Here is a 112,899-nt window from a genome sequence, read left to right as displayed (position 1 = left end):
TCCAACGTTTTATCTCGAAGACCAAGCATTCGCAAGTCTGTGACATCCATTTCTTTACATGCATTGATTAATTCCTGTTTTCTTAATTCAGGAAGTGTCTCACGGTTAGCATATGTTGGACTTCCCATATTTCTTCCCATTTCTCCAAGTGTCCCGCATGCATACGTCACTGGAATTCCACGTTTTCTGCTTTGCGCGATGAGCCCTGCGACCCCGAAGGATTCATCGTCGGGGTGAGGCAGCATCACAAGTACATGTTCGTTCATCACTGTTCCCCTCTCTCCTACACCTGAAATGGTGTTTCACTAATTTGTAATGAGATCGCTAGTTTTCCGTCTGGCAGGTGTCCTGCTAACAGCAGGCGACCTTGTTCATCAAACACGTAATCGGTTAAACCTTCTGCGTAAATCCAGCCATCTTCTGTTTTCATTCCGACACGGTATGGACCTTGTCCTTTTATTTTTGCCTGTGAATAGACAACTTTTGCGTTGCGGATATACGCCACGACCGTCATATTTTGCTCATTCACATGAGCTGAATAAGAACCAGTTGTCGTTTCAAGATGAACGAAGACTGGCCGATTTAAAAACGATTCAAGATGTGCTGTGACATCTTCCGTTTGAATTGGTTTCATGAGTGGTTCCTTCCTTCATTTTGAATTAGTTCTCGCAGCTTTTTTGTATGTAAGCTGATCAGCTGTAGTTGATGACCCTGCTCAATAGCACTTTCTAAAATTCTTTCCACAGCGAGTACATACTTTTGATGTAATGACTTTCTTGCGCGAGGATGGGTGCGTACATCAAGCAAATCATCTCGTATCGCCTCGTGTAATGAAGTCATATCCACTACATCAAGCTGCCGATTTTTCCATAAAGATTGATAAGCGTGTGCAAGCTCATCGGCTGATGACATGTGATCACCTCTACAGTTTTGGTAACAACTTATTATGACATGATCCGCCTGCAAAAAAAAGCAAACTGCTTCGTCTCTTTAATGAGAATTCGCTGTTTTTTTCATTCGCAGTTGAGAGGTTGTAAATAGTAAAATCGCCACCCAAATACAGAGGAATGTCACGATTTTTGCTGCAGATAAGTGTTCGTGATACACAAACAGCCCCAAAAAGAGTGTAATGGTCGGTGCAATATACTGCAAAATACCAACTTGGTATAAAGGAATTCTTTTGGCCCCTTCAGAAAATAAAAGAAGCGGTACAGCTGTAAAGACACCTGCAAAAAATAATAGCCCAAGAGAGCCGAAGCTGCTCGGATTCATCGTGACAACAGGTTCTTTTAAGAAGAAGAATAAGTAAACAAGCGCAGCTGGTGCAAGAAGCAGTGTTTCAATGGTTAATCCAATGGCACTCGTAAAACTCATTCTTTTTTTAATCAGTCCATAAAACCCAAAACTAAAAGCCAATACGAAAGCCACGACAGGAAATGAGCCGTACTGAACAGTTGAGATGATGACACCAGCTGCAGCAATGAGAATGGCGGTGGTTTGCATTTTATTCAGTCGTTCTTTTAAGAAAATGATGCCTAGTAAAACTGATACAAGCGGATTAATATAATACCCTAAACTCGCTTCCAGCATCAGATCGTGATTTACAGCCCAAATGTATACATACCAGTTGACCGAAATTAAAATAGCCGATAAAAGTAATGAAAAAAGTGCTTTTCCATCTATCATCAGACCTTTCACAGTCTGCACCGCTGGACGGACTTGCTTTAAATATAAAAGAATACCGCACATAAAAACAAAGGACCATATGATTCTGTGCGCTAAAATTTCGCCTGACGAAATATGCTCCATCAGTTTCCAATATAATGGGAACAATCCCCATAATGTAAAAGATGCAACCGTATATAAGACACCTTTTGATTGTTGTTCGTTCAATCTAACCATTCCTTTCTAAACCTATCGTATATTATAGCACGCACATCACATTATGGGCATATACTAATTCAGGGCATTTAGAAAGGATGATTTGCATGTTTGACTGGAACCGATTATTCCCTTTTCAAAAGCAATTTTCAAAAGAAGCGTTAAAAAATTCAGATCCTAAAGACGTTGAGCAATATGTCAATCAAGTCATGGAAAGTGTTTTCGGCTCCAATTATTCTGCTCAATTCCCCTTTCAGGATCCGCTGTCTCAGAAGCAGAAAGAAAGAGAGCCAGACGATAAAAAAAAGAAAGAGCCGAATGTTGAAGTATTTGAGACGACAGATCACGTGTTTGTCAAAATAGAGCTCGATCGTCCGAACACGGAAAAAGTAAAAATCAAACATACAGCCAATCTGCTGTTTATTGATCATTTTCCTGAAGAGAATAAACAAAAGAAGGTTGTCCTGCCTGCTGCTGTGAAAAGAAAAGGAACGAAGGCTTCGTATCAAGATGGTATTTTAGAAATTATGTTTTTAAAGCATGATGATCCAGGCATTTCTGAAATTGATATTCCATTATAAAAAGCCTGCTTTGAAATGGAAGCAGGCTTACTCTTTTTTCTTAATAATATGGTGGATATCCGCCGCCATAAGGTGGTGGAACAGGCGGTGGTGGAGGCGGGTAATATGGACGAGGATAATTAAAAATCGCACTTCCTAGAAATCCGCCAAGCAGTCCGCCGACTAAAGGAGCGCCAAAACCAAAAAACAAAGGGACTCTAGATTCATATGGCGGAATGCCAGGGGCACCGCCTCGAAAATACGGAGTATGAGGGTACATGCTTTTCTCCTCCTTTGTCATGTGCCTAACATCAGCATATTCATTAGAAGACAAAACGTTTGGGCAAACCTAAAACTAAGCTTGCTCCTTTTTTTCATGAGATCCAGCATACTCCCCTGCCCAGCGCGATACTTCTCCGAACACACCATGTAATGCACTCCCTTTTTCGGTTAGACAATAGATGACTTTGACTGGCGTTTCAGGAAGTACAGTGCGCTTTATGATTCCTTCTTGCTCAAGCTCTTTTAAGCGTTCTGCGAGCATTTTTTGACTGATGGATGGAATAATGTCCGTCAGGTCTTTAAACCGCTTCGGACCATCAAGCAATACATGAATGATGAGACCATTCCACCTTTTGCCAAGAAGCAAAAAAGCTTGCTGAATGTTTGGACATAATTGAAATTCCATATATTTCAGCCTTTCTTTTCATAATCGTTTGACAAACTAACGGTGTACAATTTAAAATATATCTCTAGTTACAATAAGTAAGTTTCTCACTTTTTTATTTATTGTACCATACTATTTGCAAAAACGGGAGGAAATATCCATATGGCGAGCGATCAAAAAACGATTGACATTTTAAAAGAAAGAGCTTCAGTAAAAGAGTATGATACAACTCATGAAATGACAAAAGAAGAGTTAACAGAGCTTCTTGATATCACAACAAAAGCACCATCTGCTTGGAACCTTCAGCATTGGCATTTCACTGTTTTCCATAGTGCTGAATCAAAAGCAAAACTTCTTCCAATCGCTTACAATCAAAAACAAATCTCTCAAGCATCAGCTGTGATTGCTGTGCTAGGTGACCTTGAAGCCAATCTAAAGGGTGAAAAAATCTACAGTGAGCTAGCAGAACAAGGCTTCATCACAGAAGATATTAAAGAAACATTGATGACGCAAATTAATGGTGCTTATCAAAGCGAGCAATATGCACGTGAAGCTGCGTATTCTAACGCTTCGTTAGCTGCTATGCAATTAATGATTGCGGCGAAAGCAATGGGATATGATACATGCGCAATGGGCGGTTTCAGCAAAGAAGCGTACGTGAAAGAATTCAATGTGAGCGGTCGATACGAACCAGTGATGTTGATTTCTGTCGGGAAAGCAGCAAAAGAAGCTCACAAAAGCAATCGTTTTGACATCGAAGAAGTATCTGATTTCCTATAAAAAACGGCACAGTCTCAGCGTCATGCTGGGGCTTTTTTATTTGCTCTAAATATTATTTTTCCATACTTATTTTTAAGTCTTCCTTTCTCATTCTTCACTATTTACCTCTTTTTAAAAATGAAAGCGTTATATTAGTATGATATTCATAAAAATGATTGTTTTTTCTGAAAATGGTCTTGTGATCTAATCTGACAACTGCTATTATTATGAAATTACAAAATATTAGAGGAGGAAAACATGAACAAAAAACTGATACTGGCGCTACTCATCGCGATTCCATTCATTGGACAGCTTGCACTGCTCCCCTTTGTGAATCGTATTCATCCATTTGTCATCGGGCTGCCCTTTTTCCACTTCTGGCTCTTACTATGGATTGTACTCACACCCGTTTGCACATTTATCATTTACAGGATGCAACATTCAAATGGAGGAACTGACGAATGCAAGGAAACTTAACAGCTTTATTGATTACTGCAAGTATTATTTTCATCGTCGTGGTCATCGGTTTTGCCGCTGGTCGTGATAAATCATCAAGACAGTCAGTCGAAGAATGGTCTGTTGGCGGGAGAAAATTTGGCGGGCTTCTCGTCTGGTTCCTTGTTGGCGCAGACTTATATACTGCTTATACCTTTTTAGGGCTCACAAGTACAGCTTATACAGCGGGAAGTGTTGCTTTTTTCGCTATCCCCTATTCAGTTCTTGCTTATTTTATTGCGTATTTCTTCTTACCAAAACTTTGGACGGTTGCAAAAAATCACAAGCTGACAACACTTGCTGATTATGCACGTGAGCGATTTGACAGTAAACTGTTATCCAGCTTGATTGCCATTGTTGGTGTACTCATGCTCATTCCATACATTTGTCTTCAGTTAAGCGGGATTCAAGATACGTTAACTGTCGCTGGAACGAGTTATATTAATGTGAATGCAGTTGTTATAATTTCATTTATTTTAGTTGCACTTTATACATTTTTCAGTGGTATTAAAGGTCCTACATATACAGCCATTATTAAAGATATTCTTGTTTGGGTGATCATGCTCTTTATGGTCGTTTCCCTCCCGATTATTCATTTTAACGGCTGGACCCCAATGATGAATACGTTAGCTAAGGAAGCCCCACAGCTTCTGACGATTCCTGAAGGCGGGCCTAAAGGCATTTTGTGGTTTATTACCGCATCAGGTGTTTCTGCACTCGCATTATTTATGTGGGCACATGCAGCAACTGGCGTTTTCACAGCCAAAAGCGCAGATGCCATCCGTAAAAACAGTATGTTTTTACCTCTTTACAACATTGTATTGATTTTGGTCATCTTCCTTGGCTTCATTGCCTTTTTAGTCTTACCGGAAGATACAAATCCAAGATTTGCTCTTCTTCATTTAATTCAGACGTCATATGGCGGCGTGATGCAGGGGCTTGCGTATTCAACGATTGCACTTGCTTCTCTCATTCCATGTTCGATCATGGCCATTGGGGCGTCGAATTTATTTGCCAATAATTTGTACCGTGATTTAATCCATCCAACTGTGTCACCTAAACGGTTAACGATCATTACACGTTCGATGGTATTTATCGTGATCGGGCTTGCTCTTTTATTCGGTATGCTGTTCCCGACTGCGCTTGTCACGCTTCAGCTGATCGGTGTTTCAGGAATGGTTCAAATCTTCCCTGCCATTGCGATCAGCTTGTTCTGGAAAAAACAATCAAGAGAAGCAACGATTGCGGGTTTAGTTGTTGGCATCATCGTCACCTTTACAGCCAATATCTCACAAGTCACGTTTGGTCTTTATGAAGGATTTCTTGGTTTACTAGCAAACGTTGTGGTCATCCTGATTTTGAATCCATTCTTCCAAAAGAATGTCACATCTAATGCTGTGACAAGTGATTTGTTTGAAAAGAATGGGAAAACAACGGAACCTGTGGCTAACAAAGCGTAATACAAGAAAAAAAGCAGTCCCCTGATAAGGACTGCTTCAGCGTGTAGACAAACCCTCGCATTCTTTGTCAGTCCTGCGTGCTGGTGCTCACGAATGTCAAATTCGCTCCGCTCCAGTACTCGTCCTTCCTAGACTTCAAAGGTTTTCTATCACGCTGAGCTGAAAAGAAGACAAAGGGCTAAAATAAAGTTCATTTTAGCCCTTTGTCAACAATTTGAAGCAGTCCCCTGATGAGGACTGCTTTTTCTATTTCATTTCTTTTTTCAACACTTCAATGGCTTTTTTCATTTGCGTATCATTTTTCTTGAGCTTATCTTGTATGTTTGTCATCAGTACCGTCGTTGTGTCCCCTGTCAGAATACCATCAGCCTTCAGATCGTGATCTGATTGGAAACTTTTCACGACCGACTGGAATGCTTGATCATATTCTCCATTGGCTTTTGCTTTGTAGCCAAGCGCTTGGAACATTTTTTGAGCCGCTTTGACTTCATCTCCATCATCATTCAGTTGATACGTCTTTTTCGGACTTAAGTATGGCAGCTTCGCATAACTCGGCAGAGATGCTTTCACCTGTGGCTCAATTCCTTTTTTGTGAATCCAAGACCCGTCTGGTGTCAACCACTTGGCAATGGTTAATTTCACACTAGAACCATCATTGTAGCTTTGCGCATTTTGAACAGTCCCTTTACCAAATGTCTTTTCTCCAACAAGTTGAATGCTAGAGGATTGGTGCAGAGCTGCCGCCATGATTTCAGCAGCACTCGCTGAACCGCCGTTTACAAGAACAACTGTCGGCTGATGAACTTTGCGTTCTTTTTCCGCTTTGTACACTTGTTTCTTTCCTTTTTCCTCAACCTGCATAATGACTTTTCCTTTATCGATAAAGTCATTGCTCATTTCAATTGCTTCTGTCATAATGCCGCCTGGATTATCTCTCAGATCAATGACAAAACCTTTTGCCCCTTTTTTCTCGAGGTCATCAATCGCTTTATCTAACTCTTTAGACGTGGTTTCAGCAAAAGACGTGATTTGGATTTCGCCTATTTTATCTTTTGTTAGTTTTGCATACACCGTTTCAAGTGGAATCGTATCTCTTGTGATCGTGACATCCACATTTCCAACACCTTGTCGGTTCAAATGCAGTTTGACATCCGTTCCTTTTTTCCCTCTGATAAGAGAAACGGCTTTATTCACTGACATGCCTTTTGTACTTTTACTATCCACTTTTAAAATACGATCATGAGGTTTCAAACCAGCTTTTTCAGCAGGAGAGCCTTTAATCGGTGCGACAATTAAAATTTGTCCATCCTTCTCTTCTACTTGTGCACCAATTCCTTCAAATGAAGATGAAATGGTGTTGTTAAACCCTTCGGCTTCCTCCTGATCCATATATGTAGAGTATGGATCATCAAGTGATGCAATCATTCCTTGAATCGCACCGTCTACTAGTTTTTGATCATCCGTTTTTTCGTAATACTCGTTTTTTACCTTCGTATATGCAGCCATGAGTTTACTAAACTTCTCATCTCCTGAAACGCTGACAGCACCTTGTTTTGTGATCACAAATGTAATCGCTGAGGAAAGCGCTGCTGTCACCAGAATGGCTATCACGAACTTGAATTGTTTTTTCAAAAAAACACCACCTTTATCTCCTTTCATTATTATCAAGGACGATTCTTCATCCGTCAACCAAAGGATCAAACTTCTATTTGAAAAGATAAGCCATTTCGCCTTGCAATGCATAATCTTTAGAGAGAAACATGATAAAGAAAGAAGGGATTCCATGAGTGACTATGTAGAAATGCTTGCCTATTTTGGTGTATCAGGTGCCCATCCTGGTGGAATTGAGCTAACAAAAACGATGATTGAGCATCTTCACTTGGCGTCTGACGATCGTATACTGGATGTTGGATGCGGCACAGGACAAACAGCCGCCTATCTAGGACATTTAGGTTATGAAGTAGAGGCGATTGATACACACCCTTTGATGATTGAAAAAGCCAATCTGCGATTCGAGCGGGAACAACTACCTTTCCGTGCACAGCAAGCATCGATCGAACACCTGCCATTTTCAGATGACTCGTTCTCTCTACTGATCAGTGAATCTGTTTTAAGTTTCACCCATTTACCTGCTGCGCTTGCTGAGATCAAACGGGTGCTTGCTCCTGGAAAGCAATTGATCGCAAATGAGGCTGTGTTAAAAGTGCCGCTCCCCTCAAAAGAACAGGCAACCATTCGGGAGTTTTATGGGTTTCACTCCCTCTTTTCATTTCCTGAATGGAAAAAACAGTTAGCGTCCGCAGGATTCCGTGACATTCAGATTCTCTCATTTGATGAACACATGGTGCAGGAAGAGCCGACCGAAATGGAATTATCAGATCAAATACCATCTTCTCTTTATGATACATTACAGACACACTATGACCTGATTCAAACACACCGAGAACATCTGAGTCACCTTGTATTTGAATGTACAGTATAAAATGAGCGAATCTCCTATATGTTTTGTCCAAACTCTATGAAGTCTTTCGCATAGGATAAGAGTGAAAAGAGTTTGTCATAAGGAGGAAAAACATGGAGCGCTACTATAAACTTTGTCAGCAGCATATGGGGAAAGTAGCTAGAATTACTGATCGAAATGGCAGAGTACATGTTGGACGTATTGAGCGGGTGTCAAACCGCAAAGTTTATATCCGGCCAGTCGGCGGGTCCCGCGGGGGCTTTGGTTATGGATATTACGGAGGTTATTATGGCTGGGGTGCAGCTTATGGCATCGGTCTCGGTTTTATTACCGGCTTCGCTTTAGCAGGTTTGTTCTTTTTTTAAAACGGCGTATAAAAGAAGGCCTCCCAGCTTCGGGAGGCCTTTTATTTGTTTATATTTTCTTCACTTTATTCATATACTCTTCGAAAGTTAAATCATGATCATGCATCGCTTTTGCAGCTTCTTTCCCTACATAGCGCAAGTGCCACGGCTCATATTCATATTTCGTGATGTCTTCTTTCCCTTTTGGATAACGGATGATAAAGCCATATTTATAAGCGTTTTTGGCTACCCATTTACCATCAGGTGTTTCACCAAATTTTTCAGAGATTTCAAAGCCGGCACTTTTTGAGGAAATATCCATGGCAAGACCTGTTTGATGCTCACTTTCGCCTGGTAAGGCTACGGCTTCTTGGGCTTTTTCTTTCCCTTTTAGTTTCACTTCACTATCAAAAATGACTTTTTGACGATCATAGGAACGATAGCCAGATACTGCAGCAAGCTCAAAGTTTTCCTTTTTAGCACCTTTGAATAACTTTGCAAGTGCCTCCGCTGCTTCTTTTCGAATATATCGTTTTTCAATATCCTCTGAAAAAGAGAATTCCACTTTTGGTACAACGAGATCAGAAGGTTTATAGGTTCCTGGCAGTGCATATTCTTTGTTCACTAAAGCAAGCACATTTTCAGGGTTTTGAATGGTCTTCAGTCCGCTCACTACCTTGATGTCATTGAAATATTCACTCTTTAACGTCAGCTCTTGATTAGATGAATCTGCCGTATCGTTTGAGTTTTGCTGGGATGATGAACTTGCTGCGTTCTTTTGTTCGTTTGTTTTGTTAGATTCAGTGGTACCGCTTTTCTGATCCAGCAACTGGCAGCCTGATAATGCGGCCGTCAAACCAAGAATCGATGCGATTGAGAGTATTTTATAGCTTTTCTTCATGACATACCTTCCTTTTGCTCTACTAAAAAAATAAAGATGCGCTACATCGTAGCACACCCTTTATACTATTATAAAACAGAATCTAGTGCAATTAAGATCATTTCGTCAAATGTCGTTTGACGCTCTTCAGCAGTTGTTTCTTCTCCTGTTAGCACATGATCACTCACTGTCAGGATCGACAACGCTTTTCTGCCAAATTTTGCAGCAAGCGTATAAAGAGCCGTTGTCTCCATTTCAATCGCTAGAATTCCATATTGGTCCATCAGCTCAAGTGGTTTTTCATTATAAAATTGGTCTGCTGTAAATACATTCCCAACACGCACAGCTACATTTTTCGCTTCTGCTGTGTCGTAGGCTTTTTTCAGTAAACCAAAATCAGCACATGGTGCGTAATCAATCGGTCCAAATGCCACACGGTTCATTTGAGAATCTGTTGATGATGTTTGAGCTAAGATGACGTCACGTACATTGACATCCTTTTTGATCGCTCCGCAAGAACCGACACGGATTAAGTTTTGAACATCATAGCTTTGGATCAGCTCATTCACATAGATCGAAATAGACGGTACGCCCATTCCAGTACCTTGTACAGAAATGCGTTTTCCTTTATATGTCCCAGTATAACCATACATGCCGCGCACTTCGTTATAGCACACTACATCTTCTAAATATGTATCTGCAATATATTTCGCACGAAGCGGATCGCCTGGAAGCAATACCGTTTCTGCAATTTGTCCTTTTTCTGCTCCAATATGTACACTCATTTTTTAGCCTCCACTTACGTTTAACATGTGTTTAGTCCCATTTATTATAAACGATTGCGTTCAAAAAAGAAAATACCAGCTGAAAGTAAAGCTGGCATCGTCGTTTATATTTAACTCATCGTCATTAGGCGTTCACTGCGTTTCCATCCTGCCGGAAAGAGCTGGTAGTAGCACTTCCCTTTTTTCTGGTCATCAATCACAACGATATCCCCAGTTGTGATAAACCGTGCATTGTAATCATTAGGGACTGTATCTTGTACATTAAATGTCGAGAATGCTTTTTCCAGTACATCAAGGTGTGTCCTGCCGCCAATCTTTGTCCGGTACACAGGCTGATGCCCGCTTTCTGCACCATATTCAGGTGTTTGATAAATGGTTAAGTGATAAGCTGAAGGTTTCTTTTGAAAAAATCTCAACGTCAATTGCATTCAAATCCCTCCCCTTTTATATAAAATTGGCTGGGATCTATGAATTTCCTTCTTCTATTTTTGTCGAATGACAGACAATTTTTCGTCAATCTTTTTACATATGAGAAATAAAGCTAGTCCTATCGCAAAGCCCCCTGCTACATCAGTGACATAATGAACACCGATATACATCCTGCTGATGCCGATCATCAGCACATAGCACCCTGTCACCATGTAGACTGCTTTTTGTCTCTTTTTCAGCCACGGAACCATTTCAATGAATAGATAGGCGATAAATGGATAGATCGTTGCTGCATTCATAGAATGTCCGCTCGGAAAGCTGTAATAGGTCTCATTCACTAGATGATCAAAGGCTGGACGCTCTCTAGCAAACAGTCCTTTCAGTTCATGATTGACCGTTTTTTCTGCTATATATAGTAGAAAAAGCAGCATAATAGAGTGGTAGCGTTTATACATAAACAGCACCACGCTAAAGATGAGCATGATTGGGACAAGCAGCGCACTGATACCAAAGTCAGTCAAAGTCAGCATGACATCATTTAAAAAAGGAAGTCTGATGTTCTCAAATGATAAGATGATCTGGTTGTCCAACTCCTGGAACATGCCAGACACCATAAGCGCAGCGATGGCGCCAAACAAAAGGAAAAAAATGATGACATACACGCGAAACAATTCCCCTCCCTTTCTACTCAGAATCTCTTCAAAGTATAGTGCCTACCGTGCCTCTTCTTCAACTATCATTGCTTTCCTCAGCATATATTCAAATGTAATATCGGCAAGCTCAAACGTTTCCAGCTCAGATGGTATGTACCCTCTTTTGACCAGCTCCGTGTAGAAGAATTCTGCAATTTCCTCTGTATCAATCACCAAATCTGCTTCTTTCATTGCTTTCCGCCTCCTTTTTTATGATGTATGAACGTCGCCTTATTTTTATTACAGTTTGTCATAATGGCTCATTCCATACATATAAATGCAGTAAACGAAAAGAAAAGGGGCATGAGGCAATGAAATGGTTAAGCATTTTAGATGGACATACTTTTGATCAGGTGATGGGCCGTATCTTGAGGGGATGGTTTTATGTGATTGCTTTTTTCTGTGTTCCTTACTTTTTATTCGTGTTAGGACAAGTCTTCTTTTAACCAAAATGCTCGTTTAAACTTTCCAAAATAAAGTCCATCATATCCTTATATTCTGGGTCTTTGAAAAATTCATAGAGAATTTTATAATCATTGTAAATATCAAGAAGCTCATCCACTATAGATACAGCGAGAAATTCTAGTGATGCTTCGCTTTCTTGTTTCTCTTCTAACTGTAATAGAGCGGTTTGCACCATATCTTCCTCTATTTCTTTTGAGGTTTCTCCAACGTAATGCACAAAAAGAAGCTGATGAACAAACTGATCCATCTCATATTTTCTTAGGACAAGCGTCAAGTCTTCTTCTTCTGTTTCCAGCCATTCTCCGTCTTTTAACCTTGTCAGTTCATAAATGACATCTTCCCAGCCATCTTCAAGGTAGCGCCATATCTCAGTCCGATGGCCAATGATTTTAAATAGCTCTTTCCCGTAATCCTTTACATATACAACATCGCCAATGAGGAACTCATATTCAATGTCCAGCTTTTCTGTATCTACAATCACCCCGTCGTACTCATCGTAAAGCTGGAGTGATGTTTCAAAATAAAGCACCTCATTATGATTGACCTCATATAGATAATGTTGGTCAATTTGATGGACTTTTGTTATCGTTCCAACTGTGCCGTACATGACAACGACGACAATATCCCCTACTTTATATTTTGGTGCTTTCGCCTTCATTCTGTCTCCCCCTTGCCCGACTTTTGGTCTTAACGTATCGTATGCCGGCGCAAGGAATTCTGCATGGGCAACCACACCATGCAAAACGCCATTTTATTTCTTCATGAAAAAACCGCTTCTTCCATACGGAACAAGCGGTTGTGTGTGTTATTTTTTTTTGACTTCTACTTCGTATTGCTCAAAAGCCTCATCAAATGTCGTCATGGAGCTTAAATAGTCCCCATTTAACTCTAAATAGGCACATAGCTCATGATAATCAGTGGATGCTTTAGGAAAGCTGTGATCTTCATAAGCAGCATTTGCAAAATGACTGATGTCATCCTTCGGTTTTGGATGTCTGTACTTCATTAAATAATGGTAAAACGACTTCACCTGTTTTTCCCTCCGCGACACTCTATTTTGTTGTTATATTATACAGGAATTTGATGACTTGTATAGGCGGAGGTACAACTTATGAAGAAAAATCAAAGTAATTACGCTTTAATAACCGCTCCATGCTCATTAATTCTTCATATAAGATTTTTTCTGGAAGTTTTGTTTGATCGACTAAAATTAATTGATCTTCTATCTCTTTTACTGTCTCATCCTTCTGATACGTCATCCCGCAATGCGTGCAAGAAATCGAAGGCGTTTCCAAAATCTCAATCGATTGTGTGCCCGTGATGAGTTCCCAATAGACTGTGGTCTGTCCTGCGTTCGCTTTCTTCTCCTCACACCAATCACATGTCAGCAACTTTATTTCTCCTCCTTTACGGTTTGTTCTTTTTTGAGCTGGGCTTGATATTTCTTCTCTTTTAATTCATCTCGTTTTTCGCGTTTGTTTTTGAGCGTATCATGTTCAGGATTCGTCTCATAAGACTCTCTTCGTTTCATTCGGCTTAAATTTTCAGGCGTAAAGGATCTTGCTTCATCCTCAAATAGAGCTGTTATGCCAATTGCCGGTTCTTTCTTTTCTTCATAGATTTCATTAAAATACGCATCCGCTTGGCCGGCGACGTAATGTTCTGGCTCCGGATAAGAGGTGATCACACCTTCAAAGTTACGCAGGACCACTTTCTCAGGGCTTTGAGATAATAAATAATTTGGCTGTAAGGTGATCTTACCTCCGCCGCCTGGCGCATCTACAACAAAGCTTGGCACGGCATAACCACTCGTATGTCCTCTTAAGCCTTCAATGATTTCAAGGCCTTTTGAAACCGGTGTTCTAAAGTGGCCGATCCCCTCAGATAAATCACATTGATAAATATAATAAGGTCTGACGCGAATCATGACGAGATCATGCATCAGCTTCTTCATAATTGGAACACTGTCGTTAATTCCTGCTAGGATCACCGCCTGATTACCAACAGGGACGCCAGCATTGACAAGTCGCTCACACGCTTCTTTTGCTTCTTTTGTGATTTCAATGCTTGTATTAAAGTGAGTGTTCAGCCAAACAGGATGATATTTTTTTAAAATCTCACACAATTCATCTGTAATTCGCTGCGGAAACACGACCGGTGCACGTGTTCCAATTCGAATGATTTCAACGTGAGGAATGTCTCGTAAGTTTTTCAAAATGTATTCAAGCACTTGATCATTAATTAACAGCCCGTCACCGCCTGAAATTAACACATCCCGCACTTCAGGGGTTTCTCTAATATATCCAATGGCGGCATCTAATTGCTTTTTCGGCACACCCATCCCGATCTGACCGGAAAAGCGCCTTCTCGTACAATAGCGGCAGTACATGGAGCACTGATTTGTGACAAGAAACAGCACACGATCTGGGTAGCGGTGCGTTAAACCCGGAACAGGTGAATCCTCATCTTCATGGAGCGGATCTTCGAGGTCATATTTTGTTTTATGAAGCTCTTCTGCAATCGGTACAGACTGCATACGGATTGGGCATCTTGGATCGTCTGGATTCATCAGTGAGGCATAGTAGGGTGTTATGTTGAGTGGAATGGTTTTCGTGGAAATCTTCACCCCTTCTTTTTCCTCTTCTGTTAAGTTCACGACTTTTTCTAAATCTTCAAGCGTTTTGACCGTATGCGTCAGCTGCCAAATCCAGTCGTTCCACTTTTCCTCGGGTACGTCCTTCCAAAGTTCAATGTCCTTCCAATGTCGCGCAGGTTGATACAGTTTTTGATTCATATCCATTCCCCCTATCAGCATTCACTTTATACTATGCAAGTTATGTGCCAACATGGGAAAATGCCCCTATTCTTTACAAAAGGAGCTTTTCCGTCACATTCACCTGTTTGAAGTGCCTACTTTTCGGCATCTGTATATTTTTTTAGTTTATACTGCAATGTTTGTCGAGGAATTTTTAAAGCGGCTGCCGTTTGCTTAATATTCCCTGCGTGCTGTCTTAAAGCTTCTTGAATCAGCGTTTGTTCAAATGACGTCACTTGACTTTTTAATGAGGACTCTGGCGGATGACTTTCTATCTGATGCGTCCGCAAATGGGCAGGGAGGTATGCTGGGGTGATTTCTTCTGCTTCCTTTGGCATCATCAAGACGGCATGCTCGATCGTATGTTTTAATTCTCTGACATTCCCTGGCCACTGATGGGCCATAAATACTTGGACAGTTTCTTCAGAAAGGCGGTTGACGTTTTTTGAAAATTGCTGATGATACGTTTGAATAAAGTGGCGGGATAACAGCTGGATATCATGCTTCCTTGTGCGAAGCGGCGGGATATGAAATGATGACACATGCAGTCTATAAAATAAGTCTTCTCTTAACATTTGTTTTTTAACGGCTTCAAATGGGTCGATATTGAGGGCAGTAATCACTCTGACATTTACTTGAACCGCCTTTGCATCACCTATCCGGCGGACAACACCATCCTCTAACACACGCAGTAATTTTGTTTGAAGCGTAAGAGGCATCGCTTGCAGCTCATCAAGAAAAAGCGTACCGCCATCTGCTAATTCAAACAGCCCCTTGCGATCTATTGCGCCCGTATAACTTCCTTTGACAGACCCGAATAAAAGACTTTCAAGCAGCGATTCTGGAAGAGCAGCGCAGTTTTGCGGGATAAAGACTTGATCTTTCCGATCAGAAGCATGAACAATCGCTTGTACGAGTACCTCTTTTCCTGTCCCAGTTTCCCCGAAGACCATAACCGATGAAGGATATGCAGCAGCTTTTTTCGCTTTCTCCAGCACCTCTTTTAAGTGTGGATCATTTGTTAAAAATGAAGAAAAATCGAGCATTTGAGTGGTCTCCGCGGCACCATCCGTTCGTTTTTTTTGATCTAAACGATTCGAAAGCGCTGACAGCTTCGACACATCCTTCGCTACTTCTACCGCCCCAATTAACTTGCTGCCTTCTATAATAGGCAGTGTAGTGTTGACGGTCTCAATTTTTTCTCCATTTTTGTTCAAATAGGTTTGCAACGAATGATAAATGGGTTTTCCTGTTCTAAGTACATGCATGAGTGTACTTGTCTTTTCAGTTAATGAAGGATACACGTCCAGTATGTACTTGCCAATCACCTCTTCTTTCGCTAAACAGTCGAACTTCGCTGCATTATGATTATAAAAGATGGTAACCCCTTGATCGTCTACAACGTGAATCGCTTCATCGATGGCTTCTAAAATTAATTCAAACCAATCCGCTCTTTCGACAACCTTCCCCACTATTTCCCCCTCACTTTCTATGCCGAAAATCCGGCACGTATTGCCCAATTTTCAGCGGCTTGATGATGTTCAACGTGTTCCCCTATCCTTTTCACGTTTCGCTTTTTCCTGTCGATCTCCTGCTTTTTTCATCTATTCTAAAAAAAGCACCCCTCTTAGGAGGAGTGCTTTCGTCCTGACATCTGATAAAGAGACAAGTCAAATTCCTGAAGTGACTCCATATACAGCGGCACAATTGGCTTTCCTTCTTGAAAAAATGCAAATTGAGAAGGTTGTAGTTTGATTGGCTGATGGTAAAACGCAAATATTTTCACTACCTCAGGGACAATTCGGCAAAAGGTATCATGCACAAATAAATAGACATCTTGTTTCCATTTAAACAGCCGTCTATTTGGCGGGCTGAATATAGGAGATACTTGAATGATCTTGCCATCCTTAAACGTCTCTAGCTGCTGTTTTGTGACCGTGTATATCTCCTTTTGATGAAACTGAAAATATTGCACATCACGTCTTGAAGCAAACCTTCTTTTTGTCTGATGTTCAATATAATAAAATGTTCTTCCGTTATCTGCAGTGACGACTGTATAATTCGGAACTGTCAGCGGCTCGTTCATTTCATATTTCATCGTACATAAAGAAGGAACACGAATCGCACGCCTGTTCTTTTCATTCACCCAGCGCCTGTCAATTTGATGAAGACATCCGTGAGCGATTTGATAATAATCGCCATCTCTTTCAATCACAGTTCCGTCAATTAAATCGTAGGGCATACTCGAAAACATATGATGGAATGATTGTGGCGTTTTATATGTGGTATCAAGTACTTCTTGTAATGGAAAGAACGCAGCAAAATGATTCAGTCTCATCCAAAACACAGAATCAGCATGATGCCAATGTTTTGGTTCGTCGGCCCAGTATTGTCCGTATTTTTCATGAATAAACGAAAGCAGCCGGCTTCTATGCATAACAGAGCAATGGTCGACTTGAAAGGATGCATGCTCCAACACTTGATCAGCTTCTCGAACGAAGCTCGCCGTTTCCACCAAATGCTGATTCACATGCACGACACGCTGCGAGGAATAGACGATATCTATGTGAGGCTTCGATTGAAAAACCTCGACCATTTTCTCTAAACGATCTTTTCTGTAGACTGTATCATCAGTTACATAACAAACCAGCTCACCTGTTATATGTGTTAATGCTTCATTAATTAGCGTTGCATAACGTACAGTCTTCAGCCGGTTTGCAGGATGAATTTGATGAGAATACAATTGAATGCGCTTATCCACTAAATAAGGCTGCATCTTTTGGATCGTTTCTTGTTCAGAGCCATCATCCATGATCAAAAGCTCCCAATGCTGATACGTTTGTTCTACCACACTCTTTAGCACACGTTCAATGAAATCAGGTTTGTTGTAGCTTGTTAATATCACTGATACTTTCATGACCATTATCCTTTTTTAAATAGATTAAAAAGCCCCCCAGCTGACAATGTTCACATAAGGAACACTTACTCTTAGCTGATTTGTCGCATTTTTAAAGACTGCTACTGAGTCAAACAATTGTACGACAACCACGTTTTGCAGCACATCTCCATTGACTAAATGAACACGCGGCAGCGGAATGCCGAGCTCAAGCCATGGGCGTAGCAATTCTTTAATCTCTGACGCACTCCCTTCCTCACTTTCTTCTAAAAGATGAAGAAGAAGTATAATCAACACAACTTCAAGTATTCCTTCTGTTTCTAGTAATTCTTCGTTCCAGCCATTTAATAGTTGTTCAAATTCCATTCAGATTCCCTCTTTCTTCTCGTTTGATCTTTACTAGAGTATGAGGATCACTTCATTTAGCATCAGCATTTGAAAACATTTTTCAAAAATGTGTGAAGTCATTAAATGAAAAAAGAACAAGGAATGAGCATTCTGCTTATACCAAAAAAAGAGAACGGCATATACATAGTGGTGTGTTTGAATGGATGAAGAAAGGATGGGGAAAACATGAGCGAAAAGCGTGCCGAATTAAAAAAAGAGCTGTTAAAGCTGTTTTTCAAACCGCTTAGTCATGCGTTAACAGTTAATCTCGAAGAAGGAGGAGTTCAAGTGGAAGAAAAATTGAACGATTTATTTAGTGAGGTAGCAGCTGAAGCATCACCTTCAGATTCTGCTACAACACTCGACGTATCTCAACCAGCAAGATGGATTTTTGCAAGACTTGCACCTGGAACAGTCATTAGCATTGTCATGGACTCAGGTGACTTAATCGGACCCGTTCAATTCGTATCATTCGATGCTTCAACAGGTGTTGTTTTCGTCACACAAGAAAGCTCTGTGACACCTACAGGCTCTGCAACGACTCTATTAGATGTAGATAAAGTAGAAAGTGTTACGTTCACATCTTAATGTGAGAGGGCCATCATGAAGCTTCTTTATATCAGCTCTGGCTACGGTGGAATCTATCGGATGTTCGATCAATGGATAGAAGATAGCTTCATTGATTCCCCCTTTTCATGCATCAAGGTGGAAAGGGAAACTCTACCCGCTTATATGCACAAAATCCGGACATTTTCTCCGGATTTTGTTTTCATGATGATCGGTGACCATATTCCAACAGAACTGCTTCATCAATTCAAACAAGAAAAGATCCCCGTTGTACTGTGGATGACAGAAGACCCTTTTTATATAGATGTGTCAGCTGCATGCGTAAATGATGCACAGCTGATCTTAACGATTGACGAAGGTGCTTTGTCATTTTACAAACAACTAGGCGCTAATCACACGCACTACTTTCCCATTCCAACCAATACACACGTATTTCAGAAAAAAGAATCACCACATGAATCGTGCATTTATGACATTGCACTCATTGGCTACCCTTATCCAAACCGCATCAAAGCTATCGATACACTCTTACATCAAAACAAATGGCGCATTCTCGTAGCAGGAAAAGAGTGGCATCGCGTGTTGAATAAATCACGCAGACGATATCGTGATCTCTCACTGATGACCCACTGGCTGAGTCCCGAGCAGATGGCAGACATCTATCAAACATCAGCCATTGTTCTGAATCCGCACAGGCCCGCGCAATTTGCCTATAATCAAAACAAAGCCAATGTTCAAAATATGAGTCTCAACAACAGAGCATTTGATATCGCTGCAAGCGGAGGCTTTCAGTTGACAGATCTACAACCGTCACAGGCATTTTCAAGCTTCGCTTTTTACACACATGAAAACGATTTGATTAAGCAGGTCGAGCACTATGTAAAAAACCCTCAACAAAGACAATCGGTTGCAGAGAACAATTACGAGCAAGTCGTTCGCTGGAACACATTTGATACGCTGCCTTACAGACTTTATGAAATAGTCAAAAGCGCCCTATGACCGGGCGCTTTTTCTAATTGCCATCATCTTATGCCGTTCCTTCTGCATCTTGTCGAGCCAATAAAATCTTCTCTGCCTTTTTCCGATCCTCCTCACTTTTCACAACAAGCGATTGCGCATGATCCATCATATATGCACCAACAGATCCTTCTAAAAAGGAATGAATGCATTCTTTTGCATATGGAACATGAAACGCATAGACAGCTCCATTTAAACGCCCATACGTATAAGGGTGCTCCTGAGTTGGTACAAAAAAATAATGATTGTCCTTATACAGGCTGGCTTCATTGGTGTCATGAAGTGTCCAAGTTTCATTTGGATTTTCTAACGCCTCTGTAAAAGAAGCCGCACAATCATATCCCCCCTCTACTAGAAGCTGCAAGCAGGTCTCAATATCTGCCGTCTGCCTTAGTGGTGATGATGGATGCAAATACAAAACAATATCAAATGTCTTTCCCTCTCGTTCTAAATAAGCAAGCGCATGCTTCACAGCTACTAAAGAAGGTGTTTGTTCTGTCACATGTGTGCTTGGCAGTTCAATCACATTTGCTCCATAGTGGGACGAAATGATTTGAGTATTCACATCCTCTGAAGATACGATGACTTCATCTAATTCAATCATTTGTAATAATGGCTGAATGGTCCAATAGATTAGCGGCCGCTCCGCCAATACGCGAATGTGTTCAGCATGATGCCCCTGCTTGCTGCTAAAAGCTGGTATCATGGCTAAAATACGATTTCCCCTATACATGTATGATCTTCTCCCCTCGCGCAGCTCAGTATCAGTGAATACATTCTGAGAGCTGAGCTGATCGCCGTACTGAAGTCTTCAGGTGCCTCGCTATTCTACTTAATCTTCTATCTCTACATATTCTATTAAGTCGTCAAGCAGATGGTTATAATTGGTTCACCTAATTTATGCATGAAGTGGTTCTTTTCCTCAAACGTCTTCCACTCTTTCACATATGATGCAAAGTAGAGAAATGAGAGTTGGGGGATTAGATATGTCCAAACAAATAGAAACGAGTTTGAAGACCTTTTTTCGTGACAAAATCATCTTGGTCACAGGCGGTACGGGTTCGATCGGCCGGCAGATTGTGAAAAAATTAACAGCCTGCTCTCCTAAAAAGGTCATTGTCTTCAGTAAAGATGACAGTAAACAATACATGATGAAAAATGAATATGCGGCAAATCCAGAGGTTGTATTTGCACTTGGAGATGTGAGGGATGCAAGCCGCGTCAGGCAGCTTGTCAAAGGAGTAGATATCATCTTCCATGCAGCTGCACTCAAACAAGTACCCACCTGCGAAGATAATCCGTTTGAAGCTGTCCAAACCAACATCATCGGCGGACAGCATGTCATCGAAGCAGCACTTGAACATGAAGTCAGTCATGTTGTCAACATTTCAACCGACAAAGCGGTTTCTCCGACAAATGCCATGGGAGCTACAAAATTAATTTCAGAAAAATTGTTTTTTCAAGCGAATGAAAGTATTTCAAATCAGAAAACGAGATTTTGCTCTGTCCGGTTTGGCAATGTGCTTGGATCAAGGGGTTCCGTCATCCCCATCATGCTTCAACAGTTGTTAAATGAACAACCTCTAACTGTAACTGATCCTAAGATGACACGCTTTTTTATGTCTATCGAAGAAGCTGTATCCCTCACGCTTGAAGCAGCTATCATGATGAAAGGCGGCGAAACATTCATTCTCAAGATGGAGTCATTACAGCTGGCTGATCTATTGAAAGCATTTCATGAATATGCCGGTCAGATCAACGTTCCTTCTCCTGATATTCTCGTTGTCGGCAAAAGACCTGGAGAAAAACTTCACGAGGAACTCACATTCCCTCACGAGGCAGATTCACTGTTTGAACATGAACAATTTTATGCCATTTTACCAAGACCACATCTTCACCCTCATTTTCAAAAAGTCCATTTGACCCATTACACATCAAACGAAGCACCGCTCATTACAAAAGAGAAGCTGTTTCACATCATTGAACAATTACATCATACACACCATAAAAAATAAAAAAATCGTCACACGGAAGCAGCTGACTTCCATGTGACGATTTTTAAATCAATTATTGAAAGATGTGTTTCAAATGACCATAGCCTTCTTTTTCAAGATCATCCTTCGGGATAAACTTTAAAGCGGCAGAATTAATACAATACCGAAGACCTTTTGGCCCTGGGCCGTCTGGGAATACATGACCAAGGTGAGAGTCGGCCGTCTTACTGCGAACTTCAGTCCGCACCATGCCATGGCTCGTATCTACTTTCTCTTCTACCTCTTGATCTTCAATCGGTTTTGTAAAACTTGGCCAGCCGCAATGGGCATCAAATTTATCTAAAGAAGAAAACAATGGTTTGCCTGAAATGATATCTACATAAATGCCCTCTTCCTTATGGTCCCAAAATTCATTTTGAAATGGCGGCTCAGTTCCATTATTTTGCGTCACTTCGTACTGCATACGGTTTAATTCTTTGATGCGCTGCTCTTTTTCGTTAGCCATTATTTATCACTCCAATGAGATTGAATAAAACCTGCTCTGCCCGAACCGACATGGTATCGTTCGTAGTGCATTTTGTTCTTTTTATAATAATGCTGATGATATTCCTCAGCAGGATAAAAAGGGCTAGCCTCTAAAATTTCTGTCACGATTGGCTTTTGGAAAATTCCACTTTGGCTCAGCTGCTCTTTTGATGTTTCTGCAAGTTGCCTTTGTTTTTCATTGTGGACATAAATCCCTGTACGGTAGGACTCTCCTCTATCACCAAATTGTCCTCCATCATCTGTTGGGTCTATTTGCTGCCAATATAGTTCTAATAGCTTCTCATACGGAAAAACGTCTGGATCAAAGGTAATTTGAACGGCTTCTCTATGGCCTGTCGTATTTGTACATACTTCCTCATAGGTTGGATTCACTGTATGTCCGCCAGTATACCCTGATTCAACTTTGATAATGCCTGGCTGTTCATCAAAAGGTTTAACCATACACCAGAAACAGCCTCCAGCAAATGTGGCTAATTCTTGTTTTTCAGACATATTAGTGCCCCCTTCATTTAAAAAATGGTATCATCATATTATAACATGATAAAAAATAATGAAAATGATACGACTTGTATACCTAAAAACAAAAGAAAGCATTCTGTCGTATCTTAAAATATAATGGGGGTTTAATGATTGGAACAAAGAAAACAAATGATGTATGAAATGGATACTTTACTGAGAACCGTATTTAAGCAAATACGTTATGAAATTAACAGCTTGCTTGAAAACGAATTATCTCGGAATGAATTTCTCATTTTAAATCTGCTGCGTGAACAAGGCGCAAAAAAAGTAACGGAATTCGCCTCAATTCTCGGTGTATCAGCAAGCCATATTACAGCTGTAACCGACACACTTGTAGAAAAAGGCTGGATCACTCGTATCCGTTCAAAAGAGGATCGACGCATCATCAAAATCCACTTAACCGATAAGGGTAAGGAAATTACTGAGCATTTTGAGAAAAAGAAAACAGAATACTTCATGGAACGATTTGAATCATTTGATGATGAAGAACTGAAAACGATGATCAAATTATTTAAAAAGCTGGATAAAAGTCAAAAAGATTAAGCATAGATTTTAGCGTGGAGGACATGCTACGGATAAAAAGGTGGAATGAACCATGACAAGTCCATATCTTTGTCCGAACTGCAAAACCAACAGAACGCGTTTTAATCTCATCGAGCAGCATTCAGAACCTGTGAAACTTGATCCAGCAACTGGAGCTATTGTCGAAACATATGAAGGAGATCAGCTTTCTCCTTTTCACATGAACTATCAAGGACCGAAAATCAAAGTCCAGTGCGGCGTTTGCGGATTAATTGAGGATGAAAAAACGTTCATTAAGTTGGCTGAATATCATCAATATTCATCTCCTTCTTAATACGAGAGCCTGACAAAAAGTGTCAGGCTTTTTTCTATGTTTCTTTTGCCTATACAGATCGTCCCTTTCTTGCATACGCTACAAAAAACACATTGCAGAGAAAGAAGGGATAAAGACGTGCAGCAGCTCTACGAGATGAATCAATTTCTATATCGTCCATTAGCTACCTTTCCCCCATACCATCCGAGAAACACCATTTCCAAAGCTGTTATTCGATTATTTCACGCTGCACCGGATTTAAGTGAGCTTGCTGTATTTGTAAATCAGCAGCCAATCCAAAAAAAGCTGCCATACGGTCAGCTGTCTGCTTATATGGAATGGGATGAGGGTGTTTATGAGATAGAAGTATTCAAGCTGGCTACAAAAGAAAGAATTCTTTCTTCTCGTATGATGATTAATGGAAACGAGACTTACACGCTATGTATCACAGGAGCTCGTACCGGCTTTGCGCTGCTCACAGAAAAGCAAGACTCGCTGATTAAGCAAGAAGAGCTATCAGCACTCACGTTTATCCAGCTGTCACCAGACCTCCCTTTCATTGATATATATGAACGAGATCAAGGCATGTTATCAAAGGAACTCGGATATGTGAACGGCACCCAAACCCACCACTTCTCTCCGAATAAGTATCACTTTGAATTAAAAGCTGCCGGTACTCAAAGTGTACTGCTAGATATTCCGAAAGTTCACCTGCAAACAAAGCGGGCCTATCTTATTTTACTTCATGGATTTGCAAACGGAGAGCCAGAGCTAATGGCAAAAGTCGTCTTGTCTCACCAAATGTAAAAAGAGCCTTTCCAAATGGAAAAGGCTCTTAGCGTGTAGACAAACCCTCGCATTCGGTGTCAGTCCTGCGTGCTGGTGCTCACGAATGTCACATTCACTCTGCGCCGGTACTCGTCCTTCCTAGAATGCAAAGGTTTTCAATCACGCTGAAAATAAGATAAATAGCCTTTCCAAATGGAAAAGGCTATTTACGAGACATCTTCAGCTTTTTCTTGTTTTTGAAAATCAAAAGCAAGAATCATGGTACCTAAAAATAATGCACAATAGGCGATATTTAAGTAAAACTGGTCGATATTTTCTGCTTTTAAATGAGAGGCAGCTGTCATGCCAAAGTATGCAGCAAATAAGAGCGACAGTAAACTAAAATATTGATAGACTCGCTTCATAGTTTCACTCCTGACTTACACGTTCTATTGCTTTGGATGATAATATGAGAATTCAATTTCATCATTCTCAAGATCAATTTTGTTCGCTTTGACATACATATCATTCGTCAGCGGCATTTCTGAAAGGCGCACTTCCACCGTTTTTTGGTCTGGTTTCACATGAACGAAATCAGGCAGTTCATAGAATTGACCCATGTAGCTTAAAACAAAACTGATTGGGATGCTTAATTGTCCAATTGAAAAGTCATCTACTTTCAGCAGAACATCCCCATTATCTTCAACAGATGGTGTAAATGATACATTTGCATTAATCGTTGAAGAAAAAGCTTTGATTGCACCTGTTACTTTCACATCTTGGTCAATCGCAACATGAAAGTCGGGCATATCGCTTGATCCTTGGTTTTTCAAATAATCATTGACAAAGCTGGTAAGCGACTCTTTTGAACTAGAAATGTTAAAAGCATACTCGCTGTTCACTTCTTTTTTCGAAGCGGATTGATCGCTCGGCAGCAGCATAAAAATACCGCATACAAGAACAATCAATAGATTAATTGACAGTAAAATAAAAAATAAACTCTTCCATTTTTTCATCTTTTCACCCTATTCCTTCGGCAGTCCTTCTTTTTTCACTTCTGAGAATAAACGATTTGCCATAAGAGAGTACCCCTTTTGGTTTGGGTGGAAATCATCATCTGCCAGTAATTTTTCATCTTGATCATCTTCAAATAAATCTGCTACATCGATCATATCAGCATTGCCGTCTTTTTTTAGTTCTTTTTCGGCAGCAGCATTCCAGTCTTTGACGACCTCATCAATATCTCTCAGCTCAGACAAGCTGAATTTAAAAGGATTGTACATACTGACATACATGATCTTTGCATGGTCATTATGCTCTCTTAATTGAGCAAGAATGGTCTTAAAACGCTCTTCAAAAGGACCTTGCTCTTTTTGAAAAGGAGCAAATGTCAAGTTGAGCACATTTTGACGGACGACATGCATTAAGTCATTTCCGCCGATCGTAAAGAAAATATAATCAGCGTCTTTCAGTCCATCCTGCACTTTTTTTTCTTTTAATCTTTTTAATAAATCTACCGTTCTACTGCCTTTAATGGCATAGTTTTTTAATGTAACAGACTGTACACCGTCCACCGCTTCTATCTTGTCACGGGTGATGCCGGCATACCCTTTTTTATTTTGATCTCCGATTCCTTCTGTTAAGGAATCTCCAACCGCTGCGATCGTAATATGTTCTTTTACGTTTTGTGTGTCTTCTAGTTTATCCTTTATGCCAGCCTCTTGTGCGGAACATGCAGAAAGAACAAAAGCTAGAGACATCACAATCAAAATCAAACGAGCCTTCAAACGATGATGTCCCTCCTTTTTCTGATTAAAAAAGTGTATCATGTTTTCGCTCATTTGAACATCCTTATGCTAGCTTCGACTCAGTGTTTTGATGTCCTTGATGATTTCATCATATGGCGTATTTTGAACACCATCATAGTTTTTCATCACTTTTCCTTCTTGATCAACGAGGAAAAACAGAGATTGGTGTATCACTTGGTCTTCGTCTTCAGGTTTTTTTACAATCGTCTTAAAGCTTTTCATTGCAAATTTTTCAATCGCTGACTGCGAGTAACCAGTGAGAAAATCCCAATTTTTAAAGGATAATGGATATGCTTTTGCAAATTCCTTTAGCTTTTTCGGTGAATCCACCTCTGGATCGACGCTAAATGAAATGATGTGCGCATCCAATTTTTCTTCTTTTAACCGTTTTTGTAGCTCTGTCATATGTGCGGTCATCGGCGGGCAAATCGTTTCACAGCTTGTGAAAATAAAATCTGCCACCCAGACTTTCCCCTTTAAATCGTCGAGCGACACCTTTTGACCATCCTGGTTTTGATACTCAAACGGCTGGATTTGATAATTTAACGCATCCTTGATTTGTCCATTTGAACATGAGACTAAAAGAAGCACGCTTATAATCGTAAGCGCACCAAATAAGGCTCCCCTTTTTGTATACATGACAATTACATCCCCTTTTCAATCAATCGGTATAAAAAGTAAAGCCTATAGCGCCCTTACCAGTATGACAGGAAATAATCGGTGTTGTATAAGCGATGTCAACTAGTGCATCAGGTGTGTGATCAAGCAGTGCTGCTTTAAGCTTTTCTGCAAGTTCTAATGCGTCTGCATGTGCAATCCCAATTGCCTGAACGGTTTTCCCTTTCACCGCCTGTACATACTGTTTTGTCAAATAGCGGACAAGAGCGGAGTAACTTCTCACATTCGCTTCTGGTGTGTATATGCCGTCTGTTAAGCTGGCAATTGGTTTAATATGAAGAAGTGAACCGATCAGCGCCTTTCCTCTTCCAATTCGTCCACCTTTCACGAGATTTTCTAATGTATCGATTGTGACAAATAGCTTTGTTTTAAGACGAATTTTGTCCATTTCTTTGAGGATGTCATCACGGCTTGCCCCTTTTTTTGCAAGCTCTGCTGCTTTGGTGACTTGAAACCCTAAACCATAGGAAATAAAATTCGAATCGATGACAGTGATATTTCCGTCTACCATTTTAGAAGCGCTTTCAGCAGTTTGAACCGTACCACTCATCCCACCAGTTAAATGGATACTAATGACTTCGCTTCCATCTGCCGTCAGTTTTTCATATAATTCGACGAATTGACCGATCGCAGGTTGAGACGTTTTCGGCAGTTCTTCAGCGGCCTCCATTTTTTCAATAAATTCATCTGGTTGTATGTTCACTCGGTCAATATAATCAACCCCAGAAATGGAGATATTGAGCGGAATGACATGAATGGAAAGATCATTGATTTTTTCTTGCGGAAGGTCCACAGTTGAATCTGTTACAATTTTAATTTGTTTCACTATCGTCTCATCCTTGCTGTCTTAGTCTTTACATATGATATTACCTTATTTCGTGCATTCTTGAAAACAACTGTCAGAACGTTTTTGAAATTGTCACATTTTCTTCTTTTCATGTAAAAAATCCTTGCCAAGATGAGTAGCCGCCATTTGAAAATGGCCGCTCACTCTCTTTGGCAAAGATTCCAATTTACGCATTGTGTTTTAGTGTAGGCTCTTGGTAGATCTGTTCATATGTGCTCCACTTGACGTTACGTTTCACATCCTCCCTGAAAGAGTACACATGCCTCTTTCCCTTAGATACATAGACTTTTTTCAAGAAAGCTTCAAGTCTAAAGGTGAGCATGAAACCATAGGATTCATCTCCCTTTAAAACAGGGACTTCTGTTACCTTGATCTGAGCTCCATCCATCCGTCTAAAACATATTGTTTTGAGCAGCACAAACGATCAATCCTCTTTTCCAATTATCTGTTAAGCCTAAATAAATAGGTGGAATAAATCTTGATCTTTATTCACTTCAACATAGTGGAAGCCTTTTTTATTCATTCGGTCAATCAGCGCTGCATAGTCATCTCTTTCTTTCAATTCGATCCCAACAAGCGCAGGTCCTTTGCTTCGGTTATTCTTTTTCGTATATTCAAAGCGTGAGATATCATCATTTGGCCCTAACACTTCATCTAAAAATTCCCTGAGAGCACCTGCTCTTTGCGGAAAATTAACGATGAAATAATGCTGGAGTCCTTCATAAATCATGGAGCGTTCTTTGATTTCTTGCATTCGGCCAATGTCATTATTGCCTCCGCTGACAATACAAACGACATTTTTCCCTTTAATCTCCTCACGATGTGCATCTAAAGCCGCGATCGGTAACGCACCCGCTGGCTCAGCTACAATTGCGCATTGATTATACAGCTCTAAAATGGTTGTACATACTTTTCCTTCTGGTACAAGACTAATCTTATCGACAACAGACTGAAGCGACGTAAACGTCTTTTCGCCAATCCGCTGAACCGCTGCTCCATCTACAAACTTATCTATTGAATCAAGTGTGACAACCTCCCCTTTCTCGTGGGAAGCATGAAGTGAGGCGGCACCAAGCGGCTCGACTGCAATAATTTCTGTTTCTGGTGCGATATTTTTCATATAAGTGCCAACGCCAGATAACAAACCTCCGCCCCCAACACTTGCAAATAAAAAGTGAGGCTCCACTTCGATATCATTTAATATTTCTACAGCAGTTGTTCCTTGTCCTGCCATGACATCTAAATCATCAAATGGATGGATAAATTCCCGCTTTTCCTTATCTCCGCATTTGACTGCTTCATGATACGAATCATCAAAGGTATCTCCGGTTAAGATAATGTCAACATATTCTTTTCCGAAAAGCTCCACTTGAGATACTTTTTGCCTTGGTGTGGTAGCAGGCATAAAGATTTTCCCGTGGATACCTAAATATTTGCAAGAATAGGCAACGCCTTGTGCGTGATTTCCTGCACTGGCACAAACAATGCCGTTTTCTAGTTTTTCTTTTGGCAACTGGCTCATTTTATTAAAAGCGCCTCTTAATTTAAAAGAACGAACAACTTGCAAGTCCTCTCTTTTTAAGTAGACATTACATTCATATCGTTCAGAAAGTCGCTCATTTTTTTGAAGTGGTGTATGAATCACTACATCCTTCAAATTTTGATGGGCTTTTAAGATGTCTTTCACTTGAATTAGCGTGTTTTCTTTGAGCAACGGTTTCATGTACAAGATCCTTTCTCTTTAACCTTATTTAATTTGTCATTATAACATGAATATTCAAAAAATAAACCAATAGATCATGGATCGGAGATAAATTTCATGAACTTTTTCGTTTTTCTATACATTTGTTCTAATTGGGTGTTATAATAAAACCAATTAGAACCAAAAGAAAGGAATCGCTCGATGACCACACATCCGTTTGCTTCTATATATGGAGAACACCAAGATATAAAACACGCCATTCATTTGGCTAAACAATTCACGAAAAACGATGAGCCTGTGTTGATCACAGGTGAAATTGGAACAGGCAAATCACGCTTTGCAAAAGAAATGGCCAATACATTTGCTGCGCAGGCTTCGATGAAACATATCTACTGCCCCATTGTAGATGAAGTGACTTTGCAGGAAGCATTTACTCATGCGGCAAATCATGTGCTTTATTTAGACGAAGTCAGCGCATTCAGTATTCCTATGCAGCATCAGGTCATTCGTTTTCTCGAAGATTCTCCTGCAACAAAAATCATTGCTTCTTCGTCTTTATCATTAGAGGCGATGAGCGTTTCATCCAGTTTTTTACCTGAGCTGTTTTATCGGCTCAATGTGCTTCATATCCCTCTCCCGCCCTTAGAAGATCGAAAAACAGATATTCCTATTTTAACCGCTGCTTTCTTTCAAGAACTGAACATGACGCCTGACATCGACTCAAGTGTGTGGGAAGTCTTACAGCAATATTCGTTTGAAGGGAATGTCCAGGAGCTCAAAAATATCGTTCATTATGCAGCAGCGATTCTCGAAGGGCAAACAGTTTTCTTGCATCACTTGCCACCTTTTGTATTATTACCTCAACAAACAGCTGGTAAAGGAAAAAAAGAAGAACACCAGCTCACGCTTATGGAGAAACAAGAATTTGTTTTCTTACTCGAAGCCATTAAGTCTCTAAATGAAAAAGGAGAAGCAGCCAGCAGACGTATCTTGTCTGAGTTAAGCAAACAAGGCGACATCCCGCTGACCCCTCAGCAAGTCAGGAGTCGATTAGATGATCTTGAGAAAAAAGCCTATGTGACAAAAGGGAAAGGCAGAGCTGGAACGAAGATTACACTTGAAGGTCTCTCATTTCTGAAGTCGCTTGATGGTTATATACCGGTTCAATAAAGGAGGACATCCATTGTTTACTGTAAAAGAAGAAATTGCCAACGCGATTACACATGGCATTGGCGTCATTTTATCCATTCCCGCCATTGTTTTTCTTGTTTTATTCGCTGTTCAATACGGCACTGTCACTGACATTATTAGCTTTTCGATATTTGGCGCGTCGATGCTACTGCTTTATTTAAGCTCTACTTTGCTTCATAGCATTCGGCACAAAAAAACAAAAGATGTATTTGAAATCCTTGACCACTCTGCGATTTATGTATTGATTGCTGGTACATATACGCCATTTTTGCTTGGCCCATTAAAAGGCGCACTTGGCTATACTCTTCTTGCAATCGTATGGGCACTTGCTGCAGGCGGTATCGTTTTTAAAATCTTTTTCGTCAAACGGTTTATCATTGTATCCACCCTTGTTTATTTATTAATGGGCTGGATGATTATCATCGCAATTAAACCTCTGTACATTCAATTAACAGGAGCTGGATTCAGCCTCTTACTATTAGGCGGTATTTTGTATTCAGTCGGAACGATCTTTTATATTTGGCGGAAAATTCCCTATCATCATGCGATTTGGCACAGCTTTGTTCTCGGTGGAAGTGCATCCATGTTCTTCTGCATTCTATTTTATTGCGTCAACATCCCAGCATGATTAAAAAACCAGCATCCACATTCGGATGCTGGTTTTTTCTATGCGCGCTTTTGTGCGTAATCACTCATCTTGACCGGTGCTTTTATATGGATATCGACATTAACTGGACGAAGTCTTTTGACGATCTTCCCTGTTAAAAGACGGTCTGTGCCGCTTGTTTCAACCGGAACAAGTGAGCAGTTACATTCTTCAGCAAGCGTTTCTGCCATGACACGATACTGTTCAGAAAGCAACAGACTCTGGCCAGATAGAACTCTTTCTCTTGCTTCTTCTAATAACGCCTCATCAGATTGATTCTGCTTGATCACCGCCATCTTCTTCAACCATTGTTTTAAGATGGGATAGCGAAACAGATGCGGTTTTGCCATAAAAGCAAATGGCTTCTCTAAGTGACCAATCAGCAATGTCGTCGTCACTGGATGATGTGCTTCTGTGACATAAATAACAGGGCCATCTGGCAGCCTTTTTTGCTGATGAATGGTCATGACCGATCCTGATTGATCAATACACCCTCTGGCAAACCTTTTTGCATGCTCATGGATGAGATGCATTCGTTTCGTATAGGAAATGCGTGGATCCGTTAATTCATGATCATACAAATGCCTTATACTTTTAAAAAAGGATACAACAACATAAATCGTTAAAAACCAATAACGAAACAACCGTACTCCTCCTACTCACTTATCCTTCTTTTCTGTCATAGACGACAAATTCATAATTGTAGGGGTTCTTTTCGTCACGATGGCCTTTTTCACGTGATACAACCGTCCAATGATCTTCATCGTAATAAGGGAAGAAACGGTCGCCTTCAAATGAATGATGAATGTGCGTGATATATAGACGATCTGCGTATGGCATCATTTCCTCATACAGCTTAGACCCGCCAATGATCAATAATTCTTCCTCGTTCTTCGCAATGGTTAAAATATCATCGATTGAATGGACTACCTCGCATCCTTCAGCTTGAAAAGAAGAACTTGTGGTCAACACGATATTCCGGCGGTTAGGCAGTGCTCGTCCAATTGATTCAAACGTTTTTCTACCCATGACAATGGCATGACCACTTGTGACTTTTTTAAAATACGCTAAATCAGCGGGTAAATGCCAAGGCATTTGATTATCTTTGCCAATGACTCTGTCTTTTCCTGTCGCCACTATCATGGAAATCATACACTGACTTCTCCTTTAATATGCGGATGTGGATCATAGTTCTCGAGCACAAAATCATCAAACGTAAAATCAAAAATACTTTTGACATCTCTAGTGATGCGAAGCTGCGGAAGTGTGCGCTCCTCACGCTCTAACTGCATTTTGACCTGCGGAAGATGATTTTGATAAATATGAGCATCTCCTAGCGTATGAATAAACTCTCCTGGCTCAAGGTTTGTCACTTTGGCAATCATCATCGTTAGAAGTGCATACGAAGCAATATTAAAAGGCACACCTAAAAAGATATCTGCCGAACGTTGATAGAGCTGGCACGATAATTTACCGTTTGATACGTAAAATTGAAACAAGCAATGACAAGGAGGCAGCGCCATCTGATCAATCTCTCCTGGATTCCACGCACTGACAATCAATCTTCTCGAATTAGGATGATTCTCAATATCATGGATCAGTCTGCTGATCTGATCTACTGTCTCTCCGTCTCCGCTCGCCCATGATCTCCACTGCGCACCATACACACGCCCTAGCTCTCCATTTTCATCTGCCCATTCATTCCAAATACGGACACCATTTTCTTGAAGATATTTGACATTTGTATCACCTTTTAAAAACCACAGTAACTCATGAATGATTGATTTCAGGTGTAATTTCTTTGTTGTTAATAAAGGAAACCCTTCCTGTAAATCAAATCTCATTTGGTAACCGAACGTGCTGATAGTGCCTGTTCCTGTTCTGTCACCTTTTTCATCCCCGTGCTGTAATACATGACGGCATAACTCTTTGTATTGTTTCATTTTTTTCATCCTTTATTTATGTTCTTGTTGTAGTTTACCTTATTTCTGCTTTTGTTGAAACCAATTGAAACCAAAAAAACATGTCTGCAAGATGAGCAGACATGTTTTTCTTTTTTATGCTTGATTCACTCGATCCTGCTCTTCGTCCTTAATATCTTGGTGAGAGTGAGCTATGCGACTTGCGGCGGCGGCGGCAAGCGCAGCGACAAGGTCATCAAGGAAGGTGTGTACTTCACCAGGACGACCTTCATCTAATTCTCTAATAATACCAAATTTCTCTTTGTCTAGATAACCGAAGTTGGTCAAACCGATTGATCCATATACATTGACAATGGAAAGCGGAATAATCTCATCAATTCCATATAGCGGTTCATCTGTTTCAACTAAATGCTGCAAAGGTTCTGGCAAAAGCTTTTTTTCTGCCAGCTGATCAAGCGCAAGTCCTGTCAAAACTGCGTGGACAATTTCCCTTTTATTCAGCACTTTTTCAACATTTTCAATGCAGACACTAAGTGGAAGATTTGGGTTGTATTTCTCTTGGAGTTTCAGCACAATGTGTGCAATATCTTCTATTTTCACTCCACGCTCGTTTAACATCTGTTTTGTAATGCGAACCATTTCGTTCATTGTATACTTTTTCAATTGGCATGACATCTCCTTCTAGTGGCTCATCCAGCTCGGCGGGGTGTTTTTATCCCAGTAAATATTACCGAGTTCATGATGCGTCTGGAATCCATCTTCTGCTGTATGGTAGTGAAAATTAAACCAATATCCGCTGTGAGGCGGCTGATCTCTCCTGACATGAAAACGAAGCAAATCTTCTCCAGTCTTTCTATTATAAATGTGGAAGATTTTTTCCCCATTTCCGCTTGAAGGTTGATCAGTTAAAACAACATCTTGAAATTTTTCGTCATCTTTGAAATTTGTTAAAAAGTCGGTTAACACTTGTTCAATTTTTGGTTGAATCTCTTCTCTATACTCGTCCTCAATGACAGGTGTGATTTTACGACCAAATTTGAGAAAGGATTGGTTTTCTGCACTTGATAGAACCTCTTGCTTATATTGCTCAAAGGGGTCTACCCGCTCTTTGTTGTCTTCTTGCGATAATTCCCAGCTGCGCGTATCATCTGATGTATCATAAACTGCTGTATAAGGTGCTTTATCAGATGAAGAAAGTTCAGATGGCTTGTCTGTCATCAAAGCCGATGGAGGAGAGATTAAACCAAAAGTCGCAATCGTAAAGAGTGCAACAAGCGTTTTTCTCATCCACATTTTCATGATATCTAATTCCTTCCATAAGTTATCATACTGCTATTCTAGCATATAATGAATTTTCAGTCATTCAATTTGGTCATTGAGTTGAGACTTTCTTTTTCATGATAAAACGTTTACAATGACAGTAACGACGACTAAAATTTGGGAGGAATGGATATGCTTGAAGGGTTTTTCATCACAGCTTCCTTGCTGACGTTATTTTATTTTGTCTATATGGAGATCACCGATTAAAAGCCCTGAAATAGGGCTTTTTTTATTGTTAAGAGTGATTAAAGTTTTGTTGATTTGTCTTCTTCTATTGAGATATATCCGTAATGGAATTGGGCGGTTTTACGTTTCATCACCTGAAATTGATAGGAATCAGTGGTAAATCGTGTGCTTTTCCAATGATCTTTTAAAACCACTCTTTTTCTAGCCACTCTCATTGCTTCTTTCACAGCGGTTTCATGGTCAAAATGATGCTCAGCTGCATGACGAAGCGGCATCATACTAGCAGACTCTTGTATGGTTTCTTCAAACATTGGATCAAAATAGACGATATCATAGGATCGATCAGGGAGCTTCTTTAACTGCTCAATACTATCCCCGCTGATGACAGATATCCGTTTCATCGCCTCGTCTGCCTCTCTCACACCCGTTTCCCATGTGCTGAGTCCTTCTCGAACAAGCAATGCCGTCATCGGATTTTTTTCAATGCCTGCCACTTCTCCATTGGCGCCTGTAGCGCAGCTTGCGGTAATCGCATCAGATCCTAAGCCAAGCGTACAATCTAAAAAGGAATCGCCCGGCTTTAATTGTGCTGCTTCTATTAATGGATCTTTTTCCCCTCGCAGAACCCGCTTCACCCTAAACATCGCTGAGCTTGGATGGAAAAAGAACTTTTCACCATTTGACTGATACCATTCAAATCGTTCTTTCCCAACAACCAGTACATCCCCCCGCTTGATCGCAAGCTGTTTGACAGATTGTTTGCGCCGCTCGATATACTCACCATGCAAGTCCTTTGCGAGGGCCTTTGCCGTTTCAATTGTTTGTTCATTTGCTCTAAAGCTTGTTGTAATGAGCATGACGTTCCTCCATCATAATCAAGAAAAAATGCCCTGATGGATCACAGGACATTTCAACATTTGTATTAGCAATGTTTTTCAAATGCAGATAAGACGTTCTTCATAATATCTTCCATTTCATGACCTTCAATTTCGTCACGCGGGATAAAGTGAACGAGTTCATTTCCTTTTAAAAGTGCCATAGATGGAGAAGATGGCTCCTCACCTGTGAAGTATTCTCTCATTTTAGCCGTTGCTTCCCGGTCCTGACCAGCAAAAACCGTCACCATTCGATCTGGTGCTTTTTCTGCTTTCATGACAGCTTGAGTAGCAGCAGGGCGTGCTAAACCGGCAGCACATCCGCATACGGAATTGACGACAACAAATGTTGTTCCTTCTGCTTCCTGCATCGTTTTTTCTACTTCTTCTTCAGTCGCCAATTCTTGAAACCCTGCACTAGTTAGTTCTTGGCGCATTGGTACGACGAGCTGACGCATATATTCTTCATATGCCATTGACATAAAAAAGCCCCCTCTATAATCCTTATGTTGTGAATAAAGGATACTATAGAGAGAGCCAATTTTCAAATGATCAATTTCACATTAAATTTTCATGATTCCGCCTGTATTGGCTGATGTCACAAGTTTTGAGTATCTGGCAAGGTAACCTGTTTTTACTTTTGGCTCAAAGCCTTTCCAGTTTGCTTTTCTTTTTTCCCATTCTTCTTCCGGGACATCTACGCTTAAAATGCGTTTTTCGATATCAACAACGACATGATCACCATTTTCAACAAAGGCAAGCGGGCCGCCTTCTGCTGCCTCTGGAGAGACGTGTCCAATAGACAATCCACGAGAAGCACCGGAGAATCGTCCGTCTGTAATTAAAGCAACCTTTGGACCAAGTCCCATTCCAACAATTTGTGAAGTTGGTGCTAGCATTTCAGGCATACCTGGACCGCCTTTAGGTCCCTCATAACGAATAATGACAACATGTCCTGCTTCTACTTTTCGATTAATAATTCCTTCAAGTGCTTCCTCTTGGGATTCAAATACGATCGCAGGTCCTTCATGACGTGTGATGCCGTCTTGTACACCGCCTGTTTTAATGATTGCTCCATCTGGCGCAAGGTTTCCAAATAAAACGGCTAAGCCGCCCTTTTCAGTAAATGGCTTGTCAATTGGATAAATGACGTTATAATCTTTTACTTCATGACCTGCAATGTTCTCGCCTAACGTTTTCGCTGTGACGGTCATGGTATCTAAATGAAGAGCCCCCTCTTTTTTGGACAATTCATTTAGTGCAGCGGTCACTCCGCCAGCTTCATGTAAATCTTCAATATATACATCTGAAGCTGGAGCAAGTTTCGATAAATGCGGCACACGTTCTGCGACTTCATTGATACGCTCAAGTGAATATTCAACGCCTGCTTCGTTTGCAATCGCCAATGTATGAAGAACTGTATTTGTTGAACCACCAAGTGCCATATCTAAAGCAAATGCGTTATCAATCGCTTTTTCGGTGACAATATCACGTGGTTTAATGTCTTTTTTGATTAGCTCCATCAATTGTTTTGCTGACTTCTTCGCAAATTCTCTTCGTTCTGGTGAAGTCGCCAGAATGGTTCCATTTCCAGGAAGAGCAATCCCTAGCGCCTCTGCTAAACAGTTCATTGAGTTTGCTGTAAACATACCAGAGCAAGATCCGCATGTTGGACAGCCAAACTGCTCTAATTCGTTTAATTCCTCTTCATTGATTTTCCCTGATTGGTATGCGCCTACGCCTTCAAAGACAGAAGAAAGCGAAATTTTTCTGCCATCACTTGTTCTCCCAGCTTCCATCGGTCCACCACTGACAAATACAGTTGGGATATTCACACGCATGGCAGCCATCATCATACCTGGCGTGATTTTATCACAGTTCGGAATACAAACCATGCCATCAAACCAGTGTGCAGACACCACGGTCTCTACTGAATCAGCTATGATTTCACGGCTTGGCAATGAATATCTCATCCCAATATGCCCCATCGCAATACCATCATCTACCCCAATTGTATTGAATTCAAATGGAACACCGCCAGCTTCACGAATGGCTTCTTTCACAATTTTTCCGAATTCCTGAAGATGGACATGCCCTGGGACAATATCAATATAGGAATTACATACGGCAATAAACGGCTTGCCAAAATCCTCATCTTTTACCCCAGCTGCTCTTAGTAAGCTTCGGTGAGGTGCTCTGTCAATTCCTTGTTTAATCATATTACTGCGAAGTTCTGCCATCTGTTTAAAAAGCCTCCTATACTACTAGTCTTGTTGACTGTATGATTTTGAGTTCATTTTATTTTACAAATTTTCTGTTTATTTAGCCACCTATAATAGATAGTGACTGATTTCTCTGCTGAAGCAAGTGCTCAGCAAGGATTGTGTCATAAAATCTGACCTCCAATATTCTATATTGGTACTACTATATAGAGTTTTTTCTCATATTTCAACAATATTCAAAATAATTTTTCTAAAAAAATTTTTCTGCCAATAAAAAAGCCATTTTCAGAAAAAAAGCTGCCTTTTATTGGCAGCCTGCTCGTCTTTCTTATGATTCTGATGCATTTTTTCTACTTTCTGTCATTTGCTTCCACACAGAGCCTTTTGCTTCTTCTCCGTGCTCAATTCGTTCGATGGCCATTTTCACTTGAAGACTGACTTCAAATTCAGGGTCCTGCTCCGCTTCTTTTAAAGCTTCAAGTGCTGTTTCGTCACCTTCTTCATAAAGGAACATGGCCGCACGCCAGCGGACAAGCTTACTTGGGTCCTTTAAGGCTTGGATCATCGCTTCAATCGCACTAGGATCACCAAGATCCGAAATACAATCTCCTGCAGTTCTTCTAACTGTCACTGTTTTATCTTCAAGCCCTTTATACAAAATAGGCAAAATGGCTGGATCTTCAATCATGCCAGCATTCACTACAGCTTGTCTGCGAATCGATGTTTTTGGATCCTCCATCGCTTTCATTAAAACAGGTATATCCTTTTTCTCTGGCTGCATTTGCTCTAAATGAGCAAAACGTTTCTTCCAATCTACATCGCGCAGCATCTCTTCTGTCACATCATATGCTTTTCGGTTCACTTGTTTATCTACAGCCTCTTGACCTTCCTTCACTGCCTCTGTTAAACGGGATAAACGCTCGTCGTCATATGCAGCTTGCAGCTCTTCTGTGACTTCTTGACCGATATCAGCAAATTCTCCAAAACGTACGCCATGTTCTTTCCACACACGTTCAAATACAACATTATCTGAACTGCTTCTTAGCTTTAAAATCGCTGCCTGGAAACGTTCAGGCATTCCAAATCGTTCTTCTCTTTCACCGTCTGTCAGCTTCACCTGCATCGGAATCCCATTAAACATTTGAACAAACACTTTGACTTCTCCAAATGTGTCATCACCTGACTGCGATTCTCCCTGAAGACCTTCTGTTTCTTGTCCAAAGGCTTCTCTGACTTGCTGTAAAATACCTTGCCAGTCAAATTTCGCATTGCGCTCAACCGCTAAGAAATCGGCTACATGGTAAACACCTTTTACACCTTCAATGGTTAAAATGCGCTTGATCATCTCTGGCGCTTCGTCTTTTTGATCTTTTTTGTAGTTATTGCTTTTACCGCCTGCAAGCGCTTCTGTCAAAATGACTTTCATTGTATTCGGGCTTGGCGTTGGTTCTATGGCAGTTATTTTCATCTATACATCCTCCTTACACACATAAAGACCCTACTCATCTGTAAGGCCGCATTCTTCTTTCCATGTCTTGATAAATAGACACATAAACTCATGCCGCTCATGAGCCAGCTGCTTTCCAGCACGTGTGTTCATCAAGTCTTTTAATTGAAGCAGCTTTTCTTGCATATGCAAAAGTACTGTGCCTTGGTGAGCACCCTCTGTATAGTGAGGCTCCCCTTTTGCACCTGCATATGTAAACACCCTTGCAATCCCAGTTGCACCTATCGCATCTAGCCGATCTGCATCTTGAACAATGGCCCCTTCTAATGTCACTGGCTTATGCTTCATATGCCGGTGACGAAAAGACATCGTTGTAATGATATCCATGATATAGCGAATATCTCGCGTGTCCACTTCCCACAAATGGAGCTGCTGCTTGAGATCATGCGGTGAAAGCTTCCATTCACTAGACAGCTTGTCATCAATGACATCATGGATAATCGCTGCCATTTCAATGACAAAAAGCGACCCGCCCTCCTGTTGTGCAATATGGACGGCAAGCTGGCGCACACGATTGATATGAGCTTCATCGTGTCCAGTCGGTTCATTCTTTAGCTGTTTTGAAACAAAGGAGGCAGCTGCCTCCAATTGTTCTTGCTGCTTACTCAAATTCATGCTTATTTCTCCAAAAGAGCGATAATGGAGCTTTCTAATTCTTTCGGTGGTGTTTTAGGAGAAAATCGTTCAGTCACTTCTCCGTTTTGGTCAACGATAAATTTTGTAAAATTCCATTTCACCGTTTTTGTACCAAGCACACCTTTCGCATGACTCGTTAAGTATTTGAAAAGCGGATGCGCATTGTCACCATTGACATCTACTTTTGCAAACATCGGGAAGGTCACACCATAGTTTAACGAACAGAATTCTTGAATTGCTTCTTCCCCTTCTGGCTCTTGATTCATAAATTGATTGCACGGAAATCCTAAAATTTCAAGGCCCTTTTCATGATATTGATCGTATAACTCTTGTAATTGTTTAAATTGAGGGGTCAGTCCACATTTGCTCGCTGTGTTCACGATGATCAGTACTTTCCCTTTGTAATCTGCCATTGATTTTTCCTGACCGTTAATGGTCTTGACCTGAATATCATAAATTGACATCTCATAGCCTCCTAGGATTCACTTTTTCCTATCGTAACATGCTTCTTTTAGAAAATCGCTTTTTATGCTTTCTGCTAAAAGAGTCCAGTCACACTGCCGTCTTCTAATAAATCCATCTCAAGTGCCGCAGGTTTTTTAGGGAGACCTGGCATGGTCAGAATGCTTCCTGTTAGTGCAACGATAAAACCTGCTCCTACAGATGGTTTTAACTCTCGAATCGTAACGGTGAAGCCTTTTGGTCTGCCGATTAAAGCCGGATCATCCGATAGTGAATATTGCGTTTTTGCCATACAAACCGGCAAATGGGCCCAGCCATTTTTCTCAATTGCAGCTAGCTGCTTTCTTGCTTTTGATGTAAGGTTGACGCCGTCTGCACCATAAACCACTTTGGCGACTTTTGACAACTTTTCTTCAATGGAATCTTGCTCCTCATATAAATAAGAAAAGCTGTTTTCATTCTTTTCAATGAGTGTCGTGAGCTCTTCGGCAAGTGCTGCGCCGCCAGCTCCCCCTTCTTCCCATACATTGACGGCTTTGACTGGATGTCCATTCGTTTCGCACCAGTTTTCTATTGCTTGAATTTCTTCTTTTGTATCGGTAATAAAACGGTTCACTGCAACGATGTATGGTAGACCGAAGGCTTGCACTGTTTCAATATGCTTCTCTAAATTATGTATACCTTCTAATACAGCCTGTGCATTTGCTTCCTTGAGCTCTGTTTTCTGCATTCCGCCATGCATTTTTAGCGCCCTGACAGTTGCTACAATGACAACAGCGCCTGGTTTAAAATCACCGGCTCTTGTTTTGATGTGAAGAAATTTTTCCGCGCCGAGGTCTGCACCAAATCCCGCTTCTGTTACGACGTAATCTGCTAGTTTTGCCGCCATTTTTGTGGCAATTAAACTATTGCATCCATGTGCAATATTGGCAAAAGGACCACCATGAACAAGGGCTGGAGTTCCTTCAATCGTTTGAACAAGGTTTGGTTTCAGCGCATCTTTTAATAGCAAGGTTAATACGCCTTCATATCCTAGATTTCCAACTGTGACCGGTTCACCTTCTTGATTGTAGGCAACAACAATAGAAGAAAGACGTTTTTTTAGATCGTTTAAGTCGTCTGCTAAACAGAGGATGGCCATCATTTCGGATGCAACCGTAATATCAAATCCATCTTCTCTAGGGTACCCATTTAATTGACCGCCAAGTCCTACGACCACTTGTCTTAGAGCACGATCGTTTAAATCTAACACTCGTTTCCATACAATTCTGCGTGCGTCGATCCCAAGCTCATTTCCGTGATGGATATGATTATCAATAAAAGCAGATAAAGCGTTATGTGCAGATGTAATCGCATGAAAATCCCCTGTGAAATGAAGATTGATTTCTTCCATAGGTAACACCTGTGAATATCCGCCGCCAGCTGCACCGCCTTTAATACCCATTGTGGGACCTAGTGAAGGTTCACGCATGGCAATAATCGCTTTTTTCCCAATTTTCTCGAAGGCTTGACCGAGGCCAACTGTTACAGTGGACTTCCCCTCACCTGCTGGCGTTGGGTTGATCGAAGTCACAAGAATCACATTTCCTTCTTTTTGTTCCTTTAAACGGTCAAAAATAGTCAAAGATATTTTCGCTTTTGTGAAACCATAGCATTCTAATTCTTCGTCATGTATTTGTAATTTTGCTGCGATGTCTTGAATCGGTCTCAGCTTTGCCTTTTGGGCAATGTCAATATCTGATAAATGCTTTGTGATCATGAATAATGGCCTCCTTTTTTGACAGAAACAGCTTTCTTTTTTGCTCTATTTTTCATTGTAACATAATTGAAACATTGAAATATCGCCAGAAAGTTCCTATAATGAAGTGAAATTAGCTTTGGTTCAGGGGGTGGCGAGTTGCCTATTAACATACCAGTTCATCTGCCGGCAAAACAAATACTAGAGAGCGAAAACATTTTCGTCATGGATGAGACAAGGGCATTCAAACAAGATATCCGTCCTTTGAATATCGTGATCTTAAACTTAATGCCAAAAAAAATACAAACTGAAACGCAGCTGCTGAGAATGCTCGGAAATTCTCCTTTGCAAGTGTATTTTACATTTTTGATTCCAAGTACACATACACCGAAGAATACATCGAGAGAGCATCTAGATGAATTTTATACGACCTTTGACTCGATTCGCCATAAAAAATTTGATGGCATGATCATTACAGGTGCACCAATTGAGCATTTAGCTTTCGAAGAAGTTTCCTATTGGAAAGAACTGCAGGACATTTTGGACTGGAGTAAAACGAATGTGACGTCTACTCTCCATATATGCTGGGGGGCACAGGCTGGTCTTTATCATCATTATGGCATTGAAAAAATCAAGCTTCCAGAGAAAAAATTCGGTGTCTTTGAACATCTTGTCAAAGAGAAAAAAGAAAGATTAGTAAGAGGTTTCGATGAAGTATACTATGTCCCACATTCTAGGCATACAGATATTAATACAGAACAATTAAAAAACACGCCGAATCTAAAAGTATTGAGCACGTCTGAGGAAGCTGGTGTTTGTTTAATTGTTTCAGATGATGATAAACAAGTATTTTTAACTGGACATCCTGAATACGATACAGATACATTGAAGCAGGAATATGAAAGAGATTTGTTGAAACATGATACAGTCAAAAAACCCGTCCACTATTTCATCGAAGATGGAGACACATTAGTTCCAGTGAACCGCTGGAAAGCCCATGCTACTTTGCTGTTTATGAATTGGCTTAATTACTATGTTTATCAAGAAACACCATATGTGTGGGAATAAAATAGACTGTAGTCTGATGATAAATGCTTAAAATGTGTTAAAATACAAATGGCTCTGTCTTCCATTATCAATTTAGTTTGTTTGTTTTTTAAAATTAGTTTAATTCTTTCGTAACGAATGATATGCTCTCGCTGTTTATATGTTATCTTTATGTATATGTAGACCTATGAGATTTATAGTTTTCGTACGAAGTTTTGTTGTTGTTGATTACATTTGAGGTGAATATTCTTGAATACCAATAAAAAAATATTAATCTTGACCGCAAATTATGGAAATGGACATATGCAGGTTGCAAAAACACTGTATGATGAATGCAAATCCCAAGGGTTTGAACATGTGATAGTTTCTAATTTGTATCAAGAATCAAATCCCATTGTGTCCGAAGTGACTCAATATTTATATTTAAAGAGCTTCTCCATTGGGAAACAATTTTATCGCTTGTTTTATTACGGTGTAGATAAAATTTACAACAAACGCAAATTTAACATTTATTTAAAGATGGGAAATAAGCGTCTTGATGAATTAATTCAATTACACAATCCGGATATCATCATCATTACATTCCCGATGATTGTTGTACCTGAATACCGAAACAAAACAGGTAAAGTCATTCCAACATTTAATGTGATGACAGACTTTTGTCTTCATAAAATTTGGGTACATGAAAACATTGACCGATACTATGTTGCAACCGATTATGTGAAACAAAAGCTAGTAGAAATCGGCACACATCCAAGCGATGTCAAGGTAACAGGCATTCCGATTAGACCACAATTTGAAGTAGACGTGCCTAAATCGATCATCTATAAAAAATATGGATTATCATCAGACAAAAAAGTCCTTCTCATTATGGCGGGTGCCCATGGTGTACTAAAAAATGTGAAGGAACTGTGTGAAGCACTACTTCTTGACAGTGAAGTACAAATTGTTGTTGTGTGCGGTAAGAATGCAGCGCTGAAGCAATCGCTTAGCGAACTTGAACAAGCACACCCAAATCAATTGAAGGCGCTTGGATATGTGGAACAAATTGATGAATTGTTCAGAGTAACGGACTGTATGATTACAAAACCGGGTGGAATTACATTAACAGAAGCAACAGCAATTGGTGTCCCAGTTATTCTTTACAAACCTGTTCCAGGACAAGAAAAAGAAAATGCTCTTTTCTTTGAAGATTACGGCGCTGCCATTGTCATCAACAGACACGAAGACATTTTAGAATCTGTCACTAACTTGCTGCAAGACGAAGAAAAATTAGAATCCATGAAACAAAACATCAAAAAATTACACTTAAAACAGTCTTCTCAAACCATTTTAGAAGATATCGTTGAACAATCAGATCTGATCATGAGCAACAAATCGTATGCTCAAGCATTATCATAAAAAGGTGTCCGTCAATGACGGACACCTTTTTTCTTTTAACCTTGATTCCCATTCGTTGTATACACTTCTTCAAACGGCTGCACGACAACAAAGCCACTTCCGCTAAACTTCATTTGAATGGACTCTCCGCTTCCCCTGCCAATAAACGTTTTGAACGATACATCTGTCACAAATTCAGTCTGCAAATCTCCTGACCATGCGACCGTCGCATTCGGATCTGTATAAACAGAATCACCTGGCTGAACAATCAGCGTCAGCGGTTCGTAATGACTTGTGATTGCCACAAGACCTGGTCCTTCAAGTTTGACATTAAATAATCCACCTGCAAGCATGCCAGATACCTTTTTCATTAATTTAATATCCCACCGAACTGACGGTTCAAATGCGAGCAGGTCGTTTCCATTAACGAAAATAGACTCCCCTTGAGCCAATCGAAGAATCGAGATTTTTTTCCCTTGGTCTGCTACATATAATTTCCCATCACCTGTGGCCTTCATCAAAGAAGTTCCTTCTCCTGATAACATTTTTTTGAACATCTTTGACACACCGTGTTCAAACACACCTTCACGTTCAAACTTTATTTTCCCGCGATATGAAACCATAGAGCCTGTTTTTGCCCAAATGGTATCCGTTAAATTAATTTCTAACAATCTTGGTGTTTCAAGTTCAAAGACCCCTTCCCCTTTGTCTTCTTGCTGCGTATTCTGAACAAACTCCTCAATTGTGTAACGATTCATGACGCACCTCTTTCTGTATTTTTACTATATACGGACAAGTTATACGTTAGGTTTCATGAGATTAGGACGTTTTATAGATAAATGTCATTCACTAAAAAAACAAAAAAATCAAACATTCTGCTCAAAATTTGGCTTGCCTGCTTGACGCTTTACTTTTGATGGTGTATAGTGGAACCATCATTTAACAACTTCTTAAGTCGTTAGGTGATGAAAAATTTTTTTTAGTATGCCGAAAGGTGTGCTACAGTACTAGGAGGAAAAAGCAATATGCAAAACGGTAAAGTAAAATGGTTCAATAATGAAAAAGGTTTCGGCTTCATTGAAGTTGAAGGCGGAGACGACGTATTCGTTCACTTCACAGCTATCGAAGGTGACGGTTACAAATCTCTAGAAGAAGGACAAGAAGTTTCTTTTGAAATCGTTGAAGGTAATCGTGGACCTCAAGCTGCAAACGTAACAAAAATCTAATCAACTCAATCAATGATGAAACGACAAAATAAAGAGAGGCGTATGCCTCTCTTATTTGATTTTCAGCTGAATTTCAATCGCTAAAATATTTTGCTTTAATCTTTGTTCAATTTCAGAGATATCTTTTTCGAGAAAAGGTCTTCCCTTCTTTGCTACATCTACCAGTTGCTCTAGATCACTGTACACCTCTTGAAATGTCCGATGTAATACCGTTTCAAAATCCTTATTATCCATGCCGGCCTTCCCCTTTTCCTCTATTATCCGTCACTTAGTCAAAAAGTAACTCAACCAAAACTTTCTATAGTTATATCGGCTCATTTTTCAGAATATGTTCTTTTTTTACACATTCTATTCGTTTTTTTTCGTGAGCGTATGATACATCTAGGGGAAAACCGGAGTGTATGCTTATTTTTTGAGTAATTCATTCCCGTATTGTTTGATCTTCTCTCCTACCGTGCATTGCTGTATACAAAAGGAGTGCGCATATTTTTTGCCAAATTCTTTACGAAAGTGCTTCTTAATCAAACAATCTGAACAATACGTGTCTTGAAGATCTGTTAATTCTTTTACTGCTGTTTTTTTATCCACTTTATTCAGCTCCGTCTGCTTCTAATTTCAACTTACTTTCGATGGGGACGTCTGCAAGTATCTGTCTGGCAAGCTGATCTGCTTCTGCATTTTGTTTACGATCGATGACTTCATATGTTGGCGTGAGCTTCAGCTCTTTAATCGCAGCCTCAATTCGGTCGAGCCATTTGTTATGTATATCATCATAACAAGGCCATTCCCCTTTGAGCTGATTCATCACAACAAGAGAATCTCCTCTAATCGTAACAGAGTTTCTGCTGGCTCCCAGTTCTTTTAAAGCTTTTACCGCTTCAAATAAAGCCGCATACTCTGCCTCATTGTTCGTGGTGCTCTGAAAAGGCTGATTCTTCCTTAACCGGTATGCATCCTGTCCGAGCTGATAATACACGACAATTCCAAGCCCAGCATCACCTGTTTCTTTGCGAAAACTCGCATCAAAATAGACCTGAAGCTGATCGGGTTCAAGCCTAAGTTCTTCGTTTAGCTTTTCAAGTTCTTTCGTCGACCACATCGCACCCTTTTCATCTTCAAAAGATAAAAGTGACTGCGGTTCTTTTTTGTCTATATGTTTTGCTAAAAGCAAGGCCTCTTTGAGCTCTATCCAATCTTCTTGGAAAAAAGCAATGGACCCAATCGATTTCACTTTCATTGTATAGTGCGCTCTTAGTTTCATTGATCACATCGCCTTCCCGTACTTTTAAGGTAAACGTTCGTTATGCTATAATCAAAAAGTTACATTTTACATTTAGAAAGGAAGTTCATGTCACTTGTTTAATGAAGGTATTTGGATCTTATTTGCGATCATTAATTTTATCATTGTTCTTCTATTTTATAAAGGATTTGGCAAGATGGGGCTTTTCGTATGGATTGGTTTTGCAACAGTTGCTGCCAATTTACAAGTGGTCAAAACCGTTGAATTATTTGGCTTAACGGCAACACTTGGCAACATTTTATACGGCAGTGTGTTCTTTGCAACGGACGTCCTAAATGAAAAATATGGACAAACCGAAGCGAAAAAAGCTGTCTGGATTGGCTTTGCCACCCTTTTAACATTAACTGTTGTCATGCAGGAGGCTTTGCTTTTCCATCCCGCTCCATCTGACATTTCCCAATCATCATTAGAAACGATATTTGGCTTTATGCCAAGGGTCGCTCTTGGTAGTCTTGCTGCTTATATCATCAGTCAAATGTTAGATGTTTATGTATATTCGTTTATTCGCCGGATATTTCCTTCAGATGGTGCGCTCTGGCTGCGAAATGCGGGGAGTACAATGATTAGCCAGCTGCTTGATACACTCGTTTTCACAACCATTGCCTTTCTTGGGACCTACCAATTCCATATATGGATCGAAATTTTCATCACGACTTATGTGATTAAATTTATCGTCGCTGCCATTGGCACACCTTATGCCTATGCGGCGAAAAAAATGGTTCCGATTGATGAAAGGGGGAAATAAATTGCCAGCTGAAATATATATTGACGGTGCTAGTGCTGGAAACCCAGGTCCATCTGGCATCGGCATTTTCTTGAAATATGACGGAAAAGCTGAGTCTTTCTCCATTCCTCTTGGCATCATGAGCAATCATGAAGCAGAGTTTTCCGCGCTCATTGAAGGCATGAAAATTTGCGTAGAAAAAGGATTACGGACCGTTTCATTCCGCACTGATTCACAAGTAGTGGATCGTGCAGCCAATGCAGGATTTGCTAAAAATCCATCTTTTCGTCATTTCATCGAAGAAATGCTGCAGCTTCAAAGCGAATTTGATTTATTTTTCATTAAGTGGATTCCGAGCAAGGAAAATCAAGTGGCTGATCAGCTCGCTAGAAAAGCGATTCACCTTTCAAAAGGATGAATCGCTTTTCTTTTGGTTATGCTAATGGGTGAGGTGATACGAATTGGATAAAGAGAACAGAGGCCGTGTCACAAACGGAACGACTCCTCAAGGTGATGCGCAAACAAAAGATAAACAGCCAATATCGCAATTAGAAAATAAGGCGAAAAAAAGCAACACAAAGGGCTAATACATGTAGCCCTTTGTTTCTTTTCTGCATAAGAACAACCTCAACTGATTCCTAATTGACTTAAGCGGTTAACCATTGGTTCGATCCCTTTAATTTGATGCAAGCGAAGCATTGCCGCTGCCCGCTCTGGGTCCATTTTTATTTTTGTTTCGTCAATCGGACAGCTGAGTGGTACATCACATTTAATTTCTGCCAGTATACGAGAAAGCTTCAGATCTTCTAAACCTGCTTGCATTTTCTTTTGCTGAGCTACCGTTAATGCATGAACATTTTCTAACAGTCGATCAATCGTTTCATACGTTTGAATAAATTTCAATGCTGTTTTTTCGCCGATTCCTTTTACACCAGGGTAATTATCGCTAGTATCACCCATCAGCGCTTTCATATCAATCAGCGCCTTTGGAGATATGCCCATTTCCTCTTCAAAAAGGGCTTTTGTATAATGCTTATAATTCCCGATGCCTTTTTGCATTAAAGCCACGGTCACTTGTTCATTCAAGATCTGCAGCAAATCTTTATCTCCTGTTAAGACGGTCACATGTGCTTCGTTTTGATAGATTGATGCAAGCGTTCCAATACAATCATCTGCTTCAAAACCTTTCACACCAATGTTCATGATCCCCAGTTCTTCTGTCGCCTCTTTTGCTAAATCAAACTGCGGGATAAGCTCAACAGGCGCCTCACCTCGATTGGCTTTATAATCTTGAAATAATTCGTTCCGGTATGTCTGGCTTCCCATATCCCAGCAGCAAACGATATGAGTCGGTTCAAATGTTTGGACAGCTGTTAACAAATGCTTCAAATAACCATTCACTCCATTTGTCGGTACACCACGATCATTTATCATAAAATTGCGATGGACAGCCGTCGCATAAAACGACCTAAAAAGAAGTGCCATTCCATCTACAAGTAAGACGTGTTTATTCATTCATCTAAACTCCCTTTTTATAAACAATACTCCTATTCTATCATAGAACATCGAAACGAACATAAAAAAGGCGCCTTCTTCTTTTGATAAAGAAGAGGCAGCCCGATTACTTTTTACCATATTGCATTTTTTTCGTTTCCGCTTCTGCGTAGGATGGCATGTCTTTTTCCTTCGGCATGCGCTCCTCCTGCTGCTTTACGTTTTGCTTTTTTGCCATGATCATTCCCCTTTCTGGTTCATTTGTTAAGATGACCAAAAATGAGAAAATTACTCTTTACTTCTGTTTACGCTGGGTGTATTCCTCCACCATCTCAATCGTCACGTGTTTACGAAGCGGAACAATTCCGCCTCGGGCAAGCTCATTCATTTTAGACGTAATGGCGTTGATCTCATCTGTTGAAAATGGTTCATTGTGTTCACATTTTTTCACAGCCGATTCAATCGCCTGCTCTCTTTTTTGTTCAAGTGCAAGAAAAGATTGGATGTGGGCATGTTGTTTCTGTGAATGTGCAGAAATTTCTTCGTGTACGCTCGTCATCGTCTATCAACTGCTTTCTTTTTTATATAGTCTATCATGAATCATATCGTTTTCAACTGGTTCTTCCATTCATTTGTTTGTTCATAAACTTGTTCAATGACCGCCTGTTTTTCAGCATCTGTTGTAAGGCTCGTCATAAATGTCTGTTTTTGCTCATTGAGCTGTTGGAGAGCATCTTGTTCGTACCTTTCCGTATAGGTCTTCACTAGCTTTTCATATCTGCTCAGCAACTCTTCTTTTTCGTTATCTGCCCAACGTGTTGTCATTTGATGTAGAACATCTCGAATGGCTTCAATAAACGTAGCCTTTTCATTTTGTTCAAAAAAGGCTTTCGCTGATTTTTGTTTCTTTAAAAGTGGCTCAAATGGTGCAATCTCTGCTTCGACTTCAATTTGTTTTAGCTCAGCATTTTTCTCCTCAGGGGCTGACAGGCTGAGAGAAAAGTAAGGATCTTCCGCACATGCAGCCTGCATCCCTTTTTCCCACTCCTCCTGGAAATAATGGTGGATAAACGATTCCATTCGGATATCAAGCGCCTTGAGCTCCTGCACAAATTCAAATTCATACTCCTTTAACGCTTTCTCAAGTGCCTTTTTTAACTGCTGACCAAAATTCCCTTGAGATATGCCAGGATAAAAGGCAGACTTTAACAGATCATTCGCAAATAATGAAAGCCGCTGTACAATATGATAGAGCTGTTCATGCACGTCTTTTTTTACGCTTTCAGTCACAAGCTTAGACCGTTTCACATCTTGCATTTTTTCGAGAATGGCTTCATAGGATGTCTTGATGTTTTTCTTTTCAGCTTCTTTCTCATCTTCTGATTGATGCAAGGTCGCACGTAGTCTATCGACCGTTGTACATAATGTATTAGCTTCAAAATGCAAAAGTTCAATGGCATCTTTCGTTAATTCTTCCTCAATAAAATAGTCGAGCTGTTTTCTCAGTGTTGCATATTGATTATAAGATGTCGGCTCTTTCCCTTCGATCTCTTCCTTACTAGACACATGATGCAGGTTTGGATTGCGGATGCCTTCTTTTGTGAGCTCGCTTCGTACATAGTCAAATACGGTTTCAAGCTCTGCTTGATCCTTAGCCAAATCAGCTGCATTGATGATAAAGAACATTTTATCCATGCTAAAGGAATCTTTTACGAGTCCAAGCTTCCGTAAAAATGAGCGATCAGCTTTTGAGAAAGAGTGCTGATAATACGTTAAATAAAGAAGGGCGTCTGCATCTTTCATATACTGGAAGGCGATCTCTGTATGACGCTTATTCATACTGCTTGCACCTGGTGTATCGACAATCGTCAGCCCTTTATCTGTCAGAGGTGTGCTTAAATACACCGTCACTTCCTTCACCACACAAGAAACAGATTCTTTCGCTACATAAGGCTTTAATTCTTGAAGTGTGACATGTAAATTGGTTTGGTTGTCAATGTCATCATGAAACTTGGCATAGGCTTGTAGGAAATGTTCTACAATGATTCGGTGATCCTGTTCGAGCTGCCGTTTTTTCAGTACTCTTTCCAGCTTTGCCTTAAACGAATCTCCTTTTTCTGTTGCGATCGAAAATCCAAGAATCTGATCGAGTTCCTCTAGAATGTCCTGCTTGGTTTTAAACACCACTTTGACACTTTCATGAGGATGATCTTCCGTAGGTCGTGTCAGTTTGTTAATTGTCGCAGTTGTTGGCGTAGGTGATGATGGTAACACCTTCCGTCCAACAAGCGCATTGGCAAAAGAAGATTTTCCAGAACTAAAAGCGCCAAATAAAGCGAGTGTAAATTCTTTTGCCTGCAGCCGTTCTGTTCGTTTTTCAAAGGAATCTCTTTGAGACTTTAGAATATCTAAAGGCGATAAAATGCGGGAAAGCTCTTTAAATTGTGCAATTGATTGTGCTGTTGTTAAATGCTGTGATTGGCGGTATTGATCGCGCTCTATCCGTTCAGTTGCTTGATCGCTCTCTTCAACATGAATTGATGCGCGATTCTTCTCCAGCTGGTCGTGCTGCATCCATTGCTTTTTCGCATAAAACCAGTCGCCTGGGATATGATCATCCGTTCCGTTTTGCCAAATATCCCATAAATGCTGAATATCCTGTCTTATTTGTTCATTTTTTTCGTTATACTCCTCAAGGCTCTGAAGCTCTTGTTTCGCTTGTTTCCATTTTTCCTCTTGCTTCTCTTGTTCATTCCGGAGCTGGTCTTTCAAGGTCTCAATCATCTGTTCAATCAATTGAAGCGCTTGCTGTTTTGCCTGTCTTTTCAATGCTTCACCAGCATCTTTCGCATATTGAAGAACATATTCGTTAGAAAAAGTTGCCCCTTGGTGAATGACCTTTTCAAGCAAGGATTCTTCAACAGGTGTCTCAAATGCCATGGCTTTGTCTAATAACGCTTCCCCAAGCTGATGCTGTTTTATTTCTTTTTTAAGGAGCTCGGCAATGTGCCAGTCAACTTCCGCTTTCATTCTCTTTTTTACATCTGCTAAGAAATCACTTGCCCGCTTTTCCTTTTCCTGCTCGGTTTTATTTTTTGCAAAAAGTAAACCCACTTTAAAGCCAGGTGCTTTCGATTCGATATAGTCACTTGCAAGCTCTCGCATCTTAAATGGCGTGAGGTTTGCATTTTTTAAGATGTTCTCTACTTCAGAAGACACTTTATCTTCTACCTGCTTTGCACCATTTTCAATAAATCGGCGTTTCTCTTCTAGTTCTTTCACTTCATTCCTTTTTTCTTGAAGCTGCGCGTCAAGGTCCTCTTCATGCAGTTCTTCTTTTAACGAGTCTATATGTTCTTTTAAAACATGTTCGATTTTCTGCTCTGTATAGGCTCGAAGTGATGCTTTAGGCATGGTTTGTAATTCTTGTAGCTTCTTCACTAAACGGATCATTTCGTTTTTTGGGTGTGCCTCATCCGTCACAGAAGTAAAATATAGATGTTCTTCTTCAATGCCTTCTTTTAAAAGCATCTCAACGACTTGTTTTTTGTAGTTTTCAAAAGTTGTCTCTTGTTCATCATGCCGATCCACTTGATTGACGATGAAATAAAGATTAGGCACTTTCTCTTTAATCGAGCGAATGAAGCGAATGTTTTCTTCAGAATGGACATGGTTATAATGAACGACATAAAAAAGAGCATCCGCTTGATGAAGAATCGAAGCAGCGGATAAAAAGTGCGCATGATCCGTTGAATCAATTCCCGGCGTATCAATGAGTGCCACTTTTTCTTCAAGTCCACTATAATCACCGCTAATTTCCACCATCTCAATTTGTTCCCCATCTTTACAAAAACGCTGCACCGCTTCTTTATCATAAGAACCGCTCATTTTTGCAAAGCGTCCATCAGACGTATGGAGCTGAACTTCACTGACCCCTTTCCTGACAACAACCAAGTTTGCACTCGTTGGAATTGGGCTTGTGGGCAGGATGTGATCATGAAGAAGATGATTCACTAGTGATGACTTACCAGCAGAATAGTGGCCGGTAAATGCGATATATACTTCTTCTTCAGCTTCCTTTTTCATAATAGATGCAAGTTTGGCTGCGCGCTCGTGATCATCCCTTTTCAGAAGGCTTTGATATAAAGCACCTGTAGTTTGAACGAGCGAATCTCGAATAGACAAGTCTTTCATGACGATAAACCCCTTTGTTTTTAGAAAAGTCAGTTATGTATGTGTACCATTTTACACAAAATAAAGAGATTTTTCTTCTGATCTGAGGAAATAAAAAAAATCTGCTGCCCGATCAGTCACAATGGACTGCAATCAGGAAGCAGATTTTTTTGAAACACCTTTTAATACGAAGCCAATCAATAAGCTGTATACACAGACCGTACCGAGTAAGAAAATCATTGTCATGTGATCACCGTCCATCCTTCATGATTGAGAATGTTTATCATTAATGAAAGTGTAGCACAATTGATAATGATTTTCAATATTAATTTAGTAAATATTGATTCAGCGCTTTTTCTTCTGTTTGTATTCTGACCATCATCATCCATCCATTTAAACACGTAAACAAAATGGCAGTAATAAATGCGTTAAATAGCAGCGGAATGAACATCAGTTCAATCGCCACCACCACATAGTTAGGATGCTTTAACCAGCGATACGGCCCCTTTTTCACAATCATCGCATTTGGAACGACTAAGATTTTTGTATTCCAATACGTCCCAAGTGAACATAGTGCCCAGTACCGAATCACCTGGGTAGCAAGAAGGAACACAAGCAGCAATAGGAAAAAACGAGACGGTTGACGATGCAGCAGCCATGTCTCTCCAATAAGCGAGAGGAAAAAAGCTGCATGCATAGCGACCATATAAGGATAATGGCTTGCACCAAATTCAATTGCTCCGATCGCCTTCACCTTCTTTTCATTTCTTTTCGCCACAAGCACTTCAATGAGGCGCTGACAAATGAAAATGCCAATCACTATCCAGAAAATCATCACGAGAGCCCCTCCCATTTCATGAGCAATAATTCTGACGAAAAGCCTGGACCAAGTGCTCCGCAAAGCCCCACCTGTCCTGCATCTAGTGACTGATGTTCAAGAAAATGCTTCATGACATATAAAACGGTGGCAGAGGACATGTTTCCATGCTGTTTCAGAACCTCTTTTGAAGAAAATAGCTGATGCTCTTGTAAAGATAGGCTTTCAAGATAGGCATCAATCACTTTTTTTCCTCCAGGGTGAGCAAGAAATACGGATACATCCTCTGTTGAAAACCCTAGTTGATGTAAAAAGTGATCCACTTGCTCTTTTAACCAGCCAGAAATGATGGACGGAATGTCACGTGAGAAGATGACCCGAAATCCGTCGGCGGTAAAATCCCATCCCATCACATCCTCAGAATCTTTCATGGTCACTGACTGCGTGCCAAGCACTTTAGGAACCGTTTTTAACCGCGTATACTTAGAGGCGGCCTTTTCTCCAGTTAAAAGAACGGCCGCAGTCCCGTCACCGAACAGCGAGGTTCCAATTAAATTGCTTTTTGATTGATCTTGCGGCTGAAAAGTGAGGCTGCAAAGCTCGCAGGCAACAACGAGCACTTTCGCTTCTGGATACGCCCTGATGTATTCATAAGCTCGGGATAAGCCTGCCGCCCCGCCCCCGCAGCCTAACCCCCAAATTGGCACTCGTTTCGTATAAGGAGAAAATGGAAGAACATTCATCAGCTTTGCATCAAGACTTGGCGTTGATAACCCTGTACTGGAGATGAAAAACAAAGCATCAATCTCATCAAAAGGAACTGGCTTTGTAAGAAATGCTGTTTCATGCAGACAGTGAAAAACGGCTTCTTTCGCATGAGCCAATGCTTTTTCGATATAGAGGTTGTTTTTCTCTTCAAAAGAGTGATGTTCTTGATACCAATCAATAGGCTGTACAAACTGTCTGCTCTCTATTTCGCCATTATTAAAAGCTTTTAATAGTCGATCAATGTCTTTAAACGATCGTTTAAATTGAGATCTTGCAAATTGAGCAGCTGCTTGCTGATCCACATGATGTTTTGGCAGACTTGTTCCAACTGAAAGAATGTATGCCATCGGCTTCACCTCTTTTTTCGGTTAATATCCCCAATCAAAAAAAGGATATACATGCCAAAACGACACAATTCAGTCAAAATATTTTCCTCCGTCTAACTTTTTGTCTTGACGACAATTGATAAATATTGGATAATATAGGTGAAAACATGATGTAGTTTTCCTCCTTCACAGGTTCGTTCCAAGCCAAGCGAACCTGCTTTTTTTATGCAATTTAAGTTCAAAAATAATATTGATTTAATGAAAAATAAAAGAACTCCGTTAATTGGGAGTTCCTCTGTGAATGACCTCTCTTAAGAACATCTAAAGAGCAAACCCTCACCTAAATCTTTTCAAGGATTGACTTAATAAAATCAGTTTTTTCATGTGCGTATTTGTGTTTGTCATTTCCATGTAAACTTGATAATTTAAGTTTAAGCTGTTGGTACTCACTTCTAGCTTGCTCATTATTTCTCAAGTAATCTCTGAAATTTAACTGTTCAAGTAAATACTTATTATGTCTTTGGTACATATGGATTTGATGTGTTCGTGGTTCTCCCTTATTAAAGTAGTGTCTTTCAGGTAATACGTCTGTTCCTTTATATGAGTAACCGAGTCCTTCCAACGCTATTACACATTTTTCTCCATCAATAAAATGTTCTATTTCAATTGCAATATCAATAATTGGCTTAGCGCTTAAACCTTTTACTGCCGTACTTCCAATATGATGTACATTGATTGTGTATGGACCAATATCAGCTATTATCTGGCGCTTTTCTTTTTCATATTCGTTTTTCCACTCCATAGACCAAGGCACTAAAAAAACTTCCCCTCTTGGTAATCCTAACATTTACTTATCCCACCTTTTAACACCCATTTGGAGAATGTTAATAAACCAACTTTATCATAAGTCCCATATAGAGAGAGCAGACAGATTTCAATAATCATCCTATTCGTTTAGATCTATTTCTTGGTTGATGTCATTCAATACGATTCTTAACCATTCACTCTCATCTTAGTTTTATATCTAAAGAACAAAAATGATTATTAATAGAGTTAGTTAACATAGCTTTATGCAAAAAAACACCTCTCAAATGAGAAGTGCTGACCGTAGACAAACCCCACCTTTCATTTAAACATGAATGGATCACCTTTTTTTCTGATCAACACAAATGAATAACCATAAAATGCTAATTTATTTGATGATTTTATATGAAAAGGGGGTTTTTTCCTGTATACTTAATCAATATGAGCACCATGAAAAACAGTGAAAAAAGACAGAATCTACTACATGATTCGGCACAAAATTTAATTGATTGGAGTGATTGTCATGAAAAAGGTGTCCAAAAAACAAACACCCTACAACACGATATTTCTCTCGAAGATAATTGGTTTAGTGCTTCTTACACTGTTTCTCTTTTTTATCTGGGATATGTCTAAAACCCATTTGCAGGCGACAAATGAGCAAGCAAAAATTGTTGCTAGCAGTGACTTCCGAGACACAAGTATCAGTCTGAAAGCAAAAGATCATTCTGCAAGAACATTGGATCAACAATTTAAGACCAATCCAAACCAACAGACAACGAATAAAACGGTCTTTTTAACATTTGATGATGGCCCTTCTGCTACATCAAATCAGCTGTTAAATATCTTAAAAGCACATCAAGTGAAGGCGACATTCTTCATGCTTGGACCGCAAATCCAAGCTCACCAAGCAACTGTGAAAAGACTTTATCAAGAAGGACATCAATTAGGGCTTCATGGCATGACGCATGATATAAACCGCTTTTATCAGAACAGTGAGTCTCCCGCAAATGAAATGAGAGAAGCTCAGCTCATTCTTGCTTCTGTTACAGGCGTTTACACCCGTCTTGTGAGAACACCTTATGGCAGTGTTCCAAATTTAACATATGATCAAAAAGTACGTTTAAACCAAAATGGCTTTATTTACTGGGATTGGACGATTGATAGCCTTGACTGGAGATATAAAAATTCACAATTTGTTCCAGAGGTATTGAATCAACTGCAAATGTTTGAGAAAAATAAACCATGGGAACCAAAAGTTATTTTAATGCATGATCAGCCCTCTACCACGAACTATTTAGATAGCCTGATTACACAACTAAAAGCAAGGGGCTATACATTTGCAGTCATTAACGAAACAATGCCGCCGGTACAACATTAATAGCACTAATCACAACAAGCCCGTATCCAAAGGATGCGGGCTTTCACCTCTCCAAGAGAAGTGTTTACATAACAGATTGCTTAGGTTCTTCCATTAGCTCCTGCTCTGTTTCTTTTTTAAAAGGAATCATGTGATAAATAATATGAAGCAAAATAGCGGTAAAGCTTCCGGCGACGATTCCGTTACTTGTTAACAATTTAATCGATTCTGGCAAATGATCAAACATTTGCGGTACCACCGTTACTCCGAGCCCGATGCCAACTGAGCATGCGACAATGAGTAAGTTTTCCTGTTTTGCAAAATCGACGCGTGAGAGCATTTTAATCCCGTACGCAATGACCATGCCAAACATGGCGACCATTGCACCGCCTAGAACGGATTTAGGAATAATCGTTGTAAATGCCGCGATTTTAGGAAAAAGGCCAAATACCATTAATAATACACTTGTCACCACAATGACCTGATTTTTCTTCACACCTGTTAATTGGATCAATCCAACGTTTTGAGAGTAAGCTGTGTATGGAAAAGCGTTGAAGATACCGCCTAATAAGACGGCAATTCCCTCTGCACGATATCCCTTTGCTAAATCTTTCTCTTTTAATGAACGATTCGTTAAATCTCCGAGCGCAAAGTATACACCCGTTGATTCAACTAATGACACAATGGCAACTAATGTCATTGTCATGATTGGTGCAAATTCAAAAGTAGGCAACCCAAAGTAAAAAGGCTCAATGATGCGGAAAACTTGTGCATTCGCCACTTCTGCCGTCTCCACCTTCCCTAAGAAAGCAGCAACTGCTGTCCCAAGTAGAATGCCGATTAAGATGGCAATGGCTTTCATGAATCCCTTTGTAAATCGATAGAGAAGGACAATAATAAACAACACTAGAAAAGCAAGTCCAAGATTCTCAAAAGAACCATAGTCTGCACTTCCTTCACCACCTGCCATATTGTTCATGGCTACCGGAATTAAGGTAATTCCAATGATCGTGACGACGGAACCTGTGACAACGGGCGGGAAGAATTTCACAAGCTTCCCAAAGAAAAATGAAAGAGCAATGACAATACACCCTGCGGCGATAATACTTCCATATATAGACGAAATTCCATATTTAGAGCCAATCGCAATCATAGGAGATACCGCAGTAAATGTACAGCCTAGTACAACAGGCAAACCGATGCCAAAAAAGCGGTTTTTCCATACTTGAAGCAGTGTGGCAGCGCCGCACATGAAAATATCTGCCGAAATTAAGTACGTCAGCTGGGCTGGCGTGAGCCCAAGGGCATCTCCAACAATGAGCGGGACAAGAACCGCACCTGCATACATCGCCAGTACATGCTGTATCCCTAGCGAAAGGGTTTTGGCTTTTTTAGCGGCACTCATGATTGTACCTCGCGTACAAACGTGACTTTTCCTTCCTCGAGCGATTCGATACGTGCAAGTGACTCGACTCTATAGCCCATTTGCACAAGTTCTTTTCTTCCAGGCTGGAATGATTTCTCGATAACAATTCCAAAACCAGCTACTTTTGCTTTCGCTTGCTTTGCGATTGCAGCTAGTCCCTTAGCGGCTTCTCCATTTGCTAAAAAGTCGTCGATAATTAACACACAATCATCCTCACTAAGGTGCGTGTTAGAGACAGCAATCGTACTTTCTACTTTTTTGGTAAAAGAATACACACTTGCTGTCAAAAGGTTATCCGTTAAAGTCAGTGATTGCCGCTTTCGGGCAAAAACAACTGGCACATGAAGGGCAAGTCCAGCCATTACAGCAGGTGCAATACCAGAAGATTCGATTGTGATAATTTTAGTAATTCCATCATGCTTAAATAATCTAGCAAACTCTTGACCGATCTCATGCATTAACACAGGGTCAATTTGATGATTTAAAAAAGCATCTACCTTTAGCACTTGATTTGACAGAACGATTCCTTCGTTCTCAATCTTTTGACGTAACAATTCCATCATTCTTCCTCCCAGCATATTAGCAACTTTCATTTTTTTGCATAAAAAAAGCATTGCTGTCCATTAAGGAGCAAGCAATGCGAAAACGACCCACGGGATCTTCAGCTCATACAAAAGCTGTTTCATTTTGCTCACTCATAGTCGGACGGTATCGGTGTCCGGTAGAAACTTGCGTGCCTTCATCACGCGATTATATGAGTGTTTCATAGTGTTCAAATTATAACAAGATTTCAGACGCTTGGAAAGCACTTTTCTAGAAAAATACCGAACTTAAATAATCATTAAGCTTTAAACGTTCGTTTTTAGAATATTCAACCAGCAAAAAAGCACCCTTTTGATTAAAGGGTGCCTCAGATTGTTGACAAAGGGCTAAAATGAACTTTATTTTAGCCCTTTGTCTTCTTTTCAGCGTGATAGAAAACCTTTGCAGTCTAGGAAGGGCGAGCACCGGAGCAGAGCGAATTTAACATTCATGAGCACCGGCGCGCAGACCCTGACGACGAATGCGAGGGTTTGTCTACACGCTGAAGCACCCTTCTGATCAAAGGGTGCCTTTCATTTATGATAAATATAGTTTCGTGTACTTATCTGTTAAATAATCAATTAAGTATTGAACATTTAATTCTTCACCAGTTGCGTCTTGAATGATTTCAGATGGCTTTTTCCGTTTTCCATGCTGATGGACATGTTCAGTTAGCCATTCTTTTATCGGTGCAAAAGACCCATTTTGAATCAGTTCATCAAAATTCGGTAAATCTTTGATCATTTGCTGCTTTAATTGCGCCGCATACATATAACCAAGTGCATATGAAGGGAAATAACCAAAACTACCATCAGACCAGTGAACATCCTGCAAAATACCAAGCGCATCGTTAGGCGGCGTAATGCCAAGATATGCTTGGTATTTTTCATTCCATAACGCTGGCAGATCTTCAACGGCTACTTCTTCATTGAAAATGGCTTTTTCAATTTCATAGCGAATAATAATGTGAAGCGGATACGTGAGTTCATCTGCTTCAATTCGAATGTAAGTCGGCTTCGATTCATTCACCGCATGCACAAATTCTTCTAAAGTGACATCTTTAAATTGTTCAGGAGATGCCTCTTGCAGCTTTTGATAATACGTTTTCCAGAAATCTTCATGTCTACCGATAAAGTTCTCGAAGAAAAGAGACTGTGATTCATGAATACCCATTGATGTGCCGTCACATAAGAGCGTTCCGCTCAGTGCCTCATCAATATTTTGTTCATAAATGGCGTGGCCGCATTCGTGAATGGTACCAAAGATCGCCATGCGAAAATCGTGCTCATCATAACGCGTCGTCACACGTACATCCCCTCTGCTTAATGTCACAGCAAAAGGATGAACCGTTGTATCAAGTCGTCCTGCGTCAAAATCATACCCTAACTCTTTTAAGAAAAAGAGACTCAGCTCTTTTTGTTTGTCGATCGGGAAGCTTTTCGATAAAAACGAAGTATCCGGTTTATTTGGCGAAGCTTCAATTTTTTTCACGAGAGGAACGATGGCGTCTCGAAGTGCACCGAATTTTTGATCGAGTTGTTCAACCGTCATATCCGGCTCATAATTATTGAGAAGCACATCATATGGTGTTTTTTTCACGCCCCAGTATTGAATGAAACGCTTGTTAAAATCAATCAGCTGTTTTAAATAGGGTGCAAAGAGTGAAAAATCTGATTTCTCCCTTGCTTCTACCCAAACATGTTCTGCTTTTGATTGTAGAATGGAGTATTCTTTAAATTCTTCTTTTGGAATTTTGCTGTTTTCATCATATTCTTTTTGCGATAATTCGAGTGCCTTCTGCGTGTCTTTTGACAGCTTTTCTTTCTCTTTATTTAATGCATCAAGAAGATCTCTCATTTCATCAGAAGTCTTCATATTAAAGATATCGCTGGATAATTGACCGATGGTTTCTGCTCTGAAATCAGCGCTTTTTTTAGGCGCTTGTGTTCGAGAGTCCCAATAAAGTAAATGAAGCGCCTCTGTATAATGGGCGATTTTTCCTAGTAATTGATAAAACGCTTTCTCTTTTGATTCAAGACTCATGCGTTCGTTCCCCCAATCAATAAAATATGTATGTACGTTTCAAGGCTACTTCAATAAATGTTCTTTTGTCAATGAAAAAGGAGGATACGCTGATCGTATCCTCCTCTTATTGAATGGTTTTCTATCATTAAGAGATCACTGGCTTTACTGGCAGAACGGATTCAATTTTACTTTGTAGCTCAATATCTTTCTGACTGCCAAAGTAAATATGAATGCTGCCAGCATCTTGGCTTGTCCGAATCAGTCTCCCAATGCCCTGCCTTAGACGAAGCAGCATGTATGGAAGGTCCACTTCAGTAAATGCATCTTTCGCTTCATTCCGTTTTGCTTCAAATACTGGGTCATGCGGTGGATATGGAAGTCCCCAAATAACCACATTTGTTAGAGACTGTCCTGGAATATCCAGCCCTTCCCACAAGTGAACGGAACATAACACAGATGTTTCATCCGCTTGGAACTTTTGAACAATGGTACTGATCTCCTCGTCTCCTTCAAAATACACATGGAAAGGCAGTGATTCATTTGATGCATCGAGCTGCTTTCTAAATACATGCAGTTCATCAAATGAAGGGAATAAAATAAGAGATCGACCGCCATTTTCTTTTACCTGAGCCAGCACGTGCTGACCTTTTACATCTGACTCTGTCATTGGCTGCTGAATTCCGTGGAAATACATTTGCATTTGCTCCTCATAATCATACGGCGAAGCCACACTCATAGATAAGTAATCTTTGATCCCAAGGCTTTCAGCTAAATAATCAAATGATTGGTTTTCAGACAACGTAGCAGATGAGAAAATATAAGGGATTTTTTGCGAAAATACCTTTTCACCAAGCACTTCTGCTACCGTTTTTGGCATGACGACAAAGGTTGTATCTAATTCTTGCTTCTCCAGCCAGCTAATGGCATTTTTCTGATAAAGCGACAGAGAATACGCCATCTGTTCAATGTACTCTTCCACAACAGACAATTCATATTGATCAATTGTGTACATCTCTGATTCAAATACGAGCGCTTCTCCAATCTTCTCAAGCAAATCACATAATTCACTTGCTGAACGCTTCACCTCATCTACACGACCAATTTCAAGACGGTGTGATCCTTTGATTTCTTTGGCATTCGTTTTTAAGAGGTAAAAGAACTGATCGTTTGTTGCAAGTGCATCTTCAACAAGTTCTGCAAACTCTTCACGAATATCATTTTGCAAAAGACGTTCCAAAAACGTCTCTAGTGTTGATTGCTTCACTCGGTATGTTAGCGCTTTTTGTGCTGCAAATTCAAGAAGATGTCCTTCGTCAAATACAACAGAGCTATGCTCAGGAAGGAGCGGCAGCTGTCCTTCACGTTTACGTGACTCCTTTGTCCATACATGCTCCATGTAAAAGTCATGAGAGCAAATGATGAGGTCTGTGGCTTTTCGGTAATGGTCTCTTGATAAATTCAAGCCACAGCGGTGCCGCATGTCGCACGTTAAGCAGTCCTGAAAAGAGTCATAACCAATTCTTGACCACTCATCATTTGTTAATTCTGGATACTCTTTTCGATCACCGTACGGATAAAATGTCTGCATCCCATGAGATTCATGAACAAATGAAGGAAGCGATTCATAAATGTCGAGCCACTTCTCATCATCTTCACGTTGCATCGTTTTCTCTAGTTTCTTTAAGCACAAATATTGATCATGCGATTTACTTAATCTCGCATCTATTTGAATATCAAGGTGATTGGCAATTTTATAGATATCACCTTCTTGTTTGACCAGCTGTTCAATTAACGTTTCATCTGCACATGCAATGATCGCAGGTTTCCCTGTATATCTTGCATATGTGACCGCAAATAAAAGATAAACGATTGTTTTGCCTGTGCCTACCCCAGCTTCGGCAAACATCACACTTTTTTCTTTAAAGGCTCTTTCTAACTGAAAAGCCATGAATATTTGTTCATCTCGAAGATCAAAGCCCTTTTCTGGCAAAATGTCATAAAACACATCACCAATCCAGTTGCCCAGTTCTTCGTAAAAATTATGTTCTTTTGTTAATGAAAAAGGCAAACGAGACGCTGTCACCTGCTTCAACCCCCAACTTTTGAATCATTCAGACATTCAATAGTACCATTTATGCTGGGGTATGACAATCTTTTTTTAAGAGCGCAGGCGATGTTGGTAGCTTTCCTTCATTAAAAATGCGTGCTCTGAATGGTCTATGTAGTTTTGAGCCATTGCTAAGTTCTCGATGGCTGCCGTAAGTTTAGCAGATTGTCCTGTTTCAATCCCTTCTATTTCTCGGGCTGTTGAAGCGAGTGCTTTTTGAATTAACTGAAATTGATCATAATGAATCATGAAGACACCTCTTTTTTTAAAATCAAGTTCAGTTTATTCCGTCCCGTGACGACTTATACCTTTTTAGCATAAAAAATCCACACCTTCTCGTGGTGTGGACATTTGTTACGATTCAGTTGTTTCTCTTCTAGGTCGGCGTTTTCCCCAGTATTGATAATAGTCTGTTTTAATAAATCCATTAAACAGTTTTCTCTTTTTCGTCGCTTTTCTTCCGAAACACTCTTCGAATTTTTCATGTGACGTTAAAATGTAAATGGACCACGTATCTAGATTTTTCAATGCTTCGCCCATGCCTTGATACATTTTTTCCACAGCTGGCTTATCGCTGAGACGTTCACCGTAAGGCGGATTTCCGACAATCACACCATACTCTTCTTTTGTTTGAAAGTCCTTCACTTGCATTTGCTTAAATTGAATCAGTTCACTAAGTCCAGCTTCTTCTGCGTTCAGTTTCGCAATCTCTACCATACGATGATCGATATCGCTCGCGATAATGTGAAGCGGCTGATCATAATTCGCCTTTTCTTCTACTTCAAGGCGTGCTTTGTTCCAAACGTCCTCACCGATCCATTCCCATGATTCAGATGCGAACTCACGGTTAAATCCAGGGGCAATGTTTTGTCCAATCATCGCTGCTTCAATAGCAATTGTTCCTGATCCGCAAAAAGGATCGACAAACGGACGGTCAGGTGTCCAGTTCGTTAATAAGACAAGCGCCGCTGCAAGGGTTTCTTTAATCGGCGCGCCCCCTTGATCTGCACGGTATCCGCGTTTATGAAGACCCACACCAGACGTATCAAGCGTCAGCAATACTTTATCTTTTAAAAGCGCTACCTCGATTTTGTATTCAGGGCCTGTCTCTTCTAGCCATTCAGACTGTATGTTGTAAGACGATCTAAGTTTTTGCGCGATAGCCTTTTTGACGATGCGCTGACAATCCGGCACACTGGCAAGCTGAGATTTAACAGATTTACCAATGACAGGGAATGTGCTATTTTTCGGTAAAAAAGCAGCCCAGTCAATGGCTTTTGTCTGCTCAAAAAGCTCGTCAAATGTTCTAGCCGAAAATTCAGCAACTTGGACCTTGATTCGGTCTGCTGTACGCAGCCATAGATTCGCACGGCAGATGGCAAGCGCATCTCCTTGAAAAATAACTTTTCCGTTATCTACAGTGCACTCATACCCGAGGTCTCTTACTTCTTTTGCAACAATCGCTTCAATTCCCATTGGCGCTGTTGCGATGAGTGTATAGGTTTTCATTTGTTTATCACCTGTTTTCTCGTTCTTTTCTTAATCAAGATAAAAGCTCTCCATATGTAGAAATAGGAGAGCTTTGATTTCATCATGTTTATGATAACGGATATAACGTTCTGTAAGCCATGTTTTGTTCCATCGTACTACAAACGGCAAAAGCCTCGTACTCAGGTGGTAATCATCTATCTACAGAATTCTCTGTCCTTCTCTCCGTTTGGTTCCTTTGAGAAAGTTCCCCTACCAAGTTTGGGTTTCTCGCTCGAGGGGTTTACCGCGTTCCACTCTCACCATTTCTAGTGAGACTTCGTCACTGTGGCACTTTCAAGGATACTTTGCCATATCCTAAAAGGACGTAGGCATTTTTCCCGCCGTCAGCCTTTCCCAGGCTGCCCTGGCTTATTTTTTCGCCAGGCACGAACACTACGGGCATCTCAGCACCGTGCGAGCATGGACTTTCCTCTGCAATGTCAAAGCATTACAGCGATTACCCGAACGTTAATCAACATGCGTTATTATAAACGACAATGTCATCTGACACAAGCTTTTTTGGTATTACTCAATCATAAAGTTTGCTACCGAAAACGTGTTTCTCAAGATTAGATAGTCTTTTTAAAATATCAAAGTTTGTTGTATTGGACTGTGCAGGCTGTCTTTTCCCTTGCTCAACCGCTTCTTCAAGCTGTTTTGACAAGTGAAGGTTTTCTTGTTGGAGTTTTTCAATTTCTTGATGGAATGTCTCATAGTCTTTAATGACCATATCTAGAAATTTATCGACTTCTTCTTGTTTATACCCTCGGACACCTGTTTTAAATTCTTTTTCTAAAATTTCTTTCGCAGAAAGCTTTACTTTATCAGCAAGCATCTTTTTCACCTCATATCGTGAATTCATAGTATATTTTTTCAGAAATACGTGACGTTGTCAAATTTTCTCTTGCTTTTAGTCAAAAAACGGATCTTCCGCCTCAACCTGTGCTCTTAAATCATCCATTGTGATATACATTATTGGGTAGTCGGTATAGGTTTCAGCTTCTTTGATCATATATTTTGGCGAGCCTTCGTGCTCGGGATCATATAAGACGAGAAGGCCGTCCGTTTTTTCAATAAAAAAGCGGTTCTTTTGTTTAAATTGTGCCGGACTTTCATACGGTCTATGCGTGACACTTTCTACAAAATCAGCTTGTGCAAGAACGCCTTCATACAGCTCTTTATTTTGTTCATTCCAGCGCTCTTCCTGTTCATAAAATGGTGTAATGACAGCAAGTTTTAAATCTGGAAACTCCTCTTGAAGCTCAAAGACCACTTCAGCTGTCCATATTTCTGCCCCTAACTGACCTGAAATGAGCACCCATTCCAGCCCGTCTTCAATGAGTGCCGTCAGCCTTTTCCGAAGTTCCGCTTTTATGTATTGAAGTGCAGGCTCGTCTTGTTTGAAGATCCCAAGCTCAAATGGCTTGTACCCTGTGACAGCAATAATTTTCATTTTTTCACCTGCTTTTAAAAAAAGGGACTTATAAAAGTCCCATTTCACTTTATCTGTTACAGCAAGGTCCACCGCAGTTAAAGTGTTGATGTGTTGCCGGGTCCACCTGAGAAAACGTATGCGGGAAGTAGTGAACATGTTGGAAATTTTGGTGATGAACATTTGTTACATGCTGCGGGTGGATGTGCGGCACAATTGTAGTTGACTCACTATGCGTACAGCAGTGATTCGTTGGATGTACAATTGGCTGTGTAACATTTGGATTGCAATGATGATGATGGTACATGTAGCATTCCCCTCTCCTTGATTTTCTTACATTAACAATGTATGAATCAAGAGGTGTACATGTACTAATGCATTAACCTATTTTAAAAGTTTGCAAGAAAAACATCTTTATAGTTTGAAAACACAAACGCGACCAATATGACAACAAGAAAAAACAAGTAGAAAAGACCCTTATACATGCTCTACGCTCCTCATTCAATATCTAACGTTATTTTACAGGATTCGTGACTTTTCTACAATAAAAGTGCTAAACAATTTTTATTTTCGGCCGAGAGCCGAACGTTGTCATTTTTTGCGCTTTCCCAGGCAATAATTTCATTGCCCAGCTTTTCTTAAGAGCCGCTTTTCTCGCTTGTCAAGTTCCACAATGTCTCGTTCACTTAAAGACGATTGTGATAACAATGTTTGGGTAATGGAAAGGGCTGCTTTAGGATCTTTTTGACGGTGTTCTTCATACTTTGCTAGCTCTACACCCGCTTTTAATCTTACATGAACATCACTTGATTCAAATAGACGCCTCCATATGCATGCCGCTTCATCCCATTGTTTTAATCGCTTGTACTGTAATGATAGATCATAAGCTGCTTGATCCGCATGCTCAAACGCTGCTCCCGTTAATTCTTGCAGGTGCTTTGTTGCTTCCTGCACATCGCGGTGAGCAAGATGCCACTTAGCTAATGCATATTTCTCATCGTCTTCCTTCACCGCATCTTTGGATAAGATTTTTTTAGACAAATGAATGTAGAGACTGATTAACGATAAGACATCAAGTTCATTGTGAATCAAAATTCCTTCAATCAGTTTCGGGTTTTGTTCCTTTAAAAAGTGAAAATAGATCATTGGTGCGAGGAACCCCGGTGTATCTCCCTCTCGATTGACGTGCAGTTCCTCTTTTTCTACAACCGAAAGAGCCATACGCTCATATTTATGTTTCCACAATCTCCTTGATCCATGCAGAAGGTCAAAATGACCAAATTCAGGTAGAGCAGGTATTTGATCGCGTAATAATGTATGCCTCGTTTTGACTTGAGGCCAGTCAAATGATTTTCCATTATATGTCACGAGTGATTCGACATCCACCTCACTAAGAAAGCTTTTGTAAAGTGCCGCTTCATTTCCTGGATTCGTGAGCAGATGTTGTTTTACCACCACTTTATCTGAATAAACTCTCGCATGCCCAAGTAGAAAAATCATATTCCCCGTTCCGCCAGATAGTCCTGTTGTTTCTGTATCGAAGAAAAATAGCTCGTGAGGCTTGTAGCCTTTTGCAGAAAGAGAATGCTGAATCTCACTTTTGTTCCATGCACTCACCATCTCCGGCAGTTCTGCAAATGAATATCGCCCATGCTGATGGTCAAGTGGATAGGTCACTTCCCGAATGAGGCAGAAAGAGTCTTCAAAGTAGTAAGGAGCTGCACCTAATTCCCCCCACTCTTTTAGAAATGGAATGGTTTCAGCCGTCACAGCGTGCGTTTGTCCCTCTTTTACTGCCCCACGCTTTTCATCTGACTGATTGTGCGACAGGTGTTTTTTCATTCTGTTTAATTTTCCTTTTAATGACATGAGTAGGTCTTTTTCCCCTTTCCTTAAAATCCTGCCATCAATTGAATGATACTGCTTTTTCCATCGATCTCTTTCATTTCCATGCCAATACAAGATGGACAGCCGTTCTCGCAGCTGCATCGCTCAATCAGCTGAGTGGCTGCACGAGCAATTTCATCAAAGCGAGCCTGGACCTCTTTACTTAAACCGATTCCACCTGGGTAATGATCATATAAAAATACGGTCGGTTTCCCCGTATGGGCTGCCTTTATTTGAGAAATAACATGAATGTCTGAACGGTCACACATGACAAACGCCGGAACAATATGCTGAAGAACATTGGCAATACCGAGCAAGAGCTGTTCAAGTGTTTTTTCTTCAAATGTCCGCTCTGCTTCATGTAATTCAAACCAAGCAGCACTCGTATGAATCTCTTCTTCAGGTAAGTGAATCGGGCCGGAACCAATATTTTCACCGGTTGATAATCGAATTTTTTTGAAAATGGTCGGCATTGCATTGACGGTCACATCACCGTAGTGAACAGATACCGCTTCCTTCTCTGTTGTCTGATCAATTTCAAGCACCTTGAGCTGAACCGCTAAATTCGCATCTGTATAATATTCTACATCGACTTGTTTCACATAAGCCTTAAGATGCTCATAATCTAGCTTTTCCACTTGATACTGAACCCCTTCATGTAAATAAATCGCTTCATCATGAAGTAAGGTCATCGCACTGAATCGATCCATCTCCCCAATAATTCGAACGTTCGCTACATCGGATTGATCGACAATGACGACATTTTCCTGACTTGCAGATCTCAGACTGATGCCATGAGCCGGGAACGATTGATCTGACCAATAATAACGGTTCCCGCTGAAATGAAGAACCCCTTCTTCATGTAAGTATTGCAAAATTTCTTCTACTTCCATACCGCCAAACTGTTCATCTTCTCGAAACGGTAGCTCGTAGGACGCACATTTTAGATGATCAACTAGGATGATAAGGTTCTCAGGATTGATTCTTGCCGATTCAGGTGGTCTGTTAAAGAAGTATTCAGGGTGTCTGACAATATATTGGTCAAGTGGCGATGAGCTTGCGACCATGATAATGAGTGCTTCCTCATGACGCCTTCCAGCTCGTCCTGCCTGCTGCCACGTACTCGCTACACTGCCAGGATATCCGGTCATGATACAGACTTTTAGCTGTCCAATATCTACTCCTAATTCTAGTGCGTTTGTGCTGACAACACCGAGAATGTCTCCTTCCCTTAAACCTTTTTCAATCATGCGCCGCTCTTTCGGCAAATAGCCCCCGCGATAACCACGGATCGATTTAGGACCAATTTCTTTTTTCACTAGTTCTTGAATATGACTTAGGATGACTTCAACTCTTACCCTACTTCTAGCAAAAACAATCGTTTGAATTTTTTCTTTTAAAAATGTTTTAGCGAGCTGATTCACAACAGTGGCCGCACTTTGTCTAATATTTAATGGCTTATTGACGACTGGCGGGTTGTAAAAGACAAAATTCTTTTTACCGCTAGGCGCTCCGTTTCGTTCAATGAGATGCACCTTGCTTCCGGTCAGCTGCTCTGCAAGCTCTTTCGGATTCGCAATGGTCGCTGAAGTACAAATAAAGGTCGGGTCACTTCCATAAAATGCACAAATTCGCTTTAGTCTACGAATGACATTGGCGACATGACTGCCAAACACGCCTCGATATGTATGAAGCTCATCAATGACAATATACTTTAAGTTCTCAAATAAACTGACCCATTTCGTATGGTGAGGCAAAATCGCTGAGTGCAGCATATCTGGATTTGTAATGACAATATGTCCTGCCTGTCTGACGCGCTGGCGAATCGCTGGGGAGGTGTCCCCGTCATAGGTTTCACTGTGAATTGGAACATCCATCTCATGAATGATTTCGTTTAATTCACTTTTTTGATCTTGCGCGAGTGCTTTTGTTGGAAATAAATAGAGGGAGCGGCTTGTCTGATCTTCTGCGATCGACTGAAGAACTGGCAGATTGTAGCAAAGCGTTTTACCTGAAGCTGTAGGTGTCACAGTCACCACATTCTCACCATCCATCACACGTTCAAAGGCTTCCTTTTGATGAATGTATAGTTCGCTCACACCTCTTTTTTCAAGCGCCACTTTGAGCCTGTCATTTACTCTTTCAGGAATTGGAGAAGTCAGTGCAGGCTTCGCTTCAATTTCATGCCAATGCTCGACCTGTTCGTCTTTTTTTAAATCTTCTATGAGTTCGTTCATTGTTTTCTTCTTCATCTGGTATCCACCTCTCATTCTAGTGTACCGAATATTTGTTTGCATGACTAGGCGGCAATTTTTTGATGCGCCGCTTGTGAGCAAATATTTTGATGTGTTGTAACAGGATCTATTACACTTCTATAGTGAAATGATTTTATTAAGGAAGAAGATGATGAGATTGAAAAACGAATTTAAGCCTTTATTTGAACCTTTTACATTCCCGGGGGGTGCCTCTATTGATGGCCGTTTAGTCGTTGCACCAATGACACACTTCGGTTCTCATGAGGATGGCACGATCTCAAAGGAAGAAATTGATTTTATTACCGCTAGATCAAGTGAAATGGGCATGGTCATCACCGCATGCGCAAACGTGACGCCAGATGGTAAGGCGTTTGAAGGACAGCCTTCTATTGCAAGAGATGAAGATATACCTGGCCTACAAAAGCTTGCTTCTGCGATTCAAGCGAAAGGAACAAAAGCCATTATGCAAATTCATCATGGCGGCTCTCAGGCTCTCCCTCATTTAGTCCCAAACGGTGATGTCGTTGCGCCAAGTGATGTATTTAAAGATGGAAAACAAATTGCGAGAGCTTTGACAGAAGAAGAAATTCCTCACATCATCGACTCATTTAAAGAAGCAGCAAGACGCGCAATTCAAGCAGGATTTGATGGGATCGAAATCCATGGAGCGAACGGATATTTATTACAGCAATTCTACTCCCCACATAGTAATCAGCGTACAGATCAATGGGGCGGAAGCGAAGAAAAGCGTCTCGCATTTCCAATTGCAGTAGTAGATGCAGTGAAAGAAGCAATCAAAGAGCATGTAACAAAACCATTTATCTTTGGATACCGATTATCACCTGAAGAACCAGAAACACCTGGTTTAACCATGACAGAAACATTTACTTTAGTGGACGTACTTAAGACAAAAAACCTTGATTACTTGCATATTTCTTTAATGGAGATTGACGCTAAAGCAAGACGTGGTGCTGATACAAGTAAGACGCGGATGGAGTTATTAAAAGAGCGCTGTGGTGACACGCTTCCACTCATCGGCGTCGGCAGCGTCATTACAGCTGAGGATGCACTGAATGCATACAATCAAGGGATTCCACTCATTGCTGTTGCAAGAGAAGTCATTGTTGATCCCGATTGGGCAGTAAAGATTAAAGAAGGCAGAGAAAACGAGATTGAAACCGTCATTAAACGCAGTCAAAAAGATAAGTACTTGATTCCAGAAGGTTTATGGACTGTCATGGAAGCAAGTAAAGGCTGGGTTCCAATGGAGGATTAATGTCCTCAATCAAAAAACTACCCTATCAACTCAGGGTAGTTTTTTTTTGGATTATTTCATTTTTACTGTAAAAAGCTTGGACGTCTGCTTTTCTACAGAGCCCTTAGGTTCTTTGTCAAGATGTTCTACTAAATCACCATTCATGATGACAATTGGTGTCACTGTGCTTGCCGCTTTTTCTTCAATCAGCGCTAAATCACACGTAATGAGAGGATCACCTGCTTTCACTTTATCCCCTTCTTTTATGTGTGCTTCAAAGCCTTCACCATTTAATCCAACCGTTTCAAGTCCGATATGAATCAGAAGCTCAAGCCCTGAGAGTGTTCGAATCCCAATTGCATGTTTTGTATGGAAGAGTTGAATAATTTCACCATCTACTGGCGACACAATGGTGCCGTTTTTTGGTTTTACAGCTACGCCGTCTCCCATCATCTTTTGAGAAAAAACGGGATCTGGTACATCGGTCATATCCATTAACTCTCCATCGACTGGAGAATAAATGACTTCTTCCTTTACATCATCTTGGTTTTTTCCGAAACCGAATAATTTTTTCAGCAATGTTCATTTGCTCCCTTCAAGCTTTGCTTCTAGATCTATTCAGCGTATAAACCTTCACGCCCATACACCTTGCTTCATTCAACACTATTTAATCATAATTTTTTCCTCTCATCAATTGATAACCGCCTGAGCCCCTTTTGCATAGGCTGTAGATGAGAGGTGATTCAAATGAAACATGAAAGTGAAAAGAAACACGAGTTGCTATCAAATGAAGACATTCTATATGAAGCGATTGAACAGTTTTTTGCATCATCGCCGTTTCACGACATTTTAAATAGTGCAGAGGCGCTGATGACCACGAGCCATTCACTTGCATCCATTACAACCGATGTGACAGAAGATGATCAATATGTATATATTGAGATTCGATTTCCAGACCATTTTGTCGAAGGTGATATCGCACTAGAAGTGAAAGCGCAATATTTACACTTATCGGTACAGGAAAAAATCAAAACAGACACGACTTCCTCCTATTCGAGCTTTACCAAAACCATTTTAATGCCTGCAAAAATAGATGAAACCAAGATGAAGAGCGTTTGGAAAGATCAATCACTTCGTGTGACTGCGCCAAAACAAACAACCCAATAGATGTATATCTATTGGGTTTTGCTATGCTTTAAAAATGCTTGTAAATCCTTTCGCCAATGAGCCCACTTGATTCATTGTACTCATCATTTGTCCAGCAGTATCAAACATTTTATTAAAATCGTATTGCCCATTCGTTTTTTTAAATTGTGACAGCACACTTTTAAATTGAGATGATTGCTGTTTTTGCGGCCTTGGCAAAGGATAAGGATTCATAGGCTGCTGCATAGGCATCATGCCCGGCGGCTGCATTTGCGGCTGATTCATTGCTTCAGGCTGCGGCTGATAAGGCTGGAAGTTTTCCTGATATCCAAAAGGCGGCTGATAGCCTGCAGACGGCGGCTGGTTCATTTCACCTTGATATGGGGGCATGAAATATTCTGGAGGCTGCGGAGGCTGCTGCATATCTGGATACGGAAAAGGCCGTTGCTGAAATTGATTCATTTCATAAGATGGCTGGTTTGAATAAGGGAACATGTATCTCGCTCCTCTCGCTCTGAAAACATATTGAAGTCAATGATATATTATGTTCAGGAAGCAGAAGATGTGCCTACAGCAGCCATAAGAAAAACGCAGACTGTTTCATCAGCTGCGTTTGTTGATTTCTTCTATTAAAAGGTTCAGTGTATAAATCACTGACTCAACTAAATTTTTCACACGAGGTGCATGCTGTTTGCCAAAATAAGATTGCAGCACAACCTCTTTTCCATTTTCTTGGACGGCTTCAAGCTGTTCTTGATGTAAGTATCTAGGTTTGGCCTGATGAATAAATGAGGTAGCAGCAGTAAGCCACTTTTCCATTTGCTGATCAAATTTGACAACGGCCGGCTGAATATCGTTGTAAAAATCATAAACTGGGTATTCCTCTTCTGCCTTTCCCTTTAGGTACTGCTCGTATGCTTCTTCGATCCACGTGATCAACTCTTGTGTATGTTTCAGTAATGTTTGATTATCCAAAGTGTTCACCTCTATGAACCATCCTATCAAACGTTTACTTATTGCTCAAATAGAAAAGCTATCCGGCGTGATATGCGGGTCTTGCCGCCAGCTTATACTCTGCTGCATGAATTTTCAATTCACATTCCTTCACTTCAGATTCAAGACGGTCAATGATTTGTTCTTGCTCCTCTACGGCAGCGTTTTTTGTTTTTTTGACAGCTAAAGACAGTTCTTCTTCCACCGCATCAATCTTTCGCTCAATTTCCTCTAACAACTGCATAATGGATTCTTTTGATACAAATTCGCTCATCATCAGATTCCTCCTTTATCATCTCTCGTTACATTCTCTTTTCTTTTGCTCCCTCCTTCATACATGACAAAACTAGAACTAAATCGCCAATCTAAGTGAACATAAGCGCAATTTCTTCCATTTCGACACGTGCTTGTCCTTCTTTGTATGATCGCGTCCGATTGTGTAAATTCTAAGGACAAAGGAGGTAGATGTCATGAAAAAGCAGCAAGCACCAAAAGAGCAAAAAACAAAAGGGAAAGAAAACAGTACAGATCAGCTTGATAAAAAGCTCGGCGGCCCTAACCGTCCATCCACGTAAAAAAAGCAGGTACCCCCTGCTTTTTATTTATGCAAAAAATAGTGTTCTAATGAGAAAAGAAAACGAAGCTGCCTTTTTTTATGAAAATACCAGTCGGTCAGCTCAATTTGTTTTGGTAAACGCTCTGCTTCAAACAAGGATGGACTCAATTTCTTTTGAAACCAATCTTCCCTTTGATCGTCTAATGAATGTGTCATGACTGGATACACCGTTCTGAGGAAAGGGCTTGACCTTCGCGCAATCCCTAAAAACGATTCAAAATCAAATCGAGATCCCGTATGCGGCACGGTATGCAAAAAATGATAAAAATCCGAAAACAAATCGGCTCGAAACAATAGTTTTGCTAATTTTTTCCCTAACGTAATTCGCTCTTTTACTTGGGAAAACTTTCGTATGGTTAACCCGTACAAATGCCCGTCTACTGTCGGAAAAACGACAGTTTGAAAATGTGCCCACTCGCTGAAAAGATATTGAATCGAGTGAAAAACATTCTTTTTCAGTAGAGGATTTTGTATAATAGGAGATTGTATAGTATATTGTTCATTTATGATGAGTGCATGCAGCAATCGCTCTCTGTCACGCTTTTGCCAAAATCGTTCCCACTCAGCGCTCATAAAACGAGACACACCGAAATGGGGCAGCAGATGAAATAAAGGCTTGCGGCACCTTTTTGACCATTCATACAAGAGAAGCTGCGGGTAAGCATCTGAAAAGATCAGCCAATTCGCTCTTTCATACGCTGTAAAGAACAGATGCCCTTGCTGATCCGTTAAACCCGGATGGAAGAGCTCGCCTTTTAAATCTGTCATCGACCATCCAGCATTTCTCGAGACAAAAGAAGCAAGCAGAGACCATTTCATCTCTGGATGACGGTCATAAAAGCGCTTGTACGCATTTGTCCTTGTCAGGTTGTCCTTATTTTTCGCTTTCGTTTCATGTAAAATATGCTGGGTAATCATGTGCTCTTGTTGTGACAACATGGTGATCTCTCCAATACAAAATGCATTAAAAGGAGGCTGAAACTTGATGATTCGGTATCCTAACGGAAAATCGTATCAGCCCATTCAACAAATTGGGACAAAAAAAAGAATCAGCGGCGAATCATCTTATAGTAACCGTGGGATGACGCTTGAAGCTGACTTAAATGAAACGAACCAGTACTATTTGGTCAACGGGATTGCAGTCATTCATAAAAAGCCTACCCCTGTTCAAATTGTCAATGTGGATTATCCAAAAAGAAGCGCTGCTGTCATTAAAGAAGCCTATTTTAAACAATCCTCCACAACAGACTACAACGGGGTATACAAAGGGCGCTATATCGATTTTGAAGCAAAGGAAACCAAAAGCACCACCTCGTTTCCGCTCAAAAATTTCCACGACCATCAAATTGAGCATATGAAACAGGTTGAAAAGCAAGGCGGTATTTGTTTTGTTATTATATCCGCATTTGGTTCCGTTTATTATTTGTCCGCTTCTGACCTCTTCTTCTTTTGGGAGCGGCAACAGCAAAACGGCCGTAAATCCATTAGCAAAGATGAATTAATGGAAGCAGGCCACCTCATGACACTTGGATATTCGCCAAGAATTGATTATATTAAAGTAGTGGAGACACTTCATTTTTCGGATGAAAGCAAGCATCATTTACGTTCGAAAAAGGTTTAACACGAAAGGTTGAGATGTGATGTCTGATCAATTTACAAGTCGTGAACAGCGACGTAAAGCAAGTCAAGAAAACAATAAGAAGCAAAAGAACAAAAAAGGCAAAAAGAAAGCAGGTCTATTTAAAAAAATATTTTTATCTTTACTCGTGATCGGTCTTCTTTGTTTAGTAGCCGGAATCACAACTTTTGCCGTTTTTGCATCAAGCGCTCCTTCTATTGATGATAGCAAGCTAAAAACGCCGTATTCTTCAAAACTTTATGATAAAGACAAAAAAGTCTTTGCAGAAGTCGGGGCGGAGAAAAGAACGTATGTCTCGATTAAAGATATACCCGACGTGGTAAAAGATGCGTTTATTGCAACTGAAGATGCACGTTTTTATAAACACCACGGGATTGATCCTATCCGTATTGGCGGTGCTCTTGTCGCAAACGTCGAGGACGGTTTTGGAGCAGAAGGTGGAAGTACGATTACACAGCAGGTTGTGAAGAACTCCCTGCTTAACAATCAAAAGACGTTAAAACGTAAAGTACAGGAAGTGTGGCTCTCGATTCAGCTTGAGCAAAAATACTCTAAAGATGAAATTTTAGAAATGTATTTAAACCGTATTTTCTTCTCTCCTTATGCTTATGGTGTTGGGAAAGCGGCTGAACAATTTTTCGGAGTGACAGATTTAAATAAACTAACTGTAGCACAGGCTGCTACACTTGCGGGTATGCCGCAAAGTCCTTCTGCGTATAACCCTGTGAAACATCCAGAGGCAGCGGAAAAACGCCGTAATATCGTTTTAGGTCTAATGAAAAAACAAGGCTATATTTCAGAAAAAGATTATGAGGAAGCAAAAGCAACACCTGTCAGCAAAACCGTTGTTTCAGCTGATAAATATAAGAGTCAAAACTCAAGTAAGTACTCTGCTTATATTGAAGAAGTCATGGAAGAAGTACAGAAAAAAGCCAAAGTAGATGTATCAACAGATGGATTAAAAATCTATACTTCTCTTGATCGAAAAGCACAGGATCATCTGGATGACATCATCAATGGGGATTCAGCCGGATTTACGAAAGGTATGCAAGCTGGAGTCACCCTGCTAGATACAAAAAATGGTGAAATTCGTGCCATTGGCGGTGGACGTGATGTACCAGCCGGCGGCTTTAACTATGCCACTGATGCAAAACGCCAGCCGGGATCTACAATCAAACCAATTTTAGATTACGGCCCTGTAATTGAAAACAAAAAATGGTCAACATATCAGCAAATTGATGATGCGCCTTATACGTACTCTAACGGTACACCAATTAACAACTTTGACAGAAGACACTTAGGGAAAATGTCGATGAGAAGTGCTTTGGCACAATCACGAAACATCCCTGCTTTAAAAGCTTTCCAAGAAGCTGGTACAGATAATGCTGTTCAATTCGCCAATAACTTAGGTCTGGATTTACCTTCTGACATTCCTGAGTCTTACTCAATCGGCGGATTTGACGAAGGTGTCTCTTCACTTAAAATGGCTGGTGCATTTAGTGCATTCGGTAACAACGGATACTATAATGAACCGCATGCCGTAACATCTGTTGAATTTAATGACGGGACGAAGCTTGACTTAACTCCAGACTCTAAAGCAGCCATGAGTGATTACACTGCATTTATGATCACAGATATGCTGAAAACTGCTGTACAATCTGGAACAGGTACACTCGCACAAGTACCGAATGTTCAAGTAGCTGGTAAAACAGGTACAACCAACTTTACACAAGATGATATTAATAAATACAACATCCCTTCTGGCGGGGCGAAAGATTCTTGGTTTGTCGGTTACACGCCGCAATACACAGCAGCTGTGTGGACCGGAATTGGCAACTCAAAAGATGCGGACGGCAAAATGTGGCTCACGGATTATGAACAACGTGTTGCCAAAGTGGTCTTCCAGAAATTAATTTCTCAAATTGATGATGGAAGCGGCTCATTTGAAAAGCCAGACAGTGTCGTTGAAGCAACGGTTGAAAAAGGATCAGATCCAGCGAAGTTAGCTGGACCAAACACACCAAGTGATAAGAAGACAACGGAATACTTCGTCAAAGGAACTGTCCCAACAAAAGTTTCTGACACATATGAAAAGAAAGAAGCTGACAAACCATCTGACTTAAAAGCGGTGTATGATGAAGAGAAAAAATCGATTACACTCACTTGGGGTTATGATGACGATGCAGATGCAACATTTAATGTGAAGCAAGCGGTCGATGATGGCGGCTATAAAGACATTCAAAACAGCTCTTCTAAAGAAGCCGTCATCTCTGATGTAAAGCCAGGATCCACCTATAAATTCCAAGTGACAGCGACTGTAGACGATGTCACAAGTAAAGCTGCTTCTACCTTCCTCACCATTAAAGATGACGAAGAAGAGGAAGAAAAAGCAGATGATGAGAACAAAGAAGAAGAAGAGCCACAGCAACCTGATGATGAACAGACAGATCAAACAGATGATAATCAAAACCAAGGCACTGATGAGCAGAAGCCTGATGATAAAAAAGATCAAGATCAAGGCGGAAATACCGAAAATGGCAATGGCGGTTCAAGTGATGGCTCAGACAGTACAAATGGGAACAGCAACTCACAGAGTGATACCAATAAAGATAAAAAGAAAGACGACGAGAAAGCCAATTCTCAAAGCTCAAATACTCAGTCAAATTCTACTTCTCGCAAAGAAGACGAATAACAAAAAAGCACTTGCCCTATGTGGCAAGTGCTTTTTTAACGATTTTGTTTTAACTTTCTGAGTGCTTCGTATTTTCCATACTGCTTTTTGAGTTCTGTGTATAACTCGTCCAATTGAATAAAGCAATGATATTGAGTAGGTTTAAGCAAAATAAACTCTAATCGTTCTGTCCAGTTAATGGGGGCTACTGGAAACGTCTGTTGTTTAATTTCCTCCCAATCAACGGTTTGAAGCTTCTCTCCTTTAATCCAGTAAAACATTGCAATCATACTGACAATGCCTTGCAGCATATCATCCTCTTCACACCGAGATTTTCTCGTTTGAAAGCGAGGAAGCATGTTGTCTTTTAATTCATTCCACAGATCAAACATCAAGGGAACAAATTCTTCCGTTTTCTGCCACGGTTGCTCATCTAGTAAAGGTTCCGAAGATAGATCAAATGCGAGTGGATTGATTCTCAACATATCCTTTTTTTCGCCGTTTATCTCTACCTTTTTCTCTTTAAGCTTTTCGACATATGAAGTGAAAACAGATGCTCCGCTCATGCCAGTTTCACCAGCCCTTTTTTCAGCCTCTTCTGCCCTTCTCTGCACATATCAAGAAGTGGACAAGATTCACACTGCGGCCGCTGCGCCTTACAGTGATATCTGCCGAAAAAGATGAGACGATGATGGGTCACGGACCAATCCTCTTTTGGCACCTTCTTCATTAAGGTTTGCTCTACCTCAAGAACAGAATCCTTCCAGCGGCAAATCCCAAGTCGTTTGCTGACACGCTCGACATGTGTATCTACTGCAATGGCGGGAATTCCAAAAGCGACAGACACAACGACATTTGCTGTTTTCCGTCCAACCCCTGGGAGCTTAATTAGCTCATCTCGATCTCTTGGCACTTCACCGCCATAATCTTCAATCAGCATTTGGCTTAATTTTTGAATGTTTTTTGCCTTATTACGATAAAGACCGATCGAACGAATATCCTGCTGCAACTCTTCAAGCGGCACACTTAAATAGTCTTCTGGTGTTTTATATTTTTGAAATAGATGTTTGGTCACTTTGTTCACTAGAACATCTGTACATTGCGCTGAGAGTGCGACAGCAATCACTAGTTCAAATGGATTGGAATGAACAAGCTCACACTCAGCCTCTGGAAACATATCTCCTATAATATCTAAACATTCATTGATTTGTTTTTTTGATAACATGCCTTCTCCTTTATTGGTTATTGTTCCAGCCAATTATAAAAAGGAACTTGTCGTTTATATGAAGATGTTTCTTCTTTTGAAGGTGGGGCTTTTTGCTGTGAACGGAAATGCTGGCTATGCTCTTTCGCTTCTTCCGCTGTTTTCAGCCCTTTCTTTTTCCACTCAAATAAAATTCGATCGATATAGCGGAAATTTAATTTTCCTGATAAAACGGCTTCTCTTAGAGCAAGACGAATCATCTCAGCATCATGATGGTCTTGGTCCATCCAGATCGAGAGTGTTTCCCCTTCAAGAGGAGAAAGTGGTCTGCCAAACTCATCTTCAAATAGCGCATATAAAGATTTTTCAGCCTGCACATGATTCTTTTGCAGGTCTTTCGCCTGTTTTGCTTCTAAAAAGTCATACAGCACACCCCATAAGGGTTCTACCGAGTACCGGTCATGCTGAATACCAGACCTGTCTTCAAACGGCTGGATCGAAATAAACCCTTTTTGAATCAAATACTGCACCATATAAGCACATTCTTCGGCCGAAATGGTCATACCATGTGAAAGCTCTTCAAATGTCTGAAAAAAGACGCCTTGTTCTTCATTCATTTTAATCTTTAACATGACCATCATTTGTGATTCATTCAGTCCTAATTGCTCATAATGGGCAATCAGCAAATTAGGCAAACTGGTCGAACCCATTTTCTGCATATCTATAAATTGCTGCCTTTTCATCGGATACACCTCTTCACTTTCAGTATATCACGTTTTCTCATACGTGCTGTCCTTAAGACGTTTGAAAAAGCCTCCATATGTTGGAGGCTTTCACGTCTTAAGGATATAAACGGTTTAATAATCTTGGGAATGGAATTGTTTCACGCACATGCGGCGCTCCGCTAATCCAAGCAACTGTTCGTTCAAGTCCAAGACCAAAACCTGAATGTGGTACAGAACCATACTGTCTTAATTCTGTGTACCATTTGTACGTTTCTTGATCTAACCCATGTTCTTTTAGTCTTGCTTCAAGCAGATCTAAATCATGAACACGTTCAGAACCACCGATAATCTCTCCATAGCCTTCTGGCGCAATTAAATCTGCACAAAGGACGACATCATCACGGTCTGGTGCAGGCTGCATATAAAATGGTTTTAATGAGGTTGGGTAATGAGTGATAAAGACTGGTTTATCATAGCTTTCGGCGATCGCTGTTTCATGCGGCGCACCGAAGTCATCTCCCCATTCAATGTCATCAAATCCTTTATCCTGCAAGAATTTAATCGCTTCATCATATGTGATGCGCGGGAATGGTGCTTTGATGTTTTCTAATTTTGCTGTATCACGGCCAAGTGTGTGCAGTTCTACTTTACAATTTTCAAGTACACTTTGAACAACGTGAGACACATAATTTTCTTGGTACTCAAGGTTTTCATTAAATTCAACAAATGCCATCTCAGGCTCGATCATCCAGAACTCGATTAAATGACGTTTTGTTTTCGATTTTTCTGCTCTAAATGTTGGACCGAATGAGAATACTTTTCCGAGTGCCATCGCAGCAGCTTCCATGTAAAGCTGTCCACTTTGAGAAAGGTACGCATCTTCATCAAAATATTTAGTAGCAAACAGCTCTGTTGTTCCTTCAGGAGCACTTCCTGTTAAGATTGGCGGATCCACTTTCACGAAGCCTTCTTGATGGAAAAACTCATATGTAGCACGAATAATTTCATTACGGATTTTCATAATGGCATGCTGTTTTTTAGAACGCAGCCATAAATGACGGTGATCCATTAAGAATTCTGTTCCATGTTCTTTTGGTGTAATTGGGTAATCTGTTGCTTCGTGAATCACTTCAATGGATTTCACTTGTAATTCAAAACCAAGTGGTGAACGTTCGTCTTTTGTTACTTGTCCTGTGACATAGACCGATGTCTCTTGTGTCACTGATTTCGCAAGCTTAAAGACTTCCTCTTCCACCTCTGCTTTTACAACGACTCCTTGAATAAAGCCTGTCCCGTCGCGAAGCTGCAAGAATGCAATTTTCCCGCTTGAACGTTTATTGGCAATCCATGCGCCGATTGTTACTTCTTCATCGACGTGTTTGAACACTTGATTAATAGTTGTTTTCAACATATTTCCCTCCAAAGCCAGAAAGAAACTCACCTTGTTAAATAGGTGTGATTCTTTTTTCATACATTTTATTATAACCGTTCTAAATCAGCATGGTCAACGCAAGACAGAAGAAACTACGGTGTTAAATTTTTTTCCACTCGTCCTGTCGTAAAATCAACATAGCTGAAACTATATTGGTTGTTCTCATTTAAGTACGTTACTTCCCAAAGGAGGACGTCACCTTCTCGTGCTAATTGAACATTTTTTAGCTTAGAAATGGTGTTCTCCTTTTGAACGGCTTGTACTGCTTGGTTTGAAGTAATGCCTTCTTTTGCTTTTTTAGCAATGACTTTTTCTTTTTTGCTGGCAGGTACCCACACATAGATCGCTTCGTTTTGTTTGTTTTTACCTTCCACAATAAATTGCTTTTCTTTCCCAACAAAGGTATCCACTTGCTCTACTTGTTCTATTGATGCTTGCTTTTTTGCTCGTTCAATCGCTGCCTCATGACCTTCTTCTTTTTGTCCCATGGCAATTTGATAAATCCACGAAAAGCTAATGATGCCAATGAGTAAAACGAGCGCAGCAACGGATGAAATAATCCAAACTATTTTTTTCATGTCAAGCTTCCCCTATGTGCGATATATGGTAAATATCGCTTGATTTTGATCTTCTTGATCTAATGCTAATCCAAACATAAGATCTTCCCTTTTAAGCGTTCTGTTCAGCAAATCGACGATTTTGTATAGGTCTTCTGAATGCTTAATTTGAACAGTTGAAAGTACCTCTATTTTACTTTCCACTTCTAATTCCTCCTCGGTACGTAAATATTGTTAGTCATACTTTTCAATGTGAGAACCGATACTATTTTTACAACGGAACATAAAAAGCCGTTACGATAAATTAACTCCAAACCCACACCAGTGAAAGGCCGCTTATGACAGCGGCTTTTCGTTGTTAAGCTTTTCTATATACGCCTCAAGCGACTCTTTGGACATCTCGTGAACTGGCGCATGATGAAGTGATTCTAAAAATAGTTTTCCATACGAAGCGGTTTTCACTCGGCGGTCTAAAATCAGCAATGTTCCGATGTCTTTTTCCGAGCGCAGCAAGCGTCCTGCTCCTTGCTTAAAAGTTAACACAGCTTCCGGGAGAGCGACGGCTTTAAAGGGATTCTTCCCCTGTTTTTTTGCAGCTTCACATTTTGCTTCAATGAGCGGTGAATCGGGTGGTCGGAAAGGAAGCCTTGCCATAATGACGGTCGTTAGCTCTGAGCCAGGAAAATCCACACCTTCCCAGAAACTCCCTGTTCCTAGCAAGATGGCCTGCTTAGCCAATTTGAACATTTTTGTCAATTTTACAGGGCTCCCGCCTGTCAAACCTTGAGCAAACAATGCCGATTGCATACCTTCTGATTTCAGCTCTTCATACACTGCTTTTAACATCTCATGTGAATTAAATAACACCAATATTTTCGCTTGATCCTGCTTTTCCATGATCTTAATATATGTTGCAGCTTGCTTCACATATTCGCGTTCATCACGGTTTGTGATCGGCGGCATGTCAGCAGGTACAACGACCTTAAGCTGTTTTTCAAGTTCAAAAGGTGAATCAATTTGGACAAGGTGTGGGTAAAAATCTTGCAGGCCAAAACGTTCCAAGCAATAATCAAAGCGTTGATTGATGGTAAGCGTCCCTGATGTGAGGACAACGCTTTTTTTGTTCATGAAGAACCGATCAGCTAGCAACTCCCCTGTATCTAGCGGCTGCGCGTGCATAAAGACAGCATTCTTGGCACCCTTTGCATCAATCTCAATCCAAACGGTTTCATCATTGTTTGGTTCAAAGATAAACCGGTACAGCGTACTGCAGAATGTCTGCATAAACGACATCACTTGATCGTATTCTTCTGCTTCAAATGCAAACTGATCTATGAACTGATCACTTTTGTGAAGCAGCTCATTTTTTTGCTGCTCATACAGTTTCTCACAAGCAATCAATAATGAACAAAGCTTACTCGCTGATTCTTTAATTCGGACCCACTGAGCATGGTTTGAATGATGACGGACTCTATGAATGAGACGATTGATGTCCGCTTTTGGTTTTGTCCTTTTGACAAAAGAATGTACGGTACTAAAAAATGCGTCACTTTCCATCTGAAGCTGCTGAAGATACTCGTCCATTTCAATAAAGGTGTCAGTTGATAAACCTGCCTCATGAAATCTCTTTTTCAATTTCTTAAGCAGCCCGCCATGCAAAGAGCCAAGTTGCGTTAATTTCGCATGAAGCTGGATATAAGACGCACTGTCACCTAGCGTTTCATTGGCTGTTTTTTCAAATTGGTGGGCCTCATCAATCACATAGACGTCTGCATGCTGAAAGATAGAGGCTCCTTCCGTTTGGGATAAAAGCAGACGGTGATTCGTCAAAATTAAGTCAGCGGTTTGAGCCTTTCGTTTAGCCCGTTCATAAAAACAATGTTCTTTAAAACGGCGTTTTTTCGATGTAAATGGCATGTGTACACAGGAGATACGGTCTTTTATATTTACAGCTCCTGACGGTAAATTCAGTTCAGACAAATCACCTGTTTCAGTGACCAGAAGCCACATTAAAATTTGCGCTTTTGTTAAGACAACATCATAGTTATCATCTTCCTCATGCAGCACATGCTCAAACTTATCTAAACAAATATAATGTGCTCGCCCTTTAAACACACAGGCGGCTGGCTCAAATGGGAGCAACTGCTTGAGTAGCGGAACATCGCGCTGAAGCATTTGCTGCTGCAGTAAAATAGAATATGTACTGATAATGACAGGTTTTCCTGATTTCTTTGCTTCTAAAGCAGCTGGTATAAGATAAGCGAGTGTTTTCCCGATTCCTGGCGCCGCTTCAATTAACGCATAAGCTCTTTCATGGAACGCATCTCTTACTTTGTTCATCATCGTGAGCTGGCCTTCTCTTACTTCATAGCCTTCTAATGTTTGAGGGAGTTTCTCTTTTATCTCCTCAAACAGCTGCTCGTCGTCAGCGCCTACTGCATATGTCGATTCAGTGATCGGATTGGTCACATCTTTCACAGCAAAAGATCCTACTTCTACAAGCGAATCATCCTGACTCGTGTGATTGGTTTCAAGCTGCTTAATTAAAAGTCCTATATCACTTAGAAGATAAGAGGATAACCTGCGAAGCTGTTTTAACACATTTGGCGGTGTATTCCTTAATTGATGTAATAAGGTTAAAAATAACATGGCAGTAACTTCCGCATCACTATCCGCCCTGTGCGGGTGGTCATGTGGAAGCATGAGCTCTTCGCTTAATTCAGTTAACTTATAACCTTCAAGCTCAGGATAAAGAATTCTAGAAATTTCAACCGTATCAATCGCTAGCACATCCAGCTCATTTTTCCCGCATGCTTTTAGTTCATCGTTTAAAAAGTTCAAATCAAAATGAACATTGTGCGCAACAAAATAAGCGCCCTGTATGAGATCATACACCTCTTGGGCAATGTCCTCAAAAAACACCGCGTCATCAACCATGTGCTGTTTAATACCTGTCAGCTGTTCAATAAATCCAGGAATCGTTTTCCCTGGGTTCACATATTTTGAATACCGTTCGACAATTTGTCCATTTTCAATGACCACCGCAGCAATTTGAATGATTTTATCACCTTTTTTTGGTGAATTCCCGGTGGTTTCAATATCAACGACAACAAACCTTTGATCGGTCATAAAATGGACACCTCAATTCCTCGTTCCACTCATAGTGAAACACACTCTGGGCAATATAGCTGAAACAGAACAGCTTCCTTATGATGAAACTGTTCTGTTTCCATGTGAGCGTGCGTTATAAAATCGTTCTCGCAGGCTCTTGCCCAATCATTTGTTCAATTTGATTTTGTTTATTTAACACGACCACTTTAGGTGTGTGCGATTTCGCTTCTTCCTCTGACAACATTCCATAAGCGATAATAATGACTTCATCTCCTGGCTGAACCAATCTTGCTGCCGCACCATTTAAACAAATGACACCGCTCTTTCTTTCTCCAGGGATGATATATGTTTCAAGTCTAGCACCATTGTGATTATTGACAATTTGCACTTTCTCATTTGCCATCATGCCTGCCGCATCAAGCAAATCTTCGTCGATCGTAATACTGCCTACATAGTGTAAGTTTGCTTCAGTCACTGTCGCTTTATGAAGTTTCGAGGTCATAAAAGTTCTATACATGTTTTTCACCGCTTTCAGGAACATGGAAAATCACATTATCAATCAGTCTTGCCCGGGAGAACTTCACAGCAATGGCAATGATCACTTGCCCCGTTAAGTGCTGAAGGGGTTCAAGCTCTGGATAGGAGTAAATGTCAATATAATCGATTTCTCCACTTGTTTGAAGAATCTCCTCTTCCACTAATTGATAAATACGATTTACATCATGTTCACCCTTTTCTACAGCTGTCTGTCCTTTTTTTAATGCCCGGTATAAAGCAGGTGCTTCTTGCCTTTCTGTTTCAGACAAATACACGTTTCTTGAACTTTTCGCTAAACCGTCTTCTTCTCGAACAGTAGGAACAGACACAAGGTGAAGATCAAAAAAGAAATCCTTGATCATCGCATCGATAACAGCGACTTGCTGTGCATCCTTTAGACCAAAGTATACATTGGTTGGTGCGACAAGGTGAAACAGCTTTGTGAGCACCGTGACAACGCCGTCGAAGTGTCCTGGGCGTTTCTTCCCGCATAAGACGTCTGTACGCTTTTGAACAGTCATCGTAATCGATGGCTCATCTTTGTACATTTCCTTCACATCAGGTGTAAATAATATATCTACTCCAGCTTCTTCAGCAAGACGCTGGTCTCTTTTCATATCTCTTGGATAGGATTCAAAGTCTTCATTCGGTCCAAATTGCAATGGATTGACAAAGATGCTCATCACCACAATGTCATTTTGATCTCTTGCTTCTTTTGCAAGCGTAAGATGTCCTTCATGAAGGAAACCCATTGTAGGGACAAATCCAATGGAATGCTGCTTCTTTTGATGCTGCTTGATCATTTCTTTTAATTCATGAATATGGGAAACAACCTTCATTCCTTGATCCCCCCATATAAACCATCAAGGACTTCTTCTTTCATATGAAAGGTATGAGCATCCTCTGGGAATGTGCGTGCTTTTACTTCTTTTGTATATTGTATGAGCGCTTCTTCTAATACAGCATCGATTTGCGCGTATTGTTTCACAAATTTAGGTGTTCTAGACACGCCGTACCCTACCACATCATGGTAAACGAGAACTTGTCCATCTGCTTCAGCCCCTGCCCCAATTCCGATCACAGGAATCTTTAGCATGTCAGTAATCCGTTTTGTCAGTTCACCAGGTACACACTCTAACACAAGGGCGATGGCACCTGCTTCCTCACATTTCAGACTATCTTCAATCAATTTCTGTGCACTCTCTTTGTCTTTTCCTTGCACTTTATAGCCGCCAAGGACACCGACTGATTGAGGGGTGAGCCCTAAATGGCTTACAACAGGAATACCGCCTCTTGTAAGTGCTTGAATGGATTCAAATACTCCGTCTCCACCTTCAAGCTTTAAGGCATCAGCACCGCTTTCTTGCATAATGCGTGCTGCATTTTTCATCGTTTCTTCTAATGAATAATGATAAGACATAAATGGCATATCCGTCACAACAAATGTGTCTTTTGCGCCTCTTTTGACTGCTTTTGTGTGATGAATCATATCATCCATCGTCACTTGCACTGTGGAATCAAGTCCAAGGACAACCATCCCAAGTGAGTCACCAACTAAGATCATGTCGACTTCCGCTTTTTCCGCTTGCTTTGCAGCTGGATAGTCGTATGCTGTCAGCATCACAATAGGTTCGTTTTGTTCTTTCATTTTGAAAAAATCTAACTTTGTCTTCATTTGTTCCTCCTCATTCTGGAGAGGAGATGGCTTGTCTGATCTCACACGCTTTTATCTCTCATGTGCAGACGAATCATCCCTCTGTCCAAGTCCCTTAGGATCAAGGCAGAAATTTATCGAATTTTTCTTCCTAACAGGTACAGTTCTTTTTCAGATACTGCCCACACGAAGTATATCAAAAATGTGCCGGGTGTTCCACTTAAGTTGACTTGATCTCAATGTCAGCGGAGTAGATGTTTTGGATTCCGCCCTCCGTTTCGAGTAAGAGAACGCCTTCATCGTTAATCCCAAGCGCCGTTCCAGCATATTGTCCATTGACGGTGCGTGCGATGATACGTTTTCCAATGGTCATCGCATACGATTCCCATAATTGTTTGATCGGAGCAAAACCATAAGTCATATATTCATCATACCTTTTTTCAAAGGTGGACATGATGGTTTGAATCAATGCCGCTCTGTCTACCTTTTCACCCAGTTCCATTTGCAAACTCGTCGCAACATCCTTTAATTCTTCAGGAAAATCATTAGCCGTCTGATTCACGTTAATGCCTGGACCAATAATGACTGCGTGAACTTGGTCAGCTTCTGCTTTTAATTCAGTCAAAATACCAACGACCTTTTTTCCGTTTAGCAAAATATCGTTTGGCCATTTGATTGATGGACTGAGACCCGTTTGCTGCGCTATGGCTTCAGCGATCGCGACAGATGCTAAAAGCGTCATTTGCGGCGCTTTGTGCAGCGGTATTTCTGGCCGGAGAATCAAACTCATCCATATGCCTGTCCCATTTGGTGAGTGCCACGTTCTTTGAAGGCGTCCTTTTCCGTTTGTCTGATGATCACTGACAACAAGCGAGCCGTGCGGGGCTCCTTTATTGACGAGGTCATGGGCAATGAGCTGAGTTGAGGCGACTTCTTCTTGAAAATAAATATGCCTGCCAAACAGCTCTGTTTCCAAACCAAACAGAATTTCGTCTTCACTAATTTTGTCCGGTTTACGAAGCAGCCGGTATCCTTTTCTTCTGACCGCTTCGACCTCATATCCCTCTTTTCGCAAATCCTCTATATGCTTCCATACTGCCGTTCGGGAGCAGCCAAGCTCATCACATATTTGCTGGCTTGAGACAAAATCTTGCTCAGATGCTGTAAATAGTTCAATTAATCGTTTTCTAATCGCTGATCGCACGCTATGAGCCACTCCTCTATGGCTTCTTTTCGGTTTTCAAGCTGGTTTTGCAAAACGGCTTTTTTCACAAAAGCAAGCTCTTCTGCAATCCATTTACCAGCTGGCTTTTGCCGAAAGGCCATCAAATCTTTTCCTGACACTGCAAGGTCTTGAAGCTGTTTAATCGGCAGCGCATCATATGAACGTTTCGCCGCCTCCAGCTCATCAAAGAAAATGCGACGCTCATGTTTGAGCTGCGTGATTTTCATACTAGAAAGCAGGACATGTTCACCAGCTTCAAACATTTTTTCCGCATCCCAGTCACAATCAACATATTTGCTAATAGCAACGGCTTCTTTTAAAAGTTTCGTTGATAACTTCCATTCTTTTAAAAAGGACACCGCCTCCGCCTCATCTAGACCAAGTAAATGGATAAAGGCTCCCCACACCTCATCTAACCCATCCAATAAATAATACGGGAAAGCTTGGAACGTTTCATTCAGCTGATCCTTTTTGAGGCCGGGCAATTCTTCATACAATTTGGTGGAGATGAGCACCTTGATGGCTTGCTCACAGTAGCGGCCTTTTAAAAGTTTTTCCATTTCGATTTTTTTGCGTTCAACAGAGATGTTGGCAAGCAGATGTTTATCTTTTTTCATTGCTTCTTCCGTCTCTTTAGAAAGCTCAAACCCGAGCTGGCTTAAAAACCGCACCGCTCTCATCATCCGAAGCGCGTCTTCTTGAAAGCGGCACGCAGGATCTCCAACCGTTTGAATTCGTCTCCGCTTAATATCCCGCTTGCCGCCTACATGGTCAATGATGTCACCATGAATATCCATGGCTACTGCATTGATCGTTAAATCTCTTCTTAAAAGATCTTCTTTTAGTGATGAAATAAACGCCACTTCTTTAGGCCGGCGAAAGTCTTCATATTCTGATTCAGTCCGAAACGTAGTGACCTCATAGCTGACCCCGTCAAGTAACACAATAACAGTGCCATGCTCTTTGCCGACATCTACTGTTTTATCAAATAAAGACTCCACCACATCAGGTGTGGCATCTGTCGCAATATCGATATCCCCAACTTCCCTGCCTAAAAGGACATCTCTCACCGCACCGCCGACAAAATAAGCTTGATACCCATGTTCGTGCAGTGTATGTAAAATAGGGATCGCATGTGTGAATGGTTCATTCATCTTCAACATCACCTTCGATCAATTCTAAGTAAAGCTCTTCATACTCTCTCACAATTTTGTCAGAAGAGAAATTGGCTTCCACACTAGACTTGGCTGCCATCGATATTTGCTGATGGAGCGCATTGTCTTTCAGAATAGTGATGGCATGTTTTGCTGCTCCATCTACATCACCAAGCGGAACAAGGAATCCTGTCTCTCCATGTGCAATCACCTCTGGAATTCCTCCAACGTCTGTTCCTATACAAGGTACTCCGCATGCCATTGCTTCAAGTAGTACAAGACCAAAACTCTCTTTCTCAGAAAGCAGCAGCTTCAAATCACTAATCGAATAGAGCTCCTCCACTTTCTCTTGCTTTCCTAAAAATAACACGCGGTCCGTTAATCCAAGCTTTTTCACAAGCTCGCAAACAACCGATTTTTCAGGTCCGTCCCCAATCAGTAGCAGTTTTGCATTCACCTGTTCAGAAATCTGTTTAAACACATGGATCACGTCATGCACCCGCTTCACTTTACGGAAATTTGATACATGAATGACGACCTTCTCATCCTGCAGAAGACCATAATGCGTCTTCAGCACTTCGTGATCTTCACGCAAATATACGCGCTCATCGACGAAATTATGGATCGTATCAATTTTTTTATTCGGTTTAATCAGATCGTATGTCTGCGCAGCTAATGAATGTGATACAGCCGTTACGCGGTCAGATGATTCGATCGCAAACCGGATGACTTCCTTTAAAGATGGGTCATAGCCTAAAACCGTAATATCCGTCCCGTGAAGGGTGGTGACGACTTTGACAGACTGTCCAGTCATTTGCTTAGCTAAGAACGCACAGACGGCGTGAGGGACCGCATAATGCGCATGAATAATATCAAGCTTCTCTCGTTTTGCCACTTCTGCGAGTTTACTTGCCAGTGCAAGGTCATAAGGCGGATATTGAAACACAGCATATTGATTGACATCCACCTCATGAAAATAAATATTCGGATACACTTTATTGAGTCTAAACGGAATACTTGAGGTAATGAAATGAACATCGTGCCCTTTTTCAGCTAAACGTTTTCCAAGCTCTGTGGCAATAATGCCCGATCCGCCAACACTTGGATAACAAGTGATTCCGATCTTCAATTTTTTCATAATTACCCCCCAAGTAAGTCATCGTCCATCAAAAGTGGCTTCTTTGTCAGAAACCCTTCTGCAAAAGGTTTATTGACTTCCCTTCCATACATCGACTCTCTCATTTTGACAAAATCGATATAACCATTTACAAGCGGTGTCTCCACTGAACTCTCTGTTTTGACAAATTGGCTTTTATACGCATGTAAGCTATCAATTTTTTGGTTCATCTCGTCTGAGATATCGATCACAAAATCTGGACGATGGTGGCCATTAATCATGTAATAATACATCTGGCTTATTTTATGCGCTGGCTGCTTGTATGAATCTTCAAATTTATGTATACCTGCAGAAAAAGCGGCCTCTTCTACAAGTGAACCCGCATGACCATGATCAGGATGTCGATCTTGGTGGTGCGGGGCAAAAATAAGTTTTGGTTTATATGTTCGGATGACACCTGCAATTTCTTTTATCGCTTCGTCATTCAGATAAAGTCCTCTATCTGGCAGCGTGAGCTGGATTCGAGTCGTGACGCCTAAAATGGCAGCGGCTGCTCTGGCCTCTTCTTTTCGGCTGTCAATCGTTCCATTTGAAGATAATTCAGCCTGAGTCAAGTCACAAATCCCAACACGTGCCCCTTTTTTTACGTATTTTGCAATCGTTCCACCCATACCGATCTCTACATCATCACTATGGGCACCGAATGCAAGGATATCAAGTGGTTTCATGCGTTCCTCCGTTTTTTGCTACATCTCGAAAATCAAACGTACCTTTATTTAAATTCCTGACTAAAATTTCGGCAGTCCCCATATTGGTTGCTAATGGGATGGCATACACATCGCAAAGCCGGATGAGTGCAGATACATCCGGTTCATGCGGCTGTGCAGTGAGAGGGTCTCTAAAAAAGAGCACAAGATCCATTGCATTATCAGCAATCATGGCACCAATCTGCTGATCCCCTCCAAGTGGTCCTGATTGGAAACGATGAACGGGAAGCCCAGTCGCTTCTTTCACTCTTAAACCTGTGGTTCCTGTTGCATAAAGTGTATGATCTGCCAAAAGATCTCGATACGCAATGGCGAATTGAATCATGTCACTTTTTTTCTTATCGTGAGCGATTAAAGCAATGTTCATCAGGGGTCCACTCCTTATTAGTCGATAATATTTTCTAAGCCATAAACGAGTTGATCAATATGCATCACCTGTTCAACAGAAAGCTTCACACCTGACATAAAGGATGCACGGTTATAAGAATCATGACGGATCGTGAGCGTCTGCCCGTCCATTCCAAACAGCACTTCTTGATGTGCAATCATGCCTGGAAGCCTTACGCTGTGAAGGCGGATGCCATCATAATCTGCTCCTCGTGCACCTTCGATTAGTTCTTTTTCTTCAGGGTGCCCCTGCTTTTTGCTTTCTCTTACTTCAGCAATCATTTCAGCTGTTTTTAGTCCTGTACCGCTCGGAGCGTCCAATTTTTTATCATGATGAAGCTCAATGATTTCAACATCAGGAAAATAATTTGCTGCCATTTTGGCAAACTTCATCATTAAAACAGCACCAACAGCAAAGTTAGGCGCAATAATACAGCCTATCCCTTTTTCTTCTGTTAATTGCTGAAGTTCTTTTAGGTCGTCTTCTGAAAAACCTGTTGTGCCTACGACTGGACGTACGCCATGTTCAAGGGCTTTTTTTGTATGTACTTTCCCGATTTCTGGGGTCGTCAAATCAATTAACACATCCGGTGCTGTTTCTGAAAGACACACGTCAATATCCGTATAAATGGGCGCATCAGATGTTGTATGAAGCACATCAGATAGCTTTTTCCCCTCATGTGTGTGATCAAGTGCTGCTACTAGTTCAAAATGGCTTGTTTCTTCTGCCAGCTTGACAGCCTCTATCCCCATTCTCCCTCTTGCTCCAGCAATTACGACTTTGATGGTTTGGTTCGTCATCTTCTCTACTTCCCTTCTTTTTTCGTCCAGCGGTCTTTGTCTCTTGTATTGAATTTAAGCATCACACGATCATGGGCTTCTTCAAGTGATATATTGAGTGAATTGGCAAGGCATGTTAACACAAACAGCACATCACCAATTTCTTCTTCCATGCTTTTTTCCGTTTCGGTTGTTTTTTTCGGCTTTTCTCCATAGTAATGGTTGACCTCTCTTGCCAGCTCACCTAATTCTTCTGTCAGACGGGCCATCATGGCAAGCGGGCTGAAATAGCCTTCTTTAAATTGTCCTATGTAATCATCTACTTCTTGCTGCACGTGACGCAGCGTTTTTTCATTCGTCATGAAGCTCATCCTCCTATCCATCTCTTACATGTTAGCGAAATCATAAATATTTGACAAATGTTTAAAACTCAGTTTGCTTGTTTCTCTTCCATACCATATAATATTATCGCTGTCTAAGCAAAAAAAGGAGTGATCTTTTGCTAAAAGAAATTCGTCTTAAAAATATCGTATTTATTTTAATAGGATCTGCGATTTTTTCTTTCGGCCTTGTTCATTTTAATATGCAGAACAACTTGGCGGAAGGCGGATTTACAGGTATCACACTGCTTTTATATTTTCTATTTCACATTGACCCATCTATTTCAAACCTTGTGTTAAACATTCCGATCTTTTTTATCGGCTGGAAAATGCTTGGCAGAACCATGTTTACATATACAATTGTCGGAACCGTCAGTCTTTCTGTCTTTCTAGCCATCTTCCAGCGCTTTCAAATACATATGCCTCTTCAGCACGATTTAGCCTTAGCCGCACTTTTTGCAGGTGTGTTTATCGGAACAGGCCTCGGAATCATCTTTAAATTCGGCGGGACAACAGGCGGCGTTGACATTATTGCAAGATTGATCAACAAACATTATCAAGTCGCAATGGGAAGAACGATGTTTATCTTCGACGCGTGCGTCATTACCATCTCTCTCACCTATTTAAATTACAAAGAAGCCATGTATACACTTGTTGCCGTATTTGTTGCTGCAAAAGTCATCGACTTCATGCAAGAAGGCGCTTACGCTGCCAAAGGAGCGATGATTATTTCTGAAAAGGATGACATCATTCAAAAGAAAATCACAGAGGAAATGGAGCGTGGAGTGACCATTTTAAAGGGTGTCGGCTCCTATACGAAACAGGAACGCAACGTCCTTTACTGCGTCGTTCCAAAAAATGAGCTTGTCCACCTCAAGAGCGTCGTAACTTCCGTCGATCCTCATGCCTTTGTATCAGTGAGTGACGTGCATGACGTACTTGGTGAAGGCTTCACATTAGATGAACATAAAAAGCCGCTCAATCCCCATTAAAAAAGAAGCCCGATAACGGTGCTTCTTTTTTTATGACTTTGGATAATCGGCTTGTCTCTTTTGCTTTTTTTCTTTTTCAGCACGGTATTTCCTAAACCCAACATACGTTAAAGTGAGTAAAATCATACTTCCTGTTGTTAAAATGACCCATAAAAGCGATGGATCCGCTTCATCTTGATCAACGTTCGCAAACACACTTGATAAATCCTCTTCGAGTTTCGTGAGACGCTCAAGCTTTGTCCCACTCGATGCTTTTAAAAATTCACCTTGTTCAATTACTTCCATGTGCTGCTTAATCGTTTGCAGCTTTTCAGGCGAGATATCAATGGTTAAACTCGGATAAATCATATCATACAATGAAACCAGCTCATTCCAAGTTTCATAAAACGTCGTCGATTCTGGATCTTTTACTTCTTTCTTTAATGTCGGAAAAGACCCCATAATCGGCTTCTCGAGAGATCCCCAAAGAGGTTCTGAATTTGATTGTATCGCATCGAGAAGCATTCTAAACTGAGAGGCATACCGAAGTTTTTCGCGCTCATTTAAGTCTTCCTGCGGGAGTCCTTTAATGATATCTTGATAGCCAAGTGTAATTTGCCGAACCTGCGTATTCGTCAAAGTTCCGCGCCAATTCTCAGCTTTAAATGTCTTTTCAGCATACAATGCGACTTGTAATGCCTCATCATATTTAGCTTGTCTCGTTAATTGAAAGATTGAATCTGATAGTTCCGTTAATTCTTGCAGCGCTTTAGCAGCTGTTGTTTCCTCACCTTTTGCAGCAGCTGGATGCAAGACAAGAAATAATAATAGAATCATCGCGATTGACTTTCGTTTCATGCAAGTCCCTCCTAGCCTTTCTCCATACAGCGTATGAAGAAAAGGACAAGGTTAGACCAACATTGTTAAGGGAGTTCAAGCTTGACCGATTTTTTCGAGATGACAAGATAATACGAAACAAGAAGAACGGCAATACTTAACCAAAACGTCACGTAGCCGATCTCATTTGAATAGGCAGAAAGCATAGAATAACGCGGCATCATTCCAAATACATAATCAATCACATCATTATGTAAAATCCATATGCCTGCTACAACCAAATGACGCATTTGAAAACGATAATACGGCGCAAATAACACAGCCTGTACCGCCATCGCAAAGTGCGAACCAATTAGCATATATCCTTCCCAAGGAAAATCATCAACAGAAACGAGCACGAAAAGATTCATCCCTACAGCCCATAATCCATATTTGATCAAGGTGACAAGGGCCAGTGCTTCAAAATAAGGAGCATGGCGTTTCATTAGAAAGGCTAGTAATACAAATAAAAAGAAAAAGCTTGCCGTCGGACTGTCTGGAACAAAAGGTAAAAAGATAGCCGGCGTCTCAACGAGCTGCGGGATATACCAGTAGTAGCCGTACACAGTACCAAGAAAGTTGACAATGAGCACCAGCACAAGCATGTAGCGTGTGGCTAGCAAATATTGAATCCATCTCATATTTCTCTTCACTCACGATCTGTTAAAATCAGAAAAAAGCTGACAGCGCCAGCTTTTTTCTCCTTTTGAGTATATCCTTGTACTTGCATTTAAACAACTGAATTATTTAGATTTGACCTCAGATAAATATTTCGAGAGCTTTTCAAGTTCTTCATCGCTGCCTTTAAAAATGCCCTTAGGCATGTTGCCTTTACCTTCTACAGCGATTTTCGCAATTTCCTCTGGTGCTAAACCATTGTCAACAAGTGACGGTCCAGCTGCCCCGCCTTGCATATTATCTCCGTGACAGGAGATACATGTCTGCTCTTGATAGATTTTATACTCTTCAGCTGAGGTATCAATCTCTGCTTCTTTCTTGATTTCACCTTGCTTCGCAGCTGCTTCCCAGTCATGAGTAGCAACAGATTCCCATGTTAAATAGGTTGCTGCACCAACTGCAAGAATCATCATCCCAACTGCAATTGGTCTTCGATATGGCCTGCGTTCAGGACCAGAATCAAGAAATGGTGCGAGTAAAAGAGCACCAAACGCAATTCCAGGCATAATCATTGCGCCAACTACCGTATAGCTCCCTGCAGCAAACTCATATTTTAACAACTGGTACAAAAATAGGAAATACCAGTCTGGCAGCGGAATATAGCCCGTATCTGTCGGATCAGCCATCCGCTCAAGCGGAGGTGCATGAACAACAGTTAGGACAAGAAATCCAATTAAAAAAACAGCACCTACAAGCCATTCCTTTAAAAGAAAGTTCGGCCAAAAGGCTTCGGTTTTTCCCGGATATTCGGAATAGTCTTTAGGTATGTTAGGTTTTCTTTCTGCCGGTATTCTGGAATCTCCGACAAACTTCATCCCTTTTCCCCTATGCAAAGTCATCCCCTCCTCATTGAACATTCATCAAACGCAAAATTTTACAGCGGTCCAGAAATTCCTTGCTTACGAATCATAATAAAGTGGGCAGCCATCAGCCCAAATAATGCCGCTGGCAAGAAAAAGACATGGATAGCGAAAAATCTCGTCAGCGTTTGTGCACCTACAATGTCAGGATGACCTGCAAGCAACGTTTTAATCTCTTTCCCAATGAAAGGTGTCGCCTCTGCAATTTGAAGACCAACCTTCGTCGCAAATAGCGCCTTCATATCCCACGGTAAAAGATATCCTGTAAAACCAAGTCCAAGCATCACAAAGAAAATGAGCACACCGACAATCCAGTTTAGCTCTCTAGGCTTTTTATACGCCCCTTGGAAAAAGACCCTCAGCGTATGTAAAAACATCATAACAATGACTAGACTCGCACCCCAGTGGTGCATCCCTCTTACAATCTGTCCAAATGCCACTTCATTTTGCAAATAATAGACAGATTCCCATGCATTTTTAATATCCGGTACATAATACATCGTTAAAAACATGCCCGAAAGGACTTGAATGACCGTCACAAAAAACGTTAAACCGCCAAAACAATACACAAAAGCAGAGAAATGATGTGCTGGATTGACGTGCTCAGGCACTTCATGATCCGCAATGTCTCTCCATATCGGTGTGATGTCCAGCCGCTCATCTACCCAATCGTAAATCTTGTTAAGCATCGTTACCCTTCCCCTTTCGGCACAGCTTTTCCAAGATAGAGGTATCCGTCCTTCACTTGCTGCTTATAATGATCAAGCGGTGCAAGCGGTGGAGTTCCGGGTACGTTTGTACCATCCTTGTCGTACAGCCCATAATGGCATGGGCAGAAAAATTTGTTTGGATTTTTCGGATCACTGTTCCAGTTCACTGTACATCCCAAATGTTTACAGATTGGCGATAAAGCGACAATTTCATCCCCTTCTTTGTACACCCATGCAGACCTAGATTCCTTTGACTCATACCATGCATCTACTTGATCAATTTTAAAGTCAAAGCGCTTCGGTTCTCTTGTCAGTTCATCTACACTGACAACTTGAACCATATCCTGATCCTCTGTTCCTTTTAGCACAGGGTCAAGCGCAAAGCGAACCATAGGCATGAGCATTCCAGCGGCCATAAATCCCCCCACGCCGGTCAACGTGTAATTCAAAAATTGACGCCTGGACACTCCATGTCTCTTCTCGCTCATTTTTTTCTCCCCCCCTCAGGTCGTCAGCTACTTTATAACTGAATTAGAAAAAATTTCATAAAACTAGGACACCCTCATAATATATCAATCTATTCACAAGGTCAACAGCCTAAAAAGCTATGTACAATGCAAATGTAAGGGTTTTTATGACGGGTTCCATTTTTGTAACAAAAAGTTCAAAATTTGTTCTACACTGTCTTGAATGACTTTTTGCTTTAAATTGACCTTTAAATGCTCAAGCGGAACAGACTGCAATATAAATGCCGATTCGCTCACTTCTAGCTGTTCTTTCCATTTGTTATCAGATGTGATAAACACAACATGCTGAAAATGTTCTTGCAATGATTGTTTTACTGCAAGTATGTCTTCTTGCTTACGATGATTTACTTCTAAATATGTATGTGGAGGAAAAAGAAACACTCTGCCTTTCAGTTGCCTTTCAAGATCCTCTGCCACAAGCATTGTAAACTCACCTAAAGACACGGTTTGTTTGATATGGCTTGCATCTATCCCAACTAATGGAATGATAGCGGTATCAATGTAATCTTTAGATTGTAAAAAGAGATCCGCGTCCTCCGCCTGAAACTTCATCTAGTTCCCCTCTTTCATCACATAAGCCCTGCCTGTATAGGGCAAGGCTTATTGGCTTGGTTTATGATAATAGGCTTAATTCTTTTGCTAACTTATTAAATGTTTCTTGATCATGACGGTCAAGCGCTTCATCGATTTCTTTCATCAGCCGTTCTTTTTGGAAAGTAGCGATAGAATGCTCTAGCACTTTCTCAGCAAGATCTTTATCTTTTTCATTTTCATATAGATCTTTAGGAATATGAGGATTTGTTTCAAGTACAGCGGCATATTCCGGCGAACGATATGCAGATCGGAAATTCAATTGAATAAACAAATCTTGCTGTTTATTCAAACGAATATCATGAAATGATTTTTCTGCATCTGTCGTCATGATATTTTCTTTATAAAATCTAAAGGGAACTTCATCCACACAGTGTGTTGACATAATAATTCCCCTTGGGCAAAATTCTGCTTGCTCTACAAAATGAACCTTTTCCATCAAAGAGTCGTGACTCATTAAATAATTTAATATCCAAACACACTCTCTTCGCTTTAACTGATAATGGTTTAAGAACCACCGGATAAATTCCTTCTTTTCATTGACAGAAACAGGGGTCTGCATGTTATTCCCTCCTCTATCGTAAATTAAATTGCTATACATGAATTATTCAACAAACCAGTTCTTCATTCCTGCAAACTATAAGGAAATTTCGTCTTCAATTCTTAAAATCGTTTCTTCAATTTCTTCATTCGTGCCATCTTTCTGAAGAACTTTTCGTAATAACGGCAAGGCTTCTTTTTGTCTGCCTTCTTCTAAAAGGAACGAAGCATATTCATATAAAAAGTCACGTTCCTCATCAAAATCAGGCAGAGCAAGTTTGAAATACTCAGCGGCTTCATCATATTCTTCTCGTCCGACAGAAGCAGAAGCAGCATACCAATTCCATTTTGGATCTTCTTCCCCAAAGCTTTTAACCTCTTTAATCACATCCAGAATTTCATCAAACAGCTCTTCATTTAAATAGATCGCAAGCAGCGTTTGAACCGCTTCAATATATCCTGGATCAAGAGCAAGTGCTTCTTGAAGCAATTTTTTCGCATCTTCCGAATGGCCATTTTTCAAATCAATCTTTGCCCCATATAAATATAACTCTTTGTTATACTCATCCACTTTAATTCCTTCTTTTACTATCTCTAAAGCTTCATGATATAGTCCTTCTTCCTCATAGCTTTTGGCTAAAGGCATATAAAGTGACGAATACGAAGGATCAATATCTTTTAGTTCAGAGAGCTGCTGAATAGCCGTTTTCGTTCTGCCAGCCCTCATCGCTGTAAATCCGTAGCCAAAAAGTGTATTTGGATCCACTTGATCCTTTACAGCCTTTTCATACCATTCAAGGGCATCTTCAAATTCTCCAGCTGTGCTTAATGATTCAGCGAGCCGCTGATATACATTGACACCGCCAATTTCATTTTGTTGATCGGCCACTTTGTAGAAATAGTCGGCTGCTTTCTTTGAAAGACCTTGAGAAAAATACAATTCCCCTAAAGCAAAATCAATGACGGCTTCATGAGGTAGTAACTCTTTCGCTTTTAAAAGCTTTTGTTCACTGACTTCAAATAGTCCTTGCATTTGATACAAATCTGCCATTAACAATAAACTCTCTGGAAACGCATCGTCATCTTCAGGAATCGTTTCAAGAACTGCTATTGCCTTCTCTTCTTCATCAGAGTCTATTAACAACTCTGCATAAAAACAGGTTAATCCTGTTTCTTCTGGATATAAATCATGTAAATCACTAATGAGATTCCGCGCTTTATCAATATCTCCCCAGTCATAATATAACTGAGCTGCCTGCGCTTTTTCTTCATCATGAAGATGCTTCTCTGCTTGAGCAAGTGTTTGGAGTCCCTTTTCAGTCTCACCCGCCTCAACTAATTTTATGGCTTCTTGTAATGAACTATTCAAATCAAACCGTTCCTTTCTGTTTCCAAAAACCTAAACTGTTGTTACTTCATATCATAATCGACAGCTGCATATCCAGCAAATATGTTGCTCTTTTAACATGAAGCCATTTTTGTGTTTTGAAGACTCTTTTTCAATCAATACTTTACTAAACTGACGATTTGTAAACCGAATACACTAAAAAATTGTTTTTGAATCAGCAAAATGCTCTTTTTCAAGGTTTCACCTTGAGACAAGCTATGCTATAGTTCTTTCAAATATGCAAAAGGAAAGAAAAAGCCTGAGGAAATCCTCAGACTGTTTGCGTTAAGTATTCAATGTGTTCAAAGAAATTTGGGTAAGATACACGTACTGCATCTGTATCTTCAATCTCGATTGCTTGCTCTGTTATACATGCCGCAATTCCTAACATCATACCAATTCGATGATCTCCGTAGCTTGAGACGACTGCGCCGCCTTTAAGGCTCGTTTTACCATGAATCTTCATTCCATCATCTGTTGCTTCAATATGAGCACCTAGTTTTTTAAGTTCTGAAACGACTGTATCAATACGATTGGTTTCTTTCACTTTTAATTCAGCGGCATCTTTAATGATCGTTGTTCCTTCTGCTTGAGTAGCTAGGAGCGCAATAATAGGAATTTCGTCGATCAGTCTAGAGATCATATCACCTGAAATGTCGATCCCTTTTAATGAAGAGGTAGAGATCGTTAAATCACCGTACGGTTCTCCGCCTTTAGCATCCACTTCTTGAATGTCGAGGTCTGCACCCATTTGTTTTAGCACATCTATAATACCAGTTCTCGTTTTGTTCAAACCGACATTTCTCAATACAATCCGGCTGTTTGGAACGATAGATCCAGCCACTAAGAAAAATGCAGCTGAAGAAATATCTCCAGGGACAAATACATCTGTTGCTTTTAACGTTTGTCCACCTTCAATTGAAACACTTTGTGCATCTTCATGTAGCGAGACACCAAACATTGATAACATTCTTTCGGTATGGTCTCTTGATTTATGCGGTTCAGTTAACGTCGTTGTTCCTTCTGCCTGCAGTCCAGCTAAAAGGACAGCCGATTTAATTTGCGCACTTGCAACCGGAGACTCATAAGAGATAGCTTTTAAATTGCCCCCACGTATAGAAAGCGGTGTATACTCGCCACTTGCTCTGCCATCTATCTTGGCTCCTAATTGTCTTAGCGGACCTGTTACCCGTTTCATCGGTCTTTTGGCAATACTTTCGTCTCCGATCAGCGTACTGTGGAACTCACAGCCAGCCAAGATTCCCATCATTAAACGAATGGTCGTGCCAGAGTTACCAACATCGAGAATATCGCTCGGCTCTTTAAGTCCTTTTAGTCCCTTACCATGAATGACAACATCTGTACCTTTTTGCTCGATGTCTACACCCATCTTTCTAAAACAATCAATCGTGCTTAAACAATCAGCGCCAGGAAGAAAGTTTTTTACTACTGTAGTACCGTCAGCAATAGCGCCAAACATCACAGATCTATGAGAAATGGATTTATCTCCTGGAATATGAATTTCTCCATTCATAGGAGCACTTTTATGAATTTTCATCTTCCTCACCTCAATCAGCATAAAATGTATCGTAATTTGCTCTATTTTTTATACAGAGTTCTGCCCGCTTTCGATCGTCATCTGTTTGAAAACTAATGCGTAAAATCCCGTTAATGTCTTCTCGCGTTTCAATAATACGGATATTTGTAATACTGATGTTTTCATTTGCTAGATATCCTGTAATTTCCGAAATAACACCAGGATGATCCGGCACATCGACATAAAGATCATAAAAAGCAGGGATAGCTCCTTTTTTCCTCAGAGGCAGGCCGTCGCGATATTCCTTGGCCTCTTGGAAATAAGAGAATAACCCCTCAGCATCTTCTTGTTGCACAAAGGATTCAATGCGGTCAATCTCTTTTTTCCATTCATAGAACCGGTCTAAAATCTTGTTTTTATTGTGCAAGAGGATATCGCGCCACATTGCAGGATTACTTGATGCAATACGGGTAATATCTCGAAAGCCTCCAGCAGCAAACCGTTTTACAAGAGGAAATTCTTCTTCAAAATGATGCGCTTGATGCACAAGACTGGCAGCGACGATATGTGGAAAGTGACTAATCACACTTGTCACAGCATCATGTTCTTCGGGTGTCATTTCAATGAAATGAGCATTGGTTCCCTTCAGCAGATCCTTCAAACGGTCAACAGCCTGACGACTTGTTACCTTTGCTGGCGTTAAAATGTAGAATGCATTTTCAAATAAAAAGTCTTTCGCTGCAATGACACCTGATTTATGAGACCCTGCCATCGGATGCCCGCCAATAAATTGGTAATGATCAGGCAACGTTTTTTCAGCAAAGTGAACGACCTTTTGCTTTGTGCTCCCTACATCCGTAATCGTGAGCTCTCTTTCAATTCCAGATGCTGCAATATCACTTAACATTTTGACGGTTTGTTGTACTGGCGTTGCCAAAATAATCGTTGCTGCTTCATTTAAGCCTTCCATAAAGGACTCGGCAGTCGCGTCGATGATCCCTAGTTTTGTTGCAGCAATCATTTGTTCTTTAGAGACATCATAGCCTACAATTTTTTTATGTGGAAATTCTTTTTTAATCGACAGTGCAATAGAACCACCAATTAAACCGAGCCCAGCGATTAATATGGTTTCGTTTGCTTCATTCATGTTCATCACCTGATTTTTCGCGAAAATTAAACAAGCTGTTTCTAGCTTATATGTATATTGGATGAGTTACAACGAAAGCCATATCCCATAAACAGGATATGACTTCATTGTTATGCTACGCACGAATGCCTTGTAATAAATCGGCAAGTGTAGTTAGGATTTCTTCATTTTGCTCCTTTGTTCCAACAGTAATACGTAAAGAAGTTGGGAATCCGAGAGCTTGACCAGATCGAACGATATAGCCCTTTTTCAAAAGTGCATTGAACAGCTCATCTGCATCTCTTTTAAAATCAATCAGCACAAAGTTTGTTTGAGATGGATAGATAAATAATCCAAAACGGTCTGCAAATTCTTGATATTGTTTAAGACCTGCTTCATTTTTTTGTCTGCACGATTGAATGAAGTCTTGATCTTTAATGGCTGCACGTGCAGCTGCCTGAGCGATACGACTTGTATTAAATGGCTCTCTCGCAGGTTCAATGGCGGTAATCAATTCCTCTGAAGCAACCCCATAACCTACTCGAAGTGCCGCAAGTCCATATGCTTTAGAGAATGTGCGCAATACAATGACATTTTGATAGGCTTTTAATAGAGATAAACTGTTCGGAAAGTCTTCTGCGCGGACATATTCAAAATATGCTTCATCTAGAACGACAAGCACATGAGCAGGCACTTGATCTAAGAACGATACTAGCTCAGATTCTGACAAATGATTTCCTGTCGGATTGTTCGGGTTACACACCCAAACGACTTTTGTGTTGTCATCCATCGCATCCAGCATTCCCTTTAGATCATGAGCTCCACCATTTAGAAGTGGTACTTCTCTAATCTCTGCATGCTCAATTACTGCATTGTGACGGTATTGCGGGAATGACGGAGATGGGATCACCGTATTTGTATGTTGATCAAGGAATGCCCTAGCAATAATTTGCACAAGTTCATCTGAGCCATTCCCGAATATTAATTGTTTTTCATTTACTTGAAGAAACTCAGCCAGTTCCGTTCTTAAACTTGCGCTGTATCCGTCTGGATAAATCGCTAAATGTTCAAGTTCAGCTTGTATAGCCTCTCTTGCATGTGTGGAACATCCAAAAGGGTTTTCATTTGAAGCCAATTTCACAATTTTGTCTAATTGATATTCTTTTTTGACCTCTTCAATTGGTTTCCCAGGTTGATACGGTTTTAGCTGTTTTAATTGATCTTTGATTTGCAAAATGTTTCACCTCATTTGAATGAATAGAGGGGACTAAATGTTTTTGCATATGTTTCAAATTCTCTTAAAGCCTCTTGGCGTGTATCACTTGCTACTAATTGTTCTTGAAGCTCTTCAATTTTTTTGACAAGCGCACTGCCGACAACGACACCATCACTCATTTTATTCATTGAGTCTACTTGTTCTCTTGTTGAAATACCAAAACCTACAGCAACTGGTATTTGACTCAACTGTTTCACTTGTTGAATAAAATCTGTAATCGATGCGTCGAAAGATTGTCTGACACCTGTGACGCCGAGAGATGAAACACAATACACAAAACCTTCTGCCTGCTCTACAATTTTTTCTAATCGTTCCTTGCTTGTTGGTGCAACGAGTGATATATATGAAATGTCGTGTGCTTGACAGTTCTTCTGTAGCTCGCTGCTCTCTTCAAAAGGCAAGTCGGGTGTTAAGAGTCCCGAAATATGATTTTTGCGCAGTAAAGCGAAAAAGTATTCTGTGTCTAATTGTAACACAGGATTATAATACGTAAATAGAATTACAGGAATTTTTACGCCGTTTTTTTTCATCTTTCCTGCTAATTCTATCGCTTTTACGATATTCATACCATGATGAAGTGCTCTTTTAGAAGCTCTTTGAATGACGGGGCCGTCCGCTAACGGATCGGAATACGGAACACCTAGTTCAATCGCATGTGCCCCTGCTGCTTGAAGCGCGAGGGCTAAATCAATGGTGATCTCTTCTGATGGATCACCCGCTGTAATAAATGGAATAAATAATTTCTGACCTTGCTCTAATTGAAATGTGATCATTTTGTTTCACCCTCACTTTCAAGCACATTCATTAATGTATGCACGTCCTTATCTCCTCTGCCTGACAAACAGACAAGAACAATGTCGTCTTCACTCATGTTCTGGCTCATTTCAAACGCTTTTGCTAAAGCATGTGCAGATTCGATCGCTGGCAGGATTCCTTCTTTTTCTGTGAGCAGCTTTAACGCATCTAGTGCTTCTTGATCTGTCGCACTCACATATTGAACCCGGCCGCTCGCATGCAAATACGCATGCTCTGGCCCAATCCCCGGATAGTCTAATCCAGCTGAAATCGAATAAGGCTCAATAATTTGACCAAATTCGTCTTGGATCAAGTATGTCAAAGATCCATGTATGACACCTTTTGTCCCTTTCGTGATGGTTGCTGCATGAAGCGGAGTGTCGATTCCTTTCCCAGCAGCTTCTACACCAATGATATCGACCTCTTCATCTAAGAACGCCCGGTACATTCCTATCGCATTGCTTCCGCCGCCAACACAGGCAACGACTTTATGAGGAAGCTGCCCTTCCTTTTCAAGTATCTGTGCTTTTGCCTCATCTCCGATCATCCGCTGAAATTCACTGACGATTTGAGGATACGGATGAGGTCCAACGACTGAGCCAATCATATAAAAGTGGTCACTGCAATGCTGGACCCAATAGCGGATGGCTTCATTGGTTGCATCCTTTAATGTTCCGTTCCCGCTAGTAACAGGTATGACTTCAGCGCCGAGTAGTTTCATTCGGAACACATTGAGTGATTGTCTTTCCACATCTTCTTTTCCCATAAATACAGTGCAGGATAAACCGAATTTTGCCGCCACTGTTGCAGCAGCTACACCGTGCTGACCTGCTCCTGTTTCGGCGATAATATTTGATTTCCCCATTTTTTTCGCTAGCAGTGCCTGCCCAAGCGCATTGTTAATTTTATGAGCGCCTGTATGGTTTAAATCTTCTCTTTTTAAATAGATTTTAGCACCGCCGAGATATGCCGATAATTGATCAGCATATGTGAGTGCGGTTGGTCTGCCTGAATAGTTTTTCAAAAGCGATATATATTCCTTTTGAAAAGCAGGGTCTTCTTTTAATTCACGAAAAGCTTGTTCGATCTCTTCTAGTGGCTGCATGAGCGTTTCAGGAACGAATTTCCCTCCAAATTCTCCATATCTGCCAATCTCATTTGGATATGCGTACATGGTTCAACATCCTTTCTTCGAGCGCTTTCATCTTTGTACTGCTTTTCTTCCCGTTTTCTTCTATACCGCTTGAAAGGTCTATGACGTCTGGACCAAAAGCAAGCAGATCTATTATGGTGTCTGGCGTGATCCCGCCAGCAATGGCGCAAGTTTTTCCCAGTTGTTTTGCATGCTGAACATATGAAGGCACCGCCTCCCATGCAAAAGCTGTTCCAGAACCGCCTCTCATTCCTTTTACTTTCGCATCAATGAGAAAACCGTCGACACTTGGAGCGAATGCCGTCATATGTTCAAGTGTGTCGTTTACATCGGGCTCGTGATGGAACACTTTCCAAACGAGCGCCTTCGTATGCTGTTTAATGTCATTTGCAACTTCTGGCGTCTCATCGCCATGAAGCTGCACAATATCTAAGGGGAGGTTGTTTGTGATCTCGCACACTTTTGGTGTTTTTTCATTCACAAATACCCCCACTATCTCTTTTTTGCATTTTACTTGTGACAGCCAGTGTTTCACTTGATCTGGATCAACTCGTCTTTTACTCGGCGCAAAAATAAAACCGATGGCATCCGCTTGAGATTGCGAGATGCATGCGACATCCTCTTGTGAGACAGCACCGCAATATTTTAAGTAAGGCTTAATTTTCTTCATTCTCCGAACAATGCCTGAACGGCTTTCTCCTGTGATCGTTCCCTCATTAAAGATTCACCAACAAGAACGGCGTTTGCTCCGTGCTGTTTCACAAAGGTCAGATCATCAAATGTCTTTATGCCACTTTCACTTACTAGTAATACGTCTTTTGGAACAAGTGGCGCGATCTCTTTTGTTTGTTCAACAGTTGTTGTAAACGTATTGAGATTCCGGTTGTTCACACCGATAATCTCAGGAGTGAATAGGTGTAAAATCTTTTCTAGTGTATGTGCTGCATGTACTTCAACGAGGACATCCAGTCCTTTTTCTTTCGCTTCTGTATAGAGCTCATACAGCTTTTGCGGCTCAAGCACCTCTCCAATTAATAAAATGGCATCTGCCCCTATCCGTTTCGATTCTTCTACTTGTATAGAGTCAATAATGAAATCTTTTCTTAAAATAGGACGTGTGATGTGTTCTTTAATAAGAGACAAATATTCGTTTTTCCCTTGGAAAAACGGTTCATCCGTTAAGACAGATAAACAATCTGCATTTGATGTTTCGTATGCTTTTGCTGTCTGTAAAGGATCAAAATGAGGCTGAATGATGCCTTTGGAAGGAGACGCTTTTTTCACCTCAGCAATCAGTCCGATCGAGCGGTGAGGATTCATAAGGGCTTCTTTAAATGATTGTCTTTCATAATGTCCTTCCTCAGGTAATTGCAAGGTTTGCACATGTTCTTTTTTACGGGCGATAATTTCATTAAGCATAGATCTCTTCCTCTTTCGTTTTTTGTTTTAGACGGGCTAATTGTTCTTTAGCTGATCCGTTTTTGATCGTTTCTAATGCTTTCATTGTTCCTGCCATCAGACTCTCTGCTTTTCCTGCCACATATAATGCGGCCCCAGCATTAAGCGCTGTAATATGAAGCGGCGCTCCACCTGCTTGATAATTCAATATATTCTGAATCAATTTGGCGCTTTCTTCTGGTGATTGGACCTGAATGTCTGATAAATGCCCTTTTTCAAGTCCGAAGTCTTCTGGGTTTAACGTATATTCTGTCATGACACCTTTTTTGAGTTCAATGATGTATGAATTTGCTGTAATGGTTAATTCATCCAGCCCATCATCTCCGCAAACAAACAGGACATGTTCTGGCTCTAAAGGAGCAAGAGCTTTCGCCATGAGCTTTGCCTTTTCCTTTGCATACACACCGATGATTTGCTTTTTGGCCTGCATCGGGTGGCAAAGCGGTCCTAATAAGTTAAATACCGTCCGAAATCCGAGCTGCTTGCGTACAGCGGCTACTTGTTTCATAGAAGAATGATAGAGCGGTGCAAATAAAAAGCCCATGTTTTTCTGCTGTATTTGTCGTCTTGTTTCTTCAGGTGTGGATTGAATTTGAATACCAAGACATTCTAGCACGTCAGCACTCCCGCTTTTAGAGGAAACGGAACGATTTCCGTGCTTGGCGATTTTCGCCCCAGCAGCCGAAGCAACGATGGCGGCGGCTGTTGATATATTAAATGTTGATAAACCATCGCCTCCTGTCCCGCACGTATCAACGACATCAAGTGACCTTTCTACTGGTGCTGCATGCTGCCTCATGGCTTTCACGAAGCCTGTCATTTCTTCGGCTGTTTCTCCTCGATGCGCTAAAATAGATAGACTAGCAGCGACTTCAGCATCTGTTAACGAGCCGCTCATCATATCATGCATCAGGCCATTCGCTTCTTTTTCTGATAGTTTTCCTCCATTAACAAGAGCTGATAGTCGTTGATTCATTTGGCACACTCTCCTTTTCTGAGAAAATATGTTCAGCAAGCTGAATGGCTTTTAGAAGTGCTCCTGCCTTATTACATGTCTCTTCCCATTCGTTTTCTGGAACGGAATCAGCGACAATGCCGGCACCTGCTTGTATAGAAGCAGTCTGATGTTTGACGCTCATTGTGCGTATGGTAATACAGGAATCGATATTGCCGTCGAAACCAATATAGGCAATACAGCCGCCATACGTCTCTCTTGGCTCAGGCTCCATTTCGTTTAATAATTGCATCGCCCTAATTTTTGGGGCGCCTGTCAATGTGCCTGCTGGAAAAGCGGACATAAGCGCGTCTACTGGATGTGTATCCTGCTTCAGCTTCCCTGTCACAATAGAAATAATGTGCATGACGTGCGAAAAGTTCACGACTTTTGTAAAAGTTGGGACAGACACACTGCCGTATTCTGCTACACGCCCCACATCATTTCGAGCCAGATCCACTAGCATGTAATGTTCTGCTTTTTCTTTTTCATCATCGAGCAACTCTCTTGCTAGTGCATCATCTTCTTCTTTTGTCATTCCTCGTTTTCTTGTACCAGCAATTGGATGGATTTCTAAGTGACCGTTTTTCGCATGGATTAATCGTTCTGGCGAGCTTCCGACTAAGTCTCGATCTTTTAATTTCATAAAATACATATACGGTGATGGATTGACGATCCGAAGCACACGATATAATTCAAATGAGCTCACTGTCACTGGAATGTCAAAACGTTGAGAAAGTACACCCTGGAAGATATCACCCGCTCGAATATACTCCTTGATTTTTTCGACATCCTTTAAAAATTTTGCTTTTTCATAGGTAGACGTCACCTGTTCAAACGAAGGGGGTTCATTCATATTCCCTGAGATAATCAGTTCTTTCATATCAATTTTTGTATGAAGCTGCTGTACCATCAGTTCAAGCTGCTTTTGATTTTCTCGATAAACCAGAATTTTTTCTTCGTCTGTTTCATGACCGTTCAGCTGCGTGTACTGAATAAAATGAACTTGGTTTGTTTCATGATCAAATGCGATCATTGTTTGGCAAACAAATAATGTGCAATTATCTGTTGTTGATGCATTCGGATGCGGCTTGACAGACGGCTCAATGTTGGGAATGAGGTCGTAACTTAAGTACCCTACGGCTCCGCCAGTAAATGGGATATCAATTTCAGGTGTCTTGATTTGATATTGCTCTTTCATCCAGTCAAGCAACTCTTTCAGCTCCGCTTTTTGCATCACTGACTTTCCTGCAGCGTCACGAGCAATATAATGGTCTTGCTCGTCATGTAATGTTAAAAAAGGATGTAATCCGATAAAGGAATATCTCGACCAGCTAGAAGATTCGTCTTTGCTTTCTAGCAAATACACAATATCCTGTTTCAGTTTCTCAACAATTTGAATGGGTGAGAGCGTATCAACTGTAATGGTTTCAACAATCGGGATGGTTTTGTAAAACTGGCTGTCTCTTAAAAATTGGGTAAGGTTTGATTGGGATTTCATAAGCACACTCCTTAAATGGAATTAAGGAGAATGAGGGGACATCTTGAGGATTTGTTTGAGTATACGAAATAAGCCTAAAAGAGGCTTCGCTCTTTTAGGCAGTATGATTAAATAGAAGTATCGTATCTCTGCTCAACTCTACTCATCTCAACTACCCTAGTCTCATTCTCATCTTCTCTAAGCTTGCAATGCCGTTCACACCTGTGTGTAAACTTCGGCTGTTCATATCGTATTATAATTCCTTGTTTTTTGTCAACTGTAAATCAGGCCGAAGCGTGACAGCCTCTTCCAAGTATACGTGCTGTATGTCTTCCTGCTTGACATCTGTCTGAACGGTCATTAAAACGCGAATACACTTCTTTAGACCTCCATCAATGTCAAGCTCTTGCATACAAGTGACAGGCACATAGGTCCATCCTTCAAACTGCCTGAGTGCTTTTGCTGGAAAAACAGAGTGAATATCTTGTGTAGCTGAAATCAAGATCTGCACGACACGCTCTGGATCTACTTGGTTTTTTGAAATGATCGCTTCTAGCAGCTGCTTCGTTTTGGTTAACACTTCTGTTTCTGTATCTTCTGTCACAGTTGTAGCCCCGCGTATCCCGCGAAACATCATAGACAGCCCTCCTCCCGTTTCCATTCTTCGAGCCAGTGATACAGCTCATCTTTTGTGAAAGATTGCAGGGTGACGTCTCCAACTTGTTTTAGCAAAACAAACTGAACACTCCCGCCTCTTGCCTTCTTATCACCAATCATGCGATCGACAAATGTTTTGGTTGAAATCGTTTGTGTGACTTGTACTGGGAACCCTAGTTCTTTCATCCACACTTTAAGTTTCTCACGATCTAGGCTGAGTCCTTGCTCTTTTTCACTGACATATAAAGCAAACTGCATGCCAATTGCAATGGCATCTCCATGCGTGATCGCACCGTATCCATACTCCGCTTCAATGGCATGCCCTAGTGTATGACCTAAATTCAAGTATGCCCGCACACCTTGTTCTTTTTCATCTTCTTGAACAATGGATGCTTTCACTTGAATCCCTTGATAAAGCATATGTGCCAGTTCATCCTTTGATAATTCTGTCAACGAACGAATGGACATCAGTTCTGATAAAAAGACTTCACTTGAAATCAGTGCATGTTTTATCACCTCAGCAAAGCCTGATCTCAGCTCTATTGGTGAGAGTGTCTCTAGCATACTTGTATCATAAATGACAGCAGCCGGTTGATGAAACGCACCAATTAAATTTTTGCCGAGCGGATGATTGATTCCGGTTTTTCCGCCGACTGCACTATCATGTGCAAGCAGCGTGGTCGGTACTTGAATAAAATCAATGCCTCTCATATAAGTGGCAGCAGCAAAGCCAGCCAAGTCTCCAATCACCCCGCCTCCTAATGCAATGATGCATGAGGAGCGGTCGAGTTGAAATTGGATGGCTTTCGTATGAATCTGCTCAAACTGCGCAAAAGATTTTGATTGTTCTCCGTTTGGCACCACTATTTTTTGTACAGACCATTTCTGTTTCAGTAATTGAACCATTTCATCTCCATAAAGGGCATCGACGGCTGAATCTGTCACGATAAAGAGCTTCGTGTAGGATCGCCCAGTGGAAGTAATCAAGTCTACGATATTTTGTCTAATCCCATCACCGATATATACAGGATAAGTAGCTGAAGACGTCTTCACTTCCAGTGTTTTCATTAAAACTCCCTCTGAAGCTGGCGCATTTTGTCCACATTTTCTTTAATGCGGTCAATTTGATCAAGACCAAACTGCTCAACCACTGCATTGGCGATTTCCCATGCAACGACTGCTTCTGCCACAACACTTGCGGCTGGTACAGCACAGCTGTCAGAACGCTCAATACTTGCAGAGAAAGGTTCTTTTGTCTCAATATCCACGCTTTGCAATGGTTTGTATAAGGTTGGGATTGGTTTCATAACC

Annotated in this window: 133 protein-coding genes, 1 other RNA gene and 1 riboswitch (2 of these 135 only partly in view); of the genes, 28 read left to right on the top strand and 106 right to left on the bottom strand. The window is 40.7% G+C overall.

The features are described 5' to 3' along the window. The 4 genes from bshB2 to rarD form a co-directional block, all read right to left on the bottom strand. A protein-coding gene (gene bshB2 / locus N521_RS13765) for a bacillithiol biosynthesis deacetylase BshB2 (RefSeq protein WP_007500738.1) crosses the window boundary here: on the bottom strand, positions 1 to 266 show its 5' portion. Its footprint begins 400 nt before the window's first position; 266 of the gene's 666 nt are visible here — the first part of the coding sequence; it begins with the start codon at positions 264 to 266; its stop codon lies beyond the left edge, outside the window. A gap of 17 nt (positions 267 to 283) precedes the next feature. Then, on the bottom strand, positions 284 to 634 hold the full coding sequence (locus N521_RS13760; RefSeq protein ID WP_008346474.1) for a YojF family protein: 351 nt from the start codon (positions 632 to 634) through the stop codon (positions 284 to 286). Next, positions 631 to 912 carry a hypothetical protein gene (locus N521_RS13755; protein ID WP_035391740.1) on the bottom strand — a complete coding sequence of 94 codons (282 nt, stop codon included), beginning with the start codon at positions 910 to 912 and terminating at the stop codon, positions 631 to 633. Before N521_RS13755 ends, N521_RS13760 begins: the two co-directional genes overlap by 4 nt. A gap of 78 nt (positions 913 to 990) precedes the next feature. Further along, a complete protein-coding gene (gene rarD / locus N521_RS13750) occupies positions 991 to 1,902 on the bottom strand; it encodes an EamA family transporter RarD (protein ID WP_035391737.1) in 912 nt (303 codons plus the stop codon). Between the two features lie 86 nt (positions 1,903 to 1,988). Here rarD and N521_RS13745 point away from each other — a divergent pair, with 86 nt between their 5' ends. Beyond that, positions 1,989 to 2,462, top strand: a complete 474-nt coding sequence (locus N521_RS13745; protein WP_017359677.1) for an Hsp20/alpha crystallin family protein — start codon at positions 1,989 to 1,991, stop codon at positions 2,460 to 2,462. 40 nt (positions 2,463 to 2,502) lie between these two features. Here N521_RS13745 and N521_RS13740 read toward each other — a convergent pair whose 3' ends face one another. After that, the gene (locus N521_RS13740; protein WP_003215921.1) at positions 2,503 to 2,721 is read right to left on the bottom strand and encodes a hypothetical protein; all 219 of its coding nucleotides are present in this window, start codon (positions 2,719 to 2,721) and stop codon (positions 2,503 to 2,505) included. A 75-nt stretch (positions 2,722 to 2,796) separates the two neighbouring features. After that, a complete protein-coding gene (locus N521_RS13735; RefSeq protein WP_017359678.1) occupies positions 2,797 to 3,129 on the bottom strand; it encodes a winged helix-turn-helix transcriptional regulator in 333 nt (110 codons plus the stop codon). 141 nt (positions 3,130 to 3,270) lie between these two features. Here N521_RS13735 and N521_RS13730 point away from each other — a divergent pair, with 141 nt between their 5' ends. From N521_RS13730 to N521_RS13720, 3 genes are all read left to right on the top strand, one after another. Continuing rightward, positions 3,271 to 3,888, top strand: coding sequence for a nitroreductase family protein (locus N521_RS13730; protein ID WP_017367452.1), 618 nt, complete (start codon positions 3,271 to 3,273; stop codon positions 3,886 to 3,888). A 237-nt stretch (positions 3,889 to 4,125) separates the two neighbouring features. Further along, on the top strand, positions 4,126 to 4,344 hold the full coding sequence (locus tag N521_RS13725) for a DUF3311 domain-containing protein (protein ID WP_017359680.1): 219 nt from the start codon (positions 4,126 to 4,128) through the stop codon (positions 4,342 to 4,344). Continuing rightward, complete coding sequence (locus N521_RS13720) at positions 4,329 to 5,822, top strand: sodium:solute symporter family protein (RefSeq protein ID WP_007500747.1); 1,494 nt, start codon at positions 4,329 to 4,331, stop codon at positions 5,820 to 5,822. The genes N521_RS13725 and N521_RS13720 overlap by 16 nt, the downstream gene beginning before the upstream one ends. A gap of 246 nt (positions 5,823 to 6,068) precedes the next feature. On the opposite strand, the gene N521_RS13715 is transcribed toward N521_RS13720, so the two are convergent. Beyond that, entirely contained in the window at positions 6,069 to 7,454 is a 1,386-nt protein-coding gene (locus N521_RS13715) for a S41 family peptidase (RefSeq protein WP_017367455.1), read from the bottom strand. A 151-nt stretch (positions 7,455 to 7,605) separates the two neighbouring features. Here N521_RS13715 and N521_RS13710 point away from each other — a divergent pair, with 151 nt between their 5' ends. Beyond that, positions 7,606 to 8,304 carry a class I SAM-dependent methyltransferase gene (locus N521_RS13710; protein ID WP_008346454.1) on the top strand — a complete coding sequence of 233 codons (699 nt, stop codon included), beginning with the start codon at positions 7,606 to 7,608 and terminating at the stop codon, positions 8,302 to 8,304. A gap of 92 nt (positions 8,305 to 8,396) precedes the next feature. After that, positions 8,397 to 8,648, top strand: a complete 252-nt coding sequence (locus N521_RS13705) for a hypothetical protein (RefSeq protein WP_008346452.1) — start codon at positions 8,397 to 8,399, stop codon at positions 8,646 to 8,648. Positions 8,649 to 8,697: 49 nt separating this feature from the next. On the opposite strand, the gene N521_RS13700 is transcribed toward N521_RS13705, so the two are convergent. From N521_RS13700 to N521_RS19355, 5 genes are all read right to left on the bottom strand, one after another. Further along, positions 8,698 to 9,528 (bottom strand): M15 family metallopeptidase, encoded by an 831-nt coding sequence (locus N521_RS13700; RefSeq protein WP_007500752.1) that lies wholly within the window; start codon positions 9,526 to 9,528, stop codon positions 8,698 to 8,700. A gap of 68 nt (positions 9,529 to 9,596) precedes the next feature. Continuing rightward, positions 9,597 to 10,292 carry a purine-nucleoside phosphorylase gene (gene deoD, locus N521_RS13695; protein ID WP_007500754.1) on the bottom strand — a complete coding sequence of 232 codons (696 nt, stop codon included), beginning with the start codon at positions 10,290 to 10,292 and terminating at the stop codon, positions 9,597 to 9,599. 110 nt (positions 10,293 to 10,402) lie between these two features. Beyond that, positions 10,403 to 10,720 carry a YodL domain-containing protein gene (locus N521_RS13690; protein WP_007500756.1) on the bottom strand — a complete coding sequence of 106 codons (318 nt, stop codon included), beginning with the start codon at positions 10,718 to 10,720 and terminating at the stop codon, positions 10,403 to 10,405. 54 nt (positions 10,721 to 10,774) lie between these two features. Next, positions 10,775 to 11,383, bottom strand: coding sequence for a phosphatase PAP2 family protein (locus tag N521_RS13685; RefSeq protein ID WP_017359684.1), 609 nt, complete (start codon positions 11,381 to 11,383; stop codon positions 10,775 to 10,777). Between the two features lie 51 nt (positions 11,384 to 11,434). Continuing rightward, on the bottom strand, positions 11,435 to 11,605 hold the full coding sequence (locus N521_RS19355; RefSeq protein WP_008346445.1) for a YozD family protein: 171 nt from the start codon (positions 11,603 to 11,605) through the stop codon (positions 11,435 to 11,437). Between the two features lie 119 nt (positions 11,606 to 11,724). Here N521_RS19355 and N521_RS19905 point away from each other — a divergent pair, with 119 nt between their 5' ends. Next, positions 11,725 to 11,859: a hypothetical protein gene (locus N521_RS19905; protein ID WP_017359686.1), complete on the top strand. Its 135-nt coding sequence runs from the start codon at positions 11,725 to 11,727 to the stop codon at positions 11,857 to 11,859. Here N521_RS19905 and N521_RS13680 read toward each other — a convergent pair. The 7 genes from N521_RS13680 to cgeC all read right to left on the bottom strand — a co-directional run bounded on the left by N521_RS13680 (position 11,856) and on the right by cgeC (position 17,955). Next, the gene (locus N521_RS13680; protein ID WP_008346441.1) at positions 11,856 to 12,536 is read right to left on the bottom strand and encodes a hypothetical protein; all 681 of its coding nucleotides are present in this window, start codon (positions 12,534 to 12,536) and stop codon (positions 11,856 to 11,858) included. The two genes, N521_RS19905 and N521_RS13680, sit on opposite strands and share 4 nt — an antisense overlap. 147 nt (positions 12,537 to 12,683) lie before the next feature. Next, positions 12,684 to 12,908 (bottom strand): YozE family protein, encoded by a 225-nt coding sequence (locus tag N521_RS13675; RefSeq protein WP_008346438.1) that lies wholly within the window; start codon positions 12,906 to 12,908, stop codon positions 12,684 to 12,686. Positions 12,909 to 12,987: 79 nt separating this feature from the next. Continuing rightward, positions 12,988 to 13,269 carry a YokU family protein gene (locus N521_RS13670; protein ID WP_008346437.1) on the bottom strand — a complete coding sequence of 94 codons (282 nt, stop codon included), beginning with the start codon at positions 13,267 to 13,269 and terminating at the stop codon, positions 12,988 to 12,990. Positions 13,270 to 13,271: 2 nt separating this feature from the next. Then, positions 13,272 to 14,672 carry a lysine 2,3-aminomutase gene (gene ablA / locus N521_RS13665; RefSeq protein WP_008346434.1) on the bottom strand — a complete coding sequence of 467 codons (1,401 nt, stop codon included), beginning with the start codon at positions 14,670 to 14,672 and terminating at the stop codon, positions 13,272 to 13,274. 116 nt (positions 14,673 to 14,788) lie between these two features. Continuing rightward, the gene (locus tag N521_RS13660) at positions 14,789 to 16,165 is read right to left on the bottom strand and encodes a sigma-54 interaction domain-containing protein (RefSeq protein ID WP_035391734.1); all 1,377 of its coding nucleotides are present in this window, start codon (positions 16,163 to 16,165) and stop codon (positions 14,789 to 14,791) included. A gap of 155 nt (positions 16,166 to 16,320) precedes the next feature. Then, positions 16,321 to 17,616 (bottom strand): glycosyltransferase family 2 protein, encoded by a 1,296-nt coding sequence (locus N521_RS13655; RefSeq protein ID WP_035391731.1) that lies wholly within the window; start codon positions 17,614 to 17,616, stop codon positions 16,321 to 16,323. An 18-nt stretch (positions 17,617 to 17,634) separates the two neighbouring features. After that, the gene (gene cgeC, locus N521_RS13650) at positions 17,635 to 17,955 is read right to left on the bottom strand and encodes a spore maturation protein CgeC (RefSeq protein WP_007500768.1); all 321 of its coding nucleotides are present in this window, start codon (positions 17,953 to 17,955) and stop codon (positions 17,635 to 17,637) included. 207 nt (positions 17,956 to 18,162) lie between these two features. On the opposite strand from cgeC, the gene N521_RS13645 reads away from it, so the two are divergent. Next, entirely contained in the window at positions 18,163 to 18,564 is a 402-nt protein-coding gene (locus N521_RS13645) for a hypothetical protein (RefSeq protein ID WP_007500770.1), read from the top strand. A gap of 15 nt (positions 18,565 to 18,579) precedes the next feature. Beyond that, positions 18,580 to 19,542 (top strand): CgeB family protein, encoded by a 963-nt coding sequence (locus tag N521_RS13640; RefSeq protein ID WP_035391729.1) that lies wholly within the window; start codon positions 18,580 to 18,582, stop codon positions 19,540 to 19,542. 28 nt (positions 19,543 to 19,570) lie between these two features. Here the strand turns inward: N521_RS13640 and N521_RS13635 are convergent, their stop codons facing one another. After that, on the bottom strand, positions 19,571 to 20,293 hold the full coding sequence (locus tag N521_RS13635; RefSeq protein WP_035391727.1) for an acylneuraminate cytidylyltransferase family protein: 723 nt from the start codon (positions 20,291 to 20,293) through the stop codon (positions 19,571 to 19,573). Positions 20,294 to 20,546: 253 nt separating this feature from the next. On the opposite strand from N521_RS13635, the gene N521_RS13630 reads away from it, so the two are divergent. Continuing rightward, a complete protein-coding gene (locus N521_RS13630; RefSeq protein WP_019743264.1) occupies positions 20,547 to 21,575 on the top strand; it encodes an SDR family NAD(P)-dependent oxidoreductase in 1,029 nt (342 codons plus the stop codon). Between the two features lie 52 nt (positions 21,576 to 21,627). On the opposite strand, the gene msrB is transcribed toward N521_RS13630, so the two are convergent. Together msrB and msrA are read right to left on the bottom strand one after the other, a co-directional pair. Then, positions 21,628 to 22,059 carry a peptide-methionine (R)-S-oxide reductase MsrB gene (msrB, locus tag N521_RS13625; protein ID WP_008346418.1) on the bottom strand — a complete coding sequence of 144 codons (432 nt, stop codon included), beginning with the start codon at positions 22,057 to 22,059 and terminating at the stop codon, positions 21,628 to 21,630. Next, positions 22,059 to 22,592 carry a peptide-methionine (S)-S-oxide reductase MsrA gene (msrA, locus tag N521_RS13620; protein ID WP_035391726.1) on the bottom strand — a complete coding sequence of 178 codons (534 nt, stop codon included), beginning with the start codon at positions 22,590 to 22,592 and terminating at the stop codon, positions 22,059 to 22,061. Before msrA ends, msrB begins: the two co-directional genes overlap by 1 nt. 138 nt (positions 22,593 to 22,730) lie before the next feature. Here msrA and N521_RS13615 point away from each other — a divergent pair, with 138 nt between their 5' ends. The 3 genes from N521_RS13615 (at position 22,731) to N521_RS13605 (ending at position 24,261) form a co-directional block, all read left to right on the top strand. Next, on the top strand, positions 22,731 to 23,162 hold the full coding sequence (locus N521_RS13615) for a MarR family transcriptional regulator (protein WP_007500780.1): 432 nt from the start codon (positions 22,731 to 22,733) through the stop codon (positions 23,160 to 23,162). A gap of 52 nt (positions 23,163 to 23,214) precedes the next feature. Continuing rightward, the gene (locus N521_RS13610) at positions 23,215 to 23,475 is read left to right on the top strand and encodes a hypothetical protein (protein ID WP_008346413.1); all 261 of its coding nucleotides are present in this window, start codon (positions 23,215 to 23,217) and stop codon (positions 23,473 to 23,475) included. Positions 23,476 to 23,592: 117 nt separating this feature from the next. Next, the gene (locus N521_RS13605) at positions 23,593 to 24,261 is read left to right on the top strand and encodes a DUF4397 domain-containing protein (protein ID WP_024718557.1); all 669 of its coding nucleotides are present in this window, start codon (positions 23,593 to 23,595) and stop codon (positions 24,259 to 24,261) included. A gap of 188 nt (positions 24,262 to 24,449) precedes the next feature. Here N521_RS13605 and ypmT read toward each other — a convergent pair whose 3' ends face one another. The 7 genes from ypmT to ilvA all read right to left on the bottom strand — a co-directional run bounded on the left by ypmT (position 24,450) and on the right by ilvA (position 29,278). Beyond that, positions 24,450 to 24,647 (bottom strand): protein YpmT, encoded by a 198-nt coding sequence (ypmT, locus tag N521_RS13600; RefSeq protein WP_008346409.1) that lies wholly within the window; start codon positions 24,645 to 24,647, stop codon positions 24,450 to 24,452. A gap of 24 nt (positions 24,648 to 24,671) precedes the next feature. Beyond that, positions 24,672 to 25,238 carry a YpmS family protein gene (locus N521_RS13595; RefSeq protein WP_024718556.1) on the bottom strand — a complete coding sequence of 189 codons (567 nt, stop codon included), beginning with the start codon at positions 25,236 to 25,238 and terminating at the stop codon, positions 24,672 to 24,674. Positions 25,239 to 25,247: 9 nt separating this feature from the next. Further along, entirely contained in the window at positions 25,248 to 26,009 is a 762-nt protein-coding gene (locus N521_RS13590; protein WP_025207511.1) for an SGNH/GDSL hydrolase family protein, read from the bottom strand. Between the two features lie 69 nt (positions 26,010 to 26,078). Beyond that, positions 26,079 to 26,669 carry an SCO family protein gene (locus tag N521_RS13585; protein ID WP_035391723.1) on the bottom strand — a complete coding sequence of 197 codons (591 nt, stop codon included), beginning with the start codon at positions 26,667 to 26,669 and terminating at the stop codon, positions 26,079 to 26,081. Between the two features lie 22 nt (positions 26,670 to 26,691). Further along, complete coding sequence (locus N521_RS13580; protein WP_017359697.1) at positions 26,692 to 27,534, bottom strand: DegV family protein; 843 nt, start codon at positions 27,532 to 27,534, stop codon at positions 26,692 to 26,694. A 187-nt stretch (positions 27,535 to 27,721) separates the two neighbouring features. Beyond that, complete coding sequence (locus N521_RS13575) at positions 27,722 to 27,973, bottom strand: YpmP family protein (protein WP_008346400.1); 252 nt, start codon at positions 27,971 to 27,973, stop codon at positions 27,722 to 27,724. Positions 27,974 to 28,009: 36 nt separating this feature from the next. Next, positions 28,010 to 29,278, bottom strand: a complete 1,269-nt coding sequence (gene ilvA, locus N521_RS13570) for a threonine ammonia-lyase IlvA (RefSeq protein ID WP_008346398.1) — start codon at positions 29,276 to 29,278, stop codon at positions 28,010 to 28,012. Positions 29,279 to 29,458: 180 nt separating this feature from the next. Between ilvA and N521_RS13565 the strand changes: the two genes are divergently transcribed. Both N521_RS13565 and trhA read left to right on the top strand, forming a co-directional pair. Then, complete coding sequence (locus tag N521_RS13565) at positions 29,459 to 30,427, top strand: sigma 54-interacting transcriptional regulator (protein WP_035391720.1); 969 nt, start codon at positions 29,459 to 29,461, stop codon at positions 30,425 to 30,427. Positions 30,428 to 30,440: 13 nt separating this feature from the next. Then, the gene (trhA, locus tag N521_RS13560; protein WP_008346394.1) at positions 30,441 to 31,076 is read left to right on the top strand and encodes a PAQR family membrane homeostasis protein TrhA; all 636 of its coding nucleotides are present in this window, start codon (positions 30,441 to 30,443) and stop codon (positions 31,074 to 31,076) included. 38 nt (positions 31,077 to 31,114) lie between these two features. Here the strand turns inward: trhA and N521_RS13555 are convergent, their stop codons facing one another. From N521_RS13555 to N521_RS13500, 12 genes are all read right to left on the bottom strand, one after another. Next, positions 31,115 to 31,738 (bottom strand): lysophospholipid acyltransferase family protein, encoded by a 624-nt coding sequence (locus tag N521_RS13555; protein ID WP_017359699.1) that lies wholly within the window; start codon positions 31,736 to 31,738, stop codon positions 31,115 to 31,117. 19 nt (positions 31,739 to 31,757) lie between these two features. Further along, positions 31,758 to 32,246 (bottom strand): type 3 dihydrofolate reductase, encoded by a 489-nt coding sequence (gene folA / locus N521_RS13550; protein ID WP_019743261.1) that lies wholly within the window; start codon positions 32,244 to 32,246, stop codon positions 31,758 to 31,760. Further along, the gene (locus N521_RS13545; RefSeq protein ID WP_008346390.1) at positions 32,243 to 33,037 is read right to left on the bottom strand and encodes a thymidylate synthase; all 795 of its coding nucleotides are present in this window, start codon (positions 33,035 to 33,037) and stop codon (positions 32,243 to 32,245) included. The genes folA and N521_RS13545 overlap by 4 nt, the downstream gene beginning before the upstream one ends. Positions 33,038 to 33,151: 114 nt before the next feature. After that, a complete protein-coding gene (locus N521_RS13540; protein ID WP_008346387.1) occupies positions 33,152 to 33,679 on the bottom strand; it encodes a phosphatidylglycerophosphatase A family protein in 528 nt (175 codons plus the stop codon). 18 nt (positions 33,680 to 33,697) lie between these two features. Further along, positions 33,698 to 34,315, bottom strand: coding sequence for a YpjP family protein (locus tag N521_RS13535; protein ID WP_007500816.1), 618 nt, complete (start codon positions 34,313 to 34,315; stop codon positions 33,698 to 33,700). A 266-nt stretch (positions 34,316 to 34,581) separates the two neighbouring features. Then, entirely contained in the window at positions 34,582 to 35,379 is a 798-nt protein-coding gene (locus N521_RS13530; RefSeq protein ID WP_035391717.1) for a class I SAM-dependent methyltransferase, read from the bottom strand. A 65-nt stretch (positions 35,380 to 35,444) separates the two neighbouring features. Then, positions 35,445 to 35,879 carry a BrxA/BrxB family bacilliredoxin gene (locus N521_RS13525; RefSeq protein WP_035391715.1) on the bottom strand — a complete coding sequence of 145 codons (435 nt, stop codon included), beginning with the start codon at positions 35,877 to 35,879 and terminating at the stop codon, positions 35,445 to 35,447. A gap of 81 nt (positions 35,880 to 35,960) precedes the next feature. Beyond that, complete coding sequence (ilvD, locus tag N521_RS13520) at positions 35,961 to 37,637, bottom strand: dihydroxy-acid dehydratase (RefSeq protein WP_007500822.1); 1,677 nt, start codon at positions 37,635 to 37,637, stop codon at positions 35,961 to 35,963. 310 nt (positions 37,638 to 37,947) lie between these two features. Next, positions 37,948 to 39,087, bottom strand: a complete 1,140-nt coding sequence (locus tag N521_RS13515) for a conserved virulence factor C family protein (protein ID WP_035391713.1) — start codon at positions 39,085 to 39,087, stop codon at positions 37,948 to 37,950. 30 nt (positions 39,088 to 39,117) lie between these two features. After that, a complete protein-coding gene (locus N521_RS13510) occupies positions 39,118 to 39,741 on the bottom strand; it encodes an HD domain-containing protein (RefSeq protein ID WP_035391711.1) in 624 nt (207 codons plus the stop codon). 2 nt (positions 39,742 to 39,743) lie between these two features. Then, complete coding sequence (locus N521_RS13505; protein ID WP_007500827.1) at positions 39,744 to 40,226, bottom strand: glutathione peroxidase; 483 nt, start codon at positions 40,224 to 40,226, stop codon at positions 39,744 to 39,746. 74 nt (positions 40,227 to 40,300) lie between these two features. Further along, positions 40,301 to 41,983, bottom strand: a complete 1,683-nt coding sequence (locus N521_RS13500) for a formate--tetrahydrofolate ligase (RefSeq protein WP_035391708.1) — start codon at positions 41,981 to 41,983, stop codon at positions 40,301 to 40,303. 138 nt (positions 41,984 to 42,121) lie between these two features. Between N521_RS13500 and metA the strand changes: the two genes are divergently transcribed. Continuing rightward, complete coding sequence (metA, locus tag N521_RS13495) at positions 42,122 to 43,030, top strand: homoserine O-acetyltransferase MetA (RefSeq protein WP_008346374.1); 909 nt, start codon at positions 42,122 to 42,124, stop codon at positions 43,028 to 43,030. 228 nt (positions 43,031 to 43,258) lie between these two features. Next, positions 43,259 to 44,410 carry a diglucosyl diacylglycerol synthase gene (locus N521_RS13490; RefSeq protein WP_007500831.1) on the top strand — a complete coding sequence of 384 codons (1,152 nt, stop codon included), beginning with the start codon at positions 43,259 to 43,261 and terminating at the stop codon, positions 44,408 to 44,410. A 35-nt stretch (positions 44,411 to 44,445) separates the two neighbouring features. Here N521_RS13490 and N521_RS13485 read toward each other — a convergent pair whose 3' ends face one another. After that, on the bottom strand, positions 44,446 to 45,147 hold the full coding sequence (locus N521_RS13485) for an AIM24 family protein (protein ID WP_007500832.1): 702 nt from the start codon (positions 45,145 to 45,147) through the stop codon (positions 44,446 to 44,448). A 267-nt stretch (positions 45,148 to 45,414) separates the two neighbouring features. Between N521_RS13485 and cspD the strand changes: the two genes are divergently transcribed. Further along, positions 45,415 to 45,615 carry a cold-shock protein CspD gene (gene cspD / locus N521_RS13480; RefSeq protein WP_003215784.1) on the top strand — a complete coding sequence of 67 codons (201 nt, stop codon included), beginning with the start codon at positions 45,415 to 45,417 and terminating at the stop codon, positions 45,613 to 45,615. A 51-nt stretch (positions 45,616 to 45,666) separates the two neighbouring features. On the opposite strand, the gene N521_RS13475 is transcribed toward cspD, so the two are convergent. The 3 genes from N521_RS13475 to N521_RS13465 form a co-directional block, all read right to left on the bottom strand. Next, a complete protein-coding gene (locus N521_RS13475; RefSeq protein ID WP_008346368.1) occupies positions 45,667 to 45,849 on the bottom strand; it encodes a hypothetical protein in 183 nt (60 codons plus the stop codon). Between the two features lie 171 nt (positions 45,850 to 46,020). Further along, positions 46,021 to 46,203: a zinc-finger domain-containing protein gene (locus N521_RS13470; protein WP_008346366.1), complete on the bottom strand. Its 183-nt coding sequence runs from the start codon at positions 46,201 to 46,203 to the stop codon at positions 46,021 to 46,023. 1 nt (position 46,204) lies between these two features. After that, on the bottom strand, positions 46,205 to 46,876 hold the full coding sequence (locus N521_RS13465; protein WP_035391705.1) for a ribonuclease H family protein: 672 nt from the start codon (positions 46,874 to 46,876) through the stop codon (positions 46,205 to 46,207). Positions 46,877 to 46,970: 94 nt separating this feature from the next. Between N521_RS13465 and N521_RS13460 the strand changes: the two genes are divergently transcribed. The 3 genes from N521_RS13460 to N521_RS13450 are packed head-to-tail and all read left to right on the top strand — an operon-like array spanning position 46,971 to position 48,226. Beyond that, a complete protein-coding gene (locus N521_RS13460) occupies positions 46,971 to 47,660 on the top strand; it encodes a queuosine precursor transporter (RefSeq protein ID WP_035391703.1) in 690 nt (229 codons plus the stop codon). A 1-nt stretch (position 47,661) separates the two neighbouring features. Beyond that, positions 47,662 to 48,057 carry a reverse transcriptase-like protein gene (locus N521_RS13455; RefSeq protein ID WP_017359712.1) on the top strand — a complete coding sequence of 132 codons (396 nt, stop codon included), beginning with the start codon at positions 47,662 to 47,664 and terminating at the stop codon, positions 48,055 to 48,057. A 43-nt stretch (positions 48,058 to 48,100) separates the two neighbouring features. Further along, the gene (locus N521_RS13450; protein ID WP_008346357.1) at positions 48,101 to 48,226 is read left to right on the top strand and encodes a hypothetical protein; all 126 of its coding nucleotides are present in this window, start codon (positions 48,101 to 48,103) and stop codon (positions 48,224 to 48,226) included. A 40-nt stretch (positions 48,227 to 48,266) separates the two neighbouring features. Here N521_RS13450 and N521_RS13445 read toward each other — a convergent pair whose 3' ends face one another. The 7 genes from N521_RS13445 to N521_RS13420 all read right to left on the bottom strand — a co-directional run bounded on the left by N521_RS13445 (position 48,267) and on the right by N521_RS13420 (position 56,064). Further along, entirely contained in the window at positions 48,267 to 49,154 is an 888-nt protein-coding gene (locus N521_RS13445) for a 5'-3' exonuclease (RefSeq protein ID WP_035391702.1), read from the bottom strand. A gap of 274 nt (positions 49,155 to 49,428) precedes the next feature. After that, positions 49,429 to 49,692 (bottom strand): YpbS family protein, encoded by a 264-nt coding sequence (locus N521_RS13440; protein WP_008346351.1) that lies wholly within the window; start codon positions 49,690 to 49,692, stop codon positions 49,429 to 49,431. Between the two features lie 41 nt (positions 49,693 to 49,733). Then, positions 49,734 to 53,327, bottom strand: a complete 3,594-nt coding sequence (locus N521_RS13435) for a dynamin GTPase (RefSeq protein WP_017367475.1) — start codon at positions 53,325 to 53,327, stop codon at positions 49,734 to 49,736. Positions 53,328 to 53,459: 132 nt separating this feature from the next. Beyond that, positions 53,460 to 53,546 (bottom strand): Fur-regulated basic protein FbpC, encoded by an 87-nt coding sequence (locus N521_RS19580; protein ID WP_223251174.1) that lies wholly within the window; start codon positions 53,544 to 53,546, stop codon positions 53,460 to 53,462. An 85-nt stretch (positions 53,547 to 53,631) separates the two neighbouring features. Further along, entirely contained in the window at positions 53,632 to 54,141 is a 510-nt protein-coding gene (locus N521_RS13430; RefSeq protein ID WP_017359716.1) for an isoprenylcysteine carboxyl methyltransferase family protein, read from the bottom strand. Continuing rightward, positions 54,141 to 55,238 (bottom strand): type III polyketide synthase, encoded by a 1,098-nt coding sequence (locus N521_RS13425; RefSeq protein WP_017359717.1) that lies wholly within the window; start codon positions 55,236 to 55,238, stop codon positions 54,141 to 54,143. Before N521_RS13425 ends, N521_RS13430 begins: the two co-directional genes overlap by 1 nt. A gap of 319 nt (positions 55,239 to 55,557) precedes the next feature. After that, entirely contained in the window at positions 55,558 to 56,064 is a 507-nt protein-coding gene (locus N521_RS13420; RefSeq protein ID WP_035391701.1) for a GrpB family protein, read from the bottom strand. A gap of 480 nt (positions 56,065 to 56,544) precedes the next feature. On the opposite strand from N521_RS13420, the gene N521_RS13415 reads away from it, so the two are divergent. Further along, positions 56,545 to 57,399 (top strand): polysaccharide deacetylase family protein, encoded by an 855-nt coding sequence (locus N521_RS13415; protein ID WP_035391699.1) that lies wholly within the window; start codon positions 56,545 to 56,547, stop codon positions 57,397 to 57,399. Positions 57,400 to 57,463: 64 nt separating this feature from the next. Here N521_RS13415 and pbuX read toward each other — a convergent pair whose 3' ends face one another. The 12 genes from pbuX to N521_RS13365 form a co-directional block, all read right to left on the bottom strand. Next, a complete protein-coding gene (gene pbuX / locus N521_RS13410) occupies positions 57,464 to 58,783 on the bottom strand; it encodes a xanthine permease PbuX (RefSeq protein ID WP_017367480.1) in 1,320 nt (439 codons plus the stop codon). Then, positions 58,780 to 59,364: a xanthine phosphoribosyltransferase gene (xpt, locus tag N521_RS13405; RefSeq protein ID WP_008346333.1), complete on the bottom strand. Its 585-nt coding sequence runs from the start codon at positions 59,362 to 59,364 to the stop codon at positions 58,780 to 58,782. The genes pbuX and xpt overlap by 4 nt, the downstream gene beginning before the upstream one ends. A 118-nt stretch (positions 59,365 to 59,482) precedes the next feature. Beyond that, positions 59,483 to 59,582, bottom strand: a riboswitch (purine riboswitch). 341 nt (positions 59,583 to 59,923) lie between these two features. Continuing rightward, positions 59,924 to 61,429 (bottom strand): carboxypeptidase M32, encoded by a 1,506-nt coding sequence (locus N521_RS13400; RefSeq protein WP_017367481.1) that lies wholly within the window; start codon positions 61,427 to 61,429, stop codon positions 59,924 to 59,926. Positions 61,430 to 61,556: 127 nt separating this feature from the next. Further along, a complete protein-coding gene (locus N521_RS13395) occupies positions 61,557 to 63,494 on the bottom strand; it encodes an ATP-dependent DNA helicase (RefSeq protein ID WP_017367482.1) in 1,938 nt (645 codons plus the stop codon). Positions 63,495 to 63,569: 75 nt separating this feature from the next. After that, positions 63,570 to 63,767: a hypothetical protein gene (locus N521_RS13390; RefSeq protein WP_017359721.1), complete on the bottom strand. Its 198-nt coding sequence runs from the start codon at positions 63,765 to 63,767 to the stop codon at positions 63,570 to 63,572. Positions 63,768 to 63,872: 105 nt separating this feature from the next. After that, positions 63,873 to 65,027, bottom strand: coding sequence for a THUMP domain-containing class I SAM-dependent RNA methyltransferase (locus N521_RS13385; protein ID WP_017359722.1), 1,155 nt, complete (start codon positions 65,025 to 65,027; stop codon positions 63,873 to 63,875). 108 nt (positions 65,028 to 65,135) lie between these two features. After that, positions 65,136 to 65,517: RNase P RNA component class B (gene rnpB / locus N521_RS19345), an RNA gene on the bottom strand. Between the two features lie 60 nt (positions 65,518 to 65,577). Beyond that, positions 65,578 to 65,883 carry a cell division regulator GpsB gene (gene gpsB / locus N521_RS13380; protein WP_008344631.1) on the bottom strand — a complete coding sequence of 102 codons (306 nt, stop codon included), beginning with the start codon at positions 65,881 to 65,883 and terminating at the stop codon, positions 65,578 to 65,580. Between the two features lie 75 nt (positions 65,884 to 65,958). Then, positions 65,959 to 66,501, bottom strand: coding sequence for an SLOG family protein (locus N521_RS13375; RefSeq protein WP_202394241.1), 543 nt, complete (start codon positions 66,499 to 66,501; stop codon positions 65,959 to 65,961). Positions 66,502 to 66,550: 49 nt separating this feature from the next. After that, positions 66,551 to 66,787 carry a spore coat protein CotD gene (gene cotD / locus N521_RS19340; RefSeq protein ID WP_072368252.1) on the bottom strand — a complete coding sequence of 79 codons (237 nt, stop codon included), beginning with the start codon at positions 66,785 to 66,787 and terminating at the stop codon, positions 66,551 to 66,553. Between the two features lie 314 nt (positions 66,788 to 67,101). After that, entirely contained in the window at positions 67,102 to 68,349 is a 1,248-nt protein-coding gene (locus tag N521_RS13370; protein ID WP_035391697.1) for a ribonuclease H-like domain-containing protein, read from the bottom strand. Positions 68,350 to 68,372: 23 nt separating this feature from the next. Further along, the gene (locus N521_RS13365) at positions 68,373 to 70,619 is read right to left on the bottom strand and encodes a DEAD/DEAH box helicase (RefSeq protein ID WP_035391694.1); all 2,247 of its coding nucleotides are present in this window, start codon (positions 70,617 to 70,619) and stop codon (positions 68,373 to 68,375) included. A 160-nt stretch (positions 70,620 to 70,779) separates the two neighbouring features. Between N521_RS13365 and N521_RS13360 the strand changes: the two genes are divergently transcribed. Beyond that, positions 70,780 to 71,898 carry an NADH-dependent flavin oxidoreductase gene (locus N521_RS13360; protein ID WP_025207530.1) on the top strand — a complete coding sequence of 373 codons (1,119 nt, stop codon included), beginning with the start codon at positions 70,780 to 70,782 and terminating at the stop codon, positions 71,896 to 71,898. Positions 71,899 to 71,949: 51 nt separating this feature from the next. On the opposite strand, the gene N521_RS13355 is transcribed toward N521_RS13360, so the two are convergent. Further along, the gene (locus N521_RS13355; protein ID WP_008344623.1) at positions 71,950 to 72,456 is read right to left on the bottom strand and encodes a PTS sugar transporter subunit IIA; all 507 of its coding nucleotides are present in this window, start codon (positions 72,454 to 72,456) and stop codon (positions 71,950 to 71,952) included. A gap of 168 nt (positions 72,457 to 72,624) precedes the next feature. On the opposite strand from N521_RS13355, the gene N521_RS13350 reads away from it, so the two are divergent. Beyond that, a complete protein-coding gene (locus N521_RS13350; protein WP_035391689.1) occupies positions 72,625 to 73,044 on the top strand; it encodes an Hsp20/alpha crystallin family protein in 420 nt (139 codons plus the stop codon). Between the two features lie 21 nt (positions 73,045 to 73,065). Here N521_RS13350 and N521_RS13345 read toward each other — a convergent pair whose 3' ends face one another. The 3 genes from N521_RS13345 to N521_RS13335 form a co-directional block, all read right to left on the bottom strand. After that, positions 73,066 to 73,518: a YppG family protein gene (locus N521_RS13345; RefSeq protein ID WP_017359729.1), complete on the bottom strand. Its 453-nt coding sequence runs from the start codon at positions 73,516 to 73,518 to the stop codon at positions 73,066 to 73,068. Between the two features lie 108 nt (positions 73,519 to 73,626). Next, positions 73,627 to 74,007: a YppE family protein gene (locus tag N521_RS13340; RefSeq protein WP_231493314.1), complete on the bottom strand. Its 381-nt coding sequence runs from the start codon at positions 74,005 to 74,007 to the stop codon at positions 73,627 to 73,629. Positions 74,008 to 74,056: 49 nt separating this feature from the next. Further along, positions 74,057 to 74,290, bottom strand: coding sequence for a DUF5446 family protein (locus N521_RS13335; protein ID WP_231131595.1), 234 nt, complete (start codon positions 74,288 to 74,290; stop codon positions 74,057 to 74,059). A 196-nt stretch (positions 74,291 to 74,486) separates the two neighbouring features. On the opposite strand from N521_RS13335, the gene sspM reads away from it, so the two are divergent. Next, complete coding sequence (sspM, locus tag N521_RS13330; protein WP_017359731.1) at positions 74,487 to 74,591, top strand: acid-soluble spore protein SspM; 105 nt, start codon at positions 74,487 to 74,489, stop codon at positions 74,589 to 74,591. A gap of 23 nt (positions 74,592 to 74,614) precedes the next feature. Here the strand turns inward: sspM and N521_RS13325 are convergent, their stop codons facing one another. Continuing rightward, positions 74,615 to 75,571 carry a DUF2515 domain-containing protein gene (locus tag N521_RS13325; RefSeq protein WP_035391684.1) on the bottom strand — a complete coding sequence of 319 codons (957 nt, stop codon included), beginning with the start codon at positions 75,569 to 75,571 and terminating at the stop codon, positions 74,615 to 74,617. A 46-nt stretch (positions 75,572 to 75,617) separates the two neighbouring features. Here N521_RS13325 and recU point away from each other — a divergent pair, with 46 nt between their 5' ends. Together recU and N521_RS13315 are read left to right on the top strand one after the other, a co-directional pair. After that, complete coding sequence (gene recU / locus N521_RS13320; RefSeq protein ID WP_035391682.1) at positions 75,618 to 76,253, top strand: Holliday junction resolvase RecU; 636 nt, start codon at positions 75,618 to 75,620, stop codon at positions 76,251 to 76,253. 19 nt (positions 76,254 to 76,272) lie between these two features. Further along, positions 76,273 to 78,963 carry a PBP1A family penicillin-binding protein gene (locus N521_RS13315; protein ID WP_035391680.1) on the top strand — a complete coding sequence of 897 codons (2,691 nt, stop codon included), beginning with the start codon at positions 76,273 to 76,275 and terminating at the stop codon, positions 78,961 to 78,963. A 35-nt stretch (positions 78,964 to 78,998) separates the two neighbouring features. Here N521_RS13315 and N521_RS13310 read toward each other — a convergent pair whose 3' ends face one another. The 17 genes from N521_RS13310 to N521_RS13235 all read right to left on the bottom strand — a co-directional run bounded on the left by N521_RS13310 (position 78,999) and on the right by N521_RS13235 (position 93,954). Further along, positions 78,999 to 79,508 (bottom strand): YpoC family protein, encoded by a 510-nt coding sequence (locus N521_RS13310; RefSeq protein ID WP_035391678.1) that lies wholly within the window; start codon positions 79,506 to 79,508, stop codon positions 78,999 to 79,001. Further along, the gene (nth, locus tag N521_RS13305) at positions 79,505 to 80,167 is read right to left on the bottom strand and encodes an endonuclease III (RefSeq protein WP_008344602.1); all 663 of its coding nucleotides are present in this window, start codon (positions 80,165 to 80,167) and stop codon (positions 79,505 to 79,507) included. The genes N521_RS13310 and nth overlap by 4 nt, the downstream gene beginning before the upstream one ends. A 17-nt stretch (positions 80,168 to 80,184) precedes the next feature. Next, entirely contained in the window at positions 80,185 to 80,889 is a 705-nt protein-coding gene (locus tag N521_RS13300; RefSeq protein WP_007500879.1) for a DnaD domain-containing protein, read from the bottom strand. A gap of 97 nt (positions 80,890 to 80,986) precedes the next feature. Continuing rightward, positions 80,987 to 82,279, bottom strand: coding sequence for an asparagine--tRNA ligase (asnS, locus tag N521_RS13295; RefSeq protein ID WP_024718525.1), 1,293 nt, complete (start codon positions 82,277 to 82,279; stop codon positions 80,987 to 80,989). Between the two features lie 116 nt (positions 82,280 to 82,395). Then, the gene (gene tseB, locus N521_RS13290; protein ID WP_035391675.1) at positions 82,396 to 82,881 is read right to left on the bottom strand and encodes a cell wall elongation/penicillin-binding protein regulator TseB; all 486 of its coding nucleotides are present in this window, start codon (positions 82,879 to 82,881) and stop codon (positions 82,396 to 82,398) included. A 12-nt stretch (positions 82,882 to 82,893) separates the two neighbouring features. Beyond that, positions 82,894 to 83,064: a YpmA family protein gene (locus tag N521_RS19335; RefSeq protein WP_008344594.1), complete on the bottom strand. Its 171-nt coding sequence runs from the start codon at positions 83,062 to 83,064 to the stop codon at positions 82,894 to 82,896. Between the two features lie 132 nt (positions 83,065 to 83,196). Next, entirely contained in the window at positions 83,197 to 85,989 is a 2,793-nt protein-coding gene (gene dinG, locus N521_RS13285) for an ATP-dependent DNA helicase DinG (protein WP_035391673.1), read from the bottom strand. A 115-nt stretch (positions 85,990 to 86,104) separates the two neighbouring features. Beyond that, positions 86,105 to 86,488 carry an aspartate 1-decarboxylase gene (panD, locus tag N521_RS13280; protein WP_017359738.1) on the bottom strand — a complete coding sequence of 128 codons (384 nt, stop codon included), beginning with the start codon at positions 86,486 to 86,488 and terminating at the stop codon, positions 86,105 to 86,107. Beyond that, complete coding sequence (gene panC / locus N521_RS13275; RefSeq protein ID WP_017359739.1) at positions 86,481 to 87,347, bottom strand: pantoate--beta-alanine ligase; 867 nt, start codon at positions 87,345 to 87,347, stop codon at positions 86,481 to 86,483. Before panC ends, panD begins: the two co-directional genes overlap by 8 nt. Continuing rightward, positions 87,344 to 88,183, bottom strand: a complete 840-nt coding sequence (panB, locus tag N521_RS13270; RefSeq protein ID WP_008344587.1) for a 3-methyl-2-oxobutanoate hydroxymethyltransferase — start codon at positions 88,181 to 88,183, stop codon at positions 87,344 to 87,346. The genes panC and panB overlap by 4 nt, the downstream gene beginning before the upstream one ends. Positions 88,184 to 88,382: 199 nt before the next feature. Next, the gene (locus tag N521_RS13265) at positions 88,383 to 89,366 is read right to left on the bottom strand and encodes a bifunctional biotin--[acetyl-CoA-carboxylase] synthetase/biotin operon repressor (RefSeq protein ID WP_017367494.1); all 984 of its coding nucleotides are present in this window, start codon (positions 89,364 to 89,366) and stop codon (positions 88,383 to 88,385) included. Continuing rightward, positions 89,339 to 90,541, bottom strand: a complete 1,203-nt coding sequence (locus N521_RS13260) for a CCA tRNA nucleotidyltransferase (RefSeq protein ID WP_035391671.1) — start codon at positions 90,539 to 90,541, stop codon at positions 89,339 to 89,341. The genes N521_RS13265 and N521_RS13260 overlap by 28 nt, the downstream gene beginning before the upstream one ends. Next, positions 90,534 to 91,679, bottom strand: coding sequence for an N-acetyl-alpha-D-glucosaminyl L-malate synthase BshA (gene bshA, locus N521_RS13255; protein WP_008344584.1), 1,146 nt, complete (start codon positions 91,677 to 91,679; stop codon positions 90,534 to 90,536). The genes N521_RS13260 and bshA overlap by 8 nt, the downstream gene beginning before the upstream one ends. A gap of 2 nt (positions 91,680 to 91,681) precedes the next feature. Then, positions 91,682 to 92,386: a bacillithiol biosynthesis deacetylase BshB1 gene (bshB1, locus tag N521_RS13250; RefSeq protein ID WP_017367496.1), complete on the bottom strand. Its 705-nt coding sequence runs from the start codon at positions 92,384 to 92,386 to the stop codon at positions 91,682 to 91,684. Further along, a complete protein-coding gene (mgsA, locus tag N521_RS13245) occupies positions 92,373 to 92,792 on the bottom strand; it encodes a methylglyoxal synthase (RefSeq protein WP_008344580.1) in 420 nt (139 codons plus the stop codon). The genes bshB1 and mgsA overlap by 14 nt, the downstream gene beginning before the upstream one ends. Before the next feature lie 17 nt (positions 92,793 to 92,809). Next, the gene (dapB, locus tag N521_RS13240; RefSeq protein ID WP_017359745.1) at positions 92,810 to 93,613 is read right to left on the bottom strand and encodes a 4-hydroxy-tetrahydrodipicolinate reductase; all 804 of its coding nucleotides are present in this window, start codon (positions 93,611 to 93,613) and stop codon (positions 92,810 to 92,812) included. Positions 93,614 to 93,618: 5 nt separating this feature from the next. Next, positions 93,619 to 93,954: a nucleotide pyrophosphohydrolase gene (locus tag N521_RS13235; protein WP_035391670.1), complete on the bottom strand. Its 336-nt coding sequence runs from the start codon at positions 93,952 to 93,954 to the stop codon at positions 93,619 to 93,621. A 137-nt stretch (positions 93,955 to 94,091) separates the two neighbouring features. Between N521_RS13235 and N521_RS13230 the strand changes: the two genes are divergently transcribed. Continuing rightward, the gene (locus tag N521_RS13230; protein WP_003215598.1) at positions 94,092 to 94,964 is read left to right on the top strand and encodes a YitT family protein; all 873 of its coding nucleotides are present in this window, start codon (positions 94,092 to 94,094) and stop codon (positions 94,962 to 94,964) included. Between the two features lie 30 nt (positions 94,965 to 94,994). On the opposite strand, the gene ypjB is transcribed toward N521_RS13230, so the two are convergent. The 20 genes from ypjB to aroC all read right to left on the bottom strand — a co-directional run. Further along, complete coding sequence (gene ypjB, locus N521_RS13225) at positions 94,995 to 95,801, bottom strand: sporulation protein YpjB (RefSeq protein ID WP_008344572.1); 807 nt, start codon at positions 95,799 to 95,801, stop codon at positions 94,995 to 94,997. A 65-nt stretch (positions 95,802 to 95,866) separates the two neighbouring features. Next, positions 95,867 to 96,460: a lipoprotein heptaprenylglyceryl N-acetyltransferase LhaT gene (locus N521_RS13220; RefSeq protein WP_017359746.1), complete on the bottom strand. Its 594-nt coding sequence runs from the start codon at positions 96,458 to 96,460 to the stop codon at positions 95,867 to 95,869. 102 nt (positions 96,461 to 96,562) lie between these two features. After that, positions 96,563 to 97,330, bottom strand: coding sequence for a menaquinol-cytochrome c reductase cytochrome b/c subunit (locus tag N521_RS13215; protein ID WP_008344567.1), 768 nt, complete (start codon positions 97,328 to 97,330; stop codon positions 96,563 to 96,565). Positions 97,331 to 97,371: 41 nt separating this feature from the next. Then, positions 97,372 to 98,046, bottom strand: coding sequence for a menaquinol-cytochrome c reductase cytochrome b subunit (gene qcrB, locus N521_RS13210; RefSeq protein ID WP_003215804.1), 675 nt, complete (start codon positions 98,044 to 98,046; stop codon positions 97,372 to 97,374). 2 nt (positions 98,047 to 98,048) lie between these two features. Continuing rightward, positions 98,049 to 98,555, bottom strand: coding sequence for a Rieske (2Fe-2S) protein (locus N521_RS13205; RefSeq protein WP_035391667.1), 507 nt, complete (start codon positions 98,553 to 98,555; stop codon positions 98,049 to 98,051). Between the two features lie 144 nt (positions 98,556 to 98,699). Next, positions 98,700 to 99,146 carry a YpiF family protein gene (locus N521_RS13200; protein ID WP_007500913.1) on the bottom strand — a complete coding sequence of 149 codons (447 nt, stop codon included), beginning with the start codon at positions 99,144 to 99,146 and terminating at the stop codon, positions 98,700 to 98,702. Between the two features lie 61 nt (positions 99,147 to 99,207). Continuing rightward, the gene (locus N521_RS13195) at positions 99,208 to 99,747 is read right to left on the bottom strand and encodes a ReoY family proteolytic degradation factor (RefSeq protein ID WP_008344562.1); all 540 of its coding nucleotides are present in this window, start codon (positions 99,745 to 99,747) and stop codon (positions 99,208 to 99,210) included. A gap of 75 nt (positions 99,748 to 99,822) precedes the next feature. Beyond that, the gene (locus tag N521_RS13190) at positions 99,823 to 101,094 is read right to left on the bottom strand and encodes a tetratricopeptide repeat protein (RefSeq protein WP_035391664.1); all 1,272 of its coding nucleotides are present in this window, start codon (positions 101,092 to 101,094) and stop codon (positions 99,823 to 99,825) included. A gap of 289 nt (positions 101,095 to 101,383) precedes the next feature. Further along, positions 101,384 to 102,670: a 3-phosphoshikimate 1-carboxyvinyltransferase gene (gene aroA / locus N521_RS13185; RefSeq protein WP_017359749.1), complete on the bottom strand. Its 1,287-nt coding sequence runs from the start codon at positions 102,668 to 102,670 to the stop codon at positions 101,384 to 101,386. A gap of 10 nt (positions 102,671 to 102,680) precedes the next feature. Then, the gene (locus tag N521_RS13180; RefSeq protein WP_035391662.1) at positions 102,681 to 103,796 is read right to left on the bottom strand and encodes a prephenate dehydrogenase; all 1,116 of its coding nucleotides are present in this window, start codon (positions 103,794 to 103,796) and stop codon (positions 102,681 to 102,683) included. Positions 103,797 to 103,911: 115 nt separating this feature from the next. Next, complete coding sequence (gene hisC, locus N521_RS13175) at positions 103,912 to 105,009, bottom strand: histidinol-phosphate transaminase (protein WP_017359751.1); 1,098 nt, start codon at positions 105,007 to 105,009, stop codon at positions 103,912 to 103,914. Between the two features lie 11 nt (positions 105,010 to 105,020). Continuing rightward, on the bottom strand, positions 105,021 to 105,824 hold the full coding sequence (gene trpA, locus N521_RS13170) for a tryptophan synthase subunit alpha (protein ID WP_017359752.1): 804 nt from the start codon (positions 105,822 to 105,824) through the stop codon (positions 105,021 to 105,023). Beyond that, a complete protein-coding gene (gene trpB / locus N521_RS13165; protein WP_007500937.1) occupies positions 105,821 to 107,020 on the bottom strand; it encodes a tryptophan synthase subunit beta in 1,200 nt (399 codons plus the stop codon). The genes trpA and trpB overlap by 4 nt, the downstream gene beginning before the upstream one ends. Continuing rightward, positions 107,001 to 107,669 (bottom strand): phosphoribosylanthranilate isomerase, encoded by a 669-nt coding sequence (locus N521_RS13160; protein WP_017359753.1) that lies wholly within the window; start codon positions 107,667 to 107,669, stop codon positions 107,001 to 107,003. The genes trpB and N521_RS13160 overlap by 20 nt, the downstream gene beginning before the upstream one ends. After that, positions 107,666 to 108,418: an indole-3-glycerol phosphate synthase TrpC gene (trpC, locus tag N521_RS13155; protein WP_035391660.1), complete on the bottom strand. Its 753-nt coding sequence runs from the start codon at positions 108,416 to 108,418 to the stop codon at positions 107,666 to 107,668. The genes N521_RS13160 and trpC overlap by 4 nt, the downstream gene beginning before the upstream one ends. Then, positions 108,411 to 109,433 carry an anthranilate phosphoribosyltransferase gene (gene trpD, locus N521_RS13150; RefSeq protein WP_017359755.1) on the bottom strand — a complete coding sequence of 341 codons (1,023 nt, stop codon included), beginning with the start codon at positions 109,431 to 109,433 and terminating at the stop codon, positions 108,411 to 108,413. The genes trpC and trpD overlap by 8 nt, the downstream gene beginning before the upstream one ends. Continuing rightward, complete coding sequence (trpE, locus tag N521_RS13145; RefSeq protein WP_017359756.1) at positions 109,405 to 110,952, bottom strand: anthranilate synthase component I; 1,548 nt, start codon at positions 110,950 to 110,952, stop codon at positions 109,405 to 109,407. The genes trpD and trpE overlap by 29 nt, the downstream gene beginning before the upstream one ends. A 232-nt stretch (positions 110,953 to 111,184) precedes the next feature. Then, positions 111,185 to 111,568 carry a chorismate mutase gene (gene aroH / locus N521_RS13140; protein WP_008344549.1) on the bottom strand — a complete coding sequence of 128 codons (384 nt, stop codon included), beginning with the start codon at positions 111,566 to 111,568 and terminating at the stop codon, positions 111,185 to 111,187. Beyond that, positions 111,565 to 112,656, bottom strand: coding sequence for a 3-dehydroquinate synthase (gene aroB, locus N521_RS13135; RefSeq protein WP_017359757.1), 1,092 nt, complete (start codon positions 112,654 to 112,656; stop codon positions 111,565 to 111,567). Before aroB ends, aroH begins: the two co-directional genes overlap by 4 nt. Next, positions 112,656 to 112,899: the end of a chorismate synthase gene (gene aroC / locus N521_RS13130; RefSeq protein ID WP_035391655.1), read on the bottom strand. The gene runs 929 nt beyond the window's last position; only the last 244 of its 1,173 coding nucleotides appear in the window; the start codon falls outside the window, past its right edge; it ends in the stop codon at positions 112,656 to 112,658. Before aroC ends, aroB begins: the two co-directional genes overlap by 1 nt.

The organism is Bacillus sp. UNC125MFCrub1.1 (assembly GCF_000701305.1).
Lineage (GTDB): Bacteria > Bacillota > Bacilli > Bacillales > Bacillaceae > Bacillus > Bacillus altitudinis.
The sequence above is the reverse complement of the archived record's forward strand: the minus strand, read 5'-3'. Positions and strand labels throughout refer to the sequence as shown.

What these genes read in the sequence shown, in the direction of transcription:
- N521_RS13760 (WP_008346474.1), bottom strand. Translation starts at nt 634, where the DNA reads ATGAAACCAATTCAAACGGAAGATGTCACAGCACATCTTGAATCGTTT.
- N521_RS13755 (WP_035391740.1), bottom strand. Translation starts at nt 912, where the DNA reads ATGTCATCAGCCGATGAGCTTGCACACGCTTATCAATCTTTATGGAAA.
- rarD (WP_035391737.1), bottom strand. Translation starts at nt 1,902, where the DNA reads ATGGTTAGATTGAACGAACAACAATCAAAAGGTGTCTTATATACGGTT.
- N521_RS13745 (WP_017359677.1), top strand. Translation starts at nt 1,989, where the DNA reads ATGTTTGACTGGAACCGATTATTCCCTTTTCAAAAGCAATTTTCAAAA.
- N521_RS13740 (WP_003215921.1), bottom strand. Translation starts at nt 2,721, where the DNA reads ATGTACCCTCATACTCCGTATTTTCGAGGCGGTGCCCCTGGCATTCCG.
- N521_RS13735 (WP_017359678.1), bottom strand. Translation starts at nt 3,129, where the DNA reads ATGGAATTTCAATTATGTCCAAACATTCAGCAAGCTTTTTTGCTTCTT.
- N521_RS13730 (WP_017367452.1), top strand. Translation starts at nt 3,271, where the DNA reads ATGGCGAGCGATCAAAAAACGATTGACATTTTAAAAGAAAGAGCTTCA.
- N521_RS13725 (WP_017359680.1), top strand. Translation starts at nt 4,126, where the DNA reads ATGAACAAAAAACTGATACTGGCGCTACTCATCGCGATTCCATTCATT.
- N521_RS13720 (WP_007500747.1), top strand. Translation starts at nt 4,329, where the DNA reads ATGCAAGGAAACTTAACAGCTTTATTGATTACTGCAAGTATTATTTTC.
- N521_RS13710 (WP_008346454.1), top strand. Translation starts at nt 7,606, where the DNA reads ATGAGTGACTATGTAGAAATGCTTGCCTATTTTGGTGTATCAGGTGCC.
- N521_RS13705 (WP_008346452.1), top strand. Translation starts at nt 8,397, where the DNA reads ATGGAGCGCTACTATAAACTTTGTCAGCAGCATATGGGGAAAGTAGCT.
- N521_RS13700 (WP_007500752.1), bottom strand. Translation starts at nt 9,528, where the DNA reads ATGAAGAAAAGCTATAAAATACTCTCAATCGCATCGATTCTTGGTTTG.
- deoD (WP_007500754.1), bottom strand. Translation starts at nt 10,292, where the DNA reads ATGAGTGTACATATTGGAGCAGAAAAAGGACAAATTGCAGAAACGGTA.
- N521_RS13690 (WP_007500756.1), bottom strand. Translation starts at nt 10,720, where the DNA reads ATGCAATTGACGTTGAGATTTTTTCAAAAGAAACCTTCAGCTTATCAC.
- N521_RS19355 (WP_008346445.1), bottom strand. Translation starts at nt 11,605, where the DNA reads ATGAAAGAAGCAGATTTGGTGATTGATACAGAGGAAATTGCAGAATTC.
- N521_RS19905 (WP_017359686.1), top strand. Translation starts at nt 11,725, where the DNA reads ATGAAATGGTTAAGCATTTTAGATGGACATACTTTTGATCAGGTGATG.
- N521_RS13680 (WP_008346441.1), bottom strand. Translation starts at nt 12,536, where the DNA reads ATGAAGGCGAAAGCACCAAAATATAAAGTAGGGGATATTGTCGTCGTT.
- ablA (WP_008346434.1), bottom strand. Translation starts at nt 14,672, where the DNA reads ATGAATCAAAAACTGTATCAACCTGCGCGACATTGGAAGGACATTGAA.
- N521_RS13655 (WP_035391731.1), bottom strand. Translation starts at nt 17,616, where the DNA reads ATGGTCATGAAAGTATCAGTGATATTAACAAGCTACAACAAACCTGAT.
- cgeC (WP_007500768.1), bottom strand. Translation starts at nt 17,955, where the DNA reads ATGGAATTTGAACAACTATTAAATGGCTGGAACGAAGAATTACTAGAA.
- N521_RS13645 (WP_007500770.1), top strand. Translation starts at nt 18,163, where the DNA reads ATGAGCGAAAAGCGTGCCGAATTAAAAAAAGAGCTGTTAAAGCTGTTT.
- N521_RS13640 (WP_035391729.1), top strand. Translation starts at nt 18,580, where the DNA reads ATGAAGCTTCTTTATATCAGCTCTGGCTACGGTGGAATCTATCGGATG.
- N521_RS13635 (WP_035391727.1), bottom strand. Translation starts at nt 20,293, where the DNA reads ATGTATAGGGGAAATCGTATTTTAGCCATGATACCAGCTTTTAGCAGC.
- N521_RS13630 (WP_019743264.1), top strand. Translation starts at nt 20,547, where the DNA reads ATGTCCAAACAAATAGAAACGAGTTTGAAGACCTTTTTTCGTGACAAA.
- msrB (WP_008346418.1), bottom strand. Translation starts at nt 22,059, where the DNA reads ATGGCTAACGAAAAAGAGCAGCGCATCAAAGAATTAAACCGTATGCAG.
- msrA (WP_035391726.1), bottom strand. Translation starts at nt 22,592, where the DNA reads ATGTCTGAAAAACAAGAATTAGCCACATTTGCTGGAGGCTGTTTCTGG.
- N521_RS13610 (WP_008346413.1), top strand. Translation starts at nt 23,215, where the DNA reads ATGACAAGTCCATATCTTTGTCCGAACTGCAAAACCAACAGAACGCGT.
- ypmT (WP_008346409.1), bottom strand. Translation starts at nt 24,647, where the DNA reads ATGAAGCGAGTCTATCAATATTTTAGTTTACTGTCGCTCTTATTTGCT.
- N521_RS13595 (WP_024718556.1), bottom strand. Translation starts at nt 25,238, where the DNA reads ATGAAAAAATGGAAGAGTTTATTTTTTATTTTACTGTCAATTAATCTA.
- N521_RS13585 (WP_035391723.1), bottom strand. Translation starts at nt 26,669, where the DNA reads ATGTATACAAAAAGGGGAGCCTTATTTGGTGCGCTTACGATTATAAGC.
- ilvA (WP_008346398.1), bottom strand. Translation starts at nt 29,278, where the DNA reads ATGAAACCGTTGCTCAAAGAAAACACGCTAATTCAAGTGAAAGACATC.
- N521_RS13565 (WP_035391720.1), top strand. Translation starts at nt 29,459, where the DNA reads ATGACCACACATCCGTTTGCTTCTATATATGGAGAACACCAAGATATA.
- folA (WP_019743261.1), bottom strand. Translation starts at nt 32,246, where the DNA reads ATGATTTCCATGATAGTGGCGACAGGAAAAGACAGAGTCATTGGCAAA.
- N521_RS13545 (WP_008346390.1), bottom strand. Translation starts at nt 33,037, where the DNA reads ATGAAACAATACAAAGAGTTATGCCGTCATGTATTACAGCACGGGGAT.
- N521_RS13535 (WP_007500816.1), bottom strand. Translation starts at nt 34,315, where the DNA reads ATGAAAATGTGGATGAGAAAAACGCTTGTTGCACTCTTTACGATTGCG.
- N521_RS13530 (WP_035391717.1), bottom strand. Translation starts at nt 35,379, where the DNA reads ATGCTCATTACAACAAGCTTTAGAGCAAATGAACAAACAATTGAAACG.
- N521_RS13525 (WP_035391715.1), bottom strand. Translation starts at nt 35,879, where the DNA reads ATGTCAATGGCATATGAAGAATATATGCGTCAGCTCGTCGTACCAATG.
- ilvD (WP_007500822.1), bottom strand. Translation starts at nt 37,637, where the DNA reads ATGGCAGAACTTCGCAGTAATATGATTAAACAAGGAATTGACAGAGCA.
- N521_RS13515 (WP_035391713.1), bottom strand. Translation starts at nt 39,087, where the DNA reads ATGAAAATAACTGCCATAGAACCAACGCCAAGCCCGAATACAATGAAA.
- N521_RS13510 (WP_035391711.1), bottom strand. Translation starts at nt 39,741, where the DNA reads ATGAATTTGAGTAAGCAGCAAGAACAATTGGAGGCAGCTGCCTCCTTT.
- N521_RS13505 (WP_007500827.1), bottom strand. Translation starts at nt 40,226, where the DNA reads ATGTCAATTTATGATATTCAGGTCAAGACCATTAACGGTCAGGAAAAA.
- N521_RS13500 (WP_035391708.1), bottom strand. Translation starts at nt 41,983, where the DNA reads ATGATCACAAAGCATTTATCAGATATTGACATTGCCCAAAAGGCAAAG.
- N521_RS13485 (WP_007500832.1), bottom strand. Translation starts at nt 45,147, where the DNA reads ATGAATCGTTACACAATTGAGGAGTTTGTTCAGAATACGCAGCAAGAA.
- cspD (WP_003215784.1), top strand. Translation starts at nt 45,415, where the DNA reads ATGCAAAACGGTAAAGTAAAATGGTTCAATAATGAAAAAGGTTTCGGC.
- N521_RS13475 (WP_008346368.1), bottom strand. Translation starts at nt 45,849, where the DNA reads ATGGATAATAAGGATTTTGAAACGGTATTACATCGGACATTTCAAGAG.
- N521_RS13465 (WP_035391705.1), bottom strand. Translation starts at nt 46,876, where the DNA reads ATGAAACTAAGAGCGCACTATACAATGAAAGTGAAATCGATTGGGTCC.
- N521_RS13445 (WP_035391702.1), bottom strand. Translation starts at nt 49,154, where the DNA reads ATGAATAAACACGTCTTACTTGTAGATGGAATGGCACTTCTTTTTAGG.
- N521_RS13440 (WP_008346351.1), bottom strand. Translation starts at nt 49,692, where the DNA reads ATGACGAGCGTACACGAAGAAATTTCTGCACATTCACAGAAACAACAT.
- N521_RS13435 (WP_017367475.1), bottom strand. Translation starts at nt 53,327, where the DNA reads ATGAAAGACTTGTCTATTCGAGATTCGCTCGTTCAAACTACAGGTGCT.
- N521_RS19580 (WP_223251174.1), bottom strand. Translation starts at nt 53,546, where the DNA reads ATGATTTTCTTACTCGGTACGGTCTGTGTATACAGCTTATTGATTGGC.
- N521_RS13430 (WP_017359716.1), bottom strand. Translation starts at nt 54,141, where the DNA reads ATGATTTTCTGGATAGTGATTGGCATTTTCATTTGTCAGCGCCTCATT.
- N521_RS13425 (WP_017359717.1), bottom strand. Translation starts at nt 55,238, where the DNA reads ATGGCATACATTCTTTCAGTTGGAACAAGTCTGCCAAAACATCATGTG.
- N521_RS13420 (WP_035391701.1), bottom strand. Translation starts at nt 56,064, where the DNA reads ATGTTAGGATTACCAAGAGGGGAAGTTTTTTTAGTGCCTTGGTCTATG.
- N521_RS13415 (WP_035391699.1), top strand. Translation starts at nt 56,545, where the DNA reads ATGAAAAAGGTGTCCAAAAAACAAACACCCTACAACACGATATTTCTC.
- pbuX (WP_017367480.1), bottom strand. Translation starts at nt 58,783, where the DNA reads ATGAGTGCCGCTAAAAAAGCCAAAACCCTTTCGCTAGGGATACAGCAT.
- xpt (WP_008346333.1), bottom strand. Translation starts at nt 59,364, where the DNA reads ATGGAATTGTTACGTCAAAAGATTGAGAACGAAGGAATCGTTCTGTCA.
- N521_RS13400 (WP_017367481.1), bottom strand. Translation starts at nt 61,429, where the DNA reads ATGAGTCTTGAATCAAAAGAGAAAGCGTTTTATCAATTACTAGGAAAA.
- N521_RS13390 (WP_017359721.1), bottom strand. Translation starts at nt 63,767, where the DNA reads ATGATTCATTATGATCAATTTCAGTTAATTCAAAAAGCACTCGCTTCA.
- N521_RS13385 (WP_017359722.1), bottom strand. Translation starts at nt 65,027, where the DNA reads ATGAAAACCTATACACTCATCGCAACAGCGCCAATGGGAATTGAAGCG.
- gpsB (WP_008344631.1), bottom strand. Translation starts at nt 65,883, where the DNA reads ATGCTTGCTGATAAAGTAAAGCTTTCTGCGAAAGAAATTTTAGAAAAA.
- N521_RS13375 (WP_202394241.1), bottom strand. Translation starts at nt 66,501, where the DNA reads ATGAAAATTATTGCTGTCACAGGGTACAAGCCATTTGAGCTTGGGATC.
- cotD (WP_072368252.1), bottom strand. Translation starts at nt 66,787, where the DNA reads ATGTACCATCATCATCATTGCAATCCAAATGTTACACAGCCAATTGTA.
- N521_RS13370 (WP_035391697.1), bottom strand. Translation starts at nt 68,349, where the DNA reads ATGTCATTAAAAGGAAAATTAAACAGAATGAAAAAACACCTGTCGCAC.
- N521_RS13365 (WP_035391694.1), bottom strand. Translation starts at nt 70,619, where the DNA reads ATGAAGAAGAAAACAATGAACGAACTCATAGAAGATTTAAAAAAAGAC.
- N521_RS13350 (WP_035391689.1), top strand. Translation starts at nt 72,625, where the DNA reads ATGAAACATGAAAGTGAAAAGAAACACGAGTTGCTATCAAATGAAGAC.
- N521_RS13345 (WP_017359729.1), bottom strand. Translation starts at nt 73,518, where the DNA reads ATGTTCCCTTATTCAAACCAGCCATCTTATGAAATGAATCAATTTCAG.
- N521_RS13335 (WP_231131595.1), bottom strand. Translation starts at nt 74,290, where the DNA reads ATGAGCGAATTTGTATCAAAAGAATCCATTATGCAGTTGTTAGAGGAA.
- sspM (WP_017359731.1), top strand. Translation starts at nt 74,487, where the DNA reads ATGAAAAAGCAGCAAGCACCAAAAGAGCAAAAAACAAAAGGGAAAGAA.
- N521_RS13325 (WP_035391684.1), bottom strand. Translation starts at nt 75,571, where the DNA reads ATGTTGTCACAACAAGAGCACATGATTACCCAGCATATTTTACATGAA.
- recU (WP_035391682.1), top strand. Translation starts at nt 75,618, where the DNA reads ATGATTCGGTATCCTAACGGAAAATCGTATCAGCCCATTCAACAAATT.
- N521_RS13315 (WP_035391680.1), top strand. Translation starts at nt 76,273, where the DNA reads ATGTCTGATCAATTTACAAGTCGTGAACAGCGACGTAAAGCAAGTCAA.
- N521_RS13310 (WP_035391678.1), bottom strand. Translation starts at nt 79,508, where the DNA reads ATGAGCGGAGCATCTGTTTTCACTTCATATGTCGAAAAGCTTAAAGAG.
- nth (WP_008344602.1), bottom strand. Translation starts at nt 80,167, where the DNA reads ATGTTATCAAAAAAACAAATCAATGAATGTTTAGATATTATAGGAGAT.
- N521_RS13300 (WP_007500879.1), bottom strand. Translation starts at nt 80,889, where the DNA reads ATGAAAAGGCAGCAATTTATAGATATGCAGAAAATGGGTTCGACCAGT.
- tseB (WP_035391675.1), bottom strand. Translation starts at nt 82,881, where the DNA reads ATGAAAAAAATAGTTTGGATTATTTCATCCGTTGCTGCGCTCGTTTTA.
- dinG (WP_035391673.1), bottom strand. Translation starts at nt 85,989, where the DNA reads ATGACCGATCAAAGGTTTGTTGTCGTTGATATTGAAACCACCGGGAAT.
- panD (WP_017359738.1), bottom strand. Translation starts at nt 86,488, where the DNA reads ATGTATAGAACTTTTATGACCTCGAAACTTCATAAAGCGACAGTGACT.
- panC (WP_017359739.1), bottom strand. Translation starts at nt 87,347, where the DNA reads ATGAAGGTTGTTTCCCATATTCATGAATTAAAAGAAATGATCAAGCAG.
- panB (WP_008344587.1), bottom strand. Translation starts at nt 88,183, where the DNA reads ATGAAGACAAAGTTAGATTTTTTCAAAATGAAAGAACAAAACGAACCT.
- N521_RS13260 (WP_035391671.1), bottom strand. Translation starts at nt 90,541, where the DNA reads ATGAATGAACCATTCACACATGCGATCCCTATTTTACATACACTGCAC.
- bshA (WP_008344584.1), bottom strand. Translation starts at nt 91,679, where the DNA reads ATGAAAAAATTGAAGATCGGAATCACTTGTTATCCAAGTGTTGGCGGA.
- bshB1 (WP_017367496.1), bottom strand. Translation starts at nt 92,386, where the DNA reads ATGAAACCACTTGATATCCTTGCATTCGGTGCCCATAGTGATGATGTA.
- mgsA (WP_008344580.1), bottom strand. Translation starts at nt 92,792, where the DNA reads ATGAACATTGCTTTAATCGCTCACGATAAGAAAAAAAGTGACATGATT.
- dapB (WP_017359745.1), bottom strand. Translation starts at nt 93,613, where the DNA reads ATGACGAACCAAACCATCAAAGTCGTAATTGCTGGAGCAAGAGGGAGA.
- N521_RS13235 (WP_035391670.1), bottom strand. Translation starts at nt 93,954, where the DNA reads ATGACGAATGAAAAAACGCTGCGTCACGTGCAGCAAGAAGTAGATGAT.
- ypjB (WP_008344572.1), bottom strand. Translation starts at nt 95,801, where the DNA reads ATGAAACGAAAGTCAATCGCGATGATTCTATTATTATTTCTTGTCTTG.
- N521_RS13220 (WP_017359746.1), bottom strand. Translation starts at nt 96,460, where the DNA reads ATGAGATGGATTCAATATTTGCTAGCCACACGCTACATGCTTGTGCTG.
- qcrB (WP_003215804.1), bottom strand. Translation starts at nt 98,046, where the DNA reads ATGCTTAACAAGATTTACGATTGGGTAGATGAGCGGCTGGACATCACA.
- N521_RS13205 (WP_035391667.1), bottom strand. Translation starts at nt 98,555, where the DNA reads ATGAGCGAGAAGAGACATGGAGTGTCCAGGCGTCAATTTTTGAATTAC.
- N521_RS13200 (WP_007500913.1), bottom strand. Translation starts at nt 99,146, where the DNA reads ATGAAGTTTCAGGCGGAGGACGCGGATCTCTTTTTACAATCTAAAGAT.
- N521_RS13195 (WP_008344562.1), bottom strand. Translation starts at nt 99,747, where the DNA reads ATGCAGACCCCTGTTTCTGTCAATGAAAAGAAGGAATTTATCCGGTGG.
- aroA (WP_017359749.1), bottom strand. Translation starts at nt 102,670, where the DNA reads ATGAAAATTCATAAAAGTGCTCCTATGAATGGAGAAATTCATATTCCA.
- N521_RS13180 (WP_035391662.1), bottom strand. Translation starts at nt 103,796, where the DNA reads ATGAATGAAGCAAACGAAACCATATTAATCGCTGGGCTCGGTTTAATT.
- trpA (WP_017359752.1), bottom strand. Translation starts at nt 105,824, where the DNA reads ATGATCACATTTCAATTAGAGCAAGGTCAGAAATTATTTATTCCATTT.
- trpB (WP_007500937.1), bottom strand. Translation starts at nt 107,020, where the DNA reads ATGTACGCATATCCAAATGAGATTGGCAGATATGGAGAATTTGGAGGG.
- N521_RS13160 (WP_017359753.1), bottom strand. Translation starts at nt 107,669, where the DNA reads ATGAAGAAAATTAAGCCTTACTTAAAATATTGCGGTGCTGTCTCACAA.
- trpC (WP_035391660.1), bottom strand. Translation starts at nt 108,418, where the DNA reads ATGCTTAATGAAATTATCGCCCGTAAAAAAGAACATGTGCAAACCTTG.
- trpD (WP_017359755.1), bottom strand. Translation starts at nt 109,433, where the DNA reads ATGAATCAACGACTATCAGCTCTTGTTAATGGAGGAAAACTATCAGAA.
- trpE (WP_017359756.1), bottom strand. Translation starts at nt 110,952, where the DNA reads ATGAAATCCCAATCAAACCTTACCCAATTTTTAAGAGACAGCCAGTTT.
- aroH (WP_008344549.1), bottom strand. Translation starts at nt 111,568, where the DNA reads ATGATGTTTCGCGGGATACGCGGGGCTACAACTGTGACAGAAGATACA.
- aroB (WP_017359757.1), bottom strand. Translation starts at nt 112,656, where the DNA reads ATGAAAACACTGGAAGTGAAGACGTCTTCAGCTACTTATCCTGTATAT.